At 67.6% G+C, this 88814-nt stretch carries 72 protein-coding genes and 2 pseudogenes; 32 read left to right on the forward strand and 42 right to left on the reverse strand.

The genetic code is table 11. From position 1 onward, the window contains the following. Positions 1-150 precede the first annotated feature (150 nt). The 3 genes from ACFXJL_RS31055 to ACFXJL_RS31065 all read left to right on the forward strand — a co-directional run bounded on the left by ACFXJL_RS31055 (position 151) and on the right by ACFXJL_RS31065 (position 2920). A complete protein-coding gene (locus ACFXJL_RS31055) occupies positions 151-549 on the forward strand; it encodes a transposase (RefSeq protein ID WP_384698046.1) in 399 nt (132 codons plus the stop codon). A gap of 108 nt (positions 550-657) precedes the next feature. Next, positions 658-1983: a glycoside hydrolase family 18 protein gene (locus tag ACFXJL_RS31060; protein WP_358882443.1), complete on the forward strand. Its 1326-nt coding sequence runs from the start codon at positions 658-660 to the stop codon at positions 1981-1983. Between the two features lie 226 nt (positions 1984-2209). Continuing rightward, positions 2210-2920, forward strand: coding sequence for a hypothetical protein (locus ACFXJL_RS31065; RefSeq protein ID WP_384697919.1), 711 nt, complete (start codon positions 2210-2212; stop codon positions 2918-2920). Between the two features lie 265 nt (positions 2921-3185). Here the strand turns inward: ACFXJL_RS31065 and ACFXJL_RS31070 are convergent, their stop codons facing one another. Next, the gene (locus ACFXJL_RS31070; protein ID WP_384697922.1) at positions 3186-4703 is read right to left on the reverse strand and encodes a glycosyl hydrolase family 18 protein; all 1518 of its coding nucleotides are present in this window, start codon (positions 4701-4703) and stop codon (positions 3186-3188) included. Between the two features lie 747 nt (positions 4704-5450). On the opposite strand from ACFXJL_RS31070, the gene ACFXJL_RS31075 reads away from it, so the two are divergent. Next, positions 5451-7985 carry a SpoIIE family protein phosphatase gene (locus ACFXJL_RS31075; protein ID WP_384697925.1) on the forward strand — a complete coding sequence of 845 codons (2535 nt, stop codon included), beginning with the start codon at positions 5451-5453 and terminating at the stop codon, positions 7983-7985. A 93-nt stretch (positions 7986-8078) separates the two neighbouring features. On the opposite strand, the gene ssuE is transcribed toward ACFXJL_RS31075, so the two are convergent. Then, positions 8079-8645 (reverse strand): NADPH-dependent FMN reductase, encoded by a 567-nt coding sequence (ssuE, locus tag ACFXJL_RS31080; protein ID WP_358878616.1) that lies wholly within the window; start codon positions 8643-8645, stop codon positions 8079-8081. 713 nt (positions 8646-9358) lie between these two features. Further along, positions 9359-10105, reverse strand: a complete 747-nt coding sequence (locus ACFXJL_RS31085; RefSeq protein WP_384639703.1) for an IclR family transcriptional regulator — start codon at positions 10103-10105, stop codon at positions 9359-9361. A gap of 322 nt (positions 10106-10427) precedes the next feature. Here ACFXJL_RS31085 and ACFXJL_RS31090 point away from each other — a divergent pair, with 322 nt between their 5' ends. From ACFXJL_RS31090 to ACFXJL_RS31120, 7 genes are all read left to right on the forward strand, one after another. Next, positions 10428-10535 carry a putative leader peptide gene (locus tag ACFXJL_RS31090; RefSeq protein ID WP_329026129.1) on the forward strand — a complete coding sequence of 36 codons (108 nt, stop codon included), beginning with the start codon at positions 10428-10430 and terminating at the stop codon, positions 10533-10535. 221 nt (positions 10536-10756) lie between these two features. After that, complete coding sequence (locus tag ACFXJL_RS31095; RefSeq protein ID WP_384697929.1) at positions 10757-11773, forward strand: ABC transporter substrate-binding protein; 1017 nt, start codon at positions 10757-10759, stop codon at positions 11771-11773. A gap of 5 nt (positions 11774-11778) precedes the next feature. Then, the gene (locus ACFXJL_RS31100) at positions 11779-12783 is read left to right on the forward strand and encodes an NrtA/SsuA/CpmA family ABC transporter substrate-binding protein (RefSeq protein ID WP_384639738.1); all 1005 of its coding nucleotides are present in this window, start codon (positions 11779-11781) and stop codon (positions 12781-12783) included. Next, complete coding sequence (locus tag ACFXJL_RS31105; RefSeq protein WP_358878612.1) at positions 12780-13610, forward strand: ABC transporter permease; 831 nt, start codon at positions 12780-12782, stop codon at positions 13608-13610. Before ACFXJL_RS31100 ends, ACFXJL_RS31105 begins: the two co-directional genes overlap by 4 nt. Further along, positions 13607-14428 carry an ABC transporter ATP-binding protein gene (locus ACFXJL_RS31110; RefSeq protein ID WP_384697932.1) on the forward strand — a complete coding sequence of 274 codons (822 nt, stop codon included), beginning with the start codon at positions 13607-13609 and terminating at the stop codon, positions 14426-14428. The genes ACFXJL_RS31105 and ACFXJL_RS31110 overlap by 4 nt, the downstream gene beginning before the upstream one ends. Next, positions 14425-15291 (forward strand): ABC transporter substrate-binding protein, encoded by an 867-nt coding sequence (locus ACFXJL_RS31115; protein WP_384697934.1) that lies wholly within the window; start codon positions 14425-14427, stop codon positions 15289-15291. The genes ACFXJL_RS31110 and ACFXJL_RS31115 overlap by 4 nt, the downstream gene beginning before the upstream one ends. A gap of 3 nt (positions 15292-15294) precedes the next feature. Further along, a complete protein-coding gene (locus tag ACFXJL_RS31120) occupies positions 15295-16377 on the forward strand; it encodes an LLM class flavin-dependent oxidoreductase (RefSeq protein ID WP_384639687.1) in 1083 nt (360 codons plus the stop codon). A 251-nt stretch (positions 16378-16628) separates the two neighbouring features. Here the strand turns inward: ACFXJL_RS31120 and ACFXJL_RS31125 are convergent, their stop codons facing one another. The 12 genes from ACFXJL_RS31125 to ACFXJL_RS31180 all read right to left on the reverse strand — a co-directional run bounded on the left by ACFXJL_RS31125 (position 16629) and on the right by ACFXJL_RS31180 (position 33247). After that, positions 16629-18029 carry an aldehyde dehydrogenase family protein gene (locus ACFXJL_RS31125; RefSeq protein ID WP_384697938.1) on the reverse strand — a complete coding sequence of 467 codons (1401 nt, stop codon included), beginning with the start codon at positions 18027-18029 and terminating at the stop codon, positions 16629-16631. Next, on the reverse strand, positions 18029-19177 hold the full coding sequence (locus tag ACFXJL_RS31130; protein ID WP_384697941.1) for an AMP-binding protein: 1149 nt from the start codon (positions 19175-19177) through the stop codon (positions 18029-18031). Before ACFXJL_RS31130 ends, ACFXJL_RS31125 begins: the two co-directional genes overlap by 1 nt. 31 nt (positions 19178-19208) lie before the next feature. Next, positions 19209-20411 carry a 3-deoxy-7-phosphoheptulonate synthase gene (locus ACFXJL_RS31135; RefSeq protein WP_358878606.1) on the reverse strand — a complete coding sequence of 401 codons (1203 nt, stop codon included), beginning with the start codon at positions 20409-20411 and terminating at the stop codon, positions 19209-19211. 5 nt (positions 20412-20416) lie between these two features. Beyond that, entirely contained in the window at positions 20417-21112 is a 696-nt protein-coding gene (locus ACFXJL_RS31140; RefSeq protein WP_358878605.1) for a hypothetical protein, read from the reverse strand. Positions 21113-21254: 142 nt separating this feature from the next. Continuing rightward, the gene (locus ACFXJL_RS31145) at positions 21255-22619 is read right to left on the reverse strand and encodes an LLM class flavin-dependent oxidoreductase (protein WP_384697944.1); all 1365 of its coding nucleotides are present in this window, start codon (positions 22617-22619) and stop codon (positions 21255-21257) included. 113 nt (positions 22620-22732) lie between these two features. Next, positions 22733-24328: an ABC transporter substrate-binding protein gene (locus tag ACFXJL_RS31150; protein WP_384697946.1), complete on the reverse strand. Its 1596-nt coding sequence runs from the start codon at positions 24326-24328 to the stop codon at positions 22733-22735. Then, positions 24325-26031 carry an ABC transporter ATP-binding protein gene (locus ACFXJL_RS31155; protein WP_384697949.1) on the reverse strand — a complete coding sequence of 569 codons (1707 nt, stop codon included), beginning with the start codon at positions 26029-26031 and terminating at the stop codon, positions 24325-24327. The genes ACFXJL_RS31150 and ACFXJL_RS31155 overlap by 4 nt, the downstream gene beginning before the upstream one ends. Then, positions 26028-26864: an ABC transporter permease gene (locus ACFXJL_RS31160; protein ID WP_384697952.1), complete on the reverse strand. Its 837-nt coding sequence runs from the start codon at positions 26862-26864 to the stop codon at positions 26028-26030. The genes ACFXJL_RS31155 and ACFXJL_RS31160 overlap by 4 nt, the downstream gene beginning before the upstream one ends. Further along, entirely contained in the window at positions 26861-27886 is a 1026-nt protein-coding gene (locus ACFXJL_RS31165) for an ABC transporter permease (protein WP_358878600.1), read from the reverse strand. Before ACFXJL_RS31165 ends, ACFXJL_RS31160 begins: the two co-directional genes overlap by 4 nt. Before the next feature lie 4 nt (positions 27887-27890). Continuing rightward, positions 27891-29261 carry an aspartate aminotransferase family protein gene (locus ACFXJL_RS31170; RefSeq protein WP_358878599.1) on the reverse strand — a complete coding sequence of 457 codons (1371 nt, stop codon included), beginning with the start codon at positions 29259-29261 and terminating at the stop codon, positions 27891-27893. Positions 29262-29500: 239 nt separating this feature from the next. Then, the gene (asnB, locus tag ACFXJL_RS31175) at positions 29501-31360 is read right to left on the reverse strand and encodes an asparagine synthase (glutamine-hydrolyzing) (protein ID WP_384639662.1); all 1860 of its coding nucleotides are present in this window, start codon (positions 31358-31360) and stop codon (positions 29501-29503) included. Between the two features lie 963 nt (positions 31361-32323). Continuing rightward, positions 32324-33247: a LysR family transcriptional regulator gene (locus ACFXJL_RS31180; protein ID WP_384697957.1), complete on the reverse strand. Its 924-nt coding sequence runs from the start codon at positions 33245-33247 to the stop codon at positions 32324-32326. 176 nt (positions 33248-33423) lie between these two features. Here ACFXJL_RS31180 and ACFXJL_RS31185 point away from each other — a divergent pair, with 176 nt between their 5' ends. Then, positions 33424-34638, forward strand: a complete 1215-nt coding sequence (locus ACFXJL_RS31185) for an MFS transporter (protein ID WP_384698049.1) — start codon at positions 33424-33426, stop codon at positions 34636-34638. A gap of 71 nt (positions 34639-34709) precedes the next feature. On the opposite strand, the gene ACFXJL_RS31190 is transcribed toward ACFXJL_RS31185, so the two are convergent. Further along, the gene (locus ACFXJL_RS31190) at positions 34710-35237 is read right to left on the reverse strand and encodes an NUDIX hydrolase (RefSeq protein WP_384697960.1); all 528 of its coding nucleotides are present in this window, start codon (positions 35235-35237) and stop codon (positions 34710-34712) included. Positions 35238-35602: 365 nt separating this feature from the next. Then, a complete protein-coding gene (locus tag ACFXJL_RS31195; RefSeq protein ID WP_384697963.1) occupies positions 35603-36322 on the reverse strand; it encodes an alpha/beta hydrolase in 720 nt (239 codons plus the stop codon). A gap of 840 nt (positions 36323-37162) precedes the next feature. Here ACFXJL_RS31195 and ACFXJL_RS31200 point away from each other — a divergent pair. Beyond that, positions 37163-37939 (forward strand): peptidase S1, encoded by a 777-nt coding sequence (locus ACFXJL_RS31200; protein ID WP_384697966.1) that lies wholly within the window; start codon positions 37163-37165, stop codon positions 37937-37939. A gap of 131 nt (positions 37940-38070) precedes the next feature. On the opposite strand, the gene ACFXJL_RS31205 is transcribed toward ACFXJL_RS31200, so the two are convergent. Together ACFXJL_RS31205 and ACFXJL_RS31210 are read right to left on the reverse strand one after the other, a co-directional pair. Beyond that, positions 38071-39138 carry a hypothetical protein gene (locus ACFXJL_RS31205; RefSeq protein WP_384697969.1) on the reverse strand — a complete coding sequence of 356 codons (1068 nt, stop codon included), beginning with the start codon at positions 39136-39138 and terminating at the stop codon, positions 38071-38073. A gap of 723 nt (positions 39139-39861) precedes the next feature. Further along, positions 39862-40323, reverse strand: coding sequence for a DUF4429 domain-containing protein (locus ACFXJL_RS31210; RefSeq protein ID WP_384697971.1), 462 nt, complete (start codon positions 40321-40323; stop codon positions 39862-39864). Positions 40324-40908: 585 nt separating this feature from the next. Here ACFXJL_RS31210 and ACFXJL_RS31215 point away from each other — a divergent pair. Next, the gene (locus ACFXJL_RS31215; RefSeq protein WP_384639641.1) at positions 40909-41151 is read left to right on the forward strand and encodes a DUF397 domain-containing protein; all 243 of its coding nucleotides are present in this window, start codon (positions 40909-40911) and stop codon (positions 41149-41151) included. Positions 41152-41255: 104 nt separating this feature from the next. Then, entirely contained in the window at positions 41256-42212 is a 957-nt protein-coding gene (locus ACFXJL_RS31220; protein WP_384697974.1) for a helix-turn-helix domain-containing protein, read from the forward strand. An 18-nt stretch (positions 42213-42230) separates the two neighbouring features. On the opposite strand, the gene ACFXJL_RS31225 is transcribed toward ACFXJL_RS31220, so the two are convergent. The 4 genes from ACFXJL_RS31225 to ACFXJL_RS31240 form a co-directional block, all read right to left on the reverse strand. Further along, a complete protein-coding gene (locus ACFXJL_RS31225) occupies positions 42231-43043 on the reverse strand; it encodes an SAM-dependent methyltransferase (RefSeq protein ID WP_358878589.1) in 813 nt (270 codons plus the stop codon). Between the two features lie 162 nt (positions 43044-43205). Continuing rightward, the gene (locus tag ACFXJL_RS31230) at positions 43206-43664 is read right to left on the reverse strand and encodes a hypothetical protein (RefSeq protein WP_358878588.1); all 459 of its coding nucleotides are present in this window, start codon (positions 43662-43664) and stop codon (positions 43206-43208) included. A gap of 36 nt (positions 43665-43700) precedes the next feature. Further along, complete coding sequence (locus ACFXJL_RS31235; RefSeq protein ID WP_358878587.1) at positions 43701-44054, reverse strand: helix-turn-helix transcriptional regulator; 354 nt, start codon at positions 44052-44054, stop codon at positions 43701-43703. A 1708-nt stretch (positions 44055-45762) separates the two neighbouring features. After that, entirely contained in the window at positions 45763-46722 is a 960-nt protein-coding gene (locus ACFXJL_RS31240; RefSeq protein ID WP_358878586.1) for a LuxR C-terminal-related transcriptional regulator, read from the reverse strand. 369 nt (positions 46723-47091) lie between these two features. Here ACFXJL_RS31240 and ACFXJL_RS31245 point away from each other — a divergent pair, with 369 nt between their 5' ends. Continuing rightward, positions 47092-48255: a S8 family peptidase gene (locus ACFXJL_RS31245; protein ID WP_384697978.1), complete on the forward strand. Its 1164-nt coding sequence runs from the start codon at positions 47092-47094 to the stop codon at positions 48253-48255. Between the two features lie 118 nt (positions 48256-48373). On the opposite strand, the gene ACFXJL_RS31250 is transcribed toward ACFXJL_RS31245, so the two are convergent. From ACFXJL_RS31250 to ACFXJL_RS31260, 3 genes are all read right to left on the reverse strand, one after another. Next, positions 48374-51082: a tetratricopeptide repeat protein gene (locus ACFXJL_RS31250; protein WP_384697981.1), complete on the reverse strand. Its 2709-nt coding sequence runs from the start codon at positions 51080-51082 to the stop codon at positions 48374-48376. Between the two features lie 454 nt (positions 51083-51536). Then, positions 51537-51917 (reverse strand): hypothetical protein, encoded by a 381-nt coding sequence (locus ACFXJL_RS31255; protein WP_384697984.1) that lies wholly within the window; start codon positions 51915-51917, stop codon positions 51537-51539. A gap of 1098 nt (positions 51918-53015) precedes the next feature. Then, the gene (locus ACFXJL_RS31260) at positions 53016-55343 is read right to left on the reverse strand and encodes a transketolase C-terminal domain-containing protein (protein WP_384697987.1); all 2328 of its coding nucleotides are present in this window, start codon (positions 55341-55343) and stop codon (positions 53016-53018) included. A 269-nt stretch (positions 55344-55612) separates the two neighbouring features. Here ACFXJL_RS31260 and ACFXJL_RS31265 point away from each other — a divergent pair, with 269 nt between their 5' ends. Beyond that, positions 55613-56092 (forward strand): Lrp/AsnC family transcriptional regulator, encoded by a 480-nt coding sequence (locus ACFXJL_RS31265; RefSeq protein WP_358878581.1) that lies wholly within the window; start codon positions 55613-55615, stop codon positions 56090-56092. A gap of 363 nt (positions 56093-56455) precedes the next feature. Here ACFXJL_RS31265 and ACFXJL_RS31270 read toward each other — a convergent pair whose 3' ends face one another. Continuing rightward, positions 56456-57238, reverse strand: coding sequence for an IclR family transcriptional regulator (locus ACFXJL_RS31270; protein ID WP_358878580.1), 783 nt, complete (start codon positions 57236-57238; stop codon positions 56456-56458). A 279-nt stretch (positions 57239-57517) separates the two neighbouring features. Here ACFXJL_RS31270 and ACFXJL_RS31275 point away from each other — a divergent pair, with 279 nt between their 5' ends. The 13 genes from ACFXJL_RS31275 (at position 57518) to ACFXJL_RS31335 (ending at position 68969) form a co-directional block, all read left to right on the forward strand. Then, positions 57518-58927, forward strand: a complete 1410-nt coding sequence (locus ACFXJL_RS31275) for an amidohydrolase family protein (protein WP_384697991.1) — start codon at positions 57518-57520, stop codon at positions 58925-58927. A 79-nt stretch (positions 58928-59006) separates the two neighbouring features. Beyond that, the gene (locus ACFXJL_RS31280; RefSeq protein ID WP_384697994.1) at positions 59007-59882 is read left to right on the forward strand and encodes a fumarylacetoacetate hydrolase family protein; all 876 of its coding nucleotides are present in this window, start codon (positions 59007-59009) and stop codon (positions 59880-59882) included. A 46-nt stretch (positions 59883-59928) separates the two neighbouring features. Beyond that, on the forward strand, positions 59929-61002 hold the full coding sequence (locus ACFXJL_RS31285; RefSeq protein ID WP_358878577.1) for a cupin domain-containing protein: 1074 nt from the start codon (positions 59929-59931) through the stop codon (positions 61000-61002). Between the two features lie 31 nt (positions 61003-61033). Then, on the forward strand, positions 61034-61519 hold the full coding sequence (locus ACFXJL_RS31290) for a nuclear transport factor 2 family protein (protein ID WP_384697998.1): 486 nt from the start codon (positions 61034-61036) through the stop codon (positions 61517-61519). Between the two features lie 8 nt (positions 61520-61527). Beyond that, on the forward strand, positions 61528-61887 hold the full coding sequence (locus tag ACFXJL_RS31295; protein WP_384698001.1) for a YciI family protein: 360 nt from the start codon (positions 61528-61530) through the stop codon (positions 61885-61887). A gap of 50 nt (positions 61888-61937) precedes the next feature. Beyond that, the gene (locus tag ACFXJL_RS31300; RefSeq protein ID WP_384639599.1) at positions 61938-62864 is read left to right on the forward strand and encodes an NAD(P)-dependent oxidoreductase; all 927 of its coding nucleotides are present in this window, start codon (positions 61938-61940) and stop codon (positions 62862-62864) included. Positions 62865-62975: 111 nt separating this feature from the next. Continuing rightward, on the forward strand, positions 62976-63929 hold the full coding sequence (locus tag ACFXJL_RS31305; RefSeq protein WP_384698004.1) for a VOC family protein: 954 nt from the start codon (positions 62976-62978) through the stop codon (positions 63927-63929). A gap of 228 nt (positions 63930-64157) precedes the next feature. Then, a complete protein-coding gene (locus ACFXJL_RS31310) occupies positions 64158-64994 on the forward strand; it encodes a fumarylacetoacetate hydrolase family protein (RefSeq protein ID WP_358878572.1) in 837 nt (278 codons plus the stop codon). A gap of 847 nt (positions 64995-65841) precedes the next feature. Beyond that, entirely contained in the window at positions 65842-66168 is a 327-nt protein-coding gene (locus ACFXJL_RS31315; RefSeq protein WP_384639590.1) for a PadR family transcriptional regulator, read from the forward strand. Then, on the forward strand, positions 66165-66521 hold the full coding sequence (locus ACFXJL_RS31320) for a DUF1048 domain-containing protein (protein ID WP_384698009.1): 357 nt from the start codon (positions 66165-66167) through the stop codon (positions 66519-66521). The genes ACFXJL_RS31315 and ACFXJL_RS31320 overlap by 4 nt, the downstream gene beginning before the upstream one ends. A 1-nt stretch (position 66522) precedes the next feature. After that, the gene (locus ACFXJL_RS31325; protein ID WP_358878569.1) at positions 66523-66849 is read left to right on the forward strand and encodes a DUF1048 domain-containing protein; all 327 of its coding nucleotides are present in this window, start codon (positions 66523-66525) and stop codon (positions 66847-66849) included. A 336-nt stretch (positions 66850-67185) separates the two neighbouring features. Next, complete coding sequence (locus tag ACFXJL_RS31330; RefSeq protein WP_384698052.1) at positions 67186-68181, forward strand: ATP-binding cassette domain-containing protein; 996 nt, start codon at positions 67186-67188, stop codon at positions 68179-68181. Then, the gene (locus ACFXJL_RS31335) at positions 68178-68969 is read left to right on the forward strand and encodes an ABC transporter permease (protein ID WP_384698013.1); all 792 of its coding nucleotides are present in this window, start codon (positions 68178-68180) and stop codon (positions 68967-68969) included. Before ACFXJL_RS31330 ends, ACFXJL_RS31335 begins: the two co-directional genes overlap by 4 nt. A 553-nt stretch (positions 68970-69522) precedes the next feature. On the opposite strand, the gene ACFXJL_RS31340 is transcribed toward ACFXJL_RS31335, so the two are convergent. Further along, positions 69523-70563 (reverse strand): vWA domain-containing protein, encoded by a 1041-nt coding sequence (locus tag ACFXJL_RS31340; RefSeq protein ID WP_358878566.1) that lies wholly within the window; start codon positions 70561-70563, stop codon positions 69523-69525. A gap of 964 nt (positions 70564-71527) precedes the next feature. Here ACFXJL_RS31340 and rph point away from each other — a divergent pair. Next, complete coding sequence (rph, locus tag ACFXJL_RS31345; RefSeq protein WP_384698017.1) at positions 71528-74122, forward strand: rifamycin-inactivating phosphotransferase; 2595 nt, start codon at positions 71528-71530, stop codon at positions 74120-74122. A 268-nt stretch (positions 74123-74390) separates the two neighbouring features. Here the strand turns inward: rph and ACFXJL_RS31350 are convergent, their stop codons facing one another. From ACFXJL_RS31350 to ACFXJL_RS31410, 13 genes and pseudogenes are all read right to left on the reverse strand, one after another. After that, on the reverse strand, positions 74391-74864 hold the full coding sequence (locus ACFXJL_RS31350; protein WP_384698020.1) for an NUDIX hydrolase: 474 nt from the start codon (positions 74862-74864) through the stop codon (positions 74391-74393). A gap of 196 nt (positions 74865-75060) precedes the next feature. Beyond that, positions 75061-75288 (reverse strand): annotated as a pseudogene (locus tag ACFXJL_RS31355) (RNA-binding protein); the annotation flags it as partial. Between the two features lie 4 nt (positions 75289-75292). Continuing rightward, positions 75293-76119: pseudogene (locus tag ACFXJL_RS31360) on the reverse strand (amidase family protein). 373 nt (positions 76120-76492) lie between these two features. Next, positions 76493-76699, reverse strand: a complete 207-nt coding sequence (locus ACFXJL_RS31365) for a hypothetical protein (protein WP_358878563.1) — start codon at positions 76697-76699, stop codon at positions 76493-76495. Then, positions 76696-76959: a hypothetical protein gene (locus ACFXJL_RS31370; protein WP_358878562.1), complete on the reverse strand. Its 264-nt coding sequence runs from the start codon at positions 76957-76959 to the stop codon at positions 76696-76698. The genes ACFXJL_RS31365 and ACFXJL_RS31370 overlap by 4 nt, the downstream gene beginning before the upstream one ends. 771 nt (positions 76960-77730) lie before the next feature. After that, the gene (locus tag ACFXJL_RS31375) at positions 77731-80481 is read right to left on the reverse strand and encodes a hypothetical protein (protein ID WP_384698024.1); all 2751 of its coding nucleotides are present in this window, start codon (positions 80479-80481) and stop codon (positions 77731-77733) included. 82 nt (positions 80482-80563) lie between these two features. Further along, positions 80564-80872 carry a hypothetical protein gene (locus ACFXJL_RS31380; protein WP_384698027.1) on the reverse strand — a complete coding sequence of 103 codons (309 nt, stop codon included), beginning with the start codon at positions 80870-80872 and terminating at the stop codon, positions 80564-80566. A gap of 381 nt (positions 80873-81253) precedes the next feature. Further along, positions 81254-81838, reverse strand: a complete 585-nt coding sequence (locus tag ACFXJL_RS31385; protein ID WP_384698030.1) for a MarR family winged helix-turn-helix transcriptional regulator — start codon at positions 81836-81838, stop codon at positions 81254-81256. A gap of 475 nt (positions 81839-82313) precedes the next feature. Next, entirely contained in the window at positions 82314-82784 is a 471-nt protein-coding gene (locus ACFXJL_RS31390; RefSeq protein ID WP_384698033.1) for a Haze protective factor 1, read from the reverse strand. A gap of 179 nt (positions 82785-82963) precedes the next feature. After that, positions 82964-83359 carry an STAS domain-containing protein gene (locus tag ACFXJL_RS31395; RefSeq protein ID WP_358878558.1) on the reverse strand — a complete coding sequence of 132 codons (396 nt, stop codon included), beginning with the start codon at positions 83357-83359 and terminating at the stop codon, positions 82964-82966. After that, positions 83356-84456: a B12-binding domain-containing protein gene (locus ACFXJL_RS31400; RefSeq protein WP_384698036.1), complete on the reverse strand. Its 1101-nt coding sequence runs from the start codon at positions 84454-84456 to the stop codon at positions 83356-83358. Before ACFXJL_RS31400 ends, ACFXJL_RS31395 begins: the two co-directional genes overlap by 4 nt. Further along, complete coding sequence (locus tag ACFXJL_RS31405) at positions 84453-86135, reverse strand: SpoIIE family protein phosphatase (protein WP_384698039.1); 1683 nt, start codon at positions 86133-86135, stop codon at positions 84453-84455. The genes ACFXJL_RS31400 and ACFXJL_RS31405 overlap by 4 nt, the downstream gene beginning before the upstream one ends. A 194-nt stretch (positions 86136-86329) precedes the next feature. Beyond that, positions 86330-87526, reverse strand: coding sequence for a PP2C family protein-serine/threonine phosphatase (locus ACFXJL_RS31410; protein ID WP_384698042.1), 1197 nt, complete (start codon positions 87524-87526; stop codon positions 86330-86332). A gap of 95 nt (positions 87527-87621) precedes the next feature. Between ACFXJL_RS31410 and ACFXJL_RS31415 the strand changes: the two genes are divergently transcribed. Then, complete coding sequence (locus ACFXJL_RS31415; RefSeq protein ID WP_358878555.1) at positions 87622-88110, forward strand: MarR family transcriptional regulator; 489 nt, start codon at positions 87622-87624, stop codon at positions 88108-88110. An 81-nt stretch (positions 88111-88191) separates the two neighbouring features. Here the strand turns inward: ACFXJL_RS31415 and ACFXJL_RS31420 are convergent, their stop codons facing one another. Next, positions 88192-88410, reverse strand: coding sequence for a DUF5133 domain-containing protein (locus tag ACFXJL_RS31420; protein WP_384639540.1), 219 nt, complete (start codon positions 88408-88410; stop codon positions 88192-88194). Positions 88411-88814 lie beyond the last annotated feature (404 nt).

Below are 88814 nucleotides of genomic sequence, written 5' to 3' on the forward strand. Positions count from 1 at the left end.
GCCCGTGAACGTCTCCACCCACACCGGCTCAGCCCGCAACACCCCACCCATACAGGCAAAATGCCCAGAACAGAGCCTTCTGCAACACCCTTTAGGCAGCGTCTTCTAGGCAGTGTCTTCACATGATCACCGCTGGTGGATCATGGTGTAGTGATACGTCGTCATGAACTGTCCAATGCTGAAAGGGAGTTCGTTCGTCCGGCCGTTGCTACCCGGGGCATTGCGGGGGCGGAAGCGGCTGGACGACCGCAGGGCCTGAACGGGATCGTGTGGAAATTCCGGCCCGGAACGGCCTGGCGGGAGGTGCCCGGGCGCTGTGGCCCACGGGCCACACCGCACACGCGTTTTCGCAGGTGGGCGGCGGACGGGGCGTTCCAGCGGATGCTGCGGACTGCACAGGTGAAGGCGGATACGGCGGGCGACGTCGAGTTCGACGCAGTGGTCCGCATCGACACCCCCGGCGAGGCGGACCACTTCGCAACGGCGGCATCATGCAGTACGTGCTGCACAGCCTGCTTCGCTGACGCTCCATCAATTCACTGCATATAGCGGCTACTTGATGTGGCCCTGGCTCTTGTGTGCACCCCCCGGCATGGACTAGATCTCTTCTCGCGATTGGTAGAGACCACCTGACCCCACTCAGACAAGGCCACCAGCATGTTCAGACGCACCTCCACGTTCCTGGCGACGGCTCTGCTCGCCTCGCTCGTCGCGGTCCCCGCAACCGCCAACGCCGATGACGACGACAGGCGCCAGCTGCCAGGCCACCGTGTGGCCTACTTCACCGGGTGGAGCGTCTACAGCGGCTTCTCCGCCAAGAAGGTCCAGGACTCGGGCCAGGCATCGAAGCTGACCGTGATCAACTATGCCTTCGGCAACATCTCCCCCGAGGGCACCTGCTTCGAGGACAACCAGGCCGACCAGGCCGACGCCTGGGCCGACTACCAGCGCCCGATCGACGCGGCCGACTCGGTGGACGGCGTCGCCGACAACTGGGACCAGCCGCTGAAGGGCAGCTTCAATCAGTTGCGGAAGCTGAAGGCGAAGAACCCCCACCTGAAGGTCGTCATCTCGATCGGCGGCTGGGGCTGGTCCAAGTACTTCTCGGACGTGGCCGCCACCGACGCCGCGCGCAAGAAGTTCGTGTCCTCCTGCGTCGACCTCTACATCAAGGGCAACCTGCCGCAGCTGCTGGACACGCCGGGTGGTGGCCCGGGCAGCGGCGCGGGCGTCTTCGACGGCATCGACCTCGACTGGGAGCACCCGGGCGGCGACGGTCTGCCGGACAACCATGTGCGTCCCGAAGACGGCCGCAACTTCACCCTGCTGCTGACCGAGTTCCGGCGGCAGTTGGACGCGGTGGGCGGCACCGGGCGGGGGCGCCACCTGCTGACGGCGGCGGTGGCCAACAACACTGGCGTCGCGGACCGGCTGGAGCTGAAGAAGGTCGCCCGCCAGGTGGACTTCCTGAACCTGATGACCTACACCATGCACGGCTCTTGGGAGCCGCAGGGCCCGACCAACCACCAGGCGAACCTCTACACCGACCCGGCCGACCCCTCCGGCGTCGACTACAGCTACAGCGCGGACAAGGTGGTGCAGCACTACCTGGCCGGCGGCCTGCCCGCCCACAAGGCGGTGCTCGGGGTGCCGTCCTGGGGCTACGGCTGGACGGGAGTGCCCACCGGAGCGAAGAACGGCCTCTACCAGCCCGCCACCGGCATGTCTCCGCGCGGCGGCGGCCAACTGCCCTACAAGGCCATCAAGGACCTGCCGGGCACCGTGCACACCGACCGCAAGCACGGCGCGGCCTGGAAGTACGACGGCACCGAGTTCTGGTCGTACGACACCCCGGCCACCGCTGCCCAGAAGGCTCGCTACACCCAGCGGAACGGCCTCGGCGGCGTGATGGTCTGGTCCCTGGACGGGGATGACGCCCAGGGGTCGCTGATCTCTGCGCTGGACCGCGGTCTGCGGCGCTGACCTGCGGCTGCGACCCGGTGGCGGGCGGGGTGACCCCGGCCGCCACCGGGCGCGGCGGCCGAGTACGGCAGGGTTCACCTGGCGTGCGAAGCTGTCGGGCGACCCCTCGCCTTCACTCTCGCTGGCGGGAACACCAACGACTGCACGCAGTTCACCGCTGGGGTGGAGGCCATCCCGGTGTCCAGGCGCGGGCCTGTACGTGCAGGCCACCCGTTACCTTCCCCATATGGAACGGGCCATCCTCCTGAGCAGCCTCGCCGCGAGCGGGACCGACACAGCGCCGCGTCGACTCATCGGGCTTGCCGCCGAACTCGACATTCCGGCCGCCGACCTTCTCGTGGTCGCAGGCCATCCGGTGCCGGCGGAACTCCTGCCCCCGGAACGCAACACCGAGGCCATGAGGCAGTTCGCATATCGCGTCAGTCACTGCGACCACTCACAGCTCGCCGCGCTGGAGGCTTTCATCCGCTCCCTGCCACGCGTCGCCACTCCAGATCCCTTTGTGCGGTTGGCATGGCCGGGCCGCCGTCCCGCCGAGACCAGGTTCGCCGCCGTGCTGGGCACATTGATCCGCAATCGCGGCTTCGGCATCTACGAGCTGCCGTTCATGGGACTGTCCCGCAGCACACTGCAGGGGATGGTGTGTCGCTCGGACCCGAGTCCGCACCGCCGGCTGCAACTCTCCGCTGTGGCAGGTCCGCTTGGCTGGACCCTGCCCGATCTCTTCACGATCGCCGACGAGCCCTACCCCGAGGGACTCCCCCCGATGCTGCACTGCCACCATCTCGGTCGGGTCTTCGCAGCGGCGGTCCCCTTGACCACCGCTCAGCTGATCGAGACCGCGGAGGAGGCGGATCGCCTGAGCCCGCGAGAGGACCACGGCGTATGGCAGCCCGTCTCGCAGGGCTTTGCCGAGGAGTGTCCGGACCTCCCCTGACAGAGAGGAGTGTCCGGACCTTCCCTGACAGACAGGGGGCTGCTTGGGTGCCTTCCGGCAGGGTCGGGCGCCTTCACACATGGTCCACGCGGGGCAGCGGTGCCCCGCCGCCCGATATCCGACAGCCCGACGCTGACCGCTCAGCGCCAGCCCATGCGAGCGTCCCTGCCTCCCGGGACGGGGATCGGTCCATGGAGACGGAAACGGCTGTGGCCCCGGACCCGTCGGTTCGGGGTCCGGGGCCACAGCCGTGTACGGGGCCGTCCTACGGAGTGAGTGCGGAGGTCACCGCCGTGAGCAGTTCGCCCCCTGCGGTGTCGCCGCGGAGATTGGACAGGAAGGCCCCGCCCATTCCGTTCTGCTTCATGTAGGCGGCCTTGTGCGTGATCGTCGCCGGTGTGTCGTAGGTCCAGAACTCGGTACCGCAGACCGCGATGGCACCCTTCCCCAGCTCTCCGGTGGGTGCGCACCGGGGCTTGATGGCCCGGTAGTCGTCCAGGCCAGGCCCGGAGGCGCCATTGGCCGGGCCCGTCGCGTTGTACTCGTTCGGCCAGGGCCTACTGGTGATGCCCTTCCAACCCCATGCGTGGGTGGGGATACCGAGCACCAACTTGTTCGGATGGATGCCCCGCTCCGTCAGATTCCAGATGTCGTGGGAGACGTGCCGACCTCCGTCATAGACCTCCCAGTTGACCAGGGGGGCTTGGGGAGCCGTCGCATGGGACCAGAGCGTGTCATGGGGGTGGTAGTAGTCGAACGCCTTCACGTTGTACCAGTCGATGTGCGTCGCTGCTCCGGGAAGGTCCGCGCGCCCGTAGGTGCTCTTCCCCGCCTTGCGGCCGAGCGTCACCGTCAGGAGCTTGCTGCTGCCAAGCGCGCTCCGTAGCTCCCTGGTCAAGGGGGTCACGGCTGCCGCGGCACCCAGATCGCAAGTGCCTTGGCTGGGGCAGATGGGGAACTCAACGGCCAGGTCGAGGCCGTCGAAGAGACCGGCCCAGCGCGGGTCGTTGAGGAGCTGTGCGCAGGAGGCCGCGAACGCGGCCGGGTTCTGCCGCGCCCCGGTCCAGCTACCGGTCTGCTCCGGGCCTCCGAAGGACCACAGGAGCTTGAGGTTCGGGTACCGGGACTTGAGCTCGCGCAGCTGGTTCAGATAGCCGCGCAGGGGCTGGTTCGCGGTGTCGGCCTGTCCGGAGACGCTGTTCCCCGCGGTGAAGGACCTGTTCAGGGCGGCGTTGTGGTCCCCGATGCCGCACTGGCCGTTGGCGACCGTGCCATAGGCGTAGGTGAGGTGGGTGAGCTTGGCCGCGGAGCCGCCCGTGGCGAGTTCCTTGGCGTGGAAGCCGCGTTCGTAACTGCCGTTCTCGGTGAAGACACCCATCACGACCGGCTTCGCCGGCATCGACGGTGTGGTGCCCGTCGTGGTGACAGCGATGGCGTTACTGGCCCAGCGGCCCCCGTTGCTGGCGACTGCGACCGCTGAGAGCGCATATCGCCTGCTGGGGACGAGACCGGTGTACGTGAAGGTGGTACCGGTCGTGGTCCCGACGACCGACTCGTTCTTCAGAGCCTGGTAGTGGACGACGTCTATGGGCCCGGTGGGCGCGGTCCAGCTCACGGTGACCGTGGTGTCCGTGACCGCGATGACGGTGGGGGCTCCCGGATGGTTGCTGTCGTCGGCCCGTGCCGGGCTCGTCAGCGCCGTCAGTAAGCCCAGCAGGACCGCAAGTCCCGTCAAGATCGCGGCGGTCCGAGATCTCGGGCCGTGTGCGAGGCGAGTTCCCATCGCTCCTCCTCTGATTGGAAGTGACAGTGATCGCACCGCATCCAGGGCCAGTAGTTGCGTCCACCGCGGTCTGGGACAGACGCTAGGGGTGGGCAAGTGGTTGGGCAACGATCATGAGACGACTCCCACGCAGGTGAGAGCGTTTCTCACCGATGGCGCGACGGATACCCATCTCTTCCAGCCATGACGTCCTGGAACACTCCACGGCGCAGAGGCGAGCGCGATACCTCCCAGCGGTACCGCAACCCTCGCCCGACCGGCTCGGCGGTGGTAACCAAGAAGTCTTCGTCGAGAGCGGACATCACATCTACGGCCTACGGCCGTACGCGACGCGACTGGACATGGCATCCCCTCCATCCTCGTCACCAGGTGTCACCAGGTGTCACCAGGTGTCACCAGAGGTCACCCAGGGTTCGGCCGAGTGGCGCGGGGCCTTAGCACTTGCCCACCGCCGATCCCTCAGGGCCAGCCGAGCCAGTCAGCGCCGAGCACACTCCCCCGAGACGGAAAGCCGGGCCCGGGCAGGGTTCGGGCGACTCGACCGGCCGATGCCACCGACCGAATCACAAAAGCTGCGATAGAGGAGCAAACTGATCAATATAGCGCGAGCGACAACACCCGAAGGGCCGGTGAGGTCACGGAGCCCATGGCCGTGCCGACCGAGCGGGCTGCAAGGCGTCGAACAGGGGTTTCAGGCCCGGGGTGCGAGCCCGAGTGCCGCAAGCAGGAGTAGTGAGGAGGTGAGCCGTGGCAGTGCAGGGCAGTCCCGGGAGCGAGGATCGGCCGACACCGCACTCCCCGCCGCACCGGCCCGCCGATGTGGGCGGGCCCACTGACCCCGCGGCACCGCCGAACCCGGAAGCCGTCCAGGAGCCCGACCCGGCAAACCGGACGCCTCCCCGGGCCAAGCCCGACCCACCACCCGAACAGCCCACGCCGGGCCGACCCACCGCGCCCCCTGCCGCCACCTCGGATTCCGTCAATCCCGCCAGTCCCGATACGGCCAGTCCGGATCCCACCGATCCCGACCCCACCGATCCCGATGCGGCCGGTCCGAATCCCACCGATCCCGATACGGCCGATCCCGGTACGGCCGGGTCAGACCCTGCGGAATCCCGCGCCATGGCCCCACGGCCCACCCTCCGCGAAAGCGTCATCCGGCTGCTGAGCTGCCCGGACGCCGACACTCTGCTCGCCACGGCTCTCGATGTGGCGCTCGCGGGCATCGCCCTGGATGCCGGGGCCGTCTTCATCGCCGATGCGGACGGCTGGCTCCGCCTCGCCGGGCACCGGGGAATGGACACGGACCTCATCGAGCGGTTCTCGGTGGTCGCCCCGGACTCCACGCTGCCGCTCGCCACCGCCGTACGGGAACAGCGGCCCGTCTTCGGCATGGCCGAAGAGCTCATGGTGCGGTATCCCGACCTGGGCGAGCACCTGAATGTCGCCATGGACTACGTCGTCCTGCCGCTGATGGTCGACGACCGGTCCCTCGGGGGGCTGGTCGTGCGGTTCGCCCGGGCCAGCAGTCTGTCCACGGAGGACGAGCAACTGCTGACCATGGTCGCCGATGTGTTCGCGCACCGGCTGGAGCACCTGCTCGTACTGGAGCTGTCCGGCCCGCTCGCCGCCGTGCCCGCGGCCGATTCCGCCACGGGCCGACTCAGCCGGCGAACCCGGCTGGAACTCGCCATGTCGAGCGGGAACATCGGAGCCTTCGAGTGGGACATCGGCACCGGCACTCTCATCTGGGACGAGCGCACGGTCAAATTGTTCGGGATCGAGTCGGACGATTTCGACTCGCGTCTTTCGTCCTTCGAGAACGCCATCCACCCGGACGACCGGGCAGCCGTGCAGCAGGCGATCGCGGAGAGCATGGAGACCGGGGAGTACCACGTCATCTGCCGCGCTGTCTGGCCTGACGGCTCCGACCACTGGTTGGAGGCCAAAGGCAAGGTCGAACGTACAGAGGACGATGAGCCAGGGAACATGGTCGGGGTGGTGTGGGACATCACCGAGCAGCGGGAGCGCGAGGCCCGGAGGGAGGCCCGAAGGGAGTTCGTCCTTCGGGTGACCAGCGCCTTCGCCGCCGCGCTGACCACCCAGGAGGTCCTGGCCGCCATGACGGGCACCGTCCTGCCCGAGCTGGGGGCCCATGCCATCGCCATCCACCTTGAGCACGACGGACGACTCCTCCTCGCGGGCGCCGCCGGCTATCCCGAAGAGACCATGGAGCGGCTGCGCCTGCTCGGAGCGGAAGGCGACGGTCCGATGGCCGCGGCGCTGCGCGCTCAGCACCCGCTCTTCTTCCGGACGCGCAAGGAGTACGTCCAACGCTTCCCCGCCCACCGGTTCCGGCCTTCCCCCGGCCATCAGGCGCTTGTCTTCATGCCCCTGGCCTCGGCGGACGGCACGGTCGGAACGTGTCTCATCTCCTACTCCGAACCGCGCGCCTTCGGTTCAGACGACCAGATCATCATTGCGGCCGTCGGCAGCATTCTCGCCCAGTCCCTGGCCCGCGCCCGGCTCTCCGACCTCTTCCGCCATCGGATGACCGAACTCCAGGAACTGATGATGCCGCGGACCCTGGACCAACTGGCGGGGTTCGAGATCGCCGCTCGCTACCTCCCCGCCGCAGAGGGCATGCAGGTCGGGGGCGACTGGTTCGACATGATGCCGCGCGATGACGGCGGCGCCTCGTTCGTCATCGGCGACGTACAGGGCCACAGTGCGCAGGCCGCCGGAGTCATGGGACAGCTGCGCACCGCGCTGCGGGCACACGCCTCGGACGGGTACCGGGCAGAACATCTGATGGCACGCGGCAATCAGACCCTCTGGGGTTTGGACACAGAGCGCTTCGCCACCTGCTGCATCGTCGATGTCGCCCCGCCCGGAAGCCTCCAGATCGTGAGGGCCGGCCATCCCAGCCCGCTCCAGTGCGAGCCGGACGGAACCGTGCGGGAACTGGACGTGCCCGGCGCGCTTCCCCTCGGCTACGCACCGGATGACCGGTATCCCGTCTTCCACGGCCAACTTCAACCCGGCGCCACACTTCTGCTCTACACGGACGGTCTGGTGGACCGGCCAGATCGCCCATACGACCAGGCGGTGGCAGCCGTGTCCACCGCCCTCGGCCAGTGGGTGAGGGAGGCCGGGGAGAGAGGAGCCGACACACGTCCCGATCTGGAGGAACTCGCCCATCTCCTGGTGTCCGACGCGTTCACCGCCCCCGGATACGACGACGTGGCGGTACTGCTGATCCGGCGCCTTCCCCTCGTATGAACCCACCCGGGGTACCGGGACTCCCGTGCCCGGCCCGGAGGCCGTGGGAAAACACACCGCACCTCGGGTGGGTTTCCCACTGACCTCCGACGGTCACGGCCGGCCACCCACGCCCGTCAGAAGTGCCGTTCGCCCGCCCAGAGCCTCGGAGAACTGGTCCACGACCCGCGCGAGGGACTCGGCCGTGCCCGGTGCGACGGTCACCACTCCGTCGTCGCCCACCACGATGTCCTTGTCGAGTGTGAACCAGCCCTGCACGATGTGTCCGGCGCCCATGGAGCTGAGCACCGGGCGCAGGGCGTAGTCGATCGCCAGGACGTGTGTCGTGGTGCCACCGGTCGCCAGCGGCAGGACGGTCTTTCCGGCCAGGGCGTACTGCGGCAGGAGGTCCAACAGGGCCTTCAGCACCCCGGAGTAGGCGGCCTTGTAGACGGGTGTGCCGATGATGACTCCCTCGGCGCGGTCGAATTGCGCGGTCGCCGCAACGATCGCCGGGTGGCTGAAGTCGGCCTTGAGCAGTGCCTCGGCGGGGAGGGCACGGACGTCCAGCGGGATCACCTCGTGTCCCTGGTCCTTGAGCCGCCCGTCCAGGTGACGTAGCAGATGTGCGGTACGCGAGGCGGCAGAGGGACTTCCGGAGACGGACAGGACGGTGGCCATGGTGGGCCCTTCGGGAGTGTGGGGTTGATGTGGGATCGCCGCCGCGGCGGAGCGGCGCAGAGCGCTGTCACAGGGCCGATTCGGAACCGTTGTCGATGCCTGCTTCGGTGTCGATGCCTGCTTCGGTGTTGATGACTGCTTCGGTGTTGATTTCGGTGCCGACCGCCAACGGATCCCGCCGAAGTGGCGGTCCTCGGGACCGTGTCGCGGACAGTGCGCGAGCACGGCGGAGCAGCCCTCGGCATGGGCGGGCGTGACAGTGCCCCAGGGTTGGGAACAGGTGGCTGAACGGGTGGGACGACACCGAGCGGGTCCGCGGGCGCGGTGCGGCAGAGTGTGCGCTCCCGCGGGACCATCCGTACCCGGACTCAGTGTTGGGTATTGCTCAGCGCATGCGTACGAGGGTGTCGCAACGGTGGGAACCGGCCCGCAACGGAGTTACCGACGGGGCGAAAGCCGGGCGGGCGGCTCGCTGCTGTCAGGCACAACACGCCGCGGACCACACCCGGCCGAAGTCGATGTGATCACGGGTGACCAGACGCTGATCGGCAGTCATACGACTAATTGAGCAGTACATCGCCCTTCTCGTCAACCACGGTCCGCATGGTGCAACGGCGTTGCACCGTGTCCGTGCATGGTGGGGAGGCGACCCGCTGATCATGCTTCGCCGGGTGCGTACCACGCGGCGAGCGCAGTTCTGCGGCGCACCCGGTTCATGGCCGGGAGGCGGCGCGGCGTTCGGTCGGTGGCAGGAGCAGCACCTCCAGCGCGGCAGCGCAGGCCCGTGCCTGGTCTGCGAACCAGGAGAGGCGATCGTCCGTGAGCACAGCCGGTGTCGCGCGTAGGGCGAGGGCGAATCGGGCCCGTTCGGTGTGGTCGAACACGGGCACCGCCACGGTACGGACACCGAGCGCCGACTCACCGTCGTTGACGGCATGGCCCTGCTCGCGCACCCTGTCGAGTTCGGTGCGCAGCGCTGCCGGGTCGACGATGGTGCGGTCCGTGAAGGCGACCAGTCCGGGGAGTGCATCGACCGGGTCAGGGCCGTCGCCCGGCCAGGCGAGGAGAACCTTGCCGAGGGCAGTGGAGTGCAGCGGCCGGCGTAGGCCGATGCCGGTGTTGTGATGTACCGAACCGCCGACCAGGATCAGCGCATGGACACCGTCCCGCAGGGCGAGGTCGGCGGTGGCTCCGGTGCGGGCCGCGAGGTCGGCGAGTTCCGGGAGGGTGAGATGCAGCCCGCGTTGGTGGTAGGAGAGTTGGCCGAGTTCGGTGACGGCGGGGCCCAGCCGGTAGCGGGCGGTGTGTGCGTCCTGTTCGAGGAATCCTGCCGCCACCAGGGTCCGGGCCAGCCGGTGGGCCGTCGAGACCGACAGTGCGGTGCGGCGGGCGATGTCCGATGCGCTCAGTGGAGTGCTGTTGTCGCGAAAACAGTGCAGGACGCCGAGAGCCCGGCTCACCGCCTGTGATCCGGTCGGGGCGGTCGCGGCCGGATGTCCGGACCCGGGGTCGGGGTGCGCCGGAGGTGCGGCGGTCCGTGAACGCCGGGCGGGATGTGGTCGGGCCGTGGCTTCATCAGATGAGCTTCCCATGATGTGGCAGCCTTCCCCGACTCGGCCTCCGGGTCAACTCGCCCTGCCCTGGCGGGAGAAGCGTGAATGCGTTTCCAGGGGATGAACAGAAGGCCGAATGTCCCACGATGTGGGAAGCAACTTGTCTCTGTGGCAAGGGCCGTGCAAGAGTCGCCGCACCGATCCAGCCACTGTCGAGAGGAGCACCGCCGTGACCGTCCACCGGACCCTCACCGCCCTGGTGCCCTCCGTGACACCTGCTCTCAGCAGCCGTCGCCACATCGACCTGGTCCGGGTCGCCAGCTCCGGCTGTCGCTGACCCGCACCCCGGCCCCGCGCCGCCACCGACCCAATCGTCCCGCAGTGTGACGTTCCCAAGCAGGCGCACACCTGGCCGGGCGGCAGCGTCCCGCTGATGCGTTCCCCTCCGGCACCGGTCCGGCAGGCATCCACGCACACTCCCCACGCCCCCGTGTTCCCGGACGTCCGTCCGTCGATCCGTGCGGCGGTCACCATCGTCTCTCCGGCCGAGAAGGGCCCATGACACACTCCGCGACACCCTCCGCCCTGTGGTTCACCCGTTGCCCCGTGCCCACCGCCACCGGGATCGCCGCCGATCTCGGTTGGCTGGCCGATGAGTTCGCTCCCGACGGGATCGCGGTCCGCTCCCTCCAGGACGCGCCCGCCGCCACCGCCCGCGACCACCACTACACCCACGCCCTGGACGGTCTCTTCCGCGAGGGCGGCAACGTCCCCGCGCTGTGGGCCCGTTCACGCGGCGAACCCACCCGACTGATCGGACTCACCTGGATCGAGGAACGCCAAGTGATCCTCGTCGCCGCCGACTCCGCCATCCATGAGGCGGCCGGGCTGCGCGGCAGAAGGCTCGCCATCCCCCGACATCCGCTACCGATCGACTTCTGGCGGGCGATGGCCCTGCGCGGCTTCGACGGCGCGCTGTCCACCGCCGGCCTCTCCCTCGCGGACACCGTCCTCGTCGACGTGCCCGCCGACGCTCACGCCGACCAGTGGTCCGCCGAACTCGCCGCCCTGCGCGAAGGGACCGTCGACGCCGTGTACGCCAAGGGGGCGACGGCCCTCGCGGCAGCGGCCCGGTACGGCGCACGGATCGCCGTCGAACTCGACGATCACCCGGATCGCCGGACCCGGATCAACAACGGCACCCCCCGCCCGATCACCGTCCGTGAAAGCCTGCTGGAAGAGCAGCCTGACCTGGTCGCCCGCTACCTCACCGTCCTCGTTCGAGCCGCCGACTGGGCGGCCGACCACACCGACGAACTCGCCGGGGTGCTGAGCCGGGAAACCGGTGCGGACGCCGTGAGCGTGGCCGGCGCCTACCGAGCACACAGCCGGCGCGATCTACACATCGACCTCTCCGACGAGCGCCTCGACCTGCTCGCCCGACAGGAACACGCCCTGCGCGCCCATGGATTCCTCGCCGCCCCCGTCGACGTACGGGACTGGGCCGCACCCGAACCCCTCCGCCAGGCAGCCGCCCACGGCAACCGCCTCACCACCGCCAAGGACCCCCAGTGAATCCCCTGAACCGCCGGACCGCGCGCACCACCGCCGCCGCTCTCGCCGCCACCGCCGTCCTCCTTCCGCTCGCCGCCTGCGGTACCGCCGAAGGGAACACGACGGGCGACAAGAAGTCCGTCGTCATCCGCATCCCCGACCCCAAGAACTCGGGTGTTCTCGCACTCGGCAAGAAGGACGGCAGCCTCGACAAGGCACTCGCCCGGGTCGGCGCACGGGTCGAATGGACGGGCAGCAGCGGGCCGTTCGCACCCGCCGCACAGGCCCTCAACGCCGACCAGTTGGACATCGCCACCGGATCCATCACCTCCGGAGTCACCGCCCTCACCCAGAAGCCTGGATTCAAGCTCTTCAGCGCCATCACCCCGGACGGCGCGGGCGAGGGCATCCTCGTCCGGAAGGACTCCGGCATCAACACGGTGAAGGACCTCGCCGGACGCAAGGTCGCCGTCAATGAGGGCGGCACCGGCGAGTACCTCCTCCTCAAGGCGCTCGCCCGGCACGGCGTTCCGGCCGACAAGGTCGAACGCGTCTATCTACGCCCCGACCAGACCGCCTCCGTCTACAAGACCGGCCAGGTGGATGCCTGGGCGTCCTGGGCCGCCTACTCCGTCGCGGAGCTCGGCAGCGGCGACTCCCGCTTCGTCGCCGACGGCGCCGCCGTCGGCTCGGACAACTACAGCTTCCACGCGGTGCGCACCGGCTTCGCCGAGCAGCACCCCAAGGTGGTCAAGGCCCTGTACGACTATCTCCGCGCCGGCAGCGTGGCCCAGAAGGCAGCCCCGGAGAAGTACGTCAACGTCTTCACCGACCGTGGGCCGACCGCCGTCACCGGTGCGGCCAAGGAGCTCCAGCTCCGCATTCTGCGCGAGGGCGGGACCGTCGAGCAGATCGGGACCGAGGACATCAAGCGCTTCGAGTCCGTGGCCCGCTTCTACCTCGAACAGAAGGTGCTCAGGAAGCCGGTCGACGTCAAGCCCCACATCCTCGACGTCGAGGCCCTGGGATGAGCACCGCGACCCGGCCCGCCGACAAGCTCGTCGCCCCACGGCCCGATCTGCCCCGCGATCGGCCGAGAGCCGTCTCCCTCACCGTACGGGCCCTCGGCCCACTGCTGCTGATCGGCGCCTGGTGGACCTCATCCGCCACCGGACTGCTCACCCCCGACATCCTCGCCGGCCCCCCCGATGTCGTCCGTGCGGTGGGTGAACTGTGGGGCAACGGCGAACTGCCCGACGCCCTGGCCGCCTCCCTCACCCGCTCCGGGATCGGACTGCTGCTGGGACTGGTCGCCGGCGTCGTCCTCGGAGTCGTCACCGGCTTCAGCAGATCCGGGGACGAACTCCTCGACTCCTCCCTCCAGGCGATGCGTACCATCCCCTTCCTCGCCCTTGTTCCGCTGTTCATGGTCTGGTTCGGGATCACCGAGACGGCGAAGATCCTGCTGATCGCCTTCGCGACGACGTTCCCCATGTACGTCAGCACCGCCGGCGGAGTGCGCGGCACCGACCGCAAACTCCTGGAGGCGATGCGCTCCTTCGGCATGGGCCGGCTGGCGCTCGTCCGTGAGGTCGTCCTGCCCGCCGCGCTGCCGTCGTTGCTGTCCGGACTGCGGCTGTCCATGACCCTGAGCGTGATCGCACTGGTCGCCGCCGAGGAGATCAACGCCACCGCGGGCATCGGCTATCTGATGGCCCAGGCCCAGGCGTACGCCCGAACGGACGTCCTCGCCGTGTGCATCCTCGTGTACGCCCTGCTCGGGCTCACCGCCGACGGCATCGTCCGACTACTGGAGCGGTTCCTGATGCCCTGGCGCACTCTGGGGGCGGTCCGATGAGCGACATCGCCGATGCCACTGACACGGGCACCGCCGTTCAGGTCCGCGGACTGCGTCGGGTGTTCGGAGAGCGGGCCGTCCTCGACGGACTGGATCTGACCATCGCCCGCGGCGAGTTCGTCGCCCTGCTCGGTGCCAGTGGCAGTGGCAAGACCACGCTGCTCCGCATCCTCGGCGCACTCGACCGCTCCGACGGTGGCCAGGTCCTGGTGCCCGAGGCCCGCACGATCGTGTTCCAAGAACCCCGCCTCGTCCCCTCCAAGAAGGTCCTCGCCAACACCGTCGTCGCCATGCCGCGCGGCGCCACCACCCGGGAGACCGGGCTTCGGGCACTGCGTGAGGTGGGCCTCGCCTCGCACGCCGATGCCTGGCCAGGCACCCTGTCCGGTGGCGAGGCCCAGCGTGTCGCCCTCGCCCGCGCCCTGGTGCGGCGCCCCGAACTCCTCCTGCTGGACGAGCCGTTCGCCGCGCTGGACGCACTCACCCGGCTACGGATGCAGGACCTCGTGGGGGACCTGTGCCGCCGCTACCGCCCCGCCGTCCTCCTGGTCACCCATGACGTGGACGAAGCCGTCCGACTCGCGGACCGGGTCGCGGTGCTGCGCGACGGACGTCTCGTCACCGACGAGACGGTCGGCCTCGACCATCCCCGCGACCCCGCACACCCTGCTTTCGCGACCCTGCGCCGCCGTCTGCTCGGCGACCTCGGTGTGCACCAGCCCATGCACCACGGCCCGCCGTCCCCGACACCCGCAACCCCCGCACCCGCACCCGCACCCGCACCCGCACCCGCACCGACTGGAGCGACCCTGTCATGACCATCACCATCGGCGTCCACGCCAACAACCCGACCCTGACCTATCTCTCGCGACTCGACCACGCACAGCGGGCGCTCGCGCCCTTCGGTGAGAGCGTCGCCTTCCACCACTACACTAACGGGATCACCACCGGCGCCCTGCTGAGCAAGGGGACGTTCGACTTCGGCGGCACCGGCTCCACCCCGCCCATCACCGCCCAGGCCGACGGCCACGACATCGTGTACACCGCTGTCTCCGCACCCCGCCCCGACCACGGCGCCCTGCTCGTCGCCGCCGACGGACCGGTCCAGGACATCAACGGGCTCCGGGGCGGCACCGTCCACCTCTCCATCGGGTCCTGGCAGACCCATCTGCTCGCCAAGGCACTCCACTCCGCCGGACTCTCCTACGGTACGGACGTCACACCCACCGCGGCCGGACCGGACAGCGCACGGCTCCTCGCAGAGGGCACGATCACCGGCTGGATCACCCAGGGCGCCGACCTCACAGCCGCAGTACGCAGTGGTTCCGCCCGAGTCCTCCTGCGCTCCGGCGACGTCATCGCCGACCGCTCCGTGTTCTTCGCCCGCCGCGACTTCGCCGAGCGGCGCCCCGAGATCGTCGCCGCCCTGGTCACCGCGCTCCAACAGGCCGACGACTGGGCCGCCGCACACCCCCAGGAGGCCGCCCGGATAGCCGCCGACGAACTCGGAGGCACCACCGACGACTGGGAGAAGGCCCTCACCACTCTGCCCTGGCACATCGAACCCGTCACGGAGACGTTCCTCGCGGAACAGCAGGAGGCCGCGGACATCCTGCACCGCGCGAAATTCCTGCCCCGCGCGGTCACCACGGCACACGCCGTCGCGCACGCGGCGGGCTGAGCGATGGCCTCCGAATTCCTCTGGTACATCATCCCCCGCGAAGGCTCCTACCCCTGGGAACCCGAGGGCCGTCGCCCCGTGGACCTGGGCTACCTCCAACAACTCGCGGGTACCGTGGAGCGCCTCGGGTACAGCGGTGCGCTGCTCGCCACCGACCTGCACGACGTCTGGACGCTGGGCAGCGCCCTCGCCGCGTCGACAGGACCCGGATTCAAGCCGCTGCTGGCCGTCCATCCCGGACTGATCGCACCGACCCTGCTCGCCAAGATGGCGCTGACGTTCGACACCCTGTTCGGCGGGCGGCTGCGGTTCAACGTGGTCAACGGCTCCACCGCTTCCCTACGGGAGTACGGCCTGCACGTCGAGCACGACGAACGGTACGCGCTCAGCGCCGAGTACTGGTCGATCGTGAAACGGCTGACCGCGGGTGAGGTGTTCGACCACCAGGGCCGCTACTACGATCTGCGGGACGCGGGGGCGGGGCTGCGCGAGCTCACCCCCGTCCAGGAACCACACATCCCCTTGTGGTTCGGCGGGTCCTCCCCCGCCGGGATCGAGATGGCCGCCGAACACGTGGACGTCTACCTCACCTGGGCCGAACCGCCGCACCTGTTGAAGGAGAAGCTCGACCGGGTGCGCGAACGGGCCGCTGCGTACGGGCGTGACCTGCGCATCGGACTGCGGGTCCATCTGATCGTCCGGGACACCGAGGACGCGGCGTGGGCCGCGGCCGACCGTCTGCTGGACGTCACCAGCGAGGCCACCTACGCCCGGCAGCTGGGGGTGAAGGCGACGGAGGACGGCGTCGGCTGGCAGCGGCAGTTCCGGCACGGCGGCCGGATCCCCGCCCGCGCCCGCGATCTGGAGGAGCACCGCAACATCTGGCCGGGCATGAGTCTGTTCCGACCGGGGCCCGGTACGGCGGTCGTGGGCTCCACCGCTCAGGTGGTGGAACGACTCGCGGAGTACGAGTCCCTCGGCGTCGACACCTTCATCCTGTCGGGCAACCCACTGCTGGAGGAGGCGTACCGGATAGCGGAAACGGTTCTTCCAGCACTGGGCGCCCAGCGGAGGCAGCGGGCGTAGGGAGCAGTCCCGGTGCACACCGGGTGCGGGCTCCACAGACGAGTCGACCCGGGACCGTGTCGCGGCCCTGCTCCGCCCGCACCACCGAACCCGGCCGGGGTTCCGGTGTCCTGCTCGCTCGCAGACACCCCGTCGGCCGTTCTCGCCCCACCGCGCGCTGCGGTGGGGCGAGGACGCGTCCGGTACCGCACCCGTCAGACGGAGGCCGAGCGGTGCCGCAGCCGCCCGATCGGAGGCCGAGCCCCCACCCGTCAGACGGACACGACCGCCTTGTTCCGCATCAGGAAGTCGCCGATGTAGTCCTCGTGGGGGAGGTTCCCGTCGCTGTGCACGGTGGGCACATTGACGTGCACGTTCCCCACACTCGGCGCCCGCAGCAGCGCACCGACGAGTTCGGCGTCCCCGGTGATCGCATTGACCACCAGGGAGTTGCGCAGCGGACCGACCCCGTCCGCCGCCGTCCAGGGCGCGACGAAGACACAGGGGAAGGGCAGTTCGGTGCCGAGGAGCCGGTCCCGTGGGTCATCGACGGCGAAGACCGCGGGGCCGAGCACCACACCTCCGTCCGGATGTGGTGTCGCCACCTCCTTGAGCGGTATCTCAGCGAGGGCGTGGGACGCGCTCCGCTCCAGATGGCCGAGCAGCTCGTCCGCCGACTCCCTGGTCACCCGGGGTCCCAGGTGCTGCCCGGTGGTCTGCCGCTCGCCGGCCCGACCGCGGAGCACATCGGCGAGTTCGCGGGCGAACCGTCGGTGGTCGCCCTCGACGAGTACGGCCGTCGTGTTCACGCAGGCCGCGCCGGACAGCGCGGCGACCGAGTCCGCGACGGCGTCGAGGACGGCGGGCGTGAGGTGTTCCCGGGTCACCAGGGTCTTGGACCTGCCCGGACCGCCGACCTTGATCGTCGAGGTGGAGCCGTACCGGGCGGCGACATCGGCCCCGCCGTAGACGAACCCGAGATCGGCGCGGCGCAGCAGGGTCGGCACTCCCCCGTGCGTCGTGGGCAGGTACAAGGCGCTGGTGTCGGGGAAGCCTGCCGCTCGCAGCGCCAGGACCACCCGGCGGGCGGTGAACGGTTCGCGGCGGGAGGGCCGCACCGCGACGCGGTACCCGAGGGCGAGGGCCTGGAGCCAGCCGTTCTGGATGGTGGGCGCGTTGCCCGAGAGTACGGCCGCGACGGTCTCGCCGCGCCGTGTCCAGACTCCGCTTCCGGCTCCGTCGGCGGCCTCCTGCCAGGAGCGGACCGAGCCGTTCGGCCGGGCCCGGTCGGCCCGTGCCGGCGCCTGGGCGATGGCCACCGCGACGGCGCGGCTGAGCTCCTCGGTGAGCCGCGCATTGTGCCCGGACGCCCGGTTGACGTACACGAGGTGCTCTTCGAAGGAGAGCCCGCCCAGGTCGTCGTCCAGGAAGCGCCGCGATGCCTCCGCCAGCCGCTCCGCCCGCTCATCGGCGGGCAGCGGTTCGGCCCGTGCCAGGGCCTGAAGGCCCTGTGAGACGAGCAGGTCGGGTGCGAGCGAGAGGGAGGCGAGCGGGCGCCCGTCGACTCCGTACAGGACCTCGCGCGCCCGGGTGGTGTGCTCGCCGCGGTGGGTCAGCAGCGGCAGTGACACGAGATCGTGGTCCTCGGCGACGCCGAGCGGGGTCTGTGTCATCAGTACACCCCCTCGATGACCGGCTCCCCGTCGAACGCGGCGAGCGGCCGGGGCGAGCCCAGGGAGTCGCCGACTGCGCCTTCGGGGGCGGGCAGCCGGATGACCGAGTCCCGCTCGACGTTGTTGGGGATGAACACCCCGCTGCTGATGTGGGTCATGCGTACCTGTCCCCGTTCGCCGTACGCCACGGGCCTGCGGGTCTCTGGGTCGACGACGGTGAAGACGACGAAGGGCGAGTAGCCGTCGTAGACGGTGGCCGAGGCGTCGGTGCCGGGGCGCACCCGGGCCGTGGTCAGGACCATGGTGCTGCCGTAGAGGTTCTGGATGACGGTGTCGGGGAAGATCTCCGCGATGACATCGCGCGTGTCGTCGTCGAGGTGCGCGCCGGCGAAGGCCAGGTAGGTGAGGCGGTGCCGGAGCCGCTCGGTCAGCTCGTCGTCCAGCAGCAGTTCAGAGAAGATCGGCGGGGTGATGGTGATGGCCGCGATGTTCTGGGTGCGGATGATGTGACCGAGTTGATCGGTCAGATGGGCGAGGTAGGCGTCGGGGCTGCCGCCCGAAAGGATCTGCTTCTTCACCCAGCGCGGGTCGATGTCGACGGTGTGGAGGACGGAGCCCAGGGCCTTGGCCTGGAGACGGGTGGTGTGCCCGAAGGCGTGCGGTCCCGAGGGCATCGCCACCAGCCACGGTGCACCGGCGGGGAACCCGGCCGCCCGTAGCTCGGCCGTCTTCCAGCGAAGCGCCCGTGTGATCCAGCGGTCGGTGTAGAGGAGGCGTTTGGGCGCCCCGGTCGTCCCGCCGGTCTCGAACACCGACGGGGGCGGTTCATGGGCCAGCCCCCTCGGTATGAGGTCCTCGACCGGTCTGTCCCTCAGGTGCTCGGCGATATCGGGGAACCGGGCGAGGTCATCGTAGGAACGGATGTCGGAGAGGGGATCGAAGTCCAGCTTGCCCGCGAGCTCAAGCCACAGCCGGGACCCGGTGTCTTCCGAGAAGTGCCAGCGCAGTGCGGCCTGCAGATACTCGTCCGGGTCGATGGGCGTAGTGACTGCGGGTTCGTCGGGGTCTGTGGGTCCGTCGAGGTCTGCGCGTCCGTCGGGGTCTGTGCGTCCGTCGAGGTCTTCGAGTTCAAGGAGTGAGCGTGTCATCAGTGCTCCACATCGAGGGGCTTGCGTCGGATCACACGGACCAGTGGCTCAGAACGCGCGCCGTCTGCTCGGGGTTCAGACGGGGGTCCAGCAGCGTCCGGTAACGGGCCGGGTCCTGGGGCTCGTGGGAGTTCTCGGTGCACTCGTGCACGTCCTCGGGCGTCGCCTCCAGATGCAGCCCGGCGGGACGCCGACCGTTGGCGACGACGATCTCCTGAAACCTTGTCAGCTCGGTGATGATGTGCTCGACATGCCGGGTCTTGAAGCCGTGGACGCCCTGGACGGTGTTGCCGTGCATCGGGTCGCTGATCCAGTGCACGTGCTCGACGCGTCGGTGCACACTCCGCACGATGGGCCCCAGCCGCTCCGTGTTCCGGTGGCCCAGCCGGGCGATGAAGGTGAGCTTGCCGGGTTCGTCGCGCGGGTTGAGGACGGCCGCCAACTCGGCCGCCTCCTCCGGCGCCGTGTCCGGTCCGATCTTCACGCTGACCGGGTTGGAGAGGGTGGCCGCGACCGCGATGTGCGCCCCGTCGAGTTGCCGGGTGCGCGCGCCGATCCACGGCCAGTGGGCGGTCGCGAGATGGTGACCATCGCCCTCGCTCCGCCGCAGATAGCGGAGTTCATAGTCGAGCAGGAGCATCTCGTGGCTCGTCCAGATCGGATCGAGGTTTGCGGTGGCGCGGTGGTAGTCGGCTATCGCGGCGTAGGACGTCTGCGCGGCGGCGTGCGCGAGTGCGACACGGTCCGGTGAGGGCCGGCGCGCCTGCGGGGTCGGATGGTGCGAGTTGATGATGGGACCGCGAAAGCTGGGCAGGCTCACCCCGTTCACGATCTCGTGGTCCTGCGAGCGCGGCTTGGCGTACTGGCCCGCGAGCCGCCCGACGCCGACGACGTGCCGGCCGGTACGGGTGCGCAGGTGTGACCGGAAGTGTGTCAGGAACGCGATCATGTTGCGGGTGCTCGCGTTCACATCGGTCTCGATGTTCTCGACGCAGTCGCCGAGTTGCAGGATCAGTCCACCACCGGCGTCGAGGTTCGCCAGTTCGCGCCTCAGTTCGGCCACCGACGCACGGCTCACGAGATCCTGCGGCGGAAGCGCGTCGAGGGTTTCGCGCAGCACTTCACGGTCGGGCCAGTCGGGCTGCTGGCGGGCGGGAAGTCCGCTGAAGCGGTCCCGGTCCTTCTCCGCAAGCGCGTTCGAGTCGACTCCGGTCTGTGCGGTCTGTCCGGTCATGGTGGCTATCCTTCGGAAACGGCGCGGTGGCCATCGGCGGGCCGGGAGACATTGCGTGAGGTGGTCCAGACGCATCCCTTGCCGCTCTGGTCCTCGGTCAGCTCGTGCGTGGCGCTGAGACCCTTGTTGGTGATCATTCCGGTGGTGGCGGGGACGCAGTACTCGCAAGGGGATCGGAGGGTGATGGTGACTCCGCGGTTGCGGGCGAGTTCCCGGTAGTCCCAGATGGCGCAGTGGCGTATGCGCAGGACCGAGCGGTCGGCGCCGTGTTCGACCCACTCGGTGTCGGAGTCGTAGAGGTCGGCCTGGGCGTTGAGCCGCTCCAGGGGGACGGCGGCGTCGTGCTTGGGGCCCGGATCGACAGCCGCGTAGATCGTGCTGTTGGACTCGGCCCACGCGGCGAGGTCATCGAGACCGAAGTGGGCCACGACGAACTTCTCCATCAGTGCCTGCCCGCGGAAGAACGCCGCCTTCCAGTCGTTCTCCTCCTCTCCGTCCGGCAGCGATTCGAAGATGGCCTGTTTGACCAGGAGGAGTTCCTGCATGTGCACACCGGCTCGCGCCTCGACGAGGAACCGGGTCAGTCCCGCCTCGGCTTCGAAGAGGCGGCGCCTCCACAGGGCCGTGCGGCGCGTGGTGTCGGACGGGATGACGGTGGGGGTGGGAGTGCCGGAGGCCGGCGCCCGCTGTTGTTCGGTCATGCGTGGTTGCCTCTCGTGCTCCGTGAGACCTGCTCTGCTGAGGGGTGTTCCGTACGGGGTGCGTCAGCGCGCGGCGACGGATGCGGCCCGCACCCCGAACGGGAGATGCAGCTGTCTGGTGGAAACGTGGGGCGGGATCGCCTCAGGCGGTCCGGTGGGCCGGGCGATTCACCGGGCGGGGGTGCGCTCCCCCGTGGGCGCCGCGTGCGTCGTCGCCGCGGAAGCGGGGGATGACGCGTTCACAGAGCGCCTCGAAGTCGTTGCCGAGGATCGTCTGGAATCCGTCGACCCCGTCGTCGTCGTACCAGCGGCGCAGTTCGTCCCCGATCTGCTCGGGGGTGCCGATGAAGCTGGCGTGCTCGCTGAGGACGAGCACCTCCGCAGCGAACTGCGCCACGGTCCGTCCGGGGGTCCGGGCGAGGTCCCACAGCGGTAGATAGCGCGAGCCGAAGGCCGCGAACACCGCGTCCGGATCCTCCGGGAGCACATCGGCCGGGAGCCGGCCGGCAGGGCTCACACCGTCCAGGCGCAACCCGGGGTAGCGCGTCCTCAGTTCGTCCACCGCCCGCTGTCCGCCGAGGGCGTGGATGCCCTGGTAGCGCGAGCGGGACAGCCGTTCGGCCTCGTCGCGGGTGCCGACGACATGGATGTAGCTGCCCGGGAGCAGGGCCACACTGTCGGCGGACCGACCGGCCCGCCGCACCTCCTCCCGCAGGATGCGGCGCAACTCGCGCGCCGCGCCCAGGGTGGCGGTCCCGGCGAAGACCCCGTCGGCGGTACGGGCCGCCAGGCGCAGCCCGGCGAGCGATGACGTGGCCTGGAGGGTAAAGGGGAACCCCGCCGAGTAGGGCGCCATGTCGATGGGTCCGGACTGCTCGTAGAACTCGCCGTGGTGATCGACGTCCGTGATCAGGTCCTCGCGTACATAGCGGTCCGTCGCCGGGTCCGGGGTGTTCGCCGCAGGCGGCCAGCTCGCCCAGAGCGCCCTGGCGACCTGGATGAACTCCTCGGTCTGGGCGTGCCGTCGGTCGCGCGGCACCTCGCGCCGAATGCCGATCGCCGTACCCGGCCGGAAGGAGGACACCACATTGACCCAGGCCCGCCCGGCCGATATCCGGTCCAGGCTGGCCAGCGAACGGGCGAACGACGACGGATGGGTGTGGAGTGTCGACACGGTCGGCATGACCGCGATCCGCGAGGTGGCGCCGGCGATGATGGCGGCTGCCTGGAACGGTTCGAAGACGGTCAGCGGCGGTCCGGCGCGCAGCCCGGCTCGGTTCACACCGGAGAAGTCGGCCTGGAACAGCGCGTCGAAACCGGCGGCCTCGGCCTGCTGGGCCGCCCGGACGAAGGTGCTCACCGCGAACGGGGTGTCGGTGCGGCCAGCCGCCGTCCGCCAGTCCCTGCTGGTGGGCAGGTACTGCGCGTTGAGCAGCGAGACCGGTGTGCCGCCGGTCCGCCGTCCGGCGCCGGCCGCCAGGGTGTCGGTGGGGGACGAGGTGGTCATCGTTTCCTCTCGATGGTCTGGCCACGCCGCTCGCGGCGGGGGTGGGCGCCGGCGGCGTGCGGCGCTTCGGGATGGGCGCACCCGCTGTCGCCGGAGCTCGGCGGGTGCGGGCGTCACTTCTTCTCGACGCGGTGGAGGATCGGCTCCCATGAGTTGACCGGGAAGGTCAGCTCCCGCACCGAGGTGCGCGTCAGCAGCACCTGTGCGGAGTCGAACAGCGGTATGCCGTGCCCCTGTTGGAGGATCGTGGTCACGGCGGTCTGTACGAGGGAGTTCCGCTTCACCGGATCGACGGTGGCCGCCTGCTCGGCGAGGAGCCGGTCGACCTCGGGTCGGGGAGCCTGGCCGTCCCACGGTGCGAGCTCGGTGTGGTAGAACGCGGCGATCCCATCGGCGTCGCCGCGGCTCGCCCCCTGGTAGACCGCGAGCTGCCACTTCCCGGTTTTCCGCAGATCGGCCTGGGCCGCGTCGGAGACCGGCTTCAGGTCGAGGGCTACCCCGATTTCGGCGAGGCCGTTCTTCACGTACTCCCAGCCTGAGGCCGCGGCGCCGATGTCCGAGTTCGAGTAGGTCAGCGCCAGCCGCAGCTTCTTGCCGCCCTTGGCCCGGATGCCGTCGGTGCCCTTCGCCCAGCCGGCCCGCTCCAGGATGGAGCGGCTGCGCTCCGGGTCGTGGGCGAGCAGCGCGGTGCGGTCCCGGTAGTTGGGATGACCGCGGGAGACCACATCGGTGGCGGGTTCGACCCCCTTGCCGTAGAAGGTGTCGACGAACTCCTTGCGGTCGATGCCGTGTTGGATCGCCTGCCGTACGGCGGGGTCGGTGAGGACGGGGTCGGCGGTGTTGACCACGAAGGTGTTCACCACACTGCGGTCGGCGGCGAGGACGGTGTTGACACCGTCCTGTTTCCCGGCCTGGGAGAGTCCCTTCTCGGTCATCGAGTAGGCGATGTCGTACTCGCCCGATACGACACCGGCCGCGCGGACGCTCTCCTCGGGCACGATCTGGATCGTCACCCGGTCGAGCGCGGCGGCGCCCTTGCGCCCGAAGGCGGCGGGGGCCCAGTCGTACCCCTCCCGCTTGGTGTACTCGACCCGCTCGTCCTGGACGGCCTCCTTGAGGACGAACGGTCCCGAGCCGATCGTTCCCTCGGCGCAGCGCTCCTTCGGGGACTTCGCGAGGGACGCGGGGGCGATGATGCCGAACTGGCCCTCGGTGTTGGCCTGGAGGAAGCCGGCGTTGGGCTGGGTGAACTCGACCCTTACCGTGCGCCCGTCGATGGCCTTGGCGTTGTCGTAGCCGCGGAGGTAGGCGCCGGGGGTCGGCGAGACTCCCTGCCCGGCGTGCTTCCACAGGGTCTGGAAGTTGTCGGCGACGACCTGCGCGGTCAGCTTCTCACCATTGCTGAACGTCACTCCGTCGCGGAGCGTGAACTCGTAGGCCCGCCCGCCGTCCAGGTTCTTCCAGGACTGGGCCAGATACGGTTCCAGCTTGCCGGTGTCCGGGTTGTGGCTCAGCAGGGTGTCCAGAACCTGTCTGCCGAAGAGCGCGAACGGATTGGACTGGGCGTAGTCGAAGCAGGTCGGGTACCAGCCATAGGCGACGCGCAGATGGGTGGTGTCCGAGGTCTCGACTCCGCTCGTGCAGCCGGTCAGCAGGAGCGCGGCAGCTCCGGAGGCGGCGAACAAGCGCGTCAGTGGCGCGCGGGTCATGATTGGTTCTTCCCGTCTGAAGTTGAGAGAGGGGTGAAATGGGCGGGGGGTACGAGGGGGCCGAGGGGGGCTTGCAGGTGAAGGGCGGGGACCGCGTCCAGCAGGGCACGGGTGTGGGGGCTGGTGGGGGCTTCGAAGACGGATCCGGTGGGGGCGTGCTCCTCGACCCGGCCGCGATGCATGACGATCACTTCGTCGGCCATGGCCCGCACCACACCGAGATCGTGGGAGACGAGCAGATAGGCGACTCCGAGTCGTTCCTGTAGGGCGCCGAGGAGCTTCAGCAGGGCGAACTGGACGGCCTGGTCGAGCGCCGAGACCGGCTCGTCCAGCACGATCACATCCGGGGCGAGGGCGAGCGCGCGGGCGATCGCCACCCGCTGCAACTGTCCGCCGGAGAGCTGGGACGAGTGGCGTTCGGCCAGCTCGGCCGGGAGTTCGACCTGTTCCAGCAGGTCCCGTACGCGCTCGGCGCGGGACCTGGCCCCGCCGATGCGGTGCGCCTCCAGCGGCTCCGCGATGGCCCGCCCAACGGGGTACGAAGGGTTCAGGCTGCGCGCCGGGTTCTGGTACACGAGTTGTACGCGGCGGGCGAAGGCTGCTCGGGCCCGGCGGCCGGAGCGCGTCTCCTCGCCGTCCAGGAGCACGGTCCCGGCGTCCGGGCGCTCCAGTCCGGTGAGCAGGCGCAGCAGGGTGGACTTCCCGGCTCCTGATTCTCCGACGACGGCGACCGTCTGCCCCCGGTGCAGGGTGAGGCTGACATCCCGTACGGCGTCGATCCGCTCCTGGCCCCTGCCGCCCCCGAAGGACTTGACCAGACCGTGTGATGCGAGCACCACCCGCGGCGGGGACGCGGCCCGGAACACCGGGCGGGCGGGCAGCCGGCTCGGCAGGGAGGTGAGGAGTTGCCGTGTGTACGGGTCCTGCGGGGCGTCCAGGATGTCCCTGGTCGGCCCGGACTCGACCACCCGGCCGGCGCGCATCACGATGAGGTGGTCGGCGCGTTCGCCCGCCACGGCGATGTCGTGGGTGACGAGCAGGACGGAGAGTCCGCGTGCGGCTCGTACCTCGTCGAACAGGTCCAGGACCCGCCGCTGGACGGTGGTGTCCAGGTTGGAGGTCGGTTCGTCGGCGAGCAGCAGACGCGGTTCCCCGACGAGCGCGAGGGCGATGAGGATCCGTTGCCGCTGGCCGCCGGACAGTTCGTGCGGGTACTGCCGCAGCCTCAGTTCGGGTCGGTCGACACCGACGGATTCGAGGGCGGCGACCGTACGGTCCTTGCTCTCCTTCGCATCGGTGAGGCCAAGGAAGTGCCGGTGCAACTCGGCGAACTGTGCCCCGATCCGCATCAGGGGGTCCAGCGACCGGACCGGGTCCTGGGGGACGAGACCGACCGAACGGCCGCGCAGCGCACGGGGATCGTCGATGCGACGGAGACCGTCGGTGCCGTCCCGGAACTCCAGCCGCTCGAAGCTGACGTCCGCGGAGTGCGGGGTGAGGCCCAACAGTGCGTGCAGGGTGGTGGACTTGCCGGAGCCGGACTCCCCGACGATGGCGACCGCCCGGCCCGCGGGCACGGTGACGGACAGACCGTCGACGGCGACCGTTCCTTCGCGTCCGCGGGCCCCGGGGTAGGCCACCCGGAGTCCTTCGAGCCGGAGCAGGGCGCCCCGGTCGGTCGCCGTGTCGATGGTGGCGGTCATACCAGCCCCGCTTCCGAGGCGCCGAGCGCGCGCCCGACCCGGTGGAGTGCGAGTACGACACCCGCGAGTACGGCCCCGGGCAGCGTGGTCAGCCACCAGGAGGTCGCGAAGTAGTCCCGTCCGGCTGCGATGAGGTTGCCCCACTCCGGGTCGGGTGGCTGGGTGCCGTATCCCAGGAAGCTGAGGGCGGAGACCGACAGGACCATGGTGGCCAACTCCAGTGCGGCCAGCGCGGTGATCGGGCCCCGGGCGTGGGGCAGGACATGGCGTCTGAGGATGTGGTGGCGGGCGAGTCCGTATCCGTTCGCCGCCTCGACGAACGTCTGGGCGCTGACCCGTAGTACTTCGGCGCGGGTGACCCTGGCCAGGGTGGGCACCGAGGCGACACCCACCGCGACGGCGAGGTTGACCGGGCCGGTGCCGAGGCCGGAGACGATCAGCAGCGAGATCAACAGCGAGGGCAGGGCGAGGAGTACGTCGACGCCTGCCATCAGCACCCGGTCGGTGGTGCCGCCGAAGTAGCCGGCCGTCAGACCGATGAGGACGCTGAGACAGAACGCGAACGCCAGCGCGAGCAGGGCGATCGACAGGCTCGCCTGGGTGCCGTGGATGACCCGGCTGAACAGGTCACGGCCGAGTTCGTCGGTGCCGAAGAGATGCTCGGCTGACGGCGGGCGCAGCCGCTCGGAGACATCCTGGGCGTACGGGTCCCGGGGAGCTACGACCGCGGGTAACAGCGCGGCGGCTCCGACGAGGCCGAGTACGGTCAGTGAGAGCAGGGGGAGGGAGGCCCGGGTCCGGGATCGGGTGGGTGGGACGGTCGTCGTGGTCATGCGCGTGCTCCCCCGCCCCGGTGCCGCATCCTCGGGTCGAGGACGGGATACAGCAGGTCGACGATGAGGTTCACCGCGGCGAAGAGCACGGCCGCGAGGACGGCGATGGCCAGGATCACGGGCGCGTCCTGGGTCTCGACGGACGACGCGAGCAGCCGTCCGAGCCCGGCCCGTGCGAAGACCGTCTCGGTGATCACCGTGCCGACCAGGACTCCGCCGACGGTCAGTCCGGCCAGCGTCATGAAGGGCAGCAGCGCGTTGCGTGCCACGTGCGCGAGGTAGACGCGCGACCAGGGAAGCCCTCGGGCCCTGAGGAGTCCGACGAAGGCGGCCTGCTGAACGTCGTCCAGACTCCGGACGAGTACGGCCGTCAGCGATGCCGAGACCGGCAGGGCGAGCGCGACGGCGGGCAGCACCAGTCCGGACAGACCGGTCCCGCCCGCCGACGGCACCCAGCCCAGGGTGAAGGAGAACAGTTGGAGCAGCAGCAGTCCGAGCCAGAACGCGGGGACCGCGGCGATCAGTGCGGGCACGTTCACCAGGAACCGGTGGAGGACGCTGTCGCGCCGCCAGGAGGTCGCCAGCGCCAGGGCTACGGAGAGCGGAACCGCGATGACGAGCGCACCGCCGGCCAGGGCGAGCGTGTTCGGGGCGACCGCGGCCAGGATCTCCGGTACCGGCCGGCCCGACTGGAAGGAGGTGCCCGGGTCCCCGCCGAGGAGTTGCCCAAGTGTTTCCACGTACCGGACCAGCAGTGACTGGTCGAGTCCGTACTGCGCACGCAAAGCCTCGGTCTGTTCGGCCGTGGCTCCCCCCGCACCCCCGGACCGGCGCTCCAGCATCAGGGCGACCGGGTCACTCGGCAGGGCGTAGAGAAGGAAGAACGACAGCGTGTACACCGAGAACACCACGACGGCGAAGTAGCCGCAGCGGCGCAGTGCGTACACGGCGGTCGATCTGCTCGCGGCCGGCCGTTTCGGTGGGAGGACCCGGTCCCGGACCGGGTGCGGGGTTCGCGTCATGCTGTCAGAACCTCGCCCATGCGTCGGTGAGAACGGTGCGCAGCACCTGCTCGATGAACGCGAACTCCGGTGCGCCGATGATGGCCGGCGGGGCCAGGAGGATCGCCGGGTCCCCCCGCTCGTCCAGACGGGCGTGCAATCCGGCCTCGCTGAGCGCCGGACCCAGCAGTTCGTCCAGGAGGCGGCGGCGCTCCTTGGGTGTGAACGGCTCCCTGGTGTGCTTGTCCTTCACGAGCACGACGCCCCAGAAGTACCCGGCGCCGCGGACGTCGCCGACGATCGGCAGATCACGGAGCTTCTCCAGCGTGGAGCGGAACAGGTCCTCGTTGGCGCGGACGTTCTCGTTGAGCTTCTCGCGCTCGAAGATGGCGATGTTCTCCAGGCCGACCGCCGCCGCAACCGGGTGACCGCCGAAGGTGAGGCCGTGCACGAAGGTGTTCTCCTTCTTCGTGAACGGCTCGAACAGGCGGTCGCTGACGATCGTCGCCCCGGCCGGAATGTATCCGGAGGTGATGCCCTTGGCCCCGGTGATGATGTCGGGCGTGATCCCGTAGCGATTGATCGCGAAGAAGTCGCCGATGCGTCCGAAGGCGGTGATGACCTCATCGGCGACGAGGACGACCCCGTACCTGTCGGCTATCTCCCGGACCCGCTCGAAGTAGCCCGGGGGCGGCGGGATCGCCGCTCCCGAGTTCTGCACCGGTTCGAGGAATATCGCGGCCACGGTCTCCGGGCCCTCGAACTCGATCGCCTCGGCGATCCGGTCCGCCGCCCAGCGGCCGAACGCCTCCTCGTCCTCACGCAGATGCTCGGGGCCACGGTAGATGTCGGTGGTCGGCACCTTGTGGCCACTGGGTACCAGCGGCTCGAAGGGTGCCCGCAGACCCGGCAGCGCGGTGATGGAGAGGGCGCCGTGCGTGGTTCCGTGGTAGGCGATGGTACGGCTGATCACCTTGTGGCGACCGGGCTGGCCGATGGCCTTGAAGTACTGCTTGACCAGCTTCCAGGCGGTCTCGACGCTCTCGCTGCCGCTGTTGGTGAAGAAGACCCTGTTCAGATCGCCGGGGGCGCGTTCCGCGAGGGCCTCGGCGAGTTCCGCGGCACGCGGATGGACGGCGTTCCAGATGGGAAAATAGTCGAGTTCACGAATCTGTTTGGCGGCTGCTTCAGCCAACTCCGGCCGACCGTGACCGACGTTCACGGCGAACAGTCCGGACAGGCCGTCCAAGATGCGGCGTCCCTTGTCGTCCCAGAGGTAGGCGCCTTCCGCACGGGTGATGACGGGGACTTCACCGCCGGCGGACAGCTTCGCGTGGTTGGTGAAGTGCAACCAGAGGTGGTCACGGGTCTGCTGTTGGACATCAGAGGTGGACAAGTCGCACTCCCAGGGGGTAGTTCCATGGCGGGACGGACAGAGGTGGGTACGGGACGCTCCCGAGTCCGCGGGGCACGGGTGCGGGCGGAGATGGCGCGGGCTTGGGGCGCCGCAGCCGGGATGGCTGGGATGACCGGGGTCAGAAGCTTGAGGGAAGGGTCGGTTGGGGCGGTGGACGTGTGTGAGCCGGGCGGGGCCCGGCCGGCGCCCACCGAAGCAGCCGGGGCGGTGGGCGGCTGCTAGATCGCCAGCTTCGGGGAGTACTGCCGCAACCAGGAGGCGAAGTTCAGCACGACCTCGCCCTCGAAATTGCTGACGAGCCCGTGTGATCTGGCCGAGTCGGCGAGTCCACCCGGTGCCAACACCTCTGGCGCGAAGATGTCCGCGAGTCCGTCGGGCGGGTCGTCCAGAACGCTCGCGAGCTGACGTTCCAGCGTGCGTGCGTACTCCGGATCCGGCGTGGTCGGATAGGGCGACTTCCTTCGCTCCAACACACCCACCGGCAGCAGATCGCTCACCGCGTCCCGCAGCACACCCTTCTCCCGGCCGCCGGCGTTGTGAACCTGCTGACTCATCGTCACCAGATGCTCGACGATACGGTGATCGGTGAACGGGACCCGCACCTCCAGGCCGCTGGCCATGCTCAGCCGGTCGTTCCGATCCAGCAGCATCGGCAGGAAGTAGGAGACGGCGAGGTGGATGATCTCCCGGTGGCGGCGCTCCTCCCGGCTCAGCGCAGGGTCGAAGGTGAGCCCACCGAGGGCGGTGGCGTACTCGTCGCGCAGATACTCGTCGAGTCGCAGTGTCCGGGCGAGACCGGGGTCGATCGTGCCCAGGACCCGCTGGTGGAGATGGCCGTGGGCGGGGCTGTCCGCGATCCACGGGAAGGTGTCGGCCCAGACCGCACGCGGCTCGTGGAACCACAGGTAGCCGCCGAGGAGTTCGTCGGCCGCCTCTCCGGACAGCGCCACGGTGGCGTGCTTACGGACCTCACGGCAGAGCAGGAGCAGGCTCGTGTCCAGATCACCGAATCCATTGGGCAGATCCCGGGCGCGCACAGTGGCATCGCGTACGTCTTCGCGGGCCAGCAGTGCGCTGTCCAGCACGATGTTGGAGTGCCGCGAACCGATGTGGTCCGCTGCCTCCCGCGCGAAACGGCGGTCCAGGGCGGACCGTGAGTCGACACTGTCGGAAGCGTCGGCGAAGTCCACGGAGAACGAACTCACTCCACCGCGTCCCGGCAGGCCGTTGGCGAGGGCGGTGATGGCCGAGGAGTCCAGTCCGCCGGAGAGGAAGGTGCACAGGGGAACATCGGCGATGGTCTGCCGGGTGACCGTGTCGTCCAGCAGTGCGCGCAACTGCCCGACGGCCTCACCGAGATCCTTCGACTCGGACGGACGGCCGACGAAATCCTTGACGTCCCAGTACCGAATGGTGCGGATGCCCCGTCGGGAGAATTCCAGTATCTGGCCCGGCAACACCTCGGAAATCCCGCGGTACGGATTGGTCCCCGGGAACTTCAGCAACGGCAGAACCAATTGCCGCAGGCCGTCCTCGTCGATCGCCGTGACGACGTCCGGATGCGCGAGGATCGATTTCGCCTCGGACCCGAAGATCAGCCGCTCGCCGTCATGGTGGTAGTGCAGCGGCTTCACCCCGAGGTGATCGCGTACGAGCCACAGCGTTTCTTCTCGATCGTCCCAGACCGAAAGGGCGAATATCCCGTTGAAACGCTCCACGGCACGGACACCCCATTCCACCCAGGCGGCGAGGACCACTTCCGTGTCGCTCGACGTCCGGAACCGGTGACCACGGGAGGAGAGCTCGCTGCGCAGTTCCCGATAATTGTAGAGTTCACCGTTATAGGTGAGCGCCCAACGAGTCTCGGATCCCGGTGCAGCGGGGTAGAGCATCGGCTGTTCGCCGTTCTCGATATCGATCACGGAAAGCCGTCGATGGGCGAGCACCGCATAGCGGGAGAGCCATGTCCCGGACCCGTCAGGACCACGGCGAACATGCTCGTCATTCATCCTCTCCGCAATGGCCTGCGCGTCCGGACCGAGACCAGACAGATCAACCCATCCGGCTATTCCGCACATGACAAAGTCCCCTTGATTCCGGTGTCGCTGAAATGAACTCGTGCTGGGGTGGTCGTGACGTCGGCTCGGAAAACCCGATCACCGAGAATGCGGACGCACCGTCACGCGCGCTGCCTCAGCGGCGACAGAGGCCCTCGCCGAACGGGAACATCCGGCCTTCGTGTCCCGAAAGGCAGGGCAGGGAAAGCACGCGACTGCGCGAGAGCCCACGCGAGGGTACGGAAGGCACCGCGGTACGCCGGTGTGCTTCAGCGGGTCGGAGCACTGCGGAGCTCTCCTCGATGAACGACCGCTCGGGTGCGAAGCCGCCGAACGCAACGGGGGGACGGAGGCGATGGAAGGGGGGCGCGAGGGCCGACTCGGCGAATGTTCGCGTCGGGGGCCCGAGGTTCGTGTGAGATGGATCGTTACCGCTCACCATGGCTACTCCGGGGGGCGTCGGTGCCGTTGCCAGCGTGGTGACGCGGCGGACGGCAGGGGTCGAACCGTGAGAAGGGGTTCAGACCTGACAACAGACGCGGGTGACCGCAGCCCGATACACGCCCGGTGGCGTGTTGGGGATGCAGGTCGGAGTGGTCATGAAACGATGATCGCCACAACTCTCGGGCGGATGCAAGGAATTCCCGTTCGCGTCTCACGATCCGAGACGGCGAGGACTCCCGCAACCCCGAGCAGTGCGCCCAAATACCTTTCTCTGCACGTCAGTTGGGCTGTGCCGGGTCAGCTGGCGTCCATCGAGAATTCACATTCGACCATCGCACCGGTCGCCCAACCACCCGGCGCATCGCGGACGTTGACCCAGCGCAGTGGCGGAAGGGAACGTATTCGGCCTACAACAGCCCCTGGCTGGCGTCCCGTTGAGGACTGCGGGCGACCAGGTAGCACTGGCTGGTTCCGCGCAGCGGCAGGGGCAGGGGCAGGGGCAGGCACCGTCGAGAACACCCGTCCGTGACACCACATGCATCACACCGGAAGGCCCTCAGGCGTCTTCACCCGACTGAACTCCTCGTTCAGCAGCCCGGCGAGCGTTGTCAATTGCCGGCTGGTGCGGTCGGTGCGCCAGATCAGCCCCATCTGCGACGGCTCGTCCAGGCCGTCGACCGGCAGATAGCGCACATCGCTACGGGTGGCCCGCTCGGCGAGCGGACGGCAGACCAGCATGCCGTGCTCACCGGATGCAACGAGCGCGAGGCCCTCCTGGACGGTGGCGATCCCAGCGGAGGAGCGGATAGCCACACCCGCAGGTGTGGAACGGGGTACCCGGGCGGCCATCCAGTACTCGGGGGCGTCACCGATCGGGTGGACGAGGTCCAGCCCCGCCAGCTCCTCGATGTGTGCGCGCCCGGCGCCGGCCAGCGGGTGGGAAGCCGCGACGGCGAGCAACCGGTCCTGCGGCGGGAAACGGAATCCGGTGGTCAATGCCGCTTCACGGACCGGCAGTTCGACCACAGCGGCGTCGAGCCGGCCGGCGAGCACCGCGGAGAAGGGTGAACCCAGGGGAATCTCGCTCAGCACCATCATGACGTCATGGTGGGCTCGCAGTTGCCGGAACGCTTCGGTGACCTCTTCGTAGACGCTGCCGTGGAAGCCGACGCGCAGCTGGCACAGGGCGCCGCTGCCCGCGCGCTCACGAGCCCGGGTGAGCACGGTGGCCAGCTCCTCGTAGGCCGGGCGCACCTCGTTGACGAACTGCGCGCCGAATCGGCTGAGCCCGACACTTCGGCTGGTGCGGTCCACCAACCGGACACCGACCCGGCGTTCGAGACCGGCGACGAGCTGGCTGACCCGGCTCTGGGAACAGCCCAGCCGGGCGGCGGCCCTACCGAAGTGCAGCTCTTCGGCCAGGACGAGCAGGCACTCGATCTCCTGAACGTGAACCTGGTTCATCGAATCCCCTTCCAGCACGCCTCATCGATTACTCTAGCTGATCGAACGGTGAGGAGATCGCTGTTGTTCCGGCGGTGGGGCGCTGCTTGATTGGTCCCATGGTTTCGCATGCACCAGTCCAGAACGCCGGCCCCGATTCGGATCACACCACGCCATGGCAATGGTTGGCGGTCGTGGTGTTGTCCTTGAGCACCTTCGTGGTGGTGACGTCCGAGATGCTGCCGGTCGGGGTGCTGACCCCGATGGCGGACGGCTTGGACATCAGTTCGGGGACTGCCGGGTTCAGCCTGACCGTCACCGGCCTGGTCACCGCGGTCACCGCCCCGGCGGTCCCACGCCTGCTGGGCGGGCTCGACCGGCGTGTTGTGTTGGCGGTGGCGATGCTGGTGCTCGCGGCGGGCAACGCACTGAGCGCCGTGGCGGAGGGCTTCGGCCTGCTGGTGGTATCCCGGATCGTCCTGGGCATCGGGATGGGAGCGGTCTGGGGTTTGGCAGCGGCGGTGGCGACTCGGCTCGTGGCACCCCGCAACGCAGCGCTGGCGGTGTCCGCCGCTGTCAGCGGGGTCGCCGCCGCCTCGGTCGTCGGTGTGCCCCTGGGCACATTGATCAGCAACTCCTTCGGCTGGCGGGCCGCGTTCGCCAGTCTGTCCGTCGGCGCAGTGGTCCTCGCCGCCGGCCTGCTCGTGACGCTACCCCGGCTGCCCCGCCCATCCGCCCCGGCCGGCACTGACGACCAGACCGGTCGCGAACCGCTGTGGCGCATCCCCTCGGTAACCGTCGGTCTGGCCCTGATCCTGTTCCTCGTCACCGCTCATTTTGCCGCCTACACCTATGTACGGCCGGTCCTTGAGGAGCGCACCGAGCTCTCGCCGGGTTCCGTCGCCCTCGTCCTGCTGGTCTACGGCCTCTTCGGGCTGATCGGCAACTTCGCCGCCGGCGCCCTCGCGGCTCGCCGCGCCCGGGGCACCGTGCTGGGCCTGACGGTCGGCATCGCCGCGTCGGTCGCCCTGCTCGCGCTCTTCAGCACCGTCCCCATTCTCACCGGCGTCAGTGTCGCCCTCTGGGGCCTGGCGTATGGCGGACTGTCGGTGGCCGGCCAGATCTGGATGACCCAGGCAGCACCGCATCGGGTAGAGCATGTGACCGGCCTCTACGTCGGTGTCTTCACCGCGGCCATCGCCCTGGGCGCCTTCCTCGGCGGGACCATCGTCGAATCGGCCGGCATCATCTCACTTCTGTGGGGTGCCGCCGGGCTCGCGGTCGTGGCCCTCGCCGTCGGCCTGTTCGGACCCCGACCGACCGGTGGTCCCGAGCTGCCCGGCGACCCCAGTACATCGGAACGGCCATTGGAGAAGGCCGCCGCGACGGGGGCCACCAAGCCGAATTCATGATCCGACGGCCTCCGGGGTCGCCGTGGAGGGACATCACGACGACCCGGGGGCTCCACGGCCCGCACAGCCGGTCACCCGACTGACGACCCGCTCGCACCGCTGCCACTCCCGGACCCCAAGTACCGGCGCAGGGCTTCCCGCCCGCCCGGAACGAAGCACCATTCATCAAGGACCTCGCGCAACTCGTCCGCAGTCAGCCAGTCGTACCAGTCGATCTCACCGGAGTCCGGGACCAGGTCCAGGACCTCCGAGACGACGGCCTCATGCACCCCGAGCCAGATGGGGCTGATCCCTTCCCGGAAGAGGAGCTTGAACAGGAAGCGCACCGGCAGACGTACGCCCAGTTCTTCAGCCAACTCGCGAACCGCGGCCTCCTCGTACGACTCCCCCACGTCCACGGCCCCACCGACCATCGCGTCATAGTGTCCCGGGAACCGGGACAACGTCTCAGCCCGCCGCAACACCAGTATCCGATCTGCGTGATCACGGCAGATCGTCGCTGCAATGCGATGCAGCCGGTTCAAGCGCACCGCCTCGTCCCGCTCGACGATCCCCAGCACGCGGTCGTACTCATCGACATGCTCAACCAGTTCGCTCACAGAAACACGATCTCAGCCCCCATGGGCAACTCGGCCCCACGGAAAACAGTGATCTTCACCGCGGAAGACCCGGCAGAATGCAACACCTCCGTATCTCCTGGCCCTGAGCGCGGTACGCGATCCGGCCAGAAGCGCAGGCACCGATGCCTGTCGAGTCGATCGGTGTCACCGTCAGGGGCGCAACGTATGGGGCAAGCGCGGACCGGCCCGGCGGCAACCCGCCCCTGGTGCTGTGCGTAGAACCCCGGACCGAGCGCTGCGTCAGCAGATGGACGCCGCTCATCAAGGAGGAAAGGGCCCGTCCTCGATGAGCGGCGTCCTGGACGTCACCGCCTACTGTGTGGTGTCGGCCCGACGCCCCGGCCTCACTTCAGGTGCCGGTCGTAGAACCGGTTTCCGTCCTCCACCTCGAACCACGGCGTGCCGACGTGCCCGCCCATATTGGCGTGCAGAGTCTTCTCTCTGCTCCCGAAGGCGTCGAACAGGTCCAGGGCCCGTTGCCGTGGGTTCCCCTCGTCGTCCCACTGGAGCAGGAACAACAGCGGAATGGTGACCTGCCGGGCCTCCTCGCGCTGGGCGCGGGGCACGAAGCCCCCGGCGAAGAATCCGGCAGCTGCAATGCGTGGGTCGACCACAGCCAGTCGGATGCCGAGGGCCGCCCACCCCGAGTAACCGACCGGACCTTTGATCTCGGGCAGCGAGAGGAGGACATCCAGGGTCGCCTGCCAATCCGGAACGGCGTTGTCGACCAGCGGGCCGATGAAGGACTCGAAGATGTCGTCGACGGGATCGCCGGACTGAAATGCCCGACTCAGGTCAGCCCGTGCCTGCTCGTCGGCGGCGGACCGGGGCCGGTCACCGCACCCTGCGGCATCGATGGTGGCCACCGCGTATCCGTACGCCGTGGACCTCCGGGCCCGGGCCACCAGCCGGGATGCCGCCTTGGGCAGGCCGTTGTTGTGGGCCATCAGGATCAGCGGAGCCGGTTCGGACCCAGGCGTCCACAGGGTTCCGGGGATCTCGCCGAGGGTGAATTCGCGCTCAAGGACGCCGTCGTCGAGACGCCGTTCAGAAGTGAAGTGCATGGTCGTGCCCTTTCGGGAGTGCTCTGGAACGGTGCTCCCGGACGACCTACCGCCCGACCGTGACCCCGGAGGGGAGCACCCATGTCGATACTGCGTTCACGGGTACCACCTCCTCATCGTTTCGCACGGCCTCCGGGAAGGTAGCAGTGGTCGCTTCGGTCCGCCAACGGGTTTTCGCGAAGGCTCCACGGGCCCGAAGGGCGAATGGCACTCACGCTTCGTTGTTGTCGTTCCGTGTGTCGTTCCGTGTGTCGTTCCGCCGACGGGCAGGGCGGTTCAGATGTGGTCGGTTGTGACCGTAGGGATGGATGGGGCCAACCCTCGGTTGGAGGGGTTGCTTCCGGCAGGTCCGCGATCGCTGTGGAGGTGCCGGGATGCTTCCGCTGCCGGAGTCCGGAAAAGTAATGGTCGGAGAATGGCGGGAATTCAGCGGTGGTAAACGGGCCCGTTGGGTGAGACTTACCCGGGGCCGGACGCTGGGAGCACAAGCAGCGGACAGCCCGGCGGCGACGACCTCGCGCACACTGCACGAGCTGCACCACGAGAACGGCAACACCGACAGCACCGGTCCGTTCCACTGCTCCGAAGACGCGGCAGGTTCGCTTCGTTCCCGCCCTCCCTCCGACCTCCGCTCACGCGTGTCGGCAAGCCATGAGAGGAGTACGCCTCAGTGCCTCTTGGCAACCGATGTCCTGCTCCCTCTGCTGCTCCCGCCGTGTCCGTCGCATGGACCCGCCCTGGAACACACTGCGTCGAGCAGTGAACCGGTCGTTGTGATCGTTCTTCCGGGGCCGCCGCCTGGCTGCTCCGGCTCTTGTGATCTTTCAGGAAGGTCTTTCTGTGTTCATCAGGAAACTGTCCCTCTTCAGTGCTGTCGTGGCCGCCCTCGCCTCCTTGGGCGTAGTGGCAGCCAGCGGATCCGCGGTCGCCACGGTCTCCGGCGACGGAGGCAACCGGATCGGCGTCCTCACCAACGGCGGTGACGCCTACGTCAAGGAAGGCGGCCTCAGCGCAGGCTGGATCCATGAGCTGGGAGACGTGAGACAAGTGGCCCTGTCGGGCAACCGGATCGGGGTCCTCACCAACGGCGGTGACGCCTATGTCAAGGAAGGCGGCCTCAGCGCAGGCTGGATCCACGAACTCGCGGGCGTCAAGCAGATCGCTCTGTCGGGGAACCGGATCGGGGTCCTCACACACTCCGGCGATGCGCTCGTCAAGGAGGGCGGCCTCAGCGCCGGTTGGGTGCTGGAGGAAAATGGAGTCAAGGAGCTGGAGCTGTCGGGCAATCGGATCGGAATTGTGAAGCAGTCCGGCGAAGCCCTGGTCAAGGAGGGTGGGCTGAGCGCTGGTTGGGTCAGCGAACTCAACAACGTCGTCGGGATCGATCTCGCAGGCAATCGGATCGGGGTCCTCACGGGCAGTGGTGACGCCTACGTCAAGGAGGGCGGCCTCAGCGCAGGCTGGGTCCACGAACTCGGCGGTGTGAAGCAACTGGAGCTCTCGGGGAACCGGATCGGGGTCCTCACCGGTGGTGGTGACGCCTACGTCAAGGAAGGCGGCCTCAGCGCAGGCTGGATCCATGAGCTCGGCGGTGTGAAGGAACTCGCCCTCTCTTGACCTGAGGCAGCAGTACCGGAACCTAAGGCTCGTGGTCCCGTCGGAGCTTCGACGACCTGAACCGTTGTGAGTGTCCCACCGCTCCCGTACGGGAGCGGTGGGACACATGGTGGGCGCGGCGGCGGGGACGGTCAGAAGAAGTGACGGACGAAGATGTCGGACTTGGCGTTGGTGTCGCCGGGCACGATGTCGTCGGCCGTGGATTGGAAGACCACGTCGCGCCCACCGGCGCTGACCGCGTCGGTCCCGGCCGAGGCGGGCTGGTTCGCAACGATCTCGTCGGTGCCCGTCGCCAGATCGCGCAGTGTGAGCGAGGTGCCGCCCGTGCCGTGCGGGGCGTACAGCAGATAGCGGCCGGTGGGATCGATGGCCACGCCCTTCACGTTCGGCACCAGTTGGGCCGTGCCCGAGCCCAGGTCGTGAACATAGGTGTCGGTGCCCGAGAGGTAGACGGCCTTGCTGCCGTCGTCGCTGAGTTGAACGAGTGTCGCCGCTACGGACGGGCCCTCGATCGGGCCGGAGGTGGTACCGGTGGTCCGGTCCCATACGAAGACATCCTCGGCCAAGCCGTCCTGGTAGGCGACATAGCGGCCGTTCCCACTGATGGACGGCGTGGAGGGGCGAGTGTGGTTGAGGTCGGCGACGGTCTTCTTGGTGCCGTCCCAGTCCTGAACCTCGATGCGTTGGCCGGTCGCAGGCGGCCTGAAGAGGATGACCAGGGCGATGGAGCGGCCGTCCGCGGTCAGCGACGGCTGGTTGCAGCTGTGGGCTGAGCAGTTGGCGGAGGCCGTGGCTCCCGTGCTCACCTGGTACTGGCGAATCCGAATGCCGGTCATCCACTGCAACGGATAGGCGACGTATCCACCGTTACCGCTGATCACCGGCGGCTGGAGCGGGGTGTAGGACCCCATCCGATTGATCTGGCTCGTCCGCTGGTCGCGGACGTACACCCGGTCATCTCCTGTCGTACCTTCGGGAGTGAGGTTGCTTGCCGACGACGAGAAGACGATGTGGCGGCCGTCGGGTGTGATCGAGGCGCCGGTAGAATTTTGGTCGGCCTGGGCACCTCCAGCAGCGATGCTGACCCTCTCAACACCGGCTCCACCGTCGCCCGCCGCTGGGGACTGGGCGGAGGCGGCTCCGGGCAGCACCGCCGTCACTGCACAGACCGCGACCGCCGTGCTCAGTACGGTCCTCATACGTCTGGTGGTGCTTCGGTTCGTGTTTCCCCTCATTTTCCCCCCAGGTAGGACACAATCCCTCCTTCGTTTCCCTATCGAAGGAGCACATGCATGCAACCGTGAGGGTGCTGTCCGGTCAATGCACCACATGACCGGAAGGCGCGGTTCTGGCCATATGAGAACGGTCCGCTCCGCGACCACGAGACATCTCCGAGGAACCGCCATCCGCGGCACTGGTGGCGACCAGGGCTGCTGACAAGGGCACGCCCGAGTTGTCCCCACGGCGTCTGCGAGCCCTCGCACCACGGACAATGCGGGGGCCTGCGTCGAACGTTGCCCAGGGGTACGCGGTGCGCAGCCAAGTGCGCTGGTCCAAGCGAGCAGCTCCCACCCAAGGGATTGTCCGAATCGGTGTCACTGCGCCAACAGTCTGCGGACCACGAACAGCCTCACGAGTGGTTGAGGCGGAGCGCAGTGGAGTGGTCCTTGTCGAGCAATGAGACCGAGTGACGTCGAAACAGCGGGGCAGGATGCTCCGCGAACAACTGCTGCCATGGCACTGGTTCGAACGCGGCTGATTCGCCTCGCCATGGGTATCCGGCGGAGAGTCTGGCTCCGGATGCGAGTCGACGGTTCACCTCGATGACCGACGAATCCAAGGGGAAGGCGGCCGGCACTCGGGCCGGCCGCGTTGGCGTAGGCCCGGCCTGTTGAGCACAAGCGGTCGGGCCCGGTCTGTGTCTACGGGTTCAGAAGGCGAGCCTTCTGTTGGTCGAACTCCTCCTGGGTGATCAGTCCCTGCTGCATGAGGGAACCCAGTTTGCTGAGTTCGTCCGCGACGGACACGGCACCGACGGCGGGAGTGGGGGCGTGCTGAGCTGCGATCGCCTGGTCGAGCGCGGCTCGGAGACGCTCGAACTCGGGCTGCTGCTTCTTGGTGAAGACGATGCTGTTCTCGTCCTGAGCGGCATTGACCGTGCGGGCGCCTTTGAGCGCCTGGCGATCGGCGCCGCCTATGGACAGCTGGATGAAGCCGTTGATCATGAGGCCGGCCGGCTTCCACTGCACGGCGCTGATCTGACTCACGTGCAGTCTCTTTTCGCCTTTGCCATGGGTTGCTCGGGCGAGGAAACCTCTGCGGGTGATGGTGACGTACTGACCGTCGAACTCGATCTGACCGCTTCGTCCCGATGCTTCGATCATTCTGGTGCCCCCCAGGTCGTGCATGTGTAGCGATCATCATGAGCGGCGGCGCCAGACGGTGTGATCGATGTGCCCGTTCTGTGACATGCGAAGACCCCCGCCACGCTCTCCTCAGCGGACCTCCTGGAGTGGTGGTCCCCGTGATTGCGGGTGGGTGCCATCAGCTAAGGGCTGTCCCGTAATGCCTGGTGGATCAGCGTACGGCGGCAGGGTCAACAGGTGCATCGATCGCGGCGAACGCACAGACCAACCGATGCGAGGCGACGTCCGGAGGGAGGCACAAGGCTTGCCGGGGCATACGGAGGATCCAGGTGACGGCTCTGCTGGGCGCTGGCGTCGGCTACCTTCCCGGCGTAGCGAGAAAACGCTGGCAGGCAGTGATGCCGCAGAAGAGTGGCATCCGGACGGCATTCAACAGAGATCACCTGCTGAAGCAGCTCTGTGAATTTCAGCCGCAGGGGCGCCATCTCCCAGCCGTTCTTGCACGGTAGGGCTTTGGCATCTTGCATATGGGAAACCCACAAGTGAGTTGATGCAAACCACGTCGGCCCTGCCGATTGAACGGGGTCAAGAGGAGAGTTGTTCATGATGTTCAAGAACGGTGTCGTGGCGGACGAGATCCCTGGTGCTCAATGGCGAAAGAGCAGCGCCAGCGCGGGGATTGGGAACTGTGTGGAAGTGGCCAACCTGGGGAGCGGCGGTGTCGCCGTACGGAACTCGCGTGACACGTCGGGTCCTGCACTGATCTTCACCGGCGACGAAATACGGGCTTTCGTGGCAGGTGCGAAGAATGGCGAGTTCGACGACCTCTACGGCCTCGACAACTGAAGTGGTCCTGTTGTGGGTTTAGTTCGGCGGACGTTTGATCGTGGTGCTGTAATACTGGGCTCCCCACAGCCATATCAGCCTTTGTGGCCCCGCGAGGAGATTGCGTGTCCGCCGAACACTCCCCTGGTGAAACTCCGATAGCCCCGGTCAAGGACCTGCGTCCACCGAAGCCCAACCCGCGGGCACGTCCCTTGGGCGCAGGGCTCAGGCAGCTACGAAAGGCCCAGGGGCGCTCACTGGAGGACGCGGCCAAGAAGGCGTTCCACGGCTCGGCCTCCAAGCTGAGCCGGATGGAACGGGCCCAGAGCCCGGTCGCCGAATCGGACATGTGGAATCTGATCAGGTTCTACGACACTCCGCAGGAGCGGTGGGCGGAGTTCTACGAACTGTGGCGTCAGGCGCAGCCTGACTCCGCCGATCGTCCGGTCAGCGATGTCGCCCCGGACTGGCTGCACCGTCTGATCCTCCTGGAACAGACGGCGAGCCGCATCATGGCCTACGAGCCCTTGGTCGTACCGGGACTGCTTCAGACGCCCGACTACGCCCGGGCCCTGGTCCGAGCGGAACTCACCCGCCCGCAGAGAGAACTCGACGCCATCACGGTGGAGCGGCACGTTCTCGTCCGGCGCGAACGGTGGGAGGCATTTCAGAAGCAAGAGGATTGCGAGCTGGTCGTCATCCTGGGCGAGGGGGTGCTGCGCTCCCTGATCGGCGGCGTTTCCGTGATGCACGAGCAGGTGAAGCATCTGCGTGCTGCGGCCGATCTCCCGCATGTCAGCATCCACATCATTCCCTACGACCGGGACGGGCTGAGTAGAGCACCGAGCCTGCCGGTCACCCACCTCAAGTGGGAGGATGGCGGTCCCTCTGAGCTGCTCTACGTCGAGAGCCTCAACCGCGCCGAATACATCAATGACCCGAATGAGGTTCAGGAGGGGCGGTTCCGCGTGGAGAGCGCCATGCACGTCGCGCACATGCGGAAGGGGAGCATCGCATTGCTGGATCATTTTGTGGCGATGTACGAGAGGCTCTTCAGGGAACGGCAGACTGAGAAGCAGTAGCCAAGTCGTGGGGCAGGGTCAGCCGAGCCGGCCGATGCCGCCCCATTCTTCCCAATCCTCGGTGCGCTGGCGCGGGACGACCTCGGACTCCGCGCGCCATTCGGTGACGTTCATGAGACCCGGCTCCAGGATGGTCAGTCCGGCGAAGTACGTGCGGACCTCGGCCTTGGTGCGCACGCGCCCCCAGTTGTCCTGCGTCGCTTCCTTCATCAGAGCGGATACGCTTTCGCGGATCTCCGCGCGTTCACTGACCAGCTGACAGATCACGAACAAGCTGCCGGGTGCGAGTTTGCTTCTGACCCGTTCGAGGAGCGGGACGACCTGATCGTCCTTGAGGCAGTGCATCACGGACACGAACAGCGCCGCGGTCTTCTCGCCCTTGAGGATCAGACGCTCGACCTCCGGATGCCCGAAGATCAGATCACTGTCGCGCATGTCTGCCTGGACGACCGCGGTGCGATCGTTTTGGTCGAGGCGGGTCTTGCCGTGCGCCAGGACGATGGGATCGTTGTCGATGTAGACGACCCGTGAGGAGGGGTCGATCCGCTGCGCGACCTGGTGGACATTGTCGACGGTGGGCAGACCCGAACCGTGGTCCAGGAACTGTCGTATGCCGTGTTCGGTGGCGAGGTATCCGACGACACGGCGTAGGAACGCCCGGTTGTTCAGGGCGAGAGCCCGGGAGTCCGGAACGACCTCCAGCAGGCGTCCACACGCGTCACGGTCGGCCTGATAGTGGTCCACACCGCCGAGAAGGTGGTCGTACATGCGGGCGACACTCGGTATGCCTGTGTCCAAGGCGTCAGAATCGAAATTCTCTCCGTCGTGCATGCGCCCCCCAGGCAGCCCGCCCCCGCGGGTAGTCGGCACGGTAAGTGCCCATGTTATAGCGCTAGTTGATAGTGCGCCAGGTCACACAAGCCAGAGCTTGGTCGCGCGGGACGCTGAGGAGAATCCCCCATGGGGGAGGGAGAAACCGGTGCGCTCTGCGGCTCAGAAGAGATGTGGGCGCTCACCGGTGATATGGGCGAGGTCACGGTCCGCGCGGGCGAGAAGGGCACGGACCTCGCAGGTGTCGACGCCCATCAGATCCGCGATCTGCCGCGGTGACATCCCCAGCCGGCGGTGCAGCAGGACCGTATCGGCCGCGGCGTGGTCCAGTACGCGGTGGGCCATGGAGGCGCTGCCAGGTGTGGCGTCCGCGTAGCAGGTGACGGTCCGACGCAACAGCCGCCATGCCGTCTGGGGTGCCGAAGCGCTGCTGAGGGTGCGGGGCCAGGCTCGGCGGATGGCGACGAACGCGGTGTTCACCGCCATCCGGGTCAGTTGCATCTGTGCGATGCGGGCGTGGGCGTAGCGGGTGTAGGGGGTGTGGACGAGTTCACGGAAGGCGAGGTAGTCCAGGGGGTCACCGGGGGCGGGGTGGTGGGACCGGCGGTGGGAGTCGCCCACGGCTGGGGCCTTTCTTCTGTACGAGGGGCGGCGGTGTCATGGGGCCGCGTTGCGCGACGGGGTGGGCATTCCGTGGCGGGGGAACTGGGCGGGTGAGGTGAGGAAGGCGTAGTGCAGGCGCTCCCACAGCGTGCGGACCAGTGCAGGTTCCGCACCCAGAGCGCTGGCCAGGTGAGCGGCGGTCGGCCAGTCCGGTACCCAGTCCCCGCGCAGGATCGCGGCCACTACGGGGGCGTGCAGACCACTGGCACGCGCGAGTTCGCCCGCGGCTGGGCGAAGTGCAGCGCGGTGAAGACTGGAGAGCACGTCATGGAGTTCGCCGGCGGCGACATCGATGGACGACGCCGGGTGGGCGGTCAGCCCCTGGGCGCTCTCCCACAAGCGCTGCACTTCGCCCGCCCTCACATCCAAGGCGCCAGCGAGCCGGAGTGTCTCTCCCCAGGAAAGCAGGGCGGTTCCGTTCAAAACCTCGCGCACTTTGCGCGGGGACAGACCTGACCTGCACGCAACCACCGAGTCGTCCAGCCGCAGTTCCGTTCGCGCCGACTCCAGAACCCTCCCGAGCAGGAGACGCCCCGACACTTCGGGCGACACCTCGGAGCGGGGCAGGTCGTCACGGCCTCGGTCGCGCTGCCGCTGGGCACGGCGGCGGCAGGCGACAGTGCAGTAGCTCTTCGGGCGGCCGGGCCCGGGCCGCAGGGGGAACTCGATCTCACAGGAGGCGCATCGCGCCATGGGTGGCACGCCCACGGTGAACCCTTCGGTGCCGGTGGCAGGCGTGCAGACCGGCGGGATACCGGCGGCCGGATGCGCACTTCGCCATCAGGTGGGTCCGGAACCCACCAGGGCCAGCTCCGCAGCACTTCTCCCCAGACCGCTTCGATGCGGCTCTGTGCTGCCACGGGGAAGAGGATGAGCACCACGGCGACGCACACCAAATCGCCTCCCTGGACGCCGGTTGGGGGCCGGCCGAGTGCGGGATGCTCCCGTCACGAGCAGCCGGGCCCCTGGGGCGGGAACACCCCCGGATCGGGTCGAGCACGATGATCGTCTCCTTATGTTTGATCACAGTCCTGAGGCCGTGGCCTTCGCTTCGGGACTCTTGTGGTGAACAGGTCGCCATACCGGCCGACTTGGTGATCAACGTACTCCCCGAATCCGCACGATCCGATCTGTCATGGGCAACAGAGTTCAGAGCGATCCTGCAAAGGGAATCCGTAGGCCAGGAAAAGGCATCTACGTCAACACGGCGCCACTGCCCGAACGGCAGTCCACCAAGCCGCAAACTGGCAGATTCCACACGCCAGCCGAACGCAACGAAGGGGTCCAGCAAAGCAGAATGAACAATTTGCACCGAAGCTGGACGCGGCTTGCCGCATGACACGCCTCTCGGTCGGTCACAGACAAGCCGGATGGGAGCAGAAGTTCATCCATTTGGATGAAATCCAAATAGCCCTTGCACATTTCCGAGGGCCCAGAGGGGCGTCAGGGAGATGCGCCACGAACGACCGGAAGGCGGGGCGAGGGCGGCCATGAGCTGCGAATAGGTCTGTACCTGCCCCTCCCTGGTGACTCATGGCGAGAAGATCTCACGTCCTTCTCCGCGAGAGCACACGGTCTGACCGGTGATGACGTTCTGCCGATGCTCCTTTCCTTCTTCCCGGAACGTCGGAGAGAAGGAGTCGATTCGACGGTCCGAAGGCGCTCAGTTCTTGTGTGCGGTTGCCAAGGCGAAGGAGGGGAATTCACCGCCGTCTTCGGTGAGCATGTCGATGGTGGCCTGATTCGCCCTTCGGCCGTCCGCCGGGTGCTCGGCGCAGGCCCGCTCCCATCAACAGCCCATCCTGCCAGCCGTCTTCTTGTCGCCGTGCGGACGTGACCTCCACCAATTCGGTGATCGCCCGCTGAAGGCGCCAGCACTCCGCCGTTCGCCGACAAGAAGCACCGATGTGACGCCTTGCCGGAACCTGGGTCGAGAAGCCTCACCCCCCCGAGCGCAGATCAAGATCCCGCGCAAGGTCCTCCAGCAGCCACAAAGGGGGCGGACCGCTGCCGAGGTCAAGCAATGAGGCAGGGTGATGCTCCCGTGCCGGACCGCTCAAGGCTCGTCCAGCAAGCCGAGCCTCGCCGCCCGCACCCCCGCCGCAAATCGGCTCTCCGCGCCGAGGCGGGTCACCAGGCTGGCCAGCAAGCGGCGCAGCGTGCGTTCGGAACAGCCCAGTCGGCGGGCTATCGTCTCGTCCTTGGTGCCCGCCGCGAGGAGTGCGAGAACCTCGCGTTCCCTCGGGGTCCACTCCTCCGCGGAGTCCGTGCCGTAGGGGAGGCCGGTCCCCCAGTGGTGTTCGAAGACCCTGGCGAAGCACGAAGCCAGCCGCGGACTGTGGAGCACCACGTCCTCGGCGGGCTCGGCACCATCTTCCGCGGGGCCCAGCGCAAGGACGGTCACGGCGCGGTCGACCACATTGAGGTGCAGGGGGACGGCCGGGGCCAGCCGGATGCGTGTGCCGTGTTCGTGCATCCGGGAGAGGTAGCGCGCCACCCCTGGCAGACGCACCGCCCGGGTCGCCACGAGGAGCCGGATGCGTACGCCCCGGGCGAGCATGGTCAGATCCTCGCCCAGACTCTTCTCCAACGCCTCGGGGTCGGGGAAGACTGCGCGCATGCCAAGGATCTCATCCAGACACAACGTGTCCAGATCCTCCATCCGATCCTTGAGCCGGGACCTGTCGGCAAAGAACTCGGCCTTCACGACCTCACGCCCCGGGGGACGCAGACCGGGGGTCAGCCGCAGGACGTCGTGGAGCGCGTTGAGCCCCTGCTCCAACTCTCCGAGTGCACGCCGTTGATCTGCAACCAGTTCATGGAGGGAGCGCTCGGGTGAGCGGACGTGCTGTCGCTCACCGTCCACGAGTCGCCTCGCGACGAGCCACTCCCTCACGGCTTCGGGCAGCGTGTCCAGGCTCTCCCCGGCGCGGTCCAGTTCCCGGTACGCGGCCTTCGCCGCAGCCTCGACCTCTTCGGGTCCGACGCCTTCCCCGTACGGATCTTCCGCAGACATGACCCGACCTTAGAGCGGCTGTCCTTGCTTGACCATGGTTTCTACAGCCCCACACGCCTCGATGGCCACATTCGGTCACGCCCGTTTCGGCCGTGGTCAACTCCGCCGCGCCCCCGCTATGTTGTCGCCACGCCTGGCTGACACGGAGGTCCCGGCGAGCGGAGACCCCGCTCGCGACCACCCGTACCGGGGCGTATCGGTCGTCCCGTCGCGAGGGACGGCCGAACCCGGCTTCGGCACTCCCCGTCACCAGCGCACCGTGCGCGTCGCGCCGTTTCCCCACTTCTCCGTACGGCACGACCGCGCTTCCCCCACCCACCGGCCGTCCCAACCGTACGGCGGCCGGAACACGAAAGGTGACCGCCCCTCATGCGCAGATCTCACCTCGCCACCGCCGCCATCGGCCTCGCCGTGCCGCTCGCCCTGCTCCCGTCCGCCGGCTCCGCCGCACCCGCACCCGAGCCGGCCCCCTTGATCAAGGTCGCCCAGGCCCCCGCCGCCGACGAGATCAAGGGTCAGTACATCGTCACCCTCAAGAAGGGTGTCGACGCCGCCGCTCTCGCCGAGTCGAAGTCGGTGCAGACGGAGTACGTCTACGACGCGGTCCTCAACGGATTCGCCGCCGAACTGACCCCCGCCCGGCTCGCGGCGCTGCGCGCCGACTCCCGTGTCGCCTCCATCGAGGAGGACCAGAAGGTCACCTCCACAGCGACGCAGTACAACGCTCCCTGGGGTCTGGACCGAATAGACCAGCGCAGCGGACGTGACGGCGCGTACACCTACACCCGCAACGGCTCCGGCGTCACCGCCTACATCATCGACTCGGGGATCTTCGCCGGCCATCCGGACTTCGGCAGCCGGGCCCGCAACGTCTTCGACGCCTTCGGCGGCAACGGCTCGGACTGCAACGGCCACGGCACCCATGTCGCCGGTACCGTAGGCGGCGGGACATACGGTGTGGCAAAGGGCGTCCAACTGCGCGGCGTGAAGGTACTCGACTGTCAGGGCTCGGGCTCCTTCTCCGGCATCATCGCCGGCTTCGACTGGGTCCGGCAGAACGCCGTGCGGCCCGCCGTGGCCAATGCCTCCCTCGGTGGCGGCTACTCCGCCGCCCTCAACAACGCGGCCACCGCCCTGGCCAACTCCGGCGTCCACACCACGGTCGCGGCGGGCAACAACAACCAGAACGCCTGCAACTACTCGCCTGCGAGCGCTGCCGGCGCCCTCTCGATCGCCGCCTCCGACTCGGCGGACAACAAGGCGAGCTTCAGCAACTACGGCCAGTGCGTCGACCTCTACGGCCCCGGTGTGAACGTCCTGTCGACCCGCTCCGGTGGCGGCACCACCACCATGAGCGGTACGTCGATGGCAGCTCCGCATGTCGCGGGCGTCGCGGCGCTCTACAAGTCGACGTACGGTGACGCCTCCAGCCCCACGGTCAACAACTGGATCATCAACAGCAGCACCGCCAACGCAATCCGGGGCAACGTCAGCGGCACCCCGAACCGTCTGCTGTTCAAGTCGACCCTCTGATCCACCTCCCCGTCGGTGGCTGGCTCGGTGGCTCGTTGATGCTGTGACCGAGGCCCGGAGAGAGACCGCCCCCGCATCCAAGGGGCCCTCCGAGTGATGCCGGAGGGCCCCTTGGTCATCACGCCGTGGGCCCGGGGTCACCCTGCTGGGTCAGTCCGTCCGTCGAGGGCTCGGGAACTCTTCCGAGCGCATCCCGGAAGTGCTGCTCCGAGCGGTCCATGCCGAGCCATTCCGCAAGCGTCTGCCAGACCGCGGAGTAGCCCACGCACAGGTTGTGGACCGGCTTCGGCTTCAACCAGGCCACACCATTGGCCGTAGCCCTGCTGAAGCTCTCCTGCCCCTCCTCCATCCTCAACCTGTGGGTCTCGTTTCCCTGCAAGTCCCTCTGAAGGTGCCGCAGGGTCACCTGAACATGCCTGCTGTCGTCCTTCGCCATCCCCCGCGAAAGCATCGACGGAGGGAAGCCGGGCGTGACCGGCAGTACCGGGTGGCTGTTGCGGACGGCGGCGATGAGCTCCACGCGGTCCTCCCAGTGGCCCAGCCGGTTGGGGTCGGTCACCTTCTTCACGGAATCCCAGATGAGGCATTCGCCCTGGAGCCATTCCGCCGCGACCCGAATGTCGAAGCTGGACTCCATCCCGCGCAGGGCCCACACCCTTTCCATCACCTGGGCCGCCTCCCGGAGGAGCCGGTGGTCGTAGGCCCTCATCTGCGCCTCGGTCCAGTTGTCCGGCGGCGTTTCGGCCGGGATCTCCACCCCTGGATACGCGGTGAGTTCAAAGCGCTGGAACAGGGGGTCCTTCCGGAGATACGCCAGGTCCGGGTCCTCATGGGCCATCCAGGTCCGCTCGATCGTTGCGAAGTCGCCCCGGGGAAGCAGAACCGCCTGCTCAAGTTCCTCGACGGCGAACTTCACGTACTGCTCCCTCCTTCCTTCCCTTCTCTGTCTCTCCTGCTCTGTCTCCTCCTCCCCTTCGCGGTTGACGTCGTTGGCGTTGGCGCTGCCCGCCTTCAGGGCAACGGCGTGCACGCAGGCGCTGTTGTAGCGGGTCAGCCAGTCGCTGCGGCGGCACAGCGGTAGCACGCGACGCAGTAGTACCAGTCGGCTCCGGGCCCTGTTGATCAGGTCTGCGAGTTCCCGCGGAGCGATGTCCGTACTCACCGAAGGACCGGTGCGCCAGTGGTAGCCCTGGGACGGGTCGAGGTTGACCGAATGATGCGAGCGGGCGTGTTCGAGGGACCAGGCGAGCCGGAGGGGTGCCCACACGATCTGGTTGATCCGGAAGGCTCCTCTGGTCACGTTCTGCCGCGGTCCGAGGTAACTCTGCACACTGGAGAACGGTGACAGGAGCCGGAAGACGCTCTCCACTCGTGCGGGCCAGTAGAGGCCGGCGAGCCGTGCCCACCGGTCGTCGGCCGCCAGCCGGTTCGTCTCCTGCATCGAGGCCCGTTGGAAGACCAGGCGCACCAGATCCTCATCGAGGGAGGACGCATCGGTCGTACGGTCGGGATGGGGCTTCAGCGCACAGGTGAGCCACTTCTCCTCGGTGCCGCTCGGTACGAGTCCGATCGCCGCTCTCCAGTAGCGGTTCGCGATGAGGCCCGCCAAGCGCCCGCGCGTGCCGTCGTCCCGGACCTCGCCGGTGTCGAACCACTGCTTCGTCGTTTCCTCGGACGTCCCCAGGATGACGGCGTTCCGGTACCGCAGACCGAGCACCTCACGGTAGCGGTGCGGGTGGAACAGGTAGCGCAGACGGCACCAACTGGGCTTCCACGGCCGTAGCCATACTCGCTTGGCGTACTGCCCGGTGGTCTGTCCATCAAGGGTGAGGGCCCGCTGGCAGGTCTCCAGCGCGTCGATGTGCAGCCCCATCTTCTCCTGGACCTCCGCCAACTCGCTGCGCAGATGGGGGTTCTCGGGGTCGAGCGCGATGGCGTCGTAGTAGCGGGACAGCGCCTCGTGATAGCGGCCCGCCCGGCTCAGCTCGTTGGCGTTCTGGTACGCCCCGTACAGCTCGGGGCTGAGCTCCCGCCCCCACCATCTCCGCCACGGAGGTTGCCTCCCGGCACGGGTGACCGGAAGGAGTGTGCTGATCACCCAACGGCCCACCTTGCGGATGACCTCGTCCCAGTCGTTTCCCCACAGCGTGGTCGAGCGGGACCCGCCGAACACGTACGCGGTGACGGTCACGGTCATACCCAATCGGTCCGGCTCCTGCTCCCGGATCCGGAGCACACCGCCGACCCGGTAGGCAAGCTTGGGCCGGAGCCGGCTGAGCAGGCGCGGTATGGCGCTGCCCAGCGACTTGGCACCGAGCTCCACATCGCCGACCAGCTCAAGAAAGCTCATGGGCGGTGATTCGGCGGGCAGCGTCGTCGGTGCGTACATGCTGCAGTCGGACAACTGCTGGCGCAGTTCGGCGGTGAGATCAGTGGCGGAGTGGGTGAGGGACTTCGGCGGTGTGGCGTCGATGAGCTCCTGGACATCCACCGGGCCCGGTTTGTAGGCGAGGAACGCCCGCGTTGCCCGCCAGTAGAGGTACAGGACCAGGAGGGCCACCGCGAGGAACCCGAGTCGCTGACCGAGGATGAGGCCGCCGTCGGGGTCGAAGACCTGCCCGAGGCCGCCGCACACCTGGGCCAACCAGCCGCTGATGCCCCAGACCCAGTCACCACCTTTCCACGCCTCGTGGCCCTTGCCAGCCAGGGTCAGGAGTGCGAGCAACGCCGCGGTCCCCACTCCGCTCCACACCCACCAGGCGATCCGTCTCGGGGCGGGGAGCGCGGATGTCAGCGCGGTGTCGTTTTCCCTTCGCCGATTGACCATCGAGAACTCCGGACGGGAAGAAATCCCCCGAAATCCCTCTTATAGGGTAACGGTGATTGACTCGGCGGGCAGTACGGGGGTCTACAGAACGATCGGAAGAGTCAGCCGGGACCCTTCCGTACGGTGAGGGTGGCGCCCTGCTGCGGAGGCGGCGCGACGAGCACCGCACGAGACACCACCGACAACGCCATCGACTCCCTCGGCGTTGGGAACGAGGCCCTGGGTGAGCGCAAGGAGGACCATGCAGTGCTTCGGCACGGATGGGCTAGGAGCACCGCACCAACCGGGCCCCGCGGACGGGGCGGTGTGCGCCGGGCAAGAGAGGTGTCCGCGCTGGTCGGTGCCGGTGCAGCGGGGGCTCGGGGCCAACCGACGCCCCGAGCCACCCATCGGGCCCTGACCCTGAGACTCCCTGACGAGTCGTCAGGGTCCGTCCCAGCCGCAGGGCACGGCGTCAGATCTTGATCGTCGGGCTGTAGTAGGTGTCGGCTGTGATCTGCCATCCGAAGGCATAGTCCCTCAACCCGCTGGGGCAGGTGATCGTGCCGGAGAGATAGCCACCGCGCGCCGAGAGGTTCTTCTTCAACTCGTAGACGCGCTGGCCCGAACTCCCCTGGCACGTCACACCGAACCGCCCCTTGACGGCCTTGTTCGTCTTGTTGACGAAGTTGACCCGAACCTTGTTCGCGGCGACCTTCTCGATGCACCGCGAAATCTTGGCGCCCGAGCAGTGCCATACACCGGTGGCGGCAGCGGCACGAGGTGCAGCCTGGGCTTCCGCGACGGTAACGGACGCCCCCATCAGCGCTATTGCTGTGACAGTCGTGGCCATCATGCGAGTTGCTGTCTTCACGTTTCCCCGTACTTTCTGAGGGTGAACAGAACGGCTTCGACGGAAGACTCCGCGCCAAGGCTGGAATCAACCGTCGACCCGACCGAGTTAATCATGGCGATTGACCTGGTCGCGATCATGTTTCCATGCTGCGGCTGAGCCTCCTCCGAGCGGGCTCTGAAGGTCCGCGGGGCTCCTTGACACTATTCAGGCTGGTACCACTCGGCGGTGAGGGAATCGCGGGCGCTGGCCGCCTGGTTCACGGTCGGCGACGACGAGTCAGGCGCACTCCTGTGGCTCGGAATCGGAGATGGCGCGCTCGTCCGTCCCTTTGTCGGTGGCTTCGGGACATGGCTATCGATCGATGTCGCCGTGAACTCCGCGCAGTTGCAACCGGGTTCTGAGGTATTCCATCTCCGACAAGGTCCCCACCAGGCCATCGTGGACCAACTCCCCAGCCAGCTCACGAGCGCGCGACAGCGAGACCTCTGAGACCTCCCGAAGGACCTTCAGCATCGGGACAAGACCGGGAACCGGACCGACCAACCGGAGTCGGACGGGTCCGTGCGCCGCAAGGAGAGCCTCTCGGACGTCATCAGGCGCTGCTCCCTTACCCGCGTGTTCGCACATGTGGGCGCCGCGCGATCCGCAAGAGAGCTCCGAGTCCCACCACAGCTCATCGTCAAGGATGAACTGGTTCACCTGTCGGACCGCCATGCTGCCGCACTCGCACCGCGATGTGGTCTTCGCTGTCTGACCAGTCACCCAGGCTCCCTGACATCCCACTCCCACAGCAGATCCCCGCCGTAGAAGACACAGACGACACCGGCGAAGTCCGCCTCCCGCACAATATCGACACGCTCCCCATGGGGTCTCGGTGCCGCTGCCGACCCGCGCGAACATTGACCCGCGCCACTCTGCCCACCGTTCTGCCGAATCCGAGAGCGGACACTGCCCACCCGATCCCTTCCGGCAGCTCCTTGACCGGGATCTGTGGCCTGTCTGTCCCCGATGTCCGGGGTACCGAAGAGGCGTCCGTGGCTCGGGGGCGGGACTCCGAGGTGGGCCGCTGGGGTGGTTGTGTCCGTGCTCGTGCGTGCGCTACCGGGTGAGGTCGAGGGCGGCTCGGATGATGCTGTCGGTGTCGATCCGGTGGTAGCGGTAGACCTCTTCCAGTGAGCCGGACTGTCCGAAGCCGGTGACCCCGAGGGTGCGCAGCGGTACGTGGTGGATGGTGGAGAGGAACGCCAGTGTGTGGGGGTGTCCGTCCAGGACGGTGACGAGCGGGGTTGCCCGGTCGGCGGGGAAGACCTGGTCGAGGATCCAGTCGGGGGCGTCGTCCTGTCCGAGGCGGGAGTTGAGTGCCCTGAAGATCAGCCCCGGACTGGTCACGCAGACCACGTCCGTGGTGATTCCCATCAGACGCAGCCGCTCGGCTGCGGCGAGGGCTTCGGTCACCATCGCACCCATGGCCGCGATGGTGACCTCGGCGCCCTCGCGCCGCAGAAGGGGGTAGGCACCCGCGACGACCTGCTGCCTGCGGCGTTCGCGGGCGGCGGGGTCGGTAGGCACGACGGCCAGGTTCTGATCGACCGGACGGGTGGAGAGCCGTAGATAGGCGGAGGTGCCGTCGGGCCGCCCCAGTCGGGCGAGGGAGGCCAGGAGCGTCCATTCCGTGTCGATGGCGAAGGCCGGCTCATAGGTGACGCAGCCGGGCTGTTCGACACCGAGGGACGGGGTCGTGATGGACTGGTGCGCCCCGCCCTCGGGTGCGAGAGTGACACCGGATGGAGTGCCGACCAGGATCGATTGGCCTCCTGCGTAGATGCCGAAGGACCATGGTTCCAGGGCCCGTTGGACGAACGGGTCGTACATCACTCCGATCGGCAGCAGGGGCTCACCCCAGCGGCTCCAGGTCGCGCCGAGCTCTCCCAGCAGCCCGACCAGGTTGGTTTCAGCGATGCCCAGTTCGATGTGTTGCCCGGTGGGCTTCTCGCGCCAGTGCAGGATGGTCTCTGGATCGTCGGCGAACCAGTCCGTACGCTCCCCTGCGGACCAGACTCCGACCTTGTTCACCCAGCCGCCCAGATTGGTCGACGAACTGACGTCCGGACTCACGGTCACCACCCTGCGGGCAGCCTCCGGTGCGGACCGGGTCAGATCGAGCAGCACACGACCCAATGCCGCTTGGGTGGTCGCCGTGCCCGCCGGTGTGCGGCCGATGTCCAGAGGGAGGGCGGGCGGGGTAACCGGAGCCGGGTCGTCCCGGTGCAGACGCGCCGCGGCATCCGAGCAGAGCCGTCCCGCCGCGGAATCGGGCGCGAACCCGGTCCAGGGCTGGTCGAGGTCAGTCCCGACCCGGTCGGCGAGCTCGCGCATCTGCTGCTCCGTCAGCAGTGAGGAGTGGTTCTGCGGATGGCCCTGGGACGGCAGGCCGTAGCCCTTGACGGTGTAGGCGAGGAGGACGGTGGGTCGGCTGTCGTCGATCGCGGACATGGCCGTGTCCAGCGCGGACATGTCGTGGCCGCCCAGGTTGCGCATCGCGTCGGTCAGCAGTGCGTCGTCGAGTTGGGCCAGCAGGTCGGCGATCCGGTCGGCGTCCGGCCCCGTTCCCGGCAGCCGCTCGCGCAGCTCGTCCGCCGTGCAGCGCAGCAGTCGCTGGTACTCGGGATTGGACATGCCGTCGATCCGGGAGCGCAGGGCATCCCCGCCGGGGCGGGTGAACAACTCTTCCAGCAGCGTGCCGTACTTGAGTGTGAGGACCTGCCAACCCGCTGCCGCGAACATGCTCCGGAGCCGGTCAGCGGCGATGTTCGGAACGACTCGGTCCAGGGACTGTCGGTTGAGGTCCACGATCCACACCAACTCGCCCAGTTCAGCGACCTGCGGGTCGAGCACCGCCTCCCAGACCGCTCCCTCGTCGAGCTCGGCGTCTCCCACCAGGGCGAACTGCCGGCCCTTGAAGCCACCGTCGTCGGACTGGTCTGCGTACCGGCGGGCCAGCGCCCCCCAGATCGTGGCCGTGGCCCCGATGCCGACCGAGCCGGTGGAGTAGTCAACCGGATCAGGATCCTTCGAGCGGCTCGGATAGCTCTGCAGTCCGCCCCAGGCGCGCAGCGTCGGGAGGTACGAGGCGTCCAGTTCGCCGAGGAGGAAGTTGATGGCGTGGAGCACCGGGGAGGCGTGCGGTTTGACCGACACCCGGTCCTCGGGACGCAGATGGCGAAACCACAGTGCGGTCATGATGGACACCATCGATGCGGACGACGCCTGGTGGCCGCCCACCTTCAGACCTGACGAGTTGGGCCGTACCCGGTTCGCGTGGTCGACGATCGCGCTGGCAAGCCACAACACACGATCCTCGACCTCTCCGAGGGCGGCGAGCGGATCGGTGGCGGAACGCAGACGGGTCTCAGCTGCAGTGGACATGGGAAACGGGCCTCCTCACGCCCGGCGCCCCGGCGAAAAGGGAGGCACCGTGCTGGAAAAGAGAGAAAGGGGGGCGTGTGGCAGACACGCGGAGCAGAACTGCCCCGGGGCGGGTCGGACCGACCGGGTTACAGTCGGTGCAGCGCTCCCAGGAGGGTGCAGTCGTTGTCACCTAGGACACCACCACATCAGAATGTGCACAAGGTCTTGCCGGGAAATTGAGCGGAATGCCCAATCGCCGGCCTTCGTCCTTCTCGAAAGGCAGCACTGTGCCCAAGCCCGAACGGATCGGTCCCGCCGACGCTCGTCTGCTGTTGGCGCTCACCGAGCACCCCCGTGCCACGACCGTCGCACTCGCGGAACAGAGCGGGTTGAGTCGCAACACCGTTCAAGCACGCCTGGCCTCACTCGACCGCAACGCCACACTGCGCTCCTTCGAACGTCGGGTCGATCCTGCGGCATTGGGCTATCCCCTGACTGCGTTCGTGACCACCCAGGTCACCCAACGCCGGTTGGACCAGGTTGCACAGGCTCTCGCTGCCGTGCCCGAAGTGCTCCAGGTATACGGCCTCTCCGGCGAGACCGATCTGCTCGTGCACGTCGTCGCCACCGACGCCGACGACCTCTACCGTGTCGCGGGTCAGATCCTGGGCATTCCCGGTGTGGAACGCACCAACACCGCCCTCGTGATGCGCCAACTCGTCGACTACCGGTTGACACCGCTGCTACGGCGGGCGGCGGAGCGTTAGCCTCGCGCTGGCGTCAGGGTAGGGCGACGAGCCGCCAGACGGGCTGACGGACTGACGGACTGATGGGCTGATGGGCTGATGGCGATGGCCAACGGCACCCGGCACCCGGCACCCGGCACCCGGCACCCGGCACCCGGCACATCGAACTCAACGGTGATAACCGTCTTGGCCTGGGAAGGCGGCTGATCACCGGCGAGTTCGCCCCATCCGGCGTCGCCCGGCGTGCTGTGTCGAGCGGTGACGCCAACCGAGCACAGCACGGCCGCGCCCTCGGCAGGCATACAGGCCCGGAGCCGCGCACGCTCCGTCGAACCCCCGCCACCGACGCCGGTGGCCGGGGCAAGGCCGGATCGGACGGTCGGTTCAGGCCACCGCCGCACAACGCTGTGCCGCCTTCATCGTCGCATGCCCGAGCCGGGTGAGATCGTCCTCGGTGAACCGGTAGCGGGGCATCGACACGGTGATCGCCGCGGGAGTGATGCGATCGCCGTTCGGGATGACCGCCGCGACGGTGGCCACATCGGGCTCCACCTCCCCGATGCACACGGCGAATCCGCGCTCCCGCACCTCTGCCAGTTCTTCGATGAGTGCGGCACGACTCGTCAGGGTGTCCGGTGTGATCACATCCAGTTCCTCGCACGGGAACATGGCCAGCACGCGGTCTTCGGGCAGCTGCGCCAGCACGGCCCGTCCGCCGGCGGCGGCGTAGCCCGGCACACGGACCCCGACCCGGGAGCCGACGCGCAGCGCCCGTGAGCTCTCGACCGCGTCGATGATCAGCATGTCCGGGCCGGAGAGGATCACGAGGTGCGCTGACTCCTGGACCTCGACCACCAACTCCTCCATCACGGGTCTGGCGATCGCCCGGATGTCGAGGTTGTTCAGCGCCGCTGCCCCGATGTCCAGCAGCCGCGGGCCGGGCACGTACGCGCGTGTGACCGGATCCTGTTGGGCGAATCCATGTAGTTGGAGCATCTCCAGCAGTCGGTGGGCCGTCGACCGGGCGGTCCCGATCCTTCGGCCGGCATCAGCGACCCGGATCGCCCGCTCCTCGGCGAGGACGCACAGCAGGCGCAGGGCCTTGTCGACTGAACCGATCGGGTAGTTCGGGGTCAACGTATCCGTCTCCTTGGCTGGCGCGATCATTCGATGCTCCTCCGCGCGTCCGATGTCACGAGGCACGGCGCCGAGTGTAGAGGCGGCCTCGCCATCAGGGGCGAGCGAGTTGTATGTACGGCAATTCGGGCCACAACACTCCGACAAATCAAGCCACAGCACTCTTGACAGCTTCGTAACGACGCGAACATATTGTTCTGTGTCACAGTCTCATGTTCTGCATTACAGAACACTAGCAGACTGACCCACCGCCCACAGGAGGGGTCCTGGGATGAAATCTGTTCTGCACCAGTGCATGGCGGTCACGGCATGACGGCAACGCGCACGCTGTTGCGAGGCGGCCAGATCGTGTCCATGGATCCGACCGTCGGTGACCTGATCGGCGACGTACTCATCGAGAACGGAACGATCGCCGCGATCGGCCCCGATCTGGAGATCGCCGAAGGCAGCGCCGACATCGTCGATGCCTCACGGCACATCGTGCTCCCCGGCTTCATCGACTCACATCGCCATCTGTTCCAGGCGCTCATGCGCGGAATGGCGGCCGACTGGTCCCTGTTCCAGTACTTCACAACGATGTTCGGGATGCTCGGCCCGCACATGACGCCGGAGCACATGTCCCTGGGCACCGCCCTCGGTGCTTACGACTCCCTCGACTCGGGAGTCACCGCCGTCTTCGACTACTCCCACAACCAGTCTTCGCCCGAGCACACCGACGAGGCCGTGCGCGCGCTGCAAGCCAGCGGCATCCGCGCGATGTTCGGCTACGGCGGAGCGATGTCCGAACAGCTGGAAATCCTCTCGCCACCGTTCACCAGCACCACTCCCAGCAATGAGGCCGAGATCCGCCGGGTGCGCAGCCGGTACTTCTCCTCCGACTCAGGGCTCGTCACCATGGGTCTGGCGGTACGCGGGCCGGACTCCTCGCCCATGGACGTCGTACGGGCTGATTTCGCCCTCGGCCGTGAACTGGGGCTGCGGATCAACACCCACATCGGTATGGCGGTGCTCGATCCACACGGCCGACCCAATGTGACCCGGCTGCATAAGGCAGGGCTGCTCGGCGACGACCTCATCTTCGGTCACTGCAACCTGCTCACCGATGAGGAGTTCCGGCTGATGGCCGACGCCGGCGTATCGGTGTCGGTGACCCCCGAGGACGAGTCCGCCATGGGACACGGCTGGCCGCCGATCACCCAACTGCTCAAGGCCGGCATCAGGCCGAACATCGGCATCGACACCTGTATGGCCGTCGGCGGCGATCCGTTCACAGCGATGCGCTTCGCCCTGGCGGTGCCGCGCGGCCTGGCCAACCAGCAGTCGCTGGCGAGTGGTGCCAACCCATGGCAGCTCGACCTGTCCGCGCGTGACGTGCTCGAATTCGCGACCATCGAGGGCGCCCGTGCACTGGGAATGGAGGATGTCACCGGCAGCCTCACCCCTGGCAAGCAGGCCGACATCGTCATGATCCGTACGGATCACATCTCCATGACTCCGGTCCTCAACCCGGTCGCCTCGATCGTTCACCACGCCAGCCGACAGACCGTTGACACCGTCTTCGTGGCCGGCCGGGCCGTCAAACGCGACGGCGCACTCATCACGGCCGACGCGGCAGGGATCAGCCGTCGGGCCGTCGACTCCATCGGCGAGCTGCTGGAGGCGGCCGGTGTCACACCCGGCTGGGCGCCGCCGCCGCCTCCACACCCGGGTGACCACTGACCAGCCGGTACGCCCCCTCGACCGCACCCCGGCAGGAGCCGGTGACCCGCCTCTTAACCGCGAAGGATCGACCCACTCCATGCGCATCGCACTCTTCGACCAATACCGCATCGGCATCGTCGACGGCGCCTCAGTGCGCGATGTCACCGATGTCGTCGACAGCCGATGGCACGGTACTCCCTATGTGATCAACCAGCTGATCGAGCACTTCGACAAGCTCAAGGAACCGCTGCGCACGGCGTTGGCCACTGCTCCGGAGCGCTCGCTCGCCGAAGTGACCCTGCTGCCGCCGATCCCACGTCCGGGACAGGTGCTCGCAGCCCCGGCCAACTACCATGCGCACGTCGCCGAGATGACCGACTCGCAGTATCGACCGACCAACCAACAGGCCCTGCGGTCGCCCAGTGACGTGGGCTTCTTCGTCAAGAGCTCCGCATCGATCTCGGGGCCGGCCGACGCGATCGAACTGCCCCCGATGCCCGGCCGCGCTTTCCACCACGAGGTGGAACTGGGGATCGTCATCGGCAAACCCGCCCGGGGCGTGCCCGCCGAGCAGGTGACCGACCACATCTTCGGCTACCTCGTCCTGCTGGACCTGACCCTGCGCACCGAGGGCGAGCGGCAGGAAGAACGGACGATGCGCAAATCGTTCGAGACCTTCACACCGATCGGCCCGTTCATCGTCACCGCCGACGAGGTGCCCGACCCCAGCAACGTCGGCCTGAGGCTGTGGGTCAACGACGAACTGCGTCAGCAGGCCAACACCCGTGACCTGATCGTCGGTATCGACGACCTGATCGCGCAGGCGAGCAGCGTTGTGACGCTGTGGCCCGGCGACATCTACGCGACCGGGACGCCGGAGGGAGTCGGCCCGATCGAGGTGGGCGATGTCGTACGTGCCGAGATCGACGGGCTGGGCGAACTGAGCCTTCCCGTCGTGAAGCGCAATTGGTGAACCCCCTCAGCGCAGGTGCCGGACGGCGAAGTCAGAAGGAGACGACATGATTGAGACCAGCACGGACAGTACGACGTCCGGGATCGACGTGGAGCAGTACTACGCGGGACTCGACTCGTTCAGCGTCGAGCCGCTGTGGCGCAACACCGACCCACGACTGCTGCCGACCGAGCCGAAGAGCCGTGCGCTGCCGCACGTCTGGCGGTACGACGACGTCCGCGCCCAGCTGATGACCGCGGGCCAGCTGATCAGCGCCGAGGAGGCGGAGCGACGTGTCCTGATGCTGATCAACCCGGGGTTGGCCAAGAAGGTGGAGACCGCGAACAACCTCTACGCGGGCATCCAGTTGGTGCTGCCGGGCGAGATCGCACCGATGCACAAGCATGCCGCTGCCGCCTTCCGGTTCGTCATCGAAGGCTCGGGCGCGTACACCGCAGTGGACGGCGAGCGCGCGCACATGCACCCCGGCGACATCGTGCTCACCCCGTCTTGGGCCTGGCACGACCACGGCAACTTCACCGACGAGCCGGTGGTGTGGATGGACGGGCTCGACCTTCCGCTGATCAACAAGCTCGAAGCGAACTTCTTCGTCGACGGCCCGGACCGCGTCCAGGAGGAGTTGCGCTCCGCGGACTCGACCGAACGTCTCTATGCCAACAGCCGGCTCAACCCGGCCTGGCAGTCGTGGGACAAGCCGTACTCGCCCGTCATCAACTACCCCTGGAGTCAGACGGAGCAGCTACTCAAAGCCGCCCTCGACGACTGGAGCGGCTCGCCCACCGACGGTGTCATCTTCGAGTTCACCAACCCCAACAGCGGCGGTCCCATCATGCCAACCATGGGCGCCTACATCCAGGCACTGCCGGCCAGGATGCACACCGAGGCGCATCAGCACACCAGCAGTGCGATCTACCACGTGGTACGCGGCCGAGGGCAGACGATCGTGGACGGCGAGGTGCTGGACTGGTCCGAACACGACACCTTCACAGTGCCCGGATGGTCGGTGCACGAGCACATCAACACCGAGAACGAGCCGGCGATCCTCTTCTCACACACCGACATCCCGGTACTCAAAGCCCTCGGGTTCTATCAGGAGCGGACATGCCAGCGGCAGGCGTGACCGTCACCCAAGACCACCCGGGGAGACCCCTATGAAGAGTTCCACAGCACAGAACGACTATGCGCGGGACCGCGCAGCGATCGAGGACACCGTCGCGGCTTTCGTCCTGGCACTGGACGCCCGTGACATCAAACGCGCAGTGGGCTGCCTGGCCGAACGGGTCACCTGGAACTACGAGTCCGTGACCGGTCGCCCCGCCGCTGTACTCGGTCCCGAAGAGCTCGAAGCCCGTTGGAACGCCACCATCGTGCACACCGATGCCTCACAGCACTTCCTGTCACTGCCCCACGTCAATACCGAAGGCGAGCACGCGACCTGCATCGTGCACGCCCGGGTCGAGATGCGACTAGCGAACCCCGGTGGCAGCTCCTACACGGCGACCAACGGGACGTACACCTTCGGCCTGGTCCGCGCCGAGTCCGGTTGGCTGCTCGACTCGGTGACGATGGTGCTCCTGTGGAACGACGGCAACCCGCGCATCATGGAGTTGGCAGCCGAAAAGGGCCAGCAGCGATGACCGCGGCGATGCCGAACCCCACTGCGGGCTCGCTGAACAAGCAGTTCTTCGTGATCTTCTCCGACTCCGGAGCCCGACCGGAAGAACTCGTCACTCACATCCCTGCCCACCTGGCCTACCTCACCGGCCTGGAAAAGCAGGGCGTGCTCCTGATGTCGGGGCCGTTCCTCGATGCGACGGGCAACCCCGGGCCCAACGGCATGCTGATCGTGCGGGCCACGAGCACCGACGACGCCGCCGCCCTCGCCGCGGCCGACCCCTTCCACAGCAGCGGCGCCCGGTCGTTCCGGATCGAGGAGTGGCAGGTGCACCAAGGCCGCATCGAAATCGCCGTCGACTTCTCGGACCGCAGCTACCACCTGCGCTGATCGCAACCCCAACCCTCGCGCGAACGGCGCACCTAGCAAGGAGACACCTGGTGACGACCCAAGGCTCCGACCTCACCGTCGGTCTTATCGCCCCCGGCAAGATCGGCCTGCCGTTCGCGGCGAACCTCATCGCCGACGGCTACTCCGTGTGGGGCTATCGACGCAGTTCGATGGCGGACTTCGAGGCCATCGGCGGCAAGGCGGCCACTTCCGCGAAGGAGGTCGCGGAACGCGCCGACATCATCTTCACGTGCGTGACCTCGGCGGACGCACTCGACGATGTGATCAGCGGTGAACACGGGCTGCTCGCCGCGGGTCGGTCCGACCTGCTCGTGGTCGACATCGGAGCGATGGCGCTCAGCCGCAAGGAAGCCGCTCGCGACGTCCTAGCGGCTGCGGGCATCACCATGCTCGACGCTCCGGTCAGCGGCACCCCGCCAATGGTGGCAGAGCGCAAGGGAACAGTGTTCGCCAGCGGTGAGGCGAGCGCACTCGAACGGGTTCGTCCGGCGCTCGAAGCCCTGGGCAGGGTCATCGCCACCGGCGAGTTCGGCTCGGGCTCCAAGATGAAGTTCGTCGCCAACACACTGACGTTCGTCCACATCACGGCCGCCGCCGAGGCGATCGCCCTGGCAAAGGCCGTGGGCCTGGACACACAGTTGGTCATCGACACGATCAAGCCGTCCGCCGCGGCGTCGACGATGTTCAACGTACGCGCGCCGATGATGGCCGAGGGTCAGACCCGTCCCGTGAAGGGAACGGTTTCCGGTGCGGTCGAGGTGGCCGAGGCCATCATGGCCACCGCGGCCGAGGTCGGCGCGGCGATGCCGCTCCTGGGCACCGTGCACAGGATCTGTGAAGCCGCCTGCGCACAGGGCTACGGCGAGGAGGACATCGCCGTCCTCGTCGCGGTACTGGAATCCGAGTCGGCCGATGCCATCGCCGGGGGTCTCGCGCCGATGGGCAGTACCCGCTGAGCCGACCGTACCGATCCCATCGAGCACAACGAGCACAACGAGCACCCACAGCACTCCCCAACATCCGCAGACAACTCAGGGACCGAACCCAACACCGATTGGAGCCGCACGATGTCTGTCGACACCGAAGCCGAACCGATGCAGATCCCGCGACCGGTCGAACCCATCATCAAGCCCAAGGGTCTGGGCATCTACCGCACCGGCCATGTCGTGCTGTTCAGCCCCGACCCGGCGGCCTCGGCCGAGTACGCGGTCAGTCACCTGGGCTTCCAGCACGCAGGGCACGACGACGAAGGCCGCTACTACCTGGCGGGCCACGGTCCGGACGCCTACTCGCTCGTCTACACACCGGGTGTGAGCGGCCTGGAGACCATCTCCTACATCGTCACCGACGACGCGGTGTTCGAGGAGGCCGCCTCCATGCTCGCCGAGGCCGGCGTCGACTTCACACGCAACGACGAGGTCTCGCAGTTCCGCCCGGGACCGACCTTGAGCTTCCGGACCCCTGCCGGCCACCCGATCGAGCTCAGGACCGGCTTCGTACCGGACGTGCCGGTGGCCGCTTCGACCCGGCGGCCGTCCGTGGCACCGGCGCCGATCGCCTCCGACCACGTGGTGCTGCGCACGGTCGACATGGACGGCGAGATCGAGTACGTGAGGACGAACCTGGGTCTGATGGAGAGCTCGCAGATCCAACTGCCCGACGCCTCACCGCTGATGGCCTTCTTCCGTGGCAGCAAGCTCTACCACTGCATGGCGCTGGCGCGCGCCGAGGTGAACGGGCTGCACCATGTGCAGTTCACGGTCAAGGACGCCGCCGCAGTGTTGGAGGCGTCCGAGGTGATGACGAAGAACGACGTCGAGATCCTTTGGGGTCCGGTGCGCCACGGTCCCGGTCACAACGTGGCGATCTACTTCCGCGACCACGTCGGTCACATTCTGGAGTTCTCGTCGGAGGAGATGACGATCCTCGATGATGAGAACTACTCACCGACGCACTGGTCGGTGACCGATCCCCGCTCTGCTGACGAGTGGGGCACCTTCCCTCCGGAGAGCTTCAAGTAGCCCCCGGTACCGGTTCGGTACGCCAGCCCCGCCAGCCCAGCGGCGGGGCTGCCACCGCGTACGACATGCAGAGCTGCCCCTTACCACGGTGCCTTTCCCTCGATACCAGCTTGGAGAGACTTGATGCGTCTCGTTACCTATTCGGACCCGTCCGGACGTTCTGCCCCTGGTGCCGATGTTCCGGGCCTGGGTGTGGTCGACCTGTCACGCGTGCTGGATGCACACGGCGTGGAGGTTCCCACCACCGTCGCCGATGCCTTCCGACGTGGACCGGAGTACCTGGACACCGTACGAGGGGTATTGGCAAAGGTCACCGGAGACGTACAGCGGATCGAGGACCCGAGATGGTTGGTTCCGCAGCCCGTCACCCTGCTCGCGCCATTGGGTGAACGCGTCCAGATCGTGGCCGCCGGCGTCAACTACCGTTCCCACGTACTGGAGATGGGCGGAGACGCGCCGAGGAAGGCCGCATGGTTCGTCAAGTCGCCGCACTCGGTGGTTGGTCCCGGCGCATCGATCCGCATTCCCGCCGGGGCCCCGGACATGGTCGATTTCGAGGGCGAGTTCTGTGTGGTCTTCGGCCGCAGCTGTCACGCGGTCACAGCAGCCGACGCACTGGACTACATCGGCGGCTACACCATCATCAACGATGTGTCCGCCCGCGATGAGGTCCCCCGAATCGCCAGTGCCACCACCCCGGAGGACGGGCGTTGGGCATGGACGGACATGCTCCTCGGCAAGCAGTACCCGACCTTCTGCCCGATGGGGCCGGCTGTGGTCACCGCGGATGAGATCACCGACCCCGAGAACTTGGCGATCAAGACCACGCTGAACGGCCGGCTCATGCAGGACGGACACACCTCGGACCTGCTGACCGGTATCGCCGAACTCATCGAGCAGTTGTCCCAGTACTTCGCCTTCGAACCCGGCGATGTACTGAGTACGGGCACACCGGCCGGAGTCGGCATGGGCCACAAGCCCCCGGTGTTCATGCACGCCGGTGACGAGATCCGCGTCAGCGTCGAGGGGATCGGCGAGCTGGTGAACCACGTGGTCGGTCCCTGAACGAGGGGGCTCAAGTCCGTCCCGTTCAAAGAACTGGAGACACTCGATACATATCGCGGCGACGTTGCCACACGGCCCGCACCCAAGGGCTGTCCCGTCATCCACGGGGCCAGCCGACTGGGGCCGTGTGGCAACGGTGTGCCCGGAGGCCAGTTGTGGCCCAATAGCCAGGGCTTTTGTGCCGCTCCACCGAGCCACCGCCCCGGTGCCCGGTTGCGGGTCAGCGCGCAGACCCTCGTACGAGACCCATCACCTCCGGAACAACTGCGCCCAGCGCGGCCACAGCATCGTGGTTGAGGTCATCGCTCCTCCCCGGTCCGGATGCTGCCGCTGACAGTGCCGTGCGACAGTTCGCCTTCGACAAGGAACTGCACCGGGGTCCGTTGTGCAGAGCATCTGCCCCGAGGACTGATCCGGGCTGGCGCCTGTGTCTTGCACCGGCAGCGCCACTCCCCCAGACCGCCCGTCCCCGCACGAGAAACTCATCGGTACGGAGATTTCCGCTGCCCATCCGCAAGCGGAGTGCATGTCAGCGGGCGTGGCCGTCGGTGTTCGGACGCACGGCATCCCCCTCCTCCGATTACGTCGCTGCAACGGCCAGCGCCGCCGCCTACCCGTGGGCATGAGCTTCGGCCAGTGGGTGTGCGGCTCGCTGACCACCGGCTGGCGTCGCTCACACCGCCTTGGGTCGGAGGAGACTTCCCCGTCCAGTTCAGCGTGTTGCGGTGGGGAATGCCCGAACCTCCAGAAGGCAAGGCTGCCCTGCTGGCATCGGCCAGTACTCGGTGGTACCGTATAGTGGTACTCGGCACTACACAGTACCGCTAGGGCCGAAAGGAGGACTCCGATGGACGACCTGACAGAGATGCTGAAAGGCACCCTCGAAGGGTGCGTGCTCGAAATCATCGGCAGCGAGGAAACCTACGGATACGCCATCACTCGTCGACTGAACGAGCTCGGCTTCGCCGACGTCGTCGAGGGAACGGTGTACACCATCTTGCTGCGACTGGAGCGGAACAAACTCGTCCAGGTGACGAAACGACCGTCTGGCGTCGGCCCACCGCGCAAGTTCTACGCGCTCAACGACGCCGGACGCGAGGAGCTCGCGAAGTTCTGGGCGAAATGGCAGTACGTCTCAACGCGCATCGACAGGCTCAAGGAGGGCGAGCGATGAACTTCTGGGAGACCATCACCGGCAGCGATCTCACCAGGGATTGGAAGGCGTTCGAAGCCCGGGCCCAGGCCCTGCCGGACGACTACCGGGCGGCATGGGATCAGATCAAGGTCCACCTCCTTCCCCACGGGGACTTCACCGGCCGCAACTTGATGCCGATCCTGGACGCCGCGCTGGGGTTGCTCGAAGAAACAGCGGCGGAGGGGCAGAGCGTCAACGACGTCCTGGGCGACGACATCCCGGGCTTCTGCGTTGCGCTGGCGGGTGGGGAAGGGGCTCGAACCTATCGCGACCGATGGGGCGAGCAGTTGAACAGGAACGTCGCGAGGAAACTGAACCGGCTGGGAGGCTGACGTGGGCATCCAGGACATCATCGAGGGCAAGAAGCAGTGGCGAGCGCACATGGCTCGGGTGAAGGCGCTCCCGCCGGACTATCAAATCGTCTACAAGGAGATACAGAAGTACCTGTTCAAGGTCGGACCGGTCGACCTGCCTGACGGACCGCTGCTCCCCGGGATCGTCGAGTTCTTCGAGGAGGGTGTCGCCGCCGGCAAGGGGGTCCTGGAACTCATCGGCAGCGACGTCGCCGCGTTCTGCGATGAGCTGGTCAAGGACTCACGCACCTATGCGGACGTCTATCAGGAGTCCATCAGCAGCAATCCCGGTACGGCCGACAAGTAGCACCTGCGGCCCCATACCAGCGGGCGCAGTGGCCCGCACCCACTCTTTGATCGCACACACGCTTCGATCGCCTCGGCGCAGCGCGAACAGGCGCGAGCCGACCTGCCAGCGGTAGCCGCCGCAGGTCCTGTCCACCGAGGCGGTCGAGCAGGCTGCTGATATCTGACCCAGTCGTGCCCCCACTCCCGACGAGCAGGTCTCCGGCGGCGGGCCGCTCGACACCACACTCCCTGGGCAGGACGCCTGCCCCGTCGTCCGGAACGTCTCTCCGCCGGGTTCCGAAATCTCCCCCGTATCTCCAGCCTCCGAAAGGAAGCCCTCATGCCTGCATCTGTCATGCCCACGCCTAAACAAGGTCACGATCATTCGCCGCTGGCCGCCATCCCCGCCGTCTCCGCCGTCGGGCTACGCAAGTCATACGGCGAAAAGCTCGTCCTCGACGGTATCGATCTGCGCATCCCGGCCGGGTCTGTGTTCGCGCTGCTCGGCCCGAACGGCGCCGGCAAGACCACCGCCGTCAAAATCCTGTCCACGCTCATCACCTCCGACGCCGGCGACCTCCACGTCGCCGGGTACAACCTGGCCGCCGACCCCCAGGCGGTCCGTTCAGCAATCGGTGTCACCGGACAGTTCTCCGCCGTGGACGGCTTGATCACCGGCGAAGAGAACATGCTCCTCATGGCGGACCTGCACCACCTGTCCAAGAGCGAGGGGCGGCGGATCGCTGCCGAGCTCCTGGAGCGCTTCGACCTGGTAGACGCTGCGAAGAAGCCCGCTTCGACGTACTCCGGCGGCATGAAGCGCCGCCTGGACCTCGCGATGACACTGGTCGGCAGCCCGCGGATCATCTTCCTCGACGAGCCGACGACAGGGCTCGACCCACGATCCCGCCACAACATGTGGGGCATCATCCGTGGCCTCGTCTCCGACGGTGTCACCGTCTTCCTCACCACTCAGTACCTGGACGAGGCCGATGAACTCGCGGATCGCATCGCCGTGTTGAACGACGGCAGGATCGCCGCCGAGGGCTCTGCCGAGGAGCTCAAGCGGCTCGTTCCCGGCGGGCACATCTGCCTCCGCTTCACCGATCCGGTCGCCTACCAGTCAGCCGCTGGCGCCCTGCTCGAGGTCACCCGGGACGAAGAAGCACTGTCACTGTCCATCCCCAGCGACGGCAGTCAACGCGAACTGCGCTCCATTCTCGACCGGCTGGACTCGGCCGGCATCGAGGCGGACGAACTGACCGTCCACACACCCGACCTCGACGATGTGTTCTTCGCTCTGACCGGCCCGCCCAACGTCCAGAACCAGTCCAAGGAGACCGTTCGATGAGCTCGCTCTCTCTCGCCATCCGCGACTCGCACACAATGCTGCGCCGCAACCTCCTGCACGCCTGGCGCTACCCGTCCGGGACCCTGAACCTACTGCTCACGCCGATCATGATGCTGCTGCTCTTCGTCTACATCTTCGGCGATGTGATGAGCGCCGGCATCGGTGGCACCACCGCGAACCGCTCCGACTACATCGCCTACATCGTTCCTGGCTTGCTGCTGCTGACCGTCGGCAGCACCGTGATCGGGGCCGCGGTGTCCGTCTGCACGGACATGACCCAGGGGCTCACCGCCCGCTTCCGCACCATGGCGATCTACCGGGGCTCTCTGCTCGTCGGGCATGTCATCGGCGGGGTGCTGCAGTGCCTGATGAGCGTGGTCCTCGTCGGCGCCGTCGGTGTGGCGATGGGCTTTCGTTCCACGGAGGACACGGCACTGGAGTGGATCGCGGCACTTGGGCTGATCACCCTGTTCGCTCTGGCACTCACCTGGATCGCAGTGGGAATGGGGGCGGCCAGTCCGAACCCCGAGGCGGCAGGCAATATGGCCATGCCGCTGATCCTCCTACCGCTCATCTCCAGCGCATTCATCCCGGCCGGTACGATGCCGGGCTGGTTCCAGCCGATTGCCGAGTATCAGCCCTTCACCCCTGCCATCGAGACCCTCCGTGGCCTCCTCCTCGGCACCGAGATCGGCAACAACGGCTGGCTCGCGATCGCCTGGTGCGTCGGCCTGATCGCGCTCGGATACCGCTGGTCGACGGCGCAGTTCAACCGTGGCCCGAAGTAGCGGAGCGGAACGCCCTGAACACCGCTACGGCTGCCGATCGGATACTCAGTACCGAAATGCCCGTCGGCCAGCGCCCTCCGTAGCCGGTCCAGCTCGACAACAGCCGTGCACCCTCCACCAAGGATCAAGGGTCGTCCCTGTCCGCCACGGGACACCGGAATCGCAACGCCGTCGTGGTGAACCGTGAAGTGCTGTATCGGCCGAGCGCCTCTTTCGGTCCGCTCCTTGTCACCGGTCGACCCGTCGGCGAACGTCTCATGGCGAGATCCCTGGTCGGCTCTGGGGAAGAGTGCGTGGGCGTCGTATGTCTTGCGCAGTCCGGCGCCCTCGATCTCACTGGTCCTCGCAGTCATGTCCACCATGCTGAAGAGTTCCCCCTGCGTCAGGGTCAACCCCTACAACGATGCGATTTCCGCACGTCCGTAGCCTCCGGCAGCTACCCACAGCGGTCGCGGCCAGGGTGACACATGGGCACGCCGGGACCTGTTGGGACCGGTCGCCACCGGCACGACCGCTGCGAGTCCGCCACGAGGGCGACTGCGGCAAGAAGTGGTCAGAGCATGAGCAGTAGCTGTGTGTTGGGAACGAGTTTCCGGTTCACACTGGTGCTCTGGACGAAAACGGTGAAGTCGTCGTTGTGGTCCGGCTTGACGCGTATTTCCACGTCCGGCAGTCCGAGCAGAGCTCGGGCTGCGGGCCCCGTGTACACACGGTCCGTCTTCTTCTCCATCACTGCGATCTGCTTCCGTGCCTGAATCTTCTCCGGCTTGCTCAGCTGATAGAAGGCGCGGCCAGTTCCGTAGGTGTGTCCGGACTCCGTGACCCAGTCCCGGATGGCGGCGGCACGGGTCACCGGAATCAGCTCATACTTCGACGGATTCGCCGGGGTGAGACCAGCCGCCTTGATCGTGTCCTGGTTGACGGCCTGCGCACCCGTGGAGAACACCGCCCGCGACCCGCGGATGCCCTTGGTGCGACCCACCATGAACTTCTCGGTGGCCTCTTGGATGACCTGCCCGGCCTCTTCGAGGCCCTGAGTGCTCGTGGCATCCCAGATGGCGATGTTCTCCTTGGGGAATCCACAGTTCATGGCCTCGCGCTTGCCCATCTGGTCCGGCACAAGGACGGCCAGCGTCCAGTTGTCGTCCTGCGTCTCGATCATCTTGGCGACAGCGGCCGTCAGGTCAAGCGGATTACTGAAGGGGGCATCGGGACAGCGATGACTCACGTTCTCCTGCCCATCGGTCAGGACGAACGTCAGGAAGCTGTGGTCACCGTACAGTTGAGCAGTCTGCGCCAGTTCCCTCTGCGACTTCAGTGCAGCCGCGAGCAGAGCAGTCATGCCACCGGCCCGGTAGAGCTGCTTCAGCGACGGCATCCGCAGCACGTCCTTGTCGTAGATGACGCACTCCACGTTGTCCGCGAAGACGTACACCGTGACGCGGGTCTCCTGGTCCAACTCCCTTGACCGGCGGGCAAGATACTCGATCTGCTGGTCGGCGACCTCGACGACCTTGCGGCTCAAGTGCGACATGGACGAACTGGCATCCAACACGAGGGCAACGTGATTGATGTAGTTCTGGATTCCGGACAAGATAACTCCCCCTCTTTCCGACTGATGCTCCTACCGTCTCACCCACCACTGACAATCGATCCGGCCCGGATGGACCCAGCGGGGGCAGCGGCCAGGAACGGCACGGGCCCCGGGGACGCGGGCCCGCCCGGCCACTTGGCGGAGTCCAACTCACGGAGGCACGGCTTCACAAAACGGCGATCATCCGCCTCAACGCCGAAGCCACTCCAGCAGTTCGTCGTGACGACCTCAATCGGCGCCTAGATCAGCTCATCGTCGGGATCCGGAGCCAGTCGGTCGATGTGCACTCAGCCGTCCGCGACTTCATGCCGTGCAGCGGGTCTACCTGGCCGCGTATCAGCATGGTGTCCCGTGCGCGGTCGGGGAGGTGCGACCGCATCGGGAAGACCCAATCCCCGGCGGGGTACGCGGCTCCTGCCCACCATCATCCACCCGAGTCGCACCGGTGGAGCCATCGGCGGTCGCCAGTACGGTCCTGTGAGCCACAGCAGCACACCGTCGGCGTCCGACGGTGCTCACCCGTACTCGGTGCACCACCGCTTCCCGAGCGAGGAGTTGTCAGTTCCAGCGGACGGCAAAGGGCAAGGAGATCTCTCCTTGCCCTTCTCAAGGTATAGCGCACTGGGGGGCTTGCGGCAAGGCCCCCGTCATGGCTCAGAATCATCAGCCAAGGCCACGACCTGCGGAAATGAAGGAACGATATGCGGGTGCTGCTGTCGACGTACGAGGGGGATGCGGTGACGTCGGACCGGCGGTGGGACCGGCAGCGCGGTCGAGGGCCCTCGGCGCAGTGATGTAGCGAGGCACTCCGCCCGGCTGGGCGGAGCGGGCCGGCCGAGCCGTTGGATGGAAGGCAACCAGGGATGCGAACGTGCCCGACAAGAGGTTCGACTGAGCTGGAGGTGCCGGTGAACCGATCGGCAAATGTAGTGCAACGGGACACGACTGTTTCGGAGGTATCGCAATGATCGAGCAGTACGTGTTGGATCTCCAGGAGGTCGACGAGACACAGGTGGCGGTCGTTGGCGGCAAGGGGGCGCACCTGGGCGGGCTGTCTCGGATCGAAGGCATCCGCGTGCCGGAGGGCTTTTGTGTGACGACCGATGCGTTCCGGCGGATCATGGCGGAGGTGCCGTGGATCGACGATCAACTCGATCAGCTGTCACACCTGAACCCGGATGACCGGGAGGCGATCCGCACGCTCAGCGCGCAGATTCGCCAGGCCGTCGAAGGGATCGCCATCCCAGGCGAACTCACGGCGGCGATCACCCCCGCGCTCGCCCGGCTCGGCGAGCAGTCCGGCTACGCCGTCCGATCCAGCGCAACGGCAGAGGACCTGCCGACGGCCTCCTTCGCCGGCCAGCAGGACACATACCTGAACATCGTGGGGCCGACGGCGGTCCTCCAGCACATCAGCCGGTGCTGGGCCTCCCTGTTCACCGAGCGGGCCGTGGCCTACCGCCAGCAGAACGGCATCGACCACCGTACGGTCCGTATGGCTGTGGTCGTGCAGCGGATGGTCTTCCCTCAGGCGGCCGGCATCCTGTTCACGGCGGACCCCCTCACGGGCAACCGGAAGGTCGCCACGGTGGACGCCGGCTTCGGCCTCGGCGAGGCCCTCGTCTCCGGCTTGGTGAACCCGGACGTGTTCAAGGTGCGCGACGACCAGGTCGTCGCCAAGACGCTCGCCGCCAAACAGCGTGCCGTTCAGGCCCGGCCGGCCGGTGGTACGCAGGAAGTGGCGATCGACCCACGGCGACAGGAACAGCCAGCGCTGACGGATGGGCAGGTCGTGCGGCTCGTACAGCTCGGGCGGCGGATCGAAGCGCACTTCGGCAGCCCTCAGGACATCGAATGGTGTCTGCTCGACGATGACTTCCAGATGGTTCAGAGTCGGCCGATCACAACACTGTTCCCCATCCCCGAAACCGGCGACCGGGAGAATCACGTCTACGTCTCCGTTGGTCACGGGCAGATGATGACCGACCCCATGAAGCCCCTGGGACTGTCGATGTGGCCGCTGACGGCCATGGTGCCGATGCACCCGGCCGGTGGGAGGCTGTTCGTCGACGTCACCCGGCACCTGGCATCGCCCACGAGCCGCGCCGGGTATTTGGACGCCTTGGGGAAGGACGATGTGCTGATCAGGGACGCGCTGGAGACCGTCCTGGATCGCGACGGATTCGTCCCGTCGCTTCCGGACTCAGGGCCGGGCAGTCCGCCTGCCGGCGTGCCCGTCACGATCGAGACCGATCCAGCCATCGTCACCGAGCTGATCGAGCGCAGCCAGGCGTCCATCGCCGCCCTGGAGCGCGATATTCGGACCAAGAGCGGACCGGCACTGTTCGACTTCCTGCTGGGCGCCTTCGAGGAGCACAAGCGGGTCCTCGGTGATCCGCTGAACTTTCAGGCGATCATGGCGGGGATGGAGGCGACGTGGTGGCTCAACGACAGAATCCAGGAGTGGCTTGGCGAGAAGAACGCAGCTGACACACTGACCCTCTCCGCCCCTGACAACATCACGTCGGAGATGGGGCTGGCGCTACTCGACATTGCGGACGTGATTCGCCCGCATCCGGAGGTGGTGGCGTTGTTGCAAGCGGTCGAGGGCGAGGGCTTCCTGGACGAGCTTGCGAAACTCCCGGGCGGGCCTGAGGCGCGCGACGCCATTGAGAACTACCTCGATAGGTACGGCATGCGCTGCGTCGGCGAGATCGACATCACGAGGCCGCGTTGGCGCGAGCGCCCTTCCACGCTCGTGCCCGTCATCCTGGACCATGTCAGGAACTTCGAGCCGGGTGCCGCTGAGCGGCGCTTCGAGCACGGGCGGCATGAGGCGCTGAAGAAGGAACAGGACGTGCTGTCACGCTTGCGGGCCCTTCCGGACGGGGACCGGAAGGCGGATGAGGCCAAGCGAATGATCGACCGGGTCCAAACCTTCATCGGGTACCGGGAGTACCCGAAGTACGGCATCGTCAGCCGCTACTTCATCTACAAGAAGGCATTGCTGGAGGAGGCCGAACGCCTTGTACAGGCTGACGTGCTTTCTGAGAAGGAGGACGTTTTCTACCTCACGTTCCAGGAGTTCCACGACGTCGTTCGCTCGCACCAGGTGGATGAGCGGCTCATTCAGCAACGCAAGGACGCGTTCCGGTCGTACCACGCGCTCACTCCGCCACGCGTGCTCACGTCGGATGGCGAGGCCGTCGCCGGGGCGTACCGGCGTGACGATGTGCCGGCCGGTGCCCTCATCGGCGTACCGGTCTCCGTCGGAACCGTCGAGGGCAGGGCCCGCGTCATCCTTGACTTGGCGGAGGCCCATCTTGAGGCGGGCGACATCCTGGTCACGGCCTGCACCGACCCCGGCTGGACTCCGCTGTTCATCGGAATCGCGGGCCTGGTGACGGAGGTGGGTGGCGTGATGACCCACGGCGCAGTGATCGCCCGGGAGTACGGCCTGCCGGCCGTCGTGGGCGTGGAGCAGGCCACTCGGCTGATCCGTGATGGACAGCGGATCCGTGTGCACGGAACCGATGGGTACGTCGAGATCCTGCCCTGACCGAGCACACCGAGAAGGCCCACCCGCCGTAGCGCCCGGCAGAGACAACGCCCACCAGTTCAGCGAACTGACCGAACAAAGTGAGATCCATGCCCAGCCATCGACGCCTTGACGACCGAACTCGCCGAGCTCCGGCGAGACAGACCCTCCTCCCAGCGCATGTCCGTCGATTCCAGACCGAAGTCCCAACACCACCGTGGCCCTGACTCTTCTGGCTCCGCCGGAACGGAGGACGGCCGAGCGGGCCGGGTAGCTGCTGGTGGTGGCCTCAGTGCTGGATCAGACCGCCGACTGGGACAGCAGGGACGTGTCCCGTTGCCGGAAGGCCCTGCGCCAAAGAGAGGCCGATATCGACAAGCGATGACCGACGCAGCTGGGCGACTTCGGGGATCGGAGTCCAGACCGACTCGGCGATTTCGCCGTTCGGCTCAGGCCGAAGTTGGCCGCTGACGACTCTCGCCCGGTAGAAGATGCCGACATTGTGGTGCTCAGGTCCACCAGGTATGGCACGTTCGGCCGCAGGGATCACCCTTGAGTCCACCCCCAGCAGAGACTGGACCACCGCATTGCAGCCGGTCTCCTCAGCAACCTCTCGGATCACGGCATCGAACGGATCCTCTCCATGCTCGACCCTGCCTCCCGGAAGGGTCCAGGTGGATGCACCCTTGGTCGACACATGACGGGCGAGAAGCAACTGCCCGTCCTCGATGCACACGGCATACGCCGCCAGCCGGAAACTCATCCCATACCTCCCAACAGACCCTATCCCACCTTCCACAACCCGAGGGCGCTCCTCGACTGGACAGGAAGTCGAACAACGCCCGGCCCGCGCTGGTCAACGTCCTCATCGACCCTGGAGGGTTCACAACGCCCACAACAGAGACGATCCGTACGGTGTGCTCGTCGCCCTCGCTCACGACCGGGCCGGGGTGGTCGACTGGTTCGTCACAGAGCTCGGTGTTGTGCACCAGGCCATCAACGCCGTCTGCGATGCGGACGAAGGCTCCGATCGGGACCAGCTTGGTACCAAGGCCGGTGGTGCCAAGGCCGGTCCCATCGGCGGAGGACAGAAGCGGGTGCTCCTGGAGAGCTTTCAGTGACAGTTGGGCCTGTCCATGCTGGGTGTTGTCCCCGTCGATGGTCTCGTCCACGACCCACCGGCCCACTGCCCTACTTCGGTGGCTGGAAGCCGCCGATCTTCTGTTCCAGGAGTTCGGCGAGCCGTAGCGGGGTGCGGTCCTCGAACATCGGACCGATGAGTTGCACTCCCACCGGCAGGCCCTCGGGAGACCGGCCAGCAGGTACGGCGGTGGCGGGCAGGCCGGGCATAGTGGCCAGCCCAGCCCAGACGAGCTGGTCGAAGTACGGGTACCCGACACCGTCGATGTCGATCCGGCGTACCAACACATGGGGGTTGTGGTCGTGCGGGAACGCGGGAGTTGGTGTGATCGGACAGACCACGGCATCGAACTCGGCGAACAACTGCCGCCAGCCGTGGCGGTGGTGTTCGCGACGGTTGTTCGCCTCGATCCAATCGCGATGGCTGAGCACCATGCCACGCAACCTCGTCGCGTCGAGACTCTGGTCGTCTGCGCTCAGTGCGGCGGCGCGTGCCCGCAGTTGCTCATGCGCCTCGACGGGAAATCGGGCGACGGAACCCGAGAACAGCAACTGCGTGTAGAGCGTGGCGGCTTCGGTGAGATCGGGCAGCAATGGACTGTGCCGTTCAACGCGGGCGCCGCCGTCGATCAGTGCCTCGGCCACCCGGTTCACACCCGCCCGTACAGCGGCCCCGGTCGGAATGGTCGGATGCTTGCCCGGTCTGCATCGCGTGCGGCGGCTCGTGCACGGTCGAAGTCCGGTACACAGATCGCGTTGATCACATTGTCGTTGCGCTCGATACGGGCAATCGCCTCGTCGGTCAGTTCCACCGAGGTCACTTCACCGGCACGCAGGCCAGCCGTGAGTTCTTCTGCGCTCTGAAGGTTCCACTCCATAAATTCGACCGTACTGACCTCTGGCAGAGGACATAAAATGCTGATTCACACAACGGAGTAGTAGTCGGCTCACGTCATCATGTTGTCTCCGACCCAGAACTCTGTTTGAGCCAGGCGCGGGGACAATCCTCCGCAGATGCGGGACCACACTTCCCAACCTGCACGTTCACCCGCGTTGGAGCCGGTCTTGGGGTCCGAGCCCCGCCCGCCATGGCACGCGCGTGCCGGATGGAGTGTCGCGGCCTGTGCCACAACGGTGCAGGTCGTACGCGGTGGTCGACTGGGAGACCACACGACACTTGCCGGGTGCTTGGATCGGCACCCGGCAAGCGTGCCGCCGGTTTCTCGCCCGCGGCTGGTCGAACTCAGTCGGCTAGCCCGCCAGATGGGCGGCGACGGTCCGCAGCAACTCCTCGGCGTTGAGGGACTCGGTCACATCGGGGATGTCCACCTCATGGAGTGTCTGTCCGTCCCCAGCCGCGATGACCGCGTACTCGGGGGCTGTCCGGGCCTCGGACGCATACCCTTCCTGCACGGCGACAACATCGCCGTTCCCCTCGGTGATGACGGTGAGTTTCATACGAAGCCGCCCCCCTGAAGGTTGTGAGTACCCGCTTCACTGCCGATGTTGCGGATCGTCACCCCGTACTCGGTGTACCCGGCTCCGGTCCTCCGCTTGCTGTGGTTGAAGGCGATGTGGGTGGGGCCGTTGCCCGAAGGTTTGACGTCGGGCCAGGCCGGTTGCGCGCCCCGATCCTCACCATTCCCAAAGTTGTACCACCAGGTGGTCTGAGCACCGGCGGCCAGTGTGGTGACTGCCCCGAGGTTGTTGAATGCCATGACTTCTTCCTCTCGATATCGGAAGTCGAAGTGCTGAGCAACTCGAATTGGACACTCAATCCGAATCCAAGCCAAAACTCTTGCCGGGAAGTGCAATTCAAGTGGCGTAAGGCCATCATGGCGGCTCGGCATGAGACCGACCATCACCTGAAAGGAGGACACTTCCCGCGGAGAGACCCCGTCAGCGAAGAGCGCTGGGAATTCCCATCCAGGCAACTCCGGCAGAATGCGCTGCTGAGTCCCGGTGAGCCGATGCGCCGTGTTCACGTCCTCCTTCATCCACGCGCACGCCTGCCAGGCGCCGTGGATCACGCGCCCAGGCGCTAGCAGTCCTGACTCAGCATGGCCCCGGAATACCTCAAGCCACACGTCACGATCAGACGCATTCGAACGAGGAGTCACAGTGTCGGTCGGGAGGGCTGCCCCGGAACTCGCACACCTTCCATAAACACAGCGCCCACACACCGTCCATGAACACCACACGGGAAAGTGTATTCAGCAACAATCCTCAAGGACTGTCCCGGAAATACTCGGCGGGCGCGCGACGACAGCTACCGCACTCCCCCCTGTTGTCCGGCGACAAGGCGGTACCCTCACGCTGCGTTATCGAACCGCCCGAATACGCCCAGTATGAGGGAGACCCTCAGCGTTGCGGTGCTCCGCATCTCGCCGCGCGCTGATCCGCCAGGCACTACGGGACAGTCCTTGGCTACCCCACCAGGTCAGTGACCCCACCTCGGCAAGATCTCATGAGGTGGGACATCCCAGGTGTCAGCTCTGCCCCGGATCCCTGACCTTCCCTGTGACGGTCGGCCCCTCCGACCAACTGTCGTCCAGCTGGAGAACGCCCAACTGCATCCGCAGGGACTCCTCCGGCTCGTTCAGCGCGTCTGCGATCGTGGGCACGGACACTTCGAGGCTCGTCTCGCCCGGGAGAATGGGGGACCAGAGCTCGGCTCCCGACAGTGGCCGCTCCGGATCGGCAGATACACCGAGTTGGGCCAGCCACTGCGGATCGACGTCCTTCGTGGAGAGCTCCGGACCCCCGCCCGTCGACCGGAAGACGAACCGGGTCAGGAAGTAGGTGTCGGCTGGAGCGGAGAGCCGCACCTGCCAGGTGAGCTTCCCACCCTCGGCGACCGAGTCGACGACCGGATCCACACTGATCACGGGCATGGGGTCGTCGTTCTCGGCGAGGACGCCCCCGATGGCTCCGCCCACCACCGTGCCACGCACGGCCTTGGCCACGACCGGGTGGTGGACGTCGTCGTCGAAGGTGCGATTGCCCCGGACCGTGATCGGCACACTCACTGAACCACTAGCCTGCACTTTCACCGTGCGGACCGTGGACCAGTCGCTGTTCGGGTCGATGACGCCGAGTTTGATCACGCCGGTGCCCTTGCCGGTGGCCCGGACGTTCACCCGGTGGGTGCGGGTACCCGAGTCCCCTTCCTTGACCGTCTTCAGGTCGACGTCGACCCGCGGGAGCGACACGGGACGCACTGCCGGAGTGCCGGGGCGCCAGCCCCAGGCGTCCATCAGCCAAAGCTTGCCGGAGGTGCCACGCGGCGTGAGCTCCAATGACCGAATCTGCTTCAGGTCAAGGCCGGCAGCGGCGGCGGCCTTCAGTGGGACGCGGAGCTCACGCGCCCAGTACGAGGCCGTCCCGCCCGGGCCGGGAAGTCCGTCGACCTCCGCCTGGCCGAGCGTCACACGCTTGCCGGAGGTGTCGGTCACGGCGATGTCGAGCCGGGTGCCTGAGATGTCAGGCGGGACGATCACCCGCAGCGCGAGTGCGTCGGAGCCGGCCAGCGAGAATGCGCGCTTCGGCGTCAGCTTCACCGGGGTGCCGGGTTTGTCCCAGTCAGCCCTGACCGCATTGCGGCCCGGTTCGTCATCGGTGTACTCCCAGGGTGCGAAGTGCGGTGATCGACCAGGCTCGGAGCGCTGGATGCACGCCTGGTCCGCCCTCGGCGAGACCTGTTGGCACACACGCCCGTTGGTCACGGAGAGCGGGGTGTCGGGCAGGATCGCCGCGGTGCGGTTGCCGCCGACGGCATGGGTAAGCACCCGGGCGGGGCCTGCGGAGGCCGCACGGCGGCCGGATCCATCGAGGAGTGGGCGGACCCGATCGTCCCCCGCGAGGAACAGCCGTGCGGCGGCGGCGATGTAGGTGGTACCCGCCGTCTGCTGCTGCTTGGCGCTCAGCCGGGTCCCGGCCCCCGCCGAGCACACCGGGTCCTCGTCGCCCCAGACATCGTCGTGGGCGGGCGCCTCCGCCTGACCGGGCGTCCACTCGGTGTTGAAGTAGTTGTGGTTGGCGCCGACCATGTACACCGCGCTGTGCAGTGCGGTACCCCGGCCGATGCCCCGGGAGGCGTCGAGGTACATCTGCCCCTGCAGGTCGTTCATATCGCCGTCGCAGCCCGGCAGGACGGTCATGGAGGGCACATCCGGCGTGGGGTTCTGGCCGAAGATCGTGGGGCCGATCAGGACGGTGCCGCGGATCCGCCAGCTCACGGGAGCCCGGGCGCCGTCCTCGGCGCGCGGGGGCGGGTAGACACTGTCGAGGGCCGCCCTGTTCACACCCTCGCCGCCTCGGGAATGACCGACGAGGAGCACCTTCGAGAGGTCCACCCCATCCATCGCGCGGACGGCCCCAGGGGCCTTCGCGGGCTTCGCCCCCCACTCCGCCCAGCGCGCCAGATGCTGGCGCACCAGCGAGGACCGTGCCTGCGCCCCGGCATCGGCCTTCCAGCCGTCCTGTCCGTTGACGCCGTTCGCGGAGATGGAAACCGTCACATAGCCCTGGGACGCCAGGTGCTTCTGGTCATGCAGATAGCCGCGGTAGCTTGGGATCGCCTTCTGTCCCGTCGGGCACGGCCACCGGATGTTCGCCTCGTCCGTACCAGGCTCGTAGCACGTGGTGTGACGGCCGTGGAGAAAGAGTGCCAGGGGCCGCTTCCCCGGCGCATCCGTGGGACCGACGACCGTGGCCCGCATCTCCACAGGGTGCTGGTAGCCGGGCAGTCTGACCGACTTCAGGGCGTACTCGCCGCTGGTGGTGCGGTACTTGCCGGGGACACCGGGGTCGACGGGGTTGGTGGGCAACGGGACCGGGGGCGTCGCCGGGACGGGCGCACGCCGCTGGTCGGGCGCCGGGTGAGCGCCCGCGGCGTCCAACCGCCTTGAGCCGGCCACCACTTGGAGCTCGCTCACCGGTCCCACTCTCGCCCTGTCGATGCGGAGCCGGAAGGTGCGGTGGTCGGGTGTGGCCTCAGGAACGCCGAGCGTCCGCTCCCCGGAGCGGAACTCGACCAGGGCACCGCCCATGCCCACGGGCTCGGGCGAACTCCACAGCAGTTCCCCGTCCGCGATGCGCCACCCGTTCGGCAGCCGTTCCTCCGAGGCGCCCGGGGGCGCCCCGGGTATGGACTCGGCCGTCGGCAGCGCATGCGCAGCCCCCGCGGCCAGCGCCACAGCCGCCAGGGCGGCCGTGAGCGCGCGTGAGACCAGTCTCACGATGGTTCTCCTCGTCGTCGGTCAAGCCTCAGCTCACCGGGATCCCGTGTGAGCCCTCGCACGGCCAGAGGGTGACGTACCGTCATCGGTTGCCTCGCGTGGAGAAGATGGCCGGAGTCCGTGGGAAGCCCCAGCAGTCGACTCCCGCGGGACCCTCCTGTGAGATTGCTGCCGCTGGCAGGGCGAGCAGGGGGAAGCCAGGGGCGTGGGGATGCCAACCGCGATGGGCGCGGACCGGTACGAGTTGGGCGAGGCAACTGTCGAGGACGGCACTGGCGGTGTCCTCGCGATGGAGAGTCGGGTGGGGGTGGCAGCCGTTCCCGGACCGGTACGTCGGTGCGCCCAAGGCGTACCTCGTCAGGAGCGGGAGCAGCAGCCTCACGATGAGCACAACTCGACTGTTTGGCAGGGAACTTCACTATCACAACCAACTGTTGCGGAGCAGCACGGAAGGCTCACGGAAGGAGGTTCATAGCTCGCCGTTCAACCCCGCTGGTCAACCTCACCATTCAACCTTGCTGGTTAACCTCGCTATTCAACCTTGCTGGTTAACCTCGCTATTCAACCTCGGTGTGAAATGCGGTGGTTCTTCGACGCCCATCGGTACGGAACTCCGCCGTCGGGAAGTCGACCGAAGAACTTGGTGAGGTACCAGTTCATGCGACCCAACTTGGGGTGGCGAAGATCTACGCTTGGGGCACTCAGTCCAGCCTGACCGAACTGCACCAGCAGTAACCGGCAGACGGGCGGTTACGCCCGTCTGCCGGGGGGCTCAGGCGGTACTCATCCCCACGCCAGCGCCGCCCTCCAGATAGCGCTCGACACGTCGTTGGTTCTCCACCAGGCTCAGGCACAGGTGCCGGAGGGAGGCGATCTCGTCCGGTTCGACACCACGGAAGATCGACTCCATCGCACGCCGCACCGGCAGCCGGAAGTCGTCCAGCCAGGTACGCCCGTGTGGCGTGATCCGGACGCGTACAGCCCTCCGGTCCTGCGGATCCTGCACACGCGACGCCAGACCCTCTCCTTCCAAAGTATCCACCAATCCCGTCACATTGCGGGAGCTCACACCGCCGGCCTGGGCCAGCTCTCCGACCGTCATCCCCTGCGCCGGGGCCACGCCCAGACGCATCAGCACATCGAGAGCGCCCGTGCTGAGTCCGCGATTTCCCGCGCCCCGTGCACGGAGCCGGTCCACCGCTTGCAGGGCCGAACGGAGAGCCGCCACGGCTTCCAGGGCGAGTGTGTCGCCATCAAGGGCGAAGGCACTCATCGAGGCCCGCGCACCGGGGTTGTAGAGGAGGCCGTGTTCGTCACGCGCCAAGTCCTCACCGAAGGATTTATGTACGTCATTCATAATGAGGCACTACTCTAATCATTTGAGGAGGGCATGGCCAGTCAGAGGCAGCGAGCAAGAGTCGCAACACCCCCTGCCGGCACGGCTCCTGACCGACCGACGGGCGCCTGGGTACACGTGGCTCAGAAGTGGACGGGTTGCCGTGCCGCGTCGTGCAGATGTCCACCTCGGCCGCCACCGGTGCGCCTTTCCGCCGATGAAGTGCAGTTGGCCTCCGCATCGCCCTGATCGCCAGTGGTGGCTGACCCCGGCCCCTCGACCGTCAGACATCCACACCCGATGTGCCGCGAGGGCTGGCGCCGTACGAGTGACCGCGGGGCAGGTATGCGGTCGTCTCGCGGATCTTGAGTTCTCCCAGGTCGCGATGGACCGCGCCTGGCCGAGGCGACCTCCGAGACCGAGTGAGCCAAGGCCAACCCACCACACAACGAACGACAAGAGGGCTCCCCTGATCCAGGGGAGCCCCCTCCCCCAACTACTCGTCCGTGGGGGTGAAGCCAAAGTGGTACTTCTCCAGGCCCTCGATCGGAAAGACGACCCCCATCAACTCCCGAAACCGGGCGTCAGCCGTATCGCCCCCAGCGCACCAAACCCGCAAGGTGTACCGGCTGTCCGCCCGGAGCCGGAACTCAAGCGCTGGTCCGTCGATACTGCACAGGATCTGCTGACCGGTTCCCGTCGCCCAGGGCCACTCACCGAGCAGCTCAAACTCAGGACCCGGGTCGCATACGGTCGGGGAAACCTCAATCACCACCGACGCGTCGTGGGTCTGCGCATTGCTGACGATCAACGCAACGCCCTGGCCCACCCGCACGCGCGTCCCGTCCACCGGTAGTTCAGCCCAGAATGGACGCTCTTCCCCTGGCCGTCGCATCTCATCCAGTCCAAAGATTGACCGGTCGATGGCCACCGCGCCTGTCACCCGGACAGTTTCGTCAACGGTCATACGAGCAGCCTAGGCACACCGACGCGGCCAAGGTCGTGTTGCCCCTTCGGATGACGCGCCAACGGCTCGACCGCCGCGATCGCCTGCCGCATTTCGGTGGTCAGCCACGGTATCGGCGGCCCTGTGTCTGCCGTAGGGAAGTCAAACAGGCTGCTCAGTGTTAGGTGTGTGGGCCGGGATCAGACCGAGGGGTCGGGGGACGTGCGATTCCCGACGGGGGCCTGCTCCACCTGCTGGGCGATGTGCGCGTGCGAGAAGAGCTCCGCTACTCCGGTGATGCTCAGGATGCGCTCCAGGGACGCCGGCGGATGGTCCAGGTGGAGCCGCACATCTCGCGCGGTGGTTTTGCGATGGATCATCAAAAGGGCGGAGATGCCCATGGAGTCGCAGAACTGGAGCCCCGTGCAATCGAGCCGCAGCTCGTGCAGTCCGTGGTGAGTGGTGAGGCACTGGTCGGCGTACTGGACCAGTTCATCGCTGGTGGCGTAGTCGAGGTCGCTGGCGAGATGGAGGGTTGCAGTGCCCGCGGCGGCGTCAACGGTAAGGGTGAAGGGAGAGTGGGGCTGGGGGGTCATGCAGTGGCTCCGGGGAGTGTTCCGGCTGACAGGGGTGCGCTGTCCAAAATGAGGCGCGCCCGGTCGAGTAGCCGAATGGATCGGGGAAAGTCCTTGAGCTCGGCGGCCAGGATGGTCAGCGCGGGGTGCAGGGACTGTGTGGCGGGCACATGGCGTGCGGTGAGGATGTCGGCGGTCCAGGTGATGAAGGTGGTGAACAGGTCGTCGTCATCGGTGTAGAGGGCTGCGCCCAGGAAGTCGACAATGTGCCCGATGTCCTCGGCGGTGCGCTCGCGCTGTGGAGCCGTGTACGCGGCCATCGCGGGGAACACATCCTCAAGCCGGGTGAGGACTTCCTTGACGAGCTGCCCCTGGGAACGGGCGACGAGTGTGTATTCCTGGTCGGCGAGGTGGGGTAGGTCGTCGATCTGCTGCCGCCCGGCGGCGAGACTGGGCGTGGGGATGCCGTCGGAGAGCTGCTGGGCCGCGGCTCGTGCGTCGGGGGCCCAGGCGTTGGCTCCGAGCAGACGGGCGTAGCGGCCGTCGGGCCCGAAAGCCGCTCCGCCGGCGAGGACGGGCACGCCGATGGCCTGGCAGGCTGTGATCGCGGCGTGGGCGTCGGGCAGTCGGGTGGGGATGGACGAGGAGAGCGCGACGGCGTCCGCGCCGTTGTGGTGGAGATGGGCGATGAGGTGCGGGGTGGGCACCTGTGCGCCCAGGAAGTCGACCTGCCAGCCGCGCAGGGTGAGGACTTCGGCAAGGAGACGGGCCGGGAGGACGTGCCACTCCTGATTCACGCATGCCACGGTGATGCGGCCCAGCGGGGGTGGGGTACGGACCGCGGGGTGGTGGGCAAGGGCGGCGATGACGCGCTCAGTGATCGCGCTGGCTGCATGTTCCTGAGCAACGCTCAGCCGGTTGGCGGCCCACTCTGCGCCGACCTTCATCTGCACCGGGGCGATGAGGTCCAGCAGAACCGTCTCCGCACTCACGCCGTCTTCCAGAGCAGCGCAGACGATATCTGCGGCACGGTACTCGTCACGGCAGGTCACCGCGGTCCACAGCCGGTCCCGCAGAGACCGGATGTCGCCGGCGCAGCCAGTGTTGTTCGCCTTCACGCTGTGTATCTGCCCCGAGTATGGCCGTTCACCGCGCTCAGGTGGGTCGTGAGGGGGGCACTGATCGCGATGGCCGCCATATCGTCGTGGCTGGCACCGCGCACCCACTGCGAGGCGAGCATCTGAATCCGCTCGACGACGGCTTCTCCGGGCATCGCGGCGCACTCTGACAGCGCTCGTTTCAGACGGTCGTCGCCGAACAGTTCGTCGCCTACCGGTCCGCCGCGGGCCTCGGTGAATCCGTCCGTGTAGAGCACGCAGATCTCGCCCGGTTGCAGAACCGTCTCGACCGAGCGGACCTCAATGGTCGGGAGAGCTCCGATCAGAGTGCCGCGAGTGGGAACCTCTTCAACGCTGCCGTCCATGCGAACCACCAGAGGGGCGGGGTGGCCTGCCGAGGTGAGGCGCAGCTGTACCTGGTTCTCCGTGCGCTTCACCGATGCCATCACCAGCGTGGCGAAGCGGGTGTGGTGGGAGGTCAGGAGGGCTCCGTTGAGGAGCTGCAGCATCCGTTCGTGGTCGTCAGCCATCGGCATCAGTGCCTGAAGGGTGTTGCGGATCTTTCCGGTCAGGACGGCCGCGTCCAGGCCCTTTCCGCACACATCGCCGAGGATGACCAGTGACGCGTCGTCCGGGGTGCTGCCGGGGTGGGCATCGTAGAAGTCGCCGCCCACCCGTTCGCTCGCGTCGGCGGCTCGGTAGCCGCCGGCGATCTCCACCCCGTTGAGCCGGTGCAGCCGGGGCGGGAGCAGGTCACGCATGAGGGTCTGGGTTATGGCGCTCTGCTCGCTGTAGAGACGGGAGGCGGACAGGGCGGCGCCGGCCCGGGCGGCGAACAGCCGGGCGAAGATCTCTTCGTTCTCGCTGAACTGCGCGTGTTCGGTGGTGCGCAGCAGGATCAGGGCTCCGGCAGGCACGCCGTGGCCGGGTAGGGGGGTCACGACGACCGACCGGATCGATTCGCTGTAACCCGGCGGGACGGTCCAGTCGGGCAGGTTGGCGGGGTCGATCCACCGTGAGGGTACGGGCGGGAATCCCTGCAGCGCCTCGCTGAGGCCGGGGAGTTGGGACGGGTCGGCCGCGACCAGGGCGTGGGTGACGTCCTGGCCTGCGATACCGAGTGCGAGGGGCAGCTTGCCGCCGGACGCCGGGGCGACGACGACCGCGACATCCGCCAGGTACTCGGCGGCCAGCCGCGCGGTGGCGGTCATGCACCTGTCGGTGTTCAACGAGGCGAGCAGGACGTTGGATGCCTCTGCGAGGAACCTGGTGCGTTCGCGCTCGGTGGCGAGCGCCTCTTCGGCGATCCGCCGATCGGTGTCGTCGACCAGCCACCACACCACACTGCCGTCCTCGCGCCGGGTGGGATGCGCCTCGTAGCTGTGCGCGGCGATCCGCCCGGATACCGAGGGGAGGTCCCCGGTGGGGCGGCCGTTCCGGGCAGGGGCCCATCCATGCACGGCCGTTTCCCCGTGCGCGCGGGCCAGCCAGTTGGGGACCGCGTCCCGCATGCTCGCCCCCGGCACCGCGCCTTTCAGGAGAAGGGCGGCGGCGGGGTTCACTTCCACGACGGTTCCGGCCGCGTCGGCCACGATCGCGGGATAGGGGGACAGAGCCCAGAGGCCGGTAGCGACGTACTGCTCGGATCTCGTGACGGAGACTCCCTCGGTAGAGGCCATGGAGAGGGCCCGCCCGGGGCGAACCGCACCACCCTTCCCACTGGAGGAAAATACTTAACAGACGGCAAGCATCACTCAGGCGCGTCATCGATAGCAACCCGCCCCCCGTGCCGCCTTCCGGTGAAAGGCGGCACCCGAGGGCGCTTCTCACCGTGAAGGTGCAGAACCTTCACGGAAAGGTCACATGGCTGGTATCACTCGGCGGTCCCGCCCCCCGAGTCCGAACCGCCGTGCCAGTCCAAGCACACCACCAGAGAGTCGTCCACAGCCGGGCCAGGACCGCGGTACCCGAGCAGTTCCTGGAGTATCGCCCTTGGCACCTGCGAGGCGGGCAGCAGCCGTGTGCTGGTGATCGAAGCGGCCAAGGCGCGGAGGCTGTACTTCTCGCCGCCCGGTGACAGCGCGTCATAGACGCCGTCGCTGACGAAGAGCAGCCGATCTCCAGGCTCGACCTTGAAGTGCTGGGGAATGTAGGCGGTGTCCTGGAACATTCCCAGGGGCAGCTGCGCCTCAAGCTCGACCGCTTCGACCGCGCCATTGCGCATCCGCCAGATGCGCGGTGAGCCGGCGTCGATGATCTCCACGTCCCCGGTCGGAAGGTGGAACCGGAGCAGCAGCGTCGACAGGTAGCGGCTTCCCTGGTGTTGCCCGTAAATGGCCTGGTCGGCCAGGTACGCCTGGTCACTCAGGTTCAGCCCGGCACGCCGGGCGTTGCGCAGGGCGTTGACCATGAGGCTGGTCAACAACGCGGCCTCGATCCCCTCGCCCATGCCGTTGCTGACTGTCATGTAGAGGTCGTCGGCAGAGGCCGACCAGTCGAAGCTGTCGCCGAAGATGGCGTACGCGGGCTCAAGTTGCGCGCCGAGGCTGTACTCCGGCCGGGCGCAGGATCGGCCTGGCAGTAGCTGCCACTGCATCTCGGCGGCGAGCGTCAGTCGTTCCGCGCGGCGCGCCTGCAGGAACAGGTCGGTGTCCCGCTCCGCGACAACCACCTCGTGTGCCAGCGCGTCCGCGCACTCCTGGAGCTGCTCGACAGCATCCGCGGCCAGGCCGTCCTCGCCGCCTTCCACCTTGACGCTCAGAACTCCCAACCTGTCCCCCCTGACGCTGACCGGCAGGTGTGCCGTTACAGTGGAAGTCGAGGCGTCGTACACGCAGTGTGGTTTCTGGGCGCCGAACGCCCGGCCCGGAGCACTGTCGTGAACCGACAGCGGGGGCAGGGTGTGCGGCAGCACCCCGATGGGCTGCAGTCTCGTCATGGCGTAGTCGGCCATCAGTAGCTCCACCGAACGGGCATGATGACGGCGCTCGATCAGGGATCGGATCACGTCGAAGATCTCGTGGGGCGCGGCCTTGCGCAGAGAGCGCTCGACCGCGCTGGGTCTGTCCACTGGTACCGGTCCTTCTTTCTTTCGCATATCTTCATCTACGCGACTGTCCATATCGACCAGCCGGAACGGGCACAGAAGGCCCTCGGGAGCGTCACATGCGCGAGACCTCCGCCCCCCTGCACCAGCACGGCTCCCCTGCCGTGCACGAGATCGGCCAGGTCCTGGAGCTCCTCGAAATTGCCTGGGAGCGTGGCCGCGGCACGCTCAGCACCGCACCGATCTCACCCGCCCAGACGCGCGTGATGTACATCATCGAACGCGAACCCGGGATCAACGCGAGCACGCTGGGCCGTCGCCTCTCCGTAGCAGCACCTTCCGTCACCCGCCTCTGCGACCGCCTCCAAGCCGCCGGATTCATCCGCCGGACGCCGCGCACCGAGGACCGCCGTGAAATGCTGCTGGAACTCACCGGCACGGGCATCGCGCACCTGCGCGTCATCAGAGATCGCCGGGAACAGACCCTCCGTCAGGCCATGAGCCGCATGCCTCCCGATGCCCAACACGCCCTGGCCACCGGACTCAGCGCACTGTGCGACGCCGTCAGCGAGCCCGCCGAGCCCCTCGACCATCAAGAATCGGCCTGAGCAGTCCACGCGGGAATCGCACCGTCCCTCATCGAAGAGGGGACTGCGTCAGTCAGTCCGGCCGGTGTCGTCGGACGTGGTTCAGGCGGGGAGGAGAGTGGCGTCCTCGGAGTCGGCCTGGGCGAGGCGTTGGCGGGCCGCAGCGAGGGCCGTGTCGATGTCACGGGTTCCGGTGGACACACACAGGGTGTAGGCGAGATCTTCCCTCCGCCGCCGCACAACCGGATCGCCGTCCTGCCTGTTCAGGGCTTCGTAGTCGCTGACCAGCCGCGACAGGACAGACAGATGAATCATCAGCATGATCAGCCTCCCGTACCGAAGGGCAGTGCCTTCTCCTTCATGCTGGCCCGGATACCCCCCGGCCGGCTCCCCACACCCCCCATCGCCTGCCCTGGCGCGGTTGGGCCCTCAGCCACATCTACCCGGGATGCACTTCACCGTTCAGGCAGTGGGTAGGTGGTCGGGGAGGGGGAGAGCGTACTGCGGCTCACGGTTCGCGGTGATGCGGGCGTGCCGCAAGAGCTCCCGGATGATGCCTGCGTTGCCCATGGCCCAGCCGATGGTGGGGGCTAGGGCGTGTTGGAAGTTCGGATCATGTGGCTGAGACGATGTGCTTCAGCCACATGATTGATCCTCGGAGGTGAAGTCCTGCCTCGAAGCTCTCGGGAGATTTGTCGTACCGAGTGGCGAGTCCGCGCCAGATC

Origin of the sequence: Streptomyces sp. NPDC059256, from assembly GCF_042753785.1 — a bacterium.
Taxonomy (GTDB): Bacteria; Actinomycetota; Actinomycetes; order Streptomycetales; family Streptomycetaceae; genus Streptomyces.

Coding starts and splice junctions, on each gene's coding strand:
- ACFXJL_RS31390 (WP_384698033.1), bottom strand. CDS start 82,784: ATGACCGTTGACGAAACTGTCCGGGTGACAGGCGCGGTGGCCATCGAC.
- ACFXJL_RS31420 (WP_384639540.1), bottom strand. CDS start 88,410: ATGCTGATGATTCATCTGTCTGTCCTGTCGCGGCTGGTCAGCGACTAC.
- ACFXJL_RS31405 (WP_384698039.1), bottom strand. CDS start 86,135: ATGGCCTCTACCGAGGGAGTCTCCGTCACGAGATCCGAGCAGTACGTC.
- ACFXJL_RS31110 (WP_384697932.1), top strand. CDS start 13,607: ATGAGCGACATCGCCGATGCCACTGACACGGGCACCGCCGTTCAGGTC.
- ACFXJL_RS31250 (WP_384697981.1), bottom strand. CDS start 51,082: ATGGTCAATCGGCGAAGGGAAAACGACACCGCGCTGACATCCGCGCTC.
- ACFXJL_RS31365 (WP_358878563.1), bottom strand. CDS start 76,699: ATGAAACTCACCGTCATCACCGAGGGGAACGGCGATGTTGTCGCCGTG.
- ACFXJL_RS31155 (WP_384697949.1), bottom strand. CDS start 26,031: ATGACCGCCACCATCGACACGGCGACCGACCGGGGCGCCCTGCTCCGG.
- ACFXJL_RS31095 (WP_384697929.1), top strand. CDS start 10,757: ATGACACACTCCGCGACACCCTCCGCCCTGTGGTTCACCCGTTGCCCC.
- ACFXJL_RS31415 (WP_358878555.1), top strand. CDS start 87,622: ATGCGCGAGACCTCCGCCCCCCTGCACCAGCACGGCTCCCCTGCCGTG.
- ACFXJL_RS31210 (WP_384697971.1), bottom strand. CDS start 40,323: ATGATCGAAGCATCGGGACGAAGCGGTCAGATCGAGTTCGACGGTCAG.
- ACFXJL_RS31270 (WP_358878580.1), bottom strand. CDS start 57,238: ATGATCGCGCCAGCCAAGGAGACGGATACGTTGACCCCGAACTACCCG.
- ACFXJL_RS31385 (WP_384698030.1), bottom strand. CDS start 81,838: ATGAATGACGTACATAAATCCTTCGGTGAGGACTTGGCGCGTGACGAA.
- ACFXJL_RS31145 (WP_384697944.1), bottom strand. CDS start 22,619: ATGACCACCTCGTCCCCCACCGACACCCTGGCGGCCGGCGCCGGACGG.
- ACFXJL_RS31120 (WP_384639687.1), top strand. CDS start 15,295: ATGGCCTCCGAATTCCTCTGGTACATCATCCCCCGCGAAGGCTCCTAC.
- ACFXJL_RS31280 (WP_384697994.1), top strand. CDS start 59,007: ATGCGCATCGCACTCTTCGACCAATACCGCATCGGCATCGTCGACGGC.
- ACFXJL_RS31180 (WP_384697957.1), bottom strand. CDS start 33,247: ATGAACCAGGTTCACGTTCAGGAGATCGAGTGCCTGCTCGTCCTGGCC.
- ACFXJL_RS31070 (WP_384697922.1), bottom strand. CDS start 4,703: ATGGGAACTCGCCTCGCACACGGCCCGAGATCTCGGACCGCCGCGATC.
- ACFXJL_RS31255 (WP_384697984.1), bottom strand. CDS start 51,917: ATGATGGCCACGACTGTCACAGCAATAGCGCTGATGGGGGCGTCCGTT.
- ACFXJL_RS31275 (WP_384697991.1), top strand. CDS start 57,518: ATGACGGCAACGCGCACGCTGTTGCGAGGCGGCCAGATCGTGTCCATG.
- ACFXJL_RS31225 (WP_358878589.1), bottom strand. CDS start 43,043: ATGCACGACGGAGAGAATTTCGATTCTGACGCCTTGGACACAGGCATA.
- ACFXJL_RS31320 (WP_384698009.1), top strand. CDS start 66,165: ATGAACTTCTGGGAGACCATCACCGGCAGCGATCTCACCAGGGATTGG.
- ACFXJL_RS31330 (WP_384698052.1), top strand. CDS start 67,186: ATGCCCACGCCTAAACAAGGTCACGATCATTCGCCGCTGGCCGCCATC.
- ACFXJL_RS31135 (WP_358878606.1), bottom strand. CDS start 20,411: ATGACCGGACAGACCGCACAGACCGGAGTCGACTCGAACGCGCTTGCG.
- ACFXJL_RS31065 (WP_384697919.1), top strand. CDS start 2,210: ATGGAACGGGCCATCCTCCTGAGCAGCCTCGCCGCGAGCGGGACCGAC.
- asnB (WP_384639662.1), bottom strand. CDS start 31,360: ATGTGCGGAATAGCCGGATGGGTTGATCTGTCTGGTCTCGGTCCGGAC.
- ACFXJL_RS31350 (WP_384698020.1), bottom strand. CDS start 74,864: ATGAGTTTCCGGCTGGCGGCGTATGCCGTGTGCATCGAGGACGGGCAG.
- ACFXJL_RS31205 (WP_384697969.1), bottom strand. CDS start 39,138: ATGAGGACCGTACTGAGCACGGCGGTCGCGGTCTGTGCAGTGACGGCG.
- ACFXJL_RS31160 (WP_384697952.1), bottom strand. CDS start 26,864: ATGACCACGACGACCGTCCCACCCACCCGATCCCGGACCCGGGCCTCC.
- ACFXJL_RS31140 (WP_358878605.1), bottom strand. CDS start 21,112: ATGACCGAACAACAGCGGGCGCCGGCCTCCGGCACTCCCACCCCCACC.
- ACFXJL_RS31260 (WP_384697987.1), bottom strand. CDS start 55,343: ATGTCCACTGCAGCTGAGACCCGTCTGCGTTCCGCCACCGATCCGCTC.
- ACFXJL_RS31240 (WP_358878586.1), bottom strand. CDS start 46,722: ATGTCTGCGGAAGATCCGTACGGGGAAGGCGTCGGACCCGAAGAGGTC.
- ACFXJL_RS31105 (WP_358878612.1), top strand. CDS start 12,780: ATGAGCACCGCGACCCGGCCCGCCGACAAGCTCGTCGCCCCACGGCCC.
- ACFXJL_RS31285 (WP_358878577.1), top strand. CDS start 59,929: ATGATTGAGACCAGCACGGACAGTACGACGTCCGGGATCGACGTGGAG.
- ACFXJL_RS31315 (WP_384639590.1), top strand. CDS start 65,842: ATGGACGACCTGACAGAGATGCTGAAAGGCACCCTCGAAGGGTGCGTG.
- rph (WP_384698017.1), top strand. CDS start 71,528: ATGATCGAGCAGTACGTGTTGGATCTCCAGGAGGTCGACGAGACACAG.
- ACFXJL_RS31245 (WP_384697978.1), top strand. CDS start 47,092: ATGCGCAGATCTCACCTCGCCACCGCCGCCATCGGCCTCGCCGTGCCG.
- ACFXJL_RS31370 (WP_358878562.1), bottom strand. CDS start 76,959: ATGGCATTCAACAACCTCGGGGCAGTCACCACACTGGCCGCCGGTGCT.
- ACFXJL_RS31130 (WP_384697941.1), bottom strand. CDS start 19,177: ATGACACGCTCACTCCTTGAACTCGAAGACCTCGACGGACGCACAGAC.
- ACFXJL_RS31195 (WP_384697963.1), bottom strand. CDS start 36,322: ATGCACTTCACTTCTGAACGGCGTCTCGACGACGGCGTCCTTGAGCGC.
- ACFXJL_RS31335 (WP_384698013.1), top strand. CDS start 68,178: ATGAGCTCGCTCTCTCTCGCCATCCGCGACTCGCACACAATGCTGCGC.
- ACFXJL_RS31060 (WP_358882443.1), top strand. CDS start 658: ATGTTCAGACGCACCTCCACGTTCCTGGCGACGGCTCTGCTCGCCTCG.
- ACFXJL_RS31165 (WP_358878600.1), bottom strand. CDS start 27,886: ATGACGCGAACCCCGCACCCGGTCCGGGACCGGGTCCTCCCACCGAAA.
- ACFXJL_RS31395 (WP_358878558.1), bottom strand. CDS start 83,359: ATGACCCCCCAGCCCCACTCTCCCTTCACCCTTACCGTTGACGCCGCC.
- ACFXJL_RS31115 (WP_384697934.1), top strand. CDS start 14,425: ATGACCATCACCATCGGCGTCCACGCCAACAACCCGACCCTGACCTAT.
- ACFXJL_RS31215 (WP_384639641.1), top strand. CDS start 40,909: ATGATGTTCAAGAACGGTGTCGTGGCGGACGAGATCCCTGGTGCTCAA.
- ACFXJL_RS31305 (WP_384698004.1), top strand. CDS start 62,976: ATGTCTGTCGACACCGAAGCCGAACCGATGCAGATCCCGCGACCGGTC.
- ssuE (WP_358878616.1), bottom strand. CDS start 8,645: ATGGCCACCGTCCTGTCCGTCTCCGGAAGTCCCTCTGCCGCCTCGCGT.
- ACFXJL_RS31290 (WP_384697998.1), top strand. CDS start 61,034: ATGAAGAGTTCCACAGCACAGAACGACTATGCGCGGGACCGCGCAGCG.
- ACFXJL_RS31295 (WP_384698001.1), top strand. CDS start 61,528: ATGCCGAACCCCACTGCGGGCTCGCTGAACAAGCAGTTCTTCGTGATC.
- ACFXJL_RS31125 (WP_384697938.1), bottom strand. CDS start 18,029: ATGACACAGACCCCGCTCGGCGTCGCCGAGGACCACGATCTCGTGTCA.
- ACFXJL_RS31150 (WP_384697946.1), bottom strand. CDS start 24,328: ATGACCCGCGCGCCACTGACGCGCTTGTTCGCCGCCTCCGGAGCTGCC.